The organism is Ramlibacter sp. AN1015 (assembly GCF_037726105.1).
Classification (GTDB): domain Bacteria; phylum Pseudomonadota; class Gammaproteobacteria; order Burkholderiales; family Burkholderiaceae_C; genus Ramlibacter.
Genome location: NZ_JBBJUM010000005.1, coordinates 226,226 through 338,386, shown reverse-complemented (window position 1 = coordinate 338,386; position 112,161 = coordinate 226,226). Strand labels below are relative to the sequence as shown.

The window sequence follows — 112,161 nt, the reverse complement described above, 5'->3', positions numbered from 1 at the left end:
GCCAGCACCTCCACGCGCGGCCGGTGCGGTACGTGCACGCCGATCAGCCGCGATGGTCGCCAAGATTTCCAACACTCCAGTCGCCGACGAGCGTGGCAGCTTCTGCGGTACTTCTGGCGGGCGAATGTGGACGTGGATCTGCTGCGCCCTGGGGTCGATCGCCTGGGCTATCGTGCTCTCACACGGGCGCATCATAATCTAACTCGAGGCAGCGACCCTGAGTAAGGGGTAAGGTTAGCGCCCGGACCGTCTCTGCCGGCCCATGCAGCACTCGGAGGCTGCATGGTCTGGATGAGCATCGACAAGGACCTGAACTTCGCGTCCATGCACTGGCTGGGCGATAAGTCGGAAAGTCCATTGGGAATCTCGCCCAGTTCCCATGCGCGGCGCGCACCACGGCCAACAGCACGCTGGCCGCGCACGAATCCATCTCACTTTACCGTGACGCGCCGCGCCGTCGAGCCGACGTCCGCGAGCACTTCCCTGAACCGCTGCGCCGCCGCCGGTTCGTTGTGTGGGTGCGTCGCAACTGCGAGTGCGGTCTCCAGCCGCTCTTCCCGGTCCGAGATCTTCCGGAACTCGACACCAGCCGGCGCCTGCATGCGGCTGAGCGACGGCACCAACGCGACACCGACGCCGCTGCCGACGAGGCTAAGCACGGTTTGCACCTGCACGGCCTCCTGCACGATCCGGGGCGCGAAGCCGGCGGCCTGGCAGGCGCCGACGACCTGGACACGCAGGTTCATCGCAGCAGTCGCCGAATAAGCCACGAATACCTCGTCCGCGAGATCGCGCAGGTGCAACGAGCGCTTGCGCGCCAGCGGCGATGCGGAAGGGAGGGCCGCTACCAGCACGTCCGCCTCCACGGGTTGCAACAAGGCGGTCGTCCCCTCCACCACCGGGTAGCGCACCAAGGCCAGATCGACGTCCCCACGCTCGACTTGCCGCAGCATCTGAGTCGTCGTGCCTTCGCGCAGTTCCAGTTCCACGTGTGGGTAGCGCTCGCGGAACACGGGCAGGACGCGCGGGAAGAGCGAGTAAGCAGCCGAGCCGACGAAAGCGATGCGCAGCCGCCCCGATGTGCCGCTGCTCGCGCTGGCGGCAGCGCGCTTGACCTGCTCGGCGTGGAACGTGATCTGCCGGGCATGCGCGAGCACCGCCTCGCCCGCCGGCGAGAGCCACAGCCCGCGGCGCTCGCGCAAGACGAGCTGCGCACCGAGCTCTTCCTCGAGGCGGCGGATCGACACGGAGAGCGGTGGCTGAGCCATGTGCAGCCGTTCGGCCGCGCGACGGAAGTTCAGCGTTTCCGCGAGCACGACCAGTTGCTTCATCTGCTGCAGGTTCACTACAGAAAGATATCACGCCCTTCGAAAAGAGTATTGGACGGATATCGCCCCGGTTCCTACACTGCGATGCATCCTTCGAGGGAACCACCGATGACAGAACGCGAAGACACCCTGGACCTCCTCGTCGACGCAGCACGCCGATTCGCGCGTGAAGTGCTCGTGCCCGCCGAGGGCCAGGTACGGGCCGAAGGCGAGATCCCCCCGCACGTCGTGCAAGGGCTGCGGGACCTGGGCTTGTTCGGCATGACCATCCCGGATGAGTACGGCGGCCTGGGCCTGTCCGTGTACGAGGAGGTGCGCGTCGTGCAGGAGATCTGCTATGCCCAACCCGCCTTTCGCTCCTACTTTGGCACCACCAATGGGGTGGGAACGCTGGGTATTATCAACTTCGGCACGGACGCGCAAAAGCGCAAGTACCTCCCGAAGCTCGCCTCCGGCGAGATGCTGGCCTCCTTCGCCCTCACCGAGCCGGACAGCGGTTCAGACGCTGCGTCGCTGCTGACCAAGGCGACGCGCGAAGGTGACCACTGGGTGATTAACGGCGCCAAGCGCTTCATCACCAACGCCGTCCACGCGGGCGTGTTCACCGTCTTCGCGCGCACGGGCACGAAGGACTCCGGATCGAACGGCATCTCGGCATTCCTCGTCGACCGCGGCACGCCCGGGCTCACCATCGCCAAGCCGTACGAGAAGATGGGCTTTGACGGTTCCCACGAGTCCGACGTAACCTTCGACGGCGTGCGTCTGCCGGCAAGCGCGATGCTGGGGCCGGAGGGCACGGGTTTCAAGAACGCGATGAAGTCGCTGGACCACGCACGCATCCATATGGCAGCAGTGGCCGTGGGCGTGTCCCGCCGCCTGCTGGACGAGGGCACGAAGTACGCCGTTGAGCGCAAGCAGTTCGGACAGCCGATCGGCAAGTTCCAGATGATCCAGGCCATGCTCGCTGAGAGCCAGGCCGAGTACCTGGCGGCCAAGGCGCTCGTCGAGCAGTCGGCACGTGACCGGGACGCGGGCAGGAAGACGACGATGGAGGCGGCGTGCTCCAAGTACTTCGCCACGGAAGCCGCGGGCCGCATTGCCGACCGCATGCTGCAGATCCACGGCGGCAACGGGTACATCAAGGAGTACCCGATCGAGCGGCTGTACCGCGACGTGCGGCTGCTGCGCATCTACGAAGGGACCAGCCAGATCCTGCAGATCATCACGGCGCGCGAGATGCTGCGCGAAGCCGGACTCTGAGGCCTCCCATGCCAGGACCGCTCGACGGCGTGCGCGTGCTGGACCTGACCAGCGTGGTAATGGGTCCGTACGCCACGTCGGTGCTAGCCGAACTCGGTGCCGACGTCGTGAAGGTGGAGCCTCCGGGCGGAGAGGTGATGCGCAAGTCGGGCCCGATGCGCCATGACGATATGGGCCACTTCTACCTAGCGATCAATCGCAACAAGCGCTCGGTGGTGCTCGACCTGAAGCGGGAAGCAGCGCGCAAGCTGCTGCTGCGCATGGCCGCGGCCAGCGACGTGCTCGTCTACAACATCCGCCCGCAGGCGATGGAGCGGCTAGGGCTGGGCTACGAGGTGCTGAGCGAAGCGAACCCGCGCCTGCTCTACGTGGGCGCTTATGGCTTCAGCCAGAAGGGGCCGTATGCGGCACGCCCGGCGTACGACGACCTGATCCAAGGCATGGTCGGCATTCCTTGGCTGTCGCAGCAGGCGGGTGCCGACAAGCCGCGCTATTCGCCCGTAGTTCTGGTGGACCGCATGGTAGGTTTGCAGCTGGCAAACGCCATCACCTCGGGCCTGTACTACCGGGAGCGCAGCGGCCGCGGGCAGCGCATCGACGTGCCGATGTTCGAGGGCATGCTGTCGGTCATCCTGGGCGAACATCTCGCGGGCCGGGCCTTTGAGCCTCCGGTGGGGCCGACAGGCTACCAGCGCAGCCTCGCCAAGGACCGCCGGCCGTACCGCACGAAAGACGGATGGCTGTGCGCCATCGTCTACAACGACAAGCAGTGGGGCGCATTCTTCGACGCCATCGGCCGGCCCGAGGTGTTCGCCGGCGACGCTTGCTTCCACAGCCAGAACTCGCGCCTGACGCACATCGACCACGTGTACGGCTTCCTCGCGGACACGCTCGCGACGCGAACCTCGGACGAATGGCTGCACTTGTTCGAACAGGCCGACATCCCGGCCGCGCGCATGGTCAGCATCGAGGACATGCTCATCGACGAACACGTGCAAGCGACCGGCTTCGTAAGGGAGGTCGAGCACCCGACAGAAGGCACCGTTCGCATCACCGCGATCCCCACCGAGTGGTCCGAGTCCGTGCCCCGGCACCGCTCGCACGCCCCGTTGCCCGGCGAGAACACGCGCGAGGTGCTGCGCGAGATCGGCATTGCACCGGAAGAGATTGAGACACTGTTCAACACAGGAGCCGCCCACCAAGCCGGCCCATGACCTCAAGGAGACATCGATGACCACTACCCGCAGGGCGCTGCTGAAGGCAGCGCTCGTCTCTCCGCTGGCATGCCCGGCTACCGCAACGCTCGCGCAAGGCAATTGGCCGCAGCGAGCCGTTCGCCTGATCGTTCCATTCGCGGCCGGCGGTCCCAGCGACGTGCTGGCGCGCGCATTCGGGAAGCAACTGGCCGATGTAATTGGCCAGCCGGTGGTTATCGACAACCGGTCAGGCGCGGGAGGTGCGATCGGCATCGACATGGCGGCCAAGGCAGCGCCCGACGGCTACACGCTTGGCTTCGGGCACACCGGCACGACAGCCATCAACCCGCATGTGCTGCAGCGCATGCCGTACGACCCCCTCACCGACCTGGCGCCAATCACGCCCATCGTCTCGTACGCGAACGTGCTCGTGGTCAACGCGAACGTGCCGGCGAATACCGTGGGCGGATTCGTCCAATGGGCCAAGGCGAACCCGTCGGCGGCAACTTTCGCCTCGGGGGGCAATGGCGCCACCAACCACCTCGCAGGCGAACTGCTGAAGGCGCTCACGGGGGCACCGCTGGTCCACATTCCGTACAGGGGCAGCGGCCCTGCGATGACCGATGTGATCGCAGGCAACGTGCCCTGCATGTTCGACATACCCGTGACGGTCGTGCCCCAGCTTGCATCCGGCCGCATTCGTGCACTGGCGATCCTGAGCTCGCGCAGAAGCTCGGTTCTGCCGGATGTCCCGACCTTGCGCGAGGCGGGTTTTCCCGGCTTCGAGGAGGCCGGAAGCGATCTCTGGTTCGGCCTTGTCGGGCCCGCTCAACTTCCGGCTGCGCTCGTCGAGCGCATCCATGGACAGACGGTGAAGGTCATGCGCTCACGCGAGATGCTCGAGACCGTGAAGACGATGGGCTACGAGCCGTGGACCATGGTCCCGGCCGAGTTCCAGGCGTTCATTCGCGCCGACCACGCGAAGTGGGGAAAGGTGGTGAAGGCTTCGGGCCTGAAACGCGGATGAGGCGCGCCGGCCCGCCCAACGGCGTCGGCGCTCCTGGCGGCGCTCATCCTGCTTCTGATCAATCGGCTTTCACGCCGGTTGCCTTGACGACCTGTGTCCAGGACACGATCTCCTGGCGCAACTTCCGCTCGAAATCGTCCGCGGCCAGGAGTTCGACCTCGGCGCCGAGTGCCGCGACCTTCTCCAGCGTGCGTGGATCCTTCATCACGCGGGCCATGTCTGCAACGAGCCGGTCCGCCAGCGGCGCGGGCAACCCCGCGGGCGCCACGATGCCGTTCCAGTTGGTCATGGTGTAGCCGGTCACGCCCGCTTCGCTGGCGGTCGGGACGTTGGGCAGAAGCGGCGATCGCGCATTGCCGGAGACGGCAAGGGCCCGGAGCTTTCCGGAGTTGACGTGGGGTGCCAGGACTGAAACGGAGGTAGACATCGCCATCACCTGGCCCGACAGGAGGTCCGTCACGCCCGCGCCGTTGGTCTTGTAGGGCACGTGCAGCATCTGCACGCCCGCCATGTAGGCGAGCTTTGCCATCGCGAGGTGCGGCGATCCGCCATTGCCGCTGGAACTGTAGGTGACGAAGTCGGGTTTTGCCTTCGCGAGCGCCATCAGTTCACGCAGCGTCTGCGCCGGGACCGATGGATGGACGCAAAAAGCGAACTGGTTGTAGGTTGTGTGCAGCAGCGGCTGGAAATCCTTGACCGCGTCGAACGGCAGGTTGCCGTACAGCGCGGCATTCATGGCGTGGTTGCTGGCCAGCATGCCTAGCGTGTACCCATCGGGTGCCGCCTTCGCGATAGCTTGCGCTCCCACCACGCCACCAGCGCCGGTGAGGTTCTCGACCACCACGCCCACGCCCCAGGCTTCTGCAAGCCGTTCGGCCAGCAGACGCGCGGAAGCGTCGCTGACGGTGCCCGGACCGTAGGGAACGATCAGCCGGACCGGGCGGACCGGAAATGTCGGCCCTTGTGCCAGCGCGGAGGGGGCCAACAAGCCCAGGACCGGCCAAGCGGCCAGGCGAGCCAGGGCGGTGCGCCTCTTAATCGGTTTCATATCGTCTCCATTGGTTATCGGCTCCAGTCCGTCGCTCACGCCACGACTCCGGTCTGGATGAGGCGGTCGATCTCGTCGGGCTGCACGCTAGTCTCGAGCAGCAGTTCGCGAGTGTGCTGGCCGACGCGCGGTGCGGGCCGGCGCAGTTCGGGTGGCGTCGCGGACATGCGCAGTGGTGAAGTGAACTGCGGCACCTCGCCTTCTTGATCGGCCACGCCGGCAACGTTGCACCTCGCCTCGACCTGCTGGTCCTTCAGCATCTGGGCGACGGTCAGAACCGGTGACACGCAGACGTCGTGTCCGTCAAATAGACGAAGCCAGTCCTCGCGATCGCGCGTCGCCAGCACCTGTGCCACCTGCGACCGTGCCGCTACTTCCTCGCGATCGGGTCCGCGCGTGTAGTGCGCCGCACTGCGCGAGAAGGACGACAGGTCGCGCCTGCCGATGGCTACGCAGAAATTGCGCCAGAGGTGCGGCTCCGAGCAGGCGACGGCGAGCAGTTCGCCGTCCCGCGCCGCATAGGTTCCGTAGTACGGATACCCGCCACAGAACACACCTTCGCCAGCGGCAGGCTGATGGCCATCGGGGAACAGATGGCGCAGGTTCGGCGTCGCGGCCAGTAATGCTATAGTCGAATCGAGATAGGCGATGTCGATGTACTGGCCACGCCCGGTGGCATGGCGTGCCAGCAAGGCAAACGCAATGGCCAGTGTCGCGTGCATCGCGGCACCGCCATAGTCCGCGACCAGGTTCAGGGGAACATCGGGCGATCCGCCAGGCCTGCCCCAGAGGGAAAGCGCGCCCGACAGCGCTAGGAAGTTCAGGTCATGCGCGGGGCGGTCCCGGTAAGGGCCACCCTGGCCGAAACCCGACATGGAGCAATAGACCAGCCGTGGGTTTCCGGGGGCAAGTTCTTCATAGCCAGCCCCCAGCCGCTGCATCACGCCCGGCCGAAAACCTTCCACCAGCACATCCGCCCCGGCCGCCAGCTGCCGAAAGATTGCCAGGCCGTCCTTCGACTTCAGGTTCAAGGCGATGGAGCGCTTGTTCCGGTTGGTGTGCGAATGGCGCTGGAGCCTTGAAGCTGCGGGCGTCGTCGCCTCGGTCGGCGGCATGTCGATTTTCACGACGTCGGCTCCCATATCACCGAGCATCATGCCTGGCAGCTCCAGAGGCGGGACTCGGCCAACCTCCAGCACGCGGACGCCGCCCAGCGCGCTCACTGGGCCGCCTCCCGGCGTGCTTGGCCCATCACATGGTCGGTGTCAGCGCCAAGCCGCGGCGGCACACGCACGGGAGACTTCCACCCGTCGAACGACACGGGATTCCGCGGGAACACGACGCACCCCATCTCGGGATCGTGCAGCTCGACGAAATGGCCGACATCCCGCAGGTGAGGGTCGCTGCGAAGTTCGCCGAGGCGGTTCATCCGGGCTGCCGGGATGTCCAGCCGGCGGCATAGGGCCAGCCACTCATCCGTGGTGCGAGACTTCACGTGCTCCGCGAGGCGTTCGTACAGCAGTTCGATGTGCCGGGTCCGCTGTGCCAGCGACGAGAAACGGTCGTCGTTCAGAGCCTCCGCGTCGCCGAGCTCCCGCAGCAGTGAGTTCCAGTGCGCGTCGCTGTATGGCATAGTGCAGGCGAAGCCGTCGCGGGTCGCGTGCGGTCGCCGCGCAGGCATGAGCGCGCGCCGGTAGCCCGGTGGTGCCAGCGGCGGATCGAACAGGTCGCCCTGGCTGTGTTCCACGAGGCCGAAGGAGACCACCGATTCGAACATCGGCACCTCCACGACGGCACCCTTTCCCGTCGCGCGCTGCTGCAACAAGGCTGCCAGGATCGCGCCCACGGCGGTCAAGGACCCGACCTTGTCGGCCACGGTGGTGGGCAGGTAGCGCGGCGTGCCGGACTGCATTTCCATCATGGAAGCAAGCCCCGACAAGCCCTGGATGACGTCGTCGTACGCAGGCTGGCCCGCGTAGCGCCCCCCGGTCCCGAAGCCCGTGAGAGCTGCGAATACCATGCGCCGATTTACTTGGTGTATGGCTTCGGGCCCAAGTCCCAGCGCGCACAGTTTCTCCGGCCGCATGTTGTGCATGAACACGTCTGCCCCGGCCGCCAGCCGCAACAGGTCGGCGCGTCCTTCCGGGGTCTTGAGGTCCAGCACCACGCTGCGCTTGTTGCGGTTGATGCCCAGGAACAAGGCGGCCATGCCGTCCTCGCGGGCCGGGCCAATCTGGCGAGTGCCGTCGCCTCCCGGCGCTTCCACTTTGATGACTTCGGCGCCGTACTCCGCAAGCGTCTGGCTGGCGTACGGCCCCATCACGACGGTCGTGAGGTCCACCACCCGGATACCACGCAGCGGACCTTGGTAGGAGTTCGACTGCAGGCGCTGTTCGTCATGGTCCATTGGCGCCATCTTAAGCCGGCGCCCGGTCGCCGAGAAATATAAGATGGCGCTTGCATTATTGATCGCGCCAATCATGGAATTGCGCCAGCTCCGTCACTTCGTCTGCCTAGCGCAGGTGCTGAACTTCAGCCGTGCGGCCGAGCAGTTGTACATCGCGCAGCCCGCGCTCTCCATCTCCATCCGCAACCTGGAAGAAGAACTGGGCTTGCAGCTGTTCGACCGCGGCCCACGGCACGTGGTGCTGACGCAGGCAGGTCGTGTGACCCTGTCCTCCGCACGCGCGGCGCTGGCGCACATCGACGACGTGGGGAATGCGTCCAAGGCGCTGGGCCGAGGCGAAGCCGGCCTCCTGAAAATCGGATTCGTCGGCGGGGCGACGTTCCGCATCCTGCCTCGCGTCATTCCTGAGTTCCGCCGCCGCTACCCTGGTGTCGAACTGGAGCTCACGGAAGCCACGACGCTGGAGGTGCTGCGGCGCGTGCGCAGCGGCGAAGTCGATGGGGGAATCCTGCGCCACCCGGTGCTCGGCCGGGCGGAACAACTGTTGACCGCCGTCTTGGAACTGGACCCGCTGGTAGCGGTCGTTCCGCGAGGGCACCACCTGCAGCGGCGAGGCAGCCTGCGGCTTAAGCAGCTGGCGACGGAGTCATTCGTGCAATACTCGCACATCCATGCCCCATCGATGAGCGCGCTGGTCTCGCTCGCCTGCGAAAGCGCCGGATTCTCCCCGCGCGTATCGCAGGAGGCGGTGCAGATCCAGACCATCGTCAGCCTGGTGGAAAGTGGGCTCGGTGTCGCCCTGGTGCCGGAATCGTGCAGCGAGCTCATCGGCCGCGGGGCCACGTTCATCCCGATCCGCGACCACCGCGAGCAGCTGACCGTCGGACTCGCGTTCGTCCGGAGCGGTCATTCATCCAATAAGCTGGTGCAGAATTTTCTGGACGTGATCGCGGGGACGGTCGCAGCAGAGTCACCGCGCCCGGTTTCGTGAACGCGCGATGCATTCGAATGCGAGAGCTCAGCCATTGGCTCCTTAGTCGAGAGATCGACACGATTCGCGATGCTGCTGCACCTTCTGCCGCAACCTGGGCATAGCAACCTCGCGGCTCGAAAAGCTGTTCGCGGTCCTGATGGGATGGCATCTGCAGTTTAAATTGCGCACTGTACGCGCTGCGCTTGGGTCGTAAACCGTCGTACTTTTGTTTAACCGCGCCATCCACAACCGTCCAACGCAGTCCAAACCGAAAAGGGGGTAGAGTATGGGGTAAAAAAGCGCCATGAGGCTGGGGCCGGTATGGCGCTTAGTTTTACTGGCGGAGCAGGAGGCAGCAATATCGGGCGCCAGTTTTACTAGAGGAATGCGTTCTCCGACAGGATGAGCACAGGTCTAGTACCCCAGACGATACCCCATAAGGAAGTGGACCTATTGCGCTAACGACTTGCTGGAGTTTCCCGACAGGTACCCCCATCCGCTTCCGAGCGCGTACCGGCAGATTCAGCAAGCGCGCGCCATCCTGCCGGCTGCTAGTAGCGAACCTACCAACCGCTGCCACATGAACCCTGGCTACGCCACCTCGTATTGCGCGCCGCGCCTTGCTCGCGCAATGGGGCGAGTTCCTGCAGGCCCGCGAGGTGGTCTGGCCGGCTCGTCTTAGCGCCGGGTGCGACTGCCGCCGGTGCTTCAGATGGCCTCGCCCTGCGCGATATCACCTTGAGCCCCCCATCGGCCATCGCCTCTTTGGCCACATCCCCATCCGAGTATTGCAGTTGACTTTGGCAGAGGCTAAGTCCGCCATACTTCCCGCCGGATTGCGTCGGCTCGAAGGTCCGCTTTCGGGCGGAAGCAGCCGTGCAGTAGCAGAAAAGCCCGAGCCCGCCAGAGCCAGCACGGTGAACCCGGCGCGATATTTGCCGGCAGGGTCGTACCCGGCCGGCAAGGCCAATAGAGGCACTCAGCGCCCTAGGGCACCGGCGACGTGCTGCCCGGCGCGGCGACCGAACACCAAACCGCGGAGGACCGAGGTGGCGCCGACATACAGGCCGTAGTAGAAGCCGACCATCTCTCCGGCGGCATACAGTCCTGGGATCGGATGGCCGTCGCGATTGAGAACTTGCCCGTCCTTGTCGATCTTCACGCCGCCGCAAGTGAAGGTGTTGGCGCACATGACCGGGTAAGCATGCAGGTCCGATTCGTCGATCGTGCGGGCCCAATTGGATTTCGGTGGCGTGATGCCGACGGCACATTTGCCGTCGCGTACCTTCGGGTCGAACTCGCCGTCTTGCACGGCGGCGTTGTAGCTGCGCAGGGTCGCCTCCAGCACGTCGGGCCGGACGCCGAGCTGCTGTGCCATCTCACGCGCGGACGAGGCCCGCATGGGAGCGACCTCCGATCTCAGGCGCACCCGCACGTTGGGAACGTCGTAGAGCTTGGTGTCGAATAGAAAGTACGCAATGCCGCCCTTCTGCCGCATGATGGTCCAGCTGACCTCGTCGTAGATGTACTCATACACGTCCGAGCCTTCGTCGAAGAATCGCTGGCCACCATTGTTTACGAGGATTCCGTAATTCAGGGCGCCCACCAGCGCCTCGTGGCGGGTCGATCGCGGGTCAATCGGCTCGGCGTGGAACATCTCGTACTGGCCAGCTGCGGCCGCACCCGCGGCGAGCGCCATTTCGATTCCTTCACCCTTGTTGTAGATGCCGCCCGGCGATACAGGACGCGACAAGTAGGCATTCGCGCCGACATAGCGCGTGAGCATCTCTGTGTTTCCCTGGAAGCCGCCGCTGGCGAGCACCACCGCGCCGGCGTCGATGGAGTGCACGCCTTTCTCCTTCGACCATGCGCGCAGGCCGCACACATCGCCCCGGTCGTCGAGCAGCAGCGACCGGCCGGTGGTCTCGTAGCGCACCTCGACGCCCAGCTGCTCGGCCGACGCGGCGAGCGCCTCCACGATGGCTAGTCCGCCGCAGCTGGGCGCGAGGCGCTGGCCGCCTTTTTGCAGCAGCATCGGACTGCCGTAGGTGAACTGCACGCCCTTGGACTTCAGCCAAGCGATCGTCGGGGGCGCACTTTCGGCGAAGGTCGAGATCAGTACCGGATCGGTGAAGGGATAGGCCTTCAGGTTCGCCGACCACTGCTCGGGGTCGCCGGCCGATTCGCGCAGCATCTGAGGGGGAATCGCACCGTGCGCGCGCCAGCTCAGCTTCTCCTCGAAGTCTTCATAGACAGCGTCCTCGCCGGCCATGCTCGTCGATCACAAGACGGTGCTCGGGTTCCGTTATGTCGACCCCGCACTGCCCCCTTCCCAGAGAAAATCCGCATGCTCCGCTTCATCGCTTCCTGTTCGTGACGATTGATTTCGCCTAGGATAGAACTGCCGACCTGGGACGGCAGTTGCGCGAGCTGCGACAGGAGTTCGCAGGCGCCCACCGGGATGTCTGCTTCTGGCCGAGGCTGTGTGGAAACACTCGTGTTCGATTTGCCTGGCGATGGCGTGGGTGGCCGGATCGCGACCGAGTTCATACAGGTCACTCAGAAGCGCTGGAAGGCCGATATGAGTCTTCTGAAGTCTTCATGCGCACCCCGCGGCACGCAAAGAGGCTCATGCCCCGACCAGTTCCATTGCTTTCATCGCTTGCGCCGCGCGGCCTCACTGCCGGCCAGTACATGTTCCCGAGCCTGGTGGCGCACGATGAGCCGTCCACCTCCGCCGAACTGGCGCGACAATCGCGCATCACCGCCCGATGCATGGGCGACTTCATCAGGCCTGGAGCAGCGCGGCTGGATCGAGCGGCGCGGCGACCCGGCCAACCGGCGCGTCCTGCTGTTAGCCTCCACGGCCGAGGGCCGCAACGTCCTGCTGCGCTGCGAAGCCGCGGTGGACCAGGCCATCGGGCTTGAGCTCTCCGAAATCTCTCTTGCGGAGACCTTTAGCGAACCGGACCTAACCGCCATGCGCCAACTTCTGGTGCGTCACAAGCTGCTCGTGTTCCGCGGGCAGGACATCTCGCCCGCGCAGCACGTCGCGTTCGCTCGACGTTTCGGCAGCCTGGAGGTGCATCCCATTCTCCAACGTCATCCCGAGCAGCCGGAGCTGGTGACATTCGTGCACAACAGCGACAGCGTCGGGACGGAGAACGTCTACCACTCGGACACCTCGTTCAACGAAAAGCCCTCCATGGGTTCTGTGCTGCGCTGCGTCGAATGTCCCGAAGTCGGCGGTGACACCATCTTCGTTAACATGGTGGCCGCGTTCGAAGGCCTTCCTGACGTCGTGAAGGAAAAAATCGCTAAGCTGAGCGCGATCCATGATGCGTCGGTTGCGTTCGGAAACCGAACGCCGACACCAGAGGGTCGGGAGCAGTTACGCAAGGAGCTTCCGCCGGTTGAGCATCCAGTGGTGCGAACGCACCCGGAAAGCGGCGAAAAGATTCTGTACGTCAACGAGGCATTCACGAGCCACTTCGCCAACTATCGGCAAGTGAACGAAGGCGTTTGGAACCGCGACGCTCCGACGCAGGCACGTGAACTATTCGAGTTGCTCGTTCGTCAGGCACGGACGCCCGAGTACCAGGTGCGCATCCAGTGGGAGAAAGACACCGTGGTGTTCTGGGATAACCGCTCGGTGCAGCACTACGCGATCTCCGACTACTACCCGAACGTGCGCAGCATGATGCGTGCCACCATCATCGGCGAACGCCCAAACTGACGCTTTTAGAGTAGCTCGGCACGCGTGTGCTCGCGCCGACCGTGGGGCAACTGATAGAGGCCACGCTATAGCGGCGTCTGGCCTCCCTACCGTGACGAGGGCTCCTTAGTGCGGGAATACTGTTAGTGGGCCTCCCGGATCGGGACTATAGAGGGCTGCTGCCGACCCTCGTCGTGATTGGGGAAATGCGTTCTCCGTGGACTCCGACCATGCACGAGTCGCATGGTCAGCCATATCCCAGGTACCTGCAAAGCAGGTTTGCTTGGTGTTTGTCCCGGCGCGCACCTCTGCTTTCCGCGGCCAGCCATAGGTCATCACGTTGCTATATAAGCGCCTGAACCGCACCGCCATGCTCGCCTCTTCGTGTATACCCGAAGACCGCTTGCCTTCACCTGTCAGAGCACCCTATATTGGACAACACGATTACTTATCTGCTCAACTCTGCGGCCGCGCGGAAGGCGGCTCCGAGCAGACGTGCTCGCAAGGAAGTCTTGAAGAGCTACAAGCGTGCGGAGGTCGCATGCGCCGCGCATTAGCTTGATATCCAACCCCTGTACTGGAGCCCGCAATGAACACAAAGTCTGCTACTGTCCGCGCGCTGCTCACCGTCGCCCTATGCGGCGGCCTCTCCACGCCACACGCGCAGTCGCCAGCCGAATCGCGATTTCCCACGAAGCCAATCACCATGGTGGTGACTCTCCCCGCCGGGTCGGTGACCGACACGGTTGCAAGGGTTATCAGCGCGCAGCTGGCCGAGCGCCTAGAACAGCCGGTCGTCGTGCTGAATAAGCCAGGAGCCTCGAGCGGGGTAGCAATGGCCGCGCTGTCCCAAGCGCCCGCCGATGGCCATACGCTCATGTTCGGGGCCTCGAACATGGTCGGGCAGGCGGCGACCAATGCAAAGTTCGAGGAGGCGGTGCGCAAGGACCTAGTGCCAGTGGCCGAAGTGGTCCGCGGCCCCTTGTCATAGCAGTACACCCCAGCTTGCCAGTTCTCAACTTAGATGAATTAGTCACATATTCCAAAGCAAACCCTGGCAAGGTTAACTTCGGTAGTGTCGGCATCGGGAGCAGTGCGCACTTTGTCACGGAGTATTTCAAATCACGGACTGGAGCTGATCTGACCCATGTCCCCTATGCGGGAGCGCCGGCGATCCTGCAGGCCGCACTGCGCGGTGACGTCCACCTGCTTATGGAAACCCCGGCGCTCGTAAAGAGTCAGGTGGAGGATGGGAAGCTGCGGGCACTGGCGGTTACGGGTGACTCGCGGTACGCACCGCTGGCGCAAGTGCCTTCCACAAAGGAGGCTGGCGTCCCCGATCTTGATTTCGGTTTTTGGATGGGCGTCTTCGCACCGAAGGGTACGCCGCCAGCGACGGTGTCGAAGCTCAACGCCGTCCTCACCGAAATTGTGAAGAGCCCCGGCATGCGTAACCGGCTCACGGAGATGGGATACGTACCGGTAGGCAGTTCATCACAACAGTTCTCTGAGCGAGTGGACGACGCAATCACAAGGTTCACGAGAATCGCGTTGGAAAACAAGCTCCGGATCCAGGAGTAGGTATACGCAACCATCCCACCAACGCAAGATGAATGGCGACCGGAACGAGGTCCCCCTGCCCCGATAGCAAAAAAAGCACAGAGCTGATGATGACTTCACCCGCCATAAACCGCTCACACCCGTACATCGATGGCAAGGTCAAGCTGATGCTTATTGACGGAAAGTGGGTCACTTCCCTCAGCGGCAAGGTCTTTCAGTCTATTGATCTCTCCACCGGTGCTGTTCTGGCGGATGTGGCGTATGGCGGTGCAGAGGACATAGACCTCGCCGTATGCGCGGCGCGCAGAGCTTTCCAGGGTCCCTGGAGCAAGTTCAAACCATTCGAGCGGCAGCAGATCCTGCTGAAGCTGGCTGACCTGGTCGAGAAGCACTATGAGGAACTTGCGCGCTTGGATTCTCTGGACTACGGCGGCCCACTCAGCCGGACGCTTGGTCGGCGCCGCCGACACATCGGGTTGCTGCGTTTCTACGCTGGCTTGACGACCAATATCACTGGCTCCACCATCGAGAACTCTGTGCCCGGCGAAGCGTTCAGCTACACCGTTAAAGAGCCCGTCGGCGTGGTGGGAGGAATTTTCGCGTGGAACGCGCCACTGGACATGCTGATTTGGAAGATTGCGCCGGTGCTAGCGACTGGATGCTCCATTGTCATCAAGCCTCCAACTGAAGCAGCGCTCACCCCGCTACGCTTCGGGGAACTGTTACTCGAGGCCGGTGTCCCGGACGGCGTGGTGAACTTGGTGCCCGGCGCGGTCGAGGCAGGCGCCGCGCTGGCGCAGCATCCAGGCGTGGACAAGATTAGCTTCACCGGCTCCACCGCCGTCGGCCAGTCCATCGTCCGCGCGTCCGCTGGCAACCTCAAGCGCGTAACGGTGGAGCTCGGAGGCAAGTCGCCCGACATCGTCTTCGCGGACGCGGACATCGCCGCCGCAGTGCCCGCGGCGGCCATGGCTGTATTTGCCAACGCAGGGCAGGTTTGCGCGGCAGGAACCCGCCTTTTCGTTCAGCGAAGTATCTACGAGGACTTCCTCGCGCGCGTGACGGACTTCGCTCGCACCCTAAAGGTCGGCGATAGCATGGACCCAGCTACCGACATGGGCCCGCTGATTTCAGCGCGCCAGGTGGACCGCGTCATCGCGTACATGGAAACCGGGGTCTCGGAAGGGGCCCGGCTCCTGCACGGTGGCGCACGTGCGGTGGAAGTGGCAGGTGGAATGGGGTTCTTCGTGCAGCCGACCGTATTCGCCGACGTGACTGACGACATGACAATCGCACGCGAGGAGATCTTCGGGCCGGTGCTTTCCGCGCTCCCGTTCGACAGTGTGGAGGAAGTTATCGCACGTTCTAATGCCACCGCGTATGGATTGGCCGCCGGCATCTGGACGAGCGACATCAGCACGGCGCATCGGGTGGCCAGGGGCGTCAGGGCCGGATCCGTGTGGGTCAATTCTTATTCAGCGATGGACCCGGCCGTACCTTTTGGCGGCTACAAGATGAGCGGGTATGGGCGCGAGTCGGGCGCGCAGCACCTCGAGAGCTTTCTTGAAACCAAATCCGTGACCATTAAGCTAACGCAATGAGACTCACAAGAACCGGTGATCACCGGAACGAGCGAGAGATCGCGGGGCAAGCTGGGCCCGCGTAGGACAACAACGATTAGCTACACCCGACCACTTGCAGAGAACCCGCACTTTGAGCGCTACCGCCGGAGTTCTTGGGCGGCGGCCACGGGCGCTCACTGAACACGTGCGGCACACCGGAATGACGGGGAAGGTGCGCTGAAGAGGGCTTGATGAAGCTCGCGCGCGTATGCGAATCGGATGGGGATGGCTTCCCTGGCGACCTCACGAGCTGAGGGCCGCTGCACAACGACCATCGCTCCGGCCTTGAATGATGCGCCAGCGGATTGCAGAGACCAGGTTTGTCCACAGGGGTGGGTTCCAGCGGTGGCGGATCCGCTCGAGGAACAAGTTTGATCTCAACCTGGTTGCTGGGCGGCCGCTGTGAACAGCTTGGTATGCTCTTCACGGTCACGCGGAGCGGAAGTACGTGACTCGGATTGAAGCTCGCACACCCTGACTAGCATGTCATACCAGCCAACACAACCAGGACCTGTGATGAAGGAAGTCCGTCTCGAACTCGCAAACCGGTTCTTCTTTAGGCTCTATCAATGCGCGAATATGCTGCACAAGACCGGCAGCCGCGCCGTCGCCGACGAGGGTTTGACAACTCAACAGTGGGCCATTCTCGGTGCGCTCTCCAGGGCTGAAGCCGGAGGCGGCATGAGCGTCGGGGATCTTGCGCGATACTTAATGGTGAGTCGGCAGAACCTTGCGGGAGTTCTCAGCCGCATGGAACGAGACGGGCACGTGCAATCCGCCGCCGATCCTTCGGACGGTCGTGCGCGCCTGATCGTCATGACAACTCCGGGCCGCAAGGTTTGGGAACAGGATGCACTTCCCAAAATACGCGTGTACTACGAGAAGGCTCTCAAAGACTTCTCGACTAACGACCTGACTCACGCCCTGCACTACATGCTCAAGTTGCTCGAAAACATGAAGAAGGTCGATGACGAGACCTCTGGCGAGCCAACGGACTGACATCGCAATTATGCGCCGCGTCTCATCGAAAGCAACGGATTGAGCACTTCGCTTCCATCACTCGCCGGAAACCACCGGAAGTTAACCATCGTATCGCTCAAGAAACTCCACTACGGCACTTGATCATCCGTGTGGGCGTGTAGGTCAGGACCACCTCGCCGGTCTGCTTAACCACCTGATTGCGGGTGCGCACCAGCCCGCGATGGGGCCGGCTTTTGGAAAGTCTCGCCTCAAGCACCTCCACCTCCACGTGGATCGTGTCTCCGACAATGGTGGGCGAAACCACGTTCAGTTCCATGCCTAAAAAGGCAAACCCCGTATGTTGCATGGTCGCTTGCACCAGCAGCCCTTCAGCGAAAGTTTGCGCCAGCATTGCGGGCACGAGCCTGCTCTTAATGTCTGACTCCTTCTGCCTGAACTCCGCATTGGTGAACAACACTTCGACCATTCCGGTGCAATTCACGAAGTTAACGAGATCCGTCTCCGTGACAGTTCGACCGATCGTCTTGAACTTAAGCCCGACAGGCATGTCTTCGTAATAGAAGCCCAGGCCAACTGTTTTCATGCTAGCTCCCTTTTGTTAGTGGCGCACCGGCCCTAACAGGGCGTTGGCGACGATGTTTCGCTGAATTTGGTTTGTACCTTCAATGATCTGCAGGACCTTGGCATCACGCATATACCTGTTTATGGGGTATTCCGCCGTGATCCCAGAGGCGCCGAAGAGCTGGACTGCGTCAATGCTCACCTTCATCGCAGTGTCGGTGGCAAACGTCTTGGCAGTCGCGGCCATCGGAGCCAGAGCTTTGCCCGACAGACCATCGTCGATCATCTGGGCAACGCGATAGACAAGGCTGCGAGCTGCTTCGATCTGGATGGACATATCGGCCAGAATCCAGCGCACGCCTTGAAAATTGTCGACCGTTTGACCAAACGCACGCCGGCTTTGGGTGAATTCAATTGCGTGGTCCATCGCACCTTGCGCCAGTCCGACGCCGCGCGCGGCGTGAATCGGACGAGCAGTGTTGAACGCCTCCATCACCCGCTTGAACCCGCCCTTTTCTAGGCCGAGGCAATTCTCAGTGGGGACGAAAACGTCATCGAGAAAGAGTGGACACGAGGGGATGCCGCGGGCACCGATCTTCTCTTCCTTGCGCCCGATCTCGAAGCCCTTCGTCCCGCGTTCCACGAGAAAGAAATTGATTCCGGCCGGCGTGTTGTCGTCGCCGGTGCGGGCGGCCACGAGGATATAGTCGGAGATTGGCGCGCCTGTGCACCAAACCTTGGCACCCGAAATGCTGTAGCCGCCAGGGCGCCGATGCGCGCGTGTCTTAATTCCATTCACGTCCGAGCCGCTCTGGGGTTCCGTGACCGAAATCGATGCGCGGCGCGCCCCACTGGCGAGGTCAGGAAGAAGCTGACGCTTCTGGTCGTCCGTCCCGCCGGAAAGCACCGCGCCGAAGGCGGTCCACTGCACCACCAAGAGGTACGCGGTGTTGTAGCAAACGCGGCCGAGCTCCTCCACCGCGAGACAGGCGCTCAAAGTGCTGTTTGCGCCGCCGTACTCCTCCGGAAAGGGCAGGGCAAAGATCCCCAAGCCCTTCAGTAGATCGAACATATCCTGCGGATACTCCGCGGTGCGATCGATGTCGGCCGCCCGCGGGGCGACCTGTTCTCTTGCGACCCTGCGCAGGAGATCCTGTACTTGGCGATGGTCTTCGTTCAGCATCTGTATACCGCTTTCAAATGATGGATCGCTCGCGCAGCGCGGCAATTTCGATGTCGGACATTCCCAGTTCGCGCGCGAGCACTTCATGGGTGTGCTCGCCGAGAGCGGGCGGTGGCAGGGTGTAGCGCACCGGAGTCCCGGAGAGCTTTACCGGATTACCGGCGGTTTTCACGACTCCTTTAACCGCATCCGGGAAACTGACAACCATCTCCCGGGCAGACAGTTGAGGGTCGCCGGCTAGATCCGAGATCCGGTTGATCGGGCCGGCAGGGATGTTGGCTGCCTCAAGTTCGCTCAGCCAGACACGGCTTTCGCAAGTCCTCAGCCGAGCCGACATGAGCGCAATCAGATCGTCCCGGTGTTCCACGCGCCCGCCGTTCCTGGCGAAACGGGAATCGAACGCCCACTCGGGGTGTCCCAGGAGCGTCGCCACGCGTCCGAACTGCGTGTCGTTCATAGTTGCAATGATGATGTGGCCGTCCGCGGTGGGGAACACGCCGTGCGGGCATGCGCTGGGGTGGTCATTCGATTGCTCGATCGTCACACCGCTGTTGAACCAAGCGGAGAATACGTTGAGCATCATCGAAACTTGGCAGTCGAACAGTGCGACGTCGATGCTCTGGCCCTTGCCGGAAACATGGCGGTGGTTTAATGCCGCCAGCACGCCGATTGCAGCTGTCAACCCTGCCGCGTAGTCGGCGATCGGCAGCCCCGCGCGAGTCGGCCCCGTGCCCGGCTTGCCGGTGACGGACATGACACCGGCCATGCCCTGCATCAGGAAGTCGTACCCCGGCCGCTCTCTGTACGGGCCCGTCTGGCCGAAGCCGCTTACGGAGCAGTAGATCAGCCGAGGATTGTCGCGGGCGAGCGTTGCATAGTCCAGCCCGTACTTGTCCAGCGTTCCGGGGCGGAAATTTTCCAGGAGAACATCGGCCCCGGAAATCATCCGCCGCAGCAAGTCCGCGCCTTCAGGCTGCGCGAAGTCGAGCGTCACGGACCGCTTTCCCCGATTCACCGCCGCTGTATAAGTCGCCTCTTTCAGGACGTTGCCTTCCTTGTCCTTCATCCATGGAGGACCGAGGTGTCGCACGTCGTCCCCGACGACTGGACGCTCCACCTTGATCACCTCCGCACCGAGGTCCGCCAGGACCTGCCCCGCCAATGGGCCGGCGATCACCCGCGTCAGGTCGATGATCCTCACGCCCTCAATGGCTCCGGTTCTCGTAGTCATATTGTTCTGCGGCCTGCGCCTACCAGCCTCCAAAGGAAAGTCCACCGTTAACGCTGATCGTCTGGCCCGTCACCTGCGCCGAGTCGTCTGTCGCGAGGAAAGTTGCCACGTTCGCCACTTCCGTCGCATTGGGCGGGCGGCCCGACGGAAACTTCCCCAGCGCCTTCTCGAAGAGGCGGGTCTGAAAGGTCTGCTCGGAGAACACGCGGGAATAGCTCGCGGTTTCCGAGGTAATCGTCAGGGCCAACCCGTTGACCCGGATATTCCAGCGGGCGAACTCTCGCGCCAGAGCCTTCGTCAGCAGGATGACGCCTGCGCCGAAAGCCCCCACCATTGATTCGCCCGGAGTCGGGTGTCGCGCCGCGTCAGTGCCCATGAGAACCACCGCACCGCCACGCTGCCGCAAATAGGGCAAGGCGGCATGAACGGGGTTAATGCGCGCGAAAAAACGCGAGTTGAAGCTGTCGAAGATTTCGCGGCCGGACATTTCGGCGAATGGCATCGGACGTACCGCGCCTGTCGCTCCACAACTCACGAGAATGTCGATGGCCCCTCCCTGCGCAGCGCGCTGCGCCACTTGTGTTGCGGCGTCATGGTCAGCGCAGTCGCCTGCGACGAACGAAGCCACTTCACTGCCGGTGGCGCGCTGCAACTCGTCAACCGCGTGGGCGCCCTTGGTCGTGTTGCGTCCGTTCAGGACCACGCGAGCGCCTCGTCGCGCCAGGTTTTCCGCGATGCGCAGGCCCAGCCCTTCCGTGGAGCCGGTCACCAGCGCCACCTTCCCCTGAAGGTCGTCCAAAGTCTTCATGCAAGGTCTCCTGATGCACCCATGGTAGAGAGGGAACTCGTCGCTGTAAAATATAAGTTAGGGCATTCGTCATAAGCGATATTAATAATGGAACTGCGACAGCTGCGCCATTTCCTGGCAGTCGCCGAGGCGAGAAATTTCAGCCGAGCGGCGCAGACGCTGCACATCGCGCAGCCCGCACTCTCGATCTCAATCCGGAAGTTGGAAGAAGAGATTGGCGCGAAACTCCTGGAGCGCGGGACGAGGAACACCACCCTGACCGAAGCCGGGCAGATCGCTCTTGAATCCGCCCGCAGTGCGCTGGCGCATATCGACGACATCAGCCGCCTTGCCACGGCGGTTGCGAGGGGCGAAGCGGGCCTGCTGCGGATCGCGTTCGTGGGGGGTGCCAGCTATCGCATCCTGCCGAGATATCTGCCGGAGTTCCGTCGCCGCTATCCGGAGGTCAAGCTGGAGCTGCTCGAGAGCACGTCGCTGGAGATAGTCGAGAGCGTACGCAGTGGCCTAGTTGATTGCGGAATCGTGCGCCATCCCCTGATAGACGCAGCCGGGCTCTCCACCCGGCTGCTGGAGGACGATCCTTTAGTGGCAGCCATTCCGCGCGGCCACCGCCTCGCTTCTAAACCCCGTCTTTGTCTGCACGACCTGGCGAAAGAGCCGTTCATCCAGTTCTCGAGGACACGAGCGCCGTCACTGAACGCGATCATCGCCTTGGCCTGTCGGCGCTCGGGCTTCGAGCCGAACGTCGCCCAGGAGGCGCTCCAAATCCAGACCATCATCAGTCTGGTAGAGAGCGGCCTTGGCGTTGCACTGGTGCCTGAATCGTCCAGGGCGAGCTCCGGACAGGCAGTGGAGTTCCGCCCGCTCGCCGACCACAAGGAACTGCTGAAAGTCGGTCTCGCCCTTGTCTTCAGCGCAGCCCGCGAGAAGCGGCTCGCGCAGAACTTCGTCAGTACCTTAGCCCTGTAGAGGTTGCGGCGCGGCCGGAACTTGTAGTGCAATAGGTTGTCGCACACCCACGGGCGAGCCGATCGATCCTCGCGCTACGGGTATACACCCGTACGGCTTGCCTTTCCAATCTGCGGCGCCTATATTGGGGCAATATGTTGTCAGATAGCCCCGACCTGTTAAGCGCATGAAAACCGACGGTCCAGTCATTCTGAATACCGACGACCACGGCGTAGCGACACTCACGCTCAATCGGCCCGAGCGGCGCAACGCGTTCGACGTCGAGATGATCGACCGTTGGCACGAGCGCCTCTCGAGCGCTCTGGCCGATCCAGAGGTACGCGTCATCGTAGTCACCGGGTCGGGCAAGGCATTCTGCGCGGGCGGTGACCTGGACGAAGTCATCAAATTCCGTACCCAGGACAGCCTAGCCCGGAAAAATTTCCTCTGGGAGCACGTGCACAAGATCGCCTTCGCCCTGGAACGGGCGGACAAGCCGGTGATCGCAGCCGTGAACGGTGCAGCCAGTGGCGCCGGTTGCGACATGGCCCTGATGTGCGACCTGCGGATCATGGCCAGATCTGCCGTATTCAGCGAGAGCTACATCCGCCTCGGATTGATCGCCGGTGACGCCGGCACCTACTTCCTGCCGCGCTTGATCGGCGTCGCGCGCGCACTGGAGTTGTTCTGGACGGGTCGTGAAGTTCGTTCGGACGAAGCGGAGCGCATCGGCATGGTGAATCGCGTGGTCGATGATGCAGACCTTCTTCCTGCCACTTACGAGCTCGCCCGGCAGATCGCGTCCCAATCGCCGCAGGCGGTCCGGTTTTTCAAGAGAGCTGTTTACCAGAGCCAGACGCTGCCCCTGGCAACGCACCTGGACATGGTGTCCTCGCACATGGCAGTGCTCGAGGACACAGCGGAACACCGCGCAGCCCTTGACGCCCTCATCGCACGCGTGCGGGGTGCTTAGCGCCACTTAGGAGAGACAAATGCGCGGCGGCTCCACGGCTTCATTCGCAACAAGGCTTATAGCCGCGCCTACCGTGGCGAACGCGCAAGACAGAAGGAGTGTGGCTGGTCCCCTGAAAAGGGGCTCATGCGCGGCTCGCGCACTCCCGTATTTGAAGAGCCTTCCATCATCTCATCACCCCTCAGGAGACACCATGTTCAAGTTCGCCAAACTAGCGGCCTGCTCCCTCATCGCAGCTTCGCTCACGACGTCGGCTGTGGCCCAAGCGCGGTATCCCAGCAAACCCATCCGCTTCGTAGTCGGCTTCGCCGCCGGCGGAGCCTCTGACGTGGTCGCACGCACCTTGTCGGAATCCATGGGCAACATCCTGGGGCAGCCGATCATCGTGGACAACAAGCCAGGGGCCGACAGCCTCATCGCGACGCAGTTCGTCGCCGGAGCCGAGCCGGACGGCTACACGGTGATGGTCGGTGTCAGCAGCCATGCGATCAACGCGAGCCTATATACGAACTCCAAAGTGGACCCCGTGAAGGACTTCGCACCCATCGGAATGATCGGCGACTCGCCCAATCTGCTGGTGGTTCACCCGTCCGTGCAGGCTCGAACCACGGAGGAGTTGATCGAGTTGGCCAAGTCCAAGCCGACTTATCTGAACTACGGCTCTTCAGCAAGCATCACTATGCTCGCGACCGAGCTTTTCAGCGACATGGCCGGAATCAAGATGACCCGCATCCCCTATAAGGGGTCGGGCCAAGCGGTGCCCGCCGTGATGGCAGGTGACGTGCAGGTGTTGTTGTCAAGCGCAATCACCCTGCTGCCGCACGTGCAAACGGGCAAGGTACGTCCCCTCGCGATCACCAGCGCCCGCCGCTCTCCACTGGCCCCGGACGTGCCGACCGTCACGGAAAAGGCCTTGCCCGGCTATGTCGCCACCACCTGGTACGCCCTCTTCGCTCCCGCCGGCACACCAACTCCGGTCGTCACGCAGCTCAACGCAGCACTGAACACTGCCCTTGCGAATCCGGCTACGGCGCAGAAGCTGCAGGCACAAGGTGTGGACATCACCCCCAGCACGCCTGCCGAGCTGCAGAACTTCGTGCAGAAGGAGGTCGTCAAGTGGGCCAAGGTCGTGAAGGACACGGGGACGGCAAACGCACCCAAGTAGATCGACAGGACCGCCGATGGGGAGCCGTGCCCGCGTCTGGCGCGCACGGCTTCCGGCCGTCTGCCGCACCCAAAGATAGCCTGAGCAACGGGTTGTCTGGTTTGCAATTCATCTGCACCGATGCAGATGAAGATCGGTAGCCCGCGCTGCAGCGCATGCAAAGCTAGCAAAGCTAGCAAAGTCGAGCCCAACCAGGTCCGAATGAACCGCTTGTCAGCAATGTGGCCAGCACCTATACTAGGACAACTAATTGTCATATCTAGCGCGTTTCGGCTGTCGGCCGCAGGCTCGCAAGGCACTACCTGAACCTCTATGGAGAGCAGCATGCAACGATTTGAAGGAAGGACCGTTATCGTGACCGGCGGCGGCGGCGGCATCGGCGGCGCCACCTGCCGCCGCTTGGCGCAGGAAGGCGCGCGCGTTGCCGTGTTCGACATGAACCTGGACGCCGCCGAATCCGTGGCGGCAGCCATTCGCGACGCGGGCAACCAGGCGTACGCTTTTCGCTGCAACATCACCAGCCGTGCCGAGGTTGACACAGCGGTGGCGGCCGCGCAGGCGCAACTCGGGCCTATCGACGTGCTGGTCAACAACGCTGGCTGGGACATCTTCAAACCATTCACGAAGACCCAGCCAGACGAGTGGGACAAGCTGATCGCCGTAAACCTCACCGGGGCGCTGCACATGCACCACGCGGTGCTGCCTGGGATGGTCGAACGCAAGGCAGGCCGCATCGTCAACATCGCCTCGGACGCTGCGCGGGTGGGCTCCTCCGGCGAGGCTGTCTACGCAGCCTGCAAGGGCGGACTGGTCGCGTTCTCCAAGACGCTCGCGCGCGAGCATTCGCGCCACAACATTACTGTGAACGTCGTCTGTCCCGGCCCCACCGACACCGCGCTGTTCGCCGACTACAAGAAAGGCGCCGGCGACCCGGTCAAGCTGGAGGAGGCTTTCCGCCGCTCCATTCCGCTGGGCCGCCTGGGCCAGCCGGATGACCTGCCCGGCGCCATTGCGTTCTTTGCGAGCGATGACGCCGCCTTCGTCACCGGACAGGTACTGAGCGTATCCGGTGGACTGACCATGGCTGGCTGATCTCCTTTTTTTTCCCAAGGACACTGCATGGACTTCGAAGACATCCTCTACGAGATTCGCAACGGCGTTGCCTGGATCACGATCAACCGCCCTGAGAAGATGAACTCGTTTCGCGGGCAGACCTGCGACGAGCTGATCAAGGCGCTGAACAAGGCAGGTTACGACCGCAACGTGGGCTGCATCGTGCTGGCCGGCGCCGGCGACCGTGCCTTCTGCACCGGCGGCGACCAGTCGGCGCACAACGGCAACTACGACGGACGCGGCACTATCGGGCTCCCAATGGAGGAACTGCACACTGCGATCCGTGACGTTCCGAAGCCGGTCATCGCCCGGGTGCAAGGCTATGCCATCGGTGGCGGGAACGTGCTGTGCACAATTTGCGACCTCACCATCTGCTCCGAGAAGGCGATATTCGGGCAGGTGGGCCCCAAGATGGGCTCGGTCGATCCCGGTTACGGCACGGCTTTCCTGGCCCGCGTCGTCGGCGAGAAGAAGGCGCGCGAGATCTGGTATCTGAACAAGCGCTATTCGGGCCAGGAAGCAGTCGCGATGGGGCTCGCGAATGCCTGCGTGCCACACGAGCAGCTCGACGCGGAAGTTCAGCAGTGGGCCGAGACGATCTGCGAGCGCAGCCCCACCGCGATCGCCATCGCAAAGCGCAGCTTCAACATGGACACCGCGCACCAGAGCGGTATCGCCGGCATGGGAATGTACGCGCTCAGGCTCTACTACGACACCGAAGAGTCGCGGGAAGGGGTCAATGCGCTCATGGAAAAGCGTAAACCTGACTTCCGCAAGTACGCCAAGTAGATCGATTCGCGCTGCGCCCGCTGCCACCATGCCCATAACCGAACCTGTCGTACTGATCGAGACCATCGGGCGTGTGGGCGTGCTCACCTTGAATCGCCCGCGCCAGTTGAATGCACTGGATGACGCGCTCATGGATGCCTTGGGGGCAGCATTGCTCGACTTCGACGCGAATGACACCATTGGCGCCATCGTGATCACCGGCGGTGACAAAGCCTTCGCCGCCGGCGCGGACATCTCGGCCATGGCGCACTGGAGCTACATGGACGTCTACCGCAGCGACTTCATCACTCGCAACTGGGAAACGATCCGCAAGGTGCGAAAGCCCGTGATCGCCGCTGTCGCTGGCGTCGCCATGGGCGGCGGCTGCGAACTGGCCTTGGCGTGTGACATCGTGATCGCCGCCGAAAGCGCAAGGTTCGGGCTGCCGGAGATCAAGCTGGCGCTCCTCCCCGGGGCCGGCGGTACGCAGCGCCTGCCACGCGCTATCGGCAAGGCCAAGGCCATGGACATGTGCCTCTCGGCGCGGGTGATCGACGCGACCGAAGCTGATCGCTTCGGCCTGGTGTCACGCGTGGTGCCCGACGAGAAACTGCGCGAGGAAAGCCATGCGTTAGCGGCTCGCGTCGCCGGGTTCTCCCTGCCCGCGTTGATGGCGCTGAAGGAAGCGGTCAACCGCGCTTGGGAGGCATCGCTCTCGGAAGGCATAGGATTCGAACGACGCCAGCTGCATGCGCGCTTTGCCAGTGAGGACGCACACGAGGGGATGAAGGCATTTCTCGAAAAGCGCCTCCCTGACTTCACCCATCGCTGACCTGCCGGGGTGTCCGCCCGTCCGCCGGTCAGACGCTCCGCAGTGGCGGCGTGGCAGTAGAAGGACTGGCGACTTCGACGATGCCGTTGTCGAGGATGCGCGCACTGCGATTGATCGCCTCCGCTCGCATGGCGAACCGCCCTGGACCCGTGGGCCAGAAGCTGACCCTCAGCGTGTCGCCGGGGAAGGCAGGAGAACTGAAGCGCACGGCCAGGCGACGCAGGCGCACGGGATCCCACCCGCAGCACACGCGCAGGACGGCGCACGCCGCCAGCCCGAACGTCCCAAGCCCATGCATCACGGGTCTTTCGAAGCCTGCGCGCCGCGCAACGGCGGGATCGACGTGCAGCGGGTTTCGATCGCTGCTGAGGCGGTAGATCAGTGCGGCCTGCGGCAGCAGGTCCAGGTCCACTGCCGCCGCTGCCGGGCCCATGTCTTCGGGCAACTCCGGCAGCCTTTCGGGCCTGGGATCATTCTGTGTGTCCGTCGCAGCGAAGCCGCCGTCGACGCGCAGCACATCGATACGCCGCGCGCGCGCAAGGATGCAGCCTTCCCTATCGACAATGTCACGCTCTATTCCCATCAATGCGCCCTTGCCGGTGCCGCGGTCATGCAGCGCATGAACCCTGTTTCTCCCTATCAATGTGCCCGCTGTAGGCAATGAGGCGAACAGCTGGAGGTCCTGCTCCGAATGCAGCATGTGCTCCCAGGCGATTCCCGAGACCGGATCCCGGTACCAGGTGCCTGGGCTGCCGATGATCGCCGCCATGGTGGGCACGACCTTCAGGCACTTCTCGTAGACAAAATTCAGCTGGCGCTCGTCGGTGGGGTCGGCGCCCAGGCCCACGCCCAGCGCATAGAGCATCACATCGCGCTCGTCGTACGAATGGACGATGTCGCCGAAAGGCCAGCTCCGGACCGCAGCGGGATTGATCATCGGAATTCAGGAAATGGTGCCAGCCCGGCGCAGCGCTTCGACTGCATCTGCGTCGAGCCACTGTTCGAGTGCGGCGGTGTTGTTCCGGGAGGTGATCTCTTTCGGCCCCACGGGCGCACCCGGGGCCGTGCGACTGAAGCGGGGAGCGACGGCGGGTTGCAGCACTCCTTCGATTTCGCAAAAGGTGCCACGCTGCTGCAGGTGCGGGTGCTTCGCCGCCTCCCCCCAGGAGAGCACCGGCGCGAAGCAGACATCGGTGCCTTCCAGGATTTCGCACCATTCGGCGCGCGGGCGACGCTTGAAGCGCTCGGCGAGGATGGCCTTGCCCTTGGGCCAGTTGTGCGGATCAGTGTGGGGCCCGATCTGTTCGGCGGAGATTTCCAGTCGTTCAAGGAGCTCGTCATAGAAGCGCTGCTCCACCGCAGCAACCGATATGAACTCGCCGTCGGCACACTCGTAGACTTCATAGAAATGCGCGCCGCCGTCCAGGAGGTTGTTGCCGCGCTCGCCTTGCCACATCCCCGCTCCCAGTAAACCGAGGAAGATCGTCTGGAGCGACGCTACGCCATCCACCATCGCTGCATCGACCACCTGGCCTTTCCCGGATCGACCTGTTTCAAACAGGGCCGCCAGCACGCCAAAGGCCAGGTATAGCGAGCCGCCACCGTAATCACCGATGACACTGATCGGAACGGTCGGCTTCTGTCCCGGGCGACCCAGCGCTGCAATAGCGCCCGCCATGGCGACGTAGTTCAAATCGTGTCCGGCGGCCTGCGCCAAGGGACCATCCTGGCCATAGCCCGTCACTCTCCCATAGACCAGTCTTCCATTGCGACCCAGCGCAACGTCCGGCCCCAGGCCGAGTCGCTCCATCACCCCCGGCCTGAACCCTTCCAGGAGAATGTCGGCCTTGTCCACGAGCGTCAGGACCAGCTCGATTGCCGCTGGATCCTTGAGGTCCACGCCAATGACGTCGCGGTTGCGCAGCAGCAGGTCGTACTTCCGGGGGCGCTGAATGCCAAGGTCGGCCGGCGTTCGCCGGTCGACCCGGATCACCGTCGCGCCCAGGTCCGCCAGGAGCATCGCACACATGGGAGCCGGTCCGAGCCCGGCCATCTCTATGACCTTCAGGCCGCTGAGCGGCCCAGTCTTTGCAGTCACATGCGTCTCCATTTGTTTGAAAAACTGGACACTGCCTGCTGGCTTCAGCACGCCTGCGAAGGCAGGTTCTCGCGAACGGCGGCGGCAAGCGCCTTCATGCCGATGTCGATCTGCTCCGCGCTGGCCGTGACGAAGGAAAGCCGCAGCGTCCGGGGGTCAGGTTCACTCGCGTAGAACGCCGCGCCCGGAACAAAAGCCACGTTCTTCTCCACAGCCTTGGACAGCAGAGCCGCGGAATCCATGCCGCGGGGCAGCCGCGCCCAGAGGAACATGCCACCCTCCGGCACGTTCCAGTTCACTCCCATACCCTGCATCTCGCGCTCCATGGCGGCCAGCATGGTGTCACGCTGCGCGTGGTACAAGGCCCGGATGGTCGGCACGTGACGATCGAGGAAGCCGTCACGCAGAACTTTGGCGACCAGCCGCTGGTTGAAGCTGGGACTGTGCAGGTCGGCCGCTTGCTTCGCCTGCAACAGCTTGGACGTGATCGCGGCTGGCGCGATCACGTACCCCAGGCGCAACCCCGGCGCCAAAACCTTAGAGAACGAGCCGAGATAGATCGACCCTTGCGGATTGCGTGCGGTTAACGGCGCCGGCGGGGGCGCGTCGAACCAGAGATCGCCGTAAGGGTTGTCTTCGACGATTGGAAGGCCGAGCTCACGCGCGGTCTGCACCAGCGCCTGGCGGCGCGGCTCGCTCGTCGTGCGGCCGGTGGGATTCTGGAAATTCGGCAACACGTACACGAAGCGCGCACCCTTAGTCTTGGCGGCCAGGTCGGCCACGTCGAGTCCCTCGGCGTCGGCAGCAACGCCAACCACCTCGGGTTCCATGGGCGCGAAGGCCTGCAGTGCGCCAAGATACGTCGGAGTCTCCACCAACACGCGGCTGCCGCTGTCCACCAGCACCTTAGCAACCAGGTCAAGGCCCTGCTGGGAGCCCGTGGTGATCAGCACCTGCGCGGGATCGACATCCCACGGCAGCATGTTTGCCACGGCCTCCCGCAGGGGGCCGTAGCCTTCGCTTGCGGCGTACTGCAACGCCCCACTCCCGTCTTCGTGCAGCACCTCGGCGCACGCCTGCGCAAAGGCATCCACGGGAAAGGTCTTCGGCGACGGCAGTCCACCCGCAAAGCTGATGAGGCCGGGTCGTTCCGTGACCTTCAGGATTTCCCGGATCACGGAGGCGTTCATCCGCTCGGCACGGCGCGCCAGGGTCCAACACGTGGGAGGTTTCAGGTCGTCGGGCTTCATCAATGGCTGTCCGTGGTGGCCCGTATCAGGTCCAGTGCCAATCCTTCGCGCCGGTTCACCAGCTCGTCGCCCAGCACCATGTGCCAGTACGACTCGGATCCAGCGGCGCCGCGCCATGCATAAAGCCGGCGTGTGTGCAACTGCAGGTCGAACTCGGCAGTGAAGCCCAGAGCCCCATGAACCGAATGGGCGATCGAAGCCGCTTCAAGCGCGGCTTCGCTGGTGCGAGCCTTCGCCACGGCGACCCTCAAGCGCTCCGGCGTGCACGTTTCCGATTGGCATCCGATCTGCGCCGCCATGCGCGCGGCAAACGTGTGCTCGGCTAACACGCTCAGCTGGTGTTGGATGGCCTGGAACTTCCCAATGGGGCGTCCGAACTGTTGTCGGTCATTAGCGTACTGCAGGCTTCGCGCAAGAACGCTCGCCAAAGCCCCAGCGATTTGCGCCGCGGTCGCGCAGGCGTGATGCACCTGCAGGTCGTATCGGCCGGGTACCCGCACGGACTGCGCGACTGAGGCCTCGCTCCATTCGAGCGCCGCGTCCAGCGGGAAAACTCCACGAGCGCCGAGCGCCTGATGCACCGGCAGCAGGACAGCTGCGTCCTCGGCGGACGTGAGCACCCAATCCGCCACGCGGCCAAAGGCAACCTCTGTGCAGCGCACGCCCCCGGACCCGCCCGGGACGCCAGCAGCGATGGTGATGCTGCCCAGCGGGCGCTCTACATCTGCCTGCGCTAACAGCGCACGCGCCAACATGGTGTGCGCCAGTGGGACCGGCACGGCAAAAGTACCGCACAGCTCCAGCAGAGGGTACACCTCTCCGAGCGCTAGGCCGGCGCCGCCGGCGGACTCGGGCAGCAAGGCATCGGCGAAGCCGGACACCTCGATCTTCGACCAGAGCGTGCCTGCGGGCTCTCCTGCCTCGATCGCGCGCACCAGGTGCGGAGTGCATTCATCCTGCAGCAGTTTTTGCAGGCCTTCAGTGAGGAAATCGTGCACCCTCGTGTCCCTTCAGCGCAGGCCCAGGCCGCGAGCGATCATGCCCCGCAGGATGTCGCGCGTGCCGCCGCGCAAGGAGTATGCGGGCGCCACCTGGGTGACATAGGTCAGCGTGCGCAGCAATTCGAGTGGGACGTCCCCCTCCGGCCGCCGGAACAGATCGTCGGCAATGAGGGCGGGGATCGCCTGTTCCACGGCAGTGCCCAGGTCCTTGACCAAGGCCGCCTCGACCGCGGAGCTCTCCCCCCGTGTCAGCTTGCCTGTCACGGCGATAGACATCGCACGCAGCGGCGCCAGCTGCGACAGCAGCTTGCCGGCGAGCCGCACGGACTCGGGCGTGCGGCCCGGCGGCGTGCGAACGTAGGCGAGCCACTCGTCGAACAGGACGATGCTGGAGTAGATGCGTTCCGGCCCGCTGCGCTCGAAGGCCAGCTCTGACATCACCTGCTCCCAGCCATCGCCCTCCCCTCCCAGCACAGCGCCGGGGGCCAGCTGAACGTCGTCGAAGAACACCTCACAGAAGTGCGAGTCACCGGACAGGTCGATGATTGGCCGCACGGTCACGCCCGGCAACTTGAGGTCCACGATGACCTGCGTCAGGCCCTTGTGCCGGTCCTCGCTGCTGCCCGACGTGCGAACCAGCGCCATCATGTAGTGGCAGCGGTGGGCGTTCGTGGTCCAAATCTTCTGCCCGTTCAGCGTCCAGCCGGCTTCGTTGCGGGTGGCACGCGTCTTCACGCTGGCGAGATCGGAGCCGGCATTTGGCTCGCTCATGCCGATGCAAAAGTACGATTCGCCCCTGCAGACGGGAGGAATGTAGAAGCGCTTTTGCTCCTGCGTTCCGTACTTCAAGATCAGGGGCGCGCTCTGGCGCTCCGCGATCCAGTGCGACCCGACGGGAGCTCCATGGTTCAGGAACTCCTCCACGACAACGTAGCGCGCGTACGCGCTGCGGCCGCCGCCGCCGTATTCCTTCGGCAAGGTCAGCCCGAGAAATCCGCGGCGGCCGGCTTCTCGGGTGAAATGGTCGTCGTAGCCGCCCCAGGAGCGGGCCCGTACATGCGCGGGCAGCTGTGCCACGGCGTGCTGCACAAATGCGCGGACCGGCCCGCGCAGCGCCTCGTCGGCGGCGGGGAGCGCGGTGAGCGACAGCGAGTCGAGCGCTCTCATGGCGCGATGGTTGTTTGACGCACGCGTAGCATCTGTCTCGAGCCCAGGTCGCTTTCTCCTCGCCTTCTAGCGGGCAGGCGCGAAGCGCGGGAGTTCAGCTCCCATGTCCGAAGGCGGCGCGGCCGGCCGGCCCGGGGTTAGCGACAGCTTCACGGGAACGCCCAGCCCCTGGTAGTCGCCATCGCGCACAACCATTTCCCTGTGAGCCGTATGCGGATGGTTCAGGGCAGCGGACACCGACAGCACGGGTGCCGCCGGAACGCCGACCTTCATCAGCCGCTCGCAAAGCGCCTGCGACGGGGAAGCGCCCACCGCGCGCTCTATCTCGGCGCGCAGCGCCTGCCTGTTCGCCAGCCTCTGCGGATTGCTCTTGAAGCGTTCGTCGGCAGCAAGTTCCGGCACTCGAAGTTCGTTGCAAAACCTGGCGAACTGCGCGTCGTTGAGTATGCCGATGTAGATCTCGCCATTGCTGACCCTGAACAGGTCGTAGGGGTAGATGTTCGGGTGGCCATTTCCCATCTGGCGCGGCTCCACACCGGAGTGCAGCCAATTGGAAGCTTGCGGCACCAGCATGCTCAGGGCGCTGTCGTAGAGCGAAACCTCAACCTTCTGCCCGCGGCCAGAACGCAGTTGCTCGACTCGGGCGAGCAACACTCCGATCATCGCGTTGTGGGCGGTGAGGATATCGACCACCGGAACACCCACCTTAAGGGGACCGGAATCCTGGTTGCCGGTCAGGCTCATCAGGCCGCTCATGGCTTGTAGGATCGCGTCATAGCCCGGCAAGCCGCCCAAGGGTCCATCCTCGCCGAACCCCGTCACGGAGCAGTAGATCAGGCCTGGATGACGATCGCAGATCTGTTCGTAGCCGAGACCCCAGCGCTCCATCGTCCCGGGCAGGAAGTTCTCGATCAGCAAGTCGGCGGACGCCATCAAGCCGACCAATGCTTCGCGCTGGCCTTCATCGTTGAAATCCAGGCGCACGCTGCGCTTGCCACGATTGAGCGCGGCGAAGTAGGCCGACGGACCGGCGGGCGTGAATGGCGGTCCCAACTTGCGCGTCTCATCGCCAGCCAGCGACTCCACCTTGATGACCTCCGCACCATGGTCAGCGAGCATTTGTGCGCAGAGCGGGCCGGCGAGCACCCGACTGAGGTCGAGCACGCGCATTCCGGTCAACGCCGAGGGTGACCGATTCATGGACCCGGATCCTGGGCAAGAGCCACGCTGGAGCGCATGTCAATCTCCTTTATAACAATACGTTGCTCTAGTTTACGCCACGCGGACCGACTACTACAAGGTGAGCAGCCCGGTTGACGATCGGCAGGAAACCGCGTCGGTTGGCGCACCACTCAAGCTGGGCATCTCTTCCCCCCGCCCATCCGAATCCGCCGATCGCTTCCTTCGCAATCGCCGGTCGCGTTCAGCGCGAGCTTCTGCCTCCAATGACGGCAGCTGGCATGTGACGTTGGGCACGCGTGGTCACACCGGAGATTCGCGTACTTGCACTACCTCAACTCTGAGCTTGAGCTCGCGCGCTTTTCGGCAGGACGGGCATCGCGCATCCCACGGCAGTTCCACCGGGCAGACCGTTCAAGCTTTGTTGCGCGATTTGCCCACGACGAATTCAATGAAAGCTGACGCTGCGCGCGTGGGGTGGCGATTAGGCACGTATAGCAAGTACATCTGCGTTCCAAAGATGCTTAGCCGCCATTCGTCCAGGCAGGTGATCACGCGACCTGCGTCGATGTCTTCCTGCACCATGTAGTCCGGTAGGACCCCGAGTCCGAGCCCGGCTAACGTGGCCTGCCGAAGGAACACGAAGTCTTCGGACAGCAGCGTCGGAGACAGCAGGACTTCCTCGCGCACCGAGCCCCTGTATCCCGCCAATCGCAAATCACGCCCGACGACGTCGGAGGTGACGATGGGAAGTCCCCTCAGGGCGGCGAAACTCACGGGCATCGGGTTGGACTGGACGTACGCGACCGAGGCGCATGCTACGTAGCGTACGTCCCGCAGCTTGCGGGCAACAAGCTCTGCCGGAGGCGCGGACGTAATGCGGACGACGAAATCCAGGTCCTCACGAACGAGATCTCCCACCCTGCTCTCGAAGGCCAGGTCGAGCACGATTCCGGGGTAGAGGTGCTTAAACTCGATCAACCAGTCGGCCATTACAACTTTGCCGTATCCGCTCGGGACCGCGATGCGGAGCTTGCCCTGCAGGGTCCCCGAAAGCTTGGCCAGGGATTCCTTGGCAGCGAGCAGCTCGAGCTGGATGGCCTTGCTGTGGTCATACAGGAGCTGCCCTGCCTGTGTCGGTTCCGCACGCCTTGAGGTTCTGCGCAGCAACTGCACGCCCGCATCCTTCTCGAGGTTCTTCAATCGGTAGCTGACGTTGGCCCGCGTCATGCGCAGGCGCCGGGCGGCTTCACTCAGGTTCCCACTGTCGACGATTTCCAGGAAGAGAAGAAGGCTCTCCGAATTCATGCGCAATTGTCAAGGAAGGTTTGACGTTCCGTCCAGTCTCCTTGTCATTGTCAAACGAATTGCGAGGGGGAACAATGGCCGCCGTGGCGCGCAGGAGCCGCCTAAACCCCATTTGCTACAGCGAAAAACATGGCCCCTGACACCGAATCATTCGACTTGCTGCTGACTGCCGTGCAGCGCTTTATTGCTGAACGGCTCGTCCCGGCCGAAAACACAGTCGAGGAAGCCGACGACGTTCCCGCGGTCATCGTCGAAGAGATGAAACGGATGGGGCTCTTCGGACTCTCGATCCCGGAAGAGTATGGAGGCATCGGCCTGTCCATGCGCCAGGAATGCCGAATCGCGTTCGAGCTTGGCCAGACTTCCCTTGCGTTCCGGTCGGTGTTCGGGACGAACGTCGGGATCGGCTCGCAAGGCATCCTGATGGACGGCACGCCGGAGCAGAAGCGCAAGTTCCTCCCGCGTGTTGCCAGCGGCGAGCTGGTGATGTCGTTCGCGCTCACGGAGCCTGATGTCGGCTCCGACGCTTCGGCGCTCCAGACGCGCGCGGAAATCGACGGCGGTTTCTACGTATTGAGCGGCACCAAACGCTTCATCACCAACGCGCCGCGCGCGGGTGCGTTCACATTGATGGCACGCACCGGTGGTCCAGGCGCGGGCGGCATTTCGGCCTTCATCGTACCGGCGAACTCCCCGGGCATCTCGCTAGGCAAGCCGGACAAGAAGATGGGGCAGCGCGGCACCAAGACGTGCGACGTGGTGCTGGAGCAAGTCCGAGTGCCCGCAGCCAACATCATCGGGGGCGTGCCTGGTGTCGGCTTCAAGACTGCGATGAAGGTGCTCGACCGCGGGCGCCTTCACCTATCGGCGCTGGCCTGCGGGGTGGCGCAGCGGGTCCTGAACGAATCCGTGGCGTACGCAAGGGAGCGGCGGCAGTTCGGCGAGCGCATCGGCGACTTCCAGCTGGTGCAAGCGATGCTGGCAGACAGCCAGGCTGAGCTCTATGCCGGCTGGTCGATGGTGCAGGACTGCGCGCAACGCTACGACGCCAAGTCCCCAGGCCTCTTCAATGCGGACGTGAGTATGCGAGCCTCGTGCGCCAAGCTGTTCTGCACAGAAATGGCCGGACGCGTGGCCGACCGAGGAGTGCAGGTGCACGGCGGCGCGGGGTACATCAGCGAATACAAGGTCGAACGCTTGTACAGAGACGTGCGGCTGCTGCGTCTGTACGAAGGCACCACCCAGATCCAGCAACTCATCATCGGTCGCCACCTCATGCGCGAGTGATCGCCGTGCGCGCCCTTCCCTGCAATCGAACGTGAAGATCCCATGCCAGTCCCCAAAGCCCCATTCAATTGGACCGACCCCTTGCTGCTGGAGCAGCAGCTCACAAACGACGAGCGTTCCGTTCGTGATGCGGCGCAAGCGTATTGCCAGGACCGTCTCGCACCCCGTGTGCTGGAGGCCTTCCGGAGCGAGCAGACCGACGTCGCCATCTTCCGCGAGATGGGCGAGCTGGGCCTGCTGGGCCCGACGATTCCCGAACAGTATGGGGGAGCCGGCCTCAACTACGTCTGCTACGGCCTCGTGGCCCGTGAAGTGGAGCGCGTCGACTCGGGCTACCGCTCGATGATGTCCGTGCAATCCTCCCTGGTGATGGTGCCGATCCACGAGTTCGGAAACGCAGCGACAAGGGAGAAGTACCTGCCCAGGCTGGCTACCGGCGAGTCGATCGGCTGCTTTGGCTTAACGGAGCCGAACCACGGATCCGACCCAGGCAGCATGATTACGCGCGCTTGGAAGGTGGACGGCGGTTACTCCCTGTCCGGCAGCAAGATGTGGATCACCAACAGCCCGATCGCCGACGTGTTCGTCGTTTGGGCCAAGGACGATGGCGGCCAGATCCGGGGTTTTGTCCTGGAGAAGGGCTGGAAAGGTTTGACCGCACCGGTCATCCACGGCAAGGTCGGCCTGCGCGCATCCATCACCGGGGAAATCGTTATGGACAACGTGTTCTGTCCCGAGGAGAACGCGTTTCCGGAGGTGCGCGGGCTCAGGGGCCCCTTCACCTGCCTCAATAGCGCGCGGTACGGCATTGCCTGGGGGGCGCTGGGCGCGGCCGAAGACTGCTGGTTCCGCGCCCGCCAGTATGCGCTCGATCGCAAGCAGTTCGGCAAGCCACTAGCGGCCAACCAGCTGATCCAGAAGAAGCTGGCGGACATCCAAACCGAGATCACGTTGGGCCTGCAAGGCTGCCTCCGTCTGGGCCGGATGAAGGATGAAGGCACTTCGGCTGTGGAGATCACTTCGATCATGAAGCGCAACTCGTGCGGCAAGGCGCTGGACATCGCGCGCCTGGCCCGCGACATGATGGGCGGCAACGGCATCAGCGACGAATTCGGCGTGGCGCGCCACTTGGTGAACCTGGAGGTGGTGAACACCTACGAGGGCACACACGACGTCCATGCACTCATCCTGGGCCGCGCGCAGACCGGCATCGCAGCCTTCAACTGATTGCGCTGCCCCTACCCTGAAGAGGACCACAGATGAAGATACTTGTACCGGTCAAGCGGGTGGTGGACTACAACGTGAAGGTCCGCGTGAAGTCGGACAACACGGGTGTGGACATCGCCAACGTGAAGATGAGCATGAACCCCTTCGACGAGATTGCCGTCGAAGAGGCCGTGCGGCTCAAGGAGAAGGGCGGGGTGACCGAGGTGATCGCCGTCTCCTGCGGCGTCGCACAGTGCCAGGAGACGCTGCGCACGGCCATGGCCATCGGCGCCGACCGCGCCATCCTGGTCGAGACCAGCGAAGAGCTCCAGCCGCTGGCGGTCGCCAAGCTGCTCAAGGCAGTCATGGACAAGGAGCAGCCGCAGCTGGTGATCCTGGGCAAGCAGGCCATCGACGACGACTGCAACCAGACGGGCCAGATGCTGGCCGCGCTGGCCGACCTGCCGCAGGCGACCTTCGCCTCCAAGGTCGAGATCGCCGACGGGAAGGCGACGGTGACGCGCGAAGTCGATGGCGGCCTCGAGACGGTGGCTATCACGCTGCCGGCGGTGGTCACCACCGACCTGCGCCTGAACGAGCCGCGCTACGTGACGCTGCCCAACATCATGAAGGCCAAGAAGAAGCCGCTGGAGACGCTCAAACCCGAAGACCTCGGCGTGGACGTGACGCCGCGCCTGAAGACCCTCAAGGTCAGCGAGCCGCCCAAGCGCGGCGCCGGCGTGAAGGTGCCAGACGTGGCCACCCTCGTGGACAAACTCAAGAACGAAGCCAAGGTGATCTGATATGGCAGCCCTCGTCATCGCCGAACACGACAACGCCTCCATCAAGGGAGCCACCCTCAACACCGTCACCGCCGCCGCTGCCTGCGGCGCGGGCGAGGTGCATGTGCTGGTCGCCGGACTGAACGCCGGCGCCGCCGCCGAAGCGGCCGGCCGGATTTCCGGCGTCTCCAAGGTCATCCACGTCGACAGCCCGGCACTCGAGCACGGGCTGGCCGAGAACGTCGCGGCCCAGGTGCTGGCGCTGGCGCTGGCCGGAGACTACAGCCACATCCTGTTCCCCGCCACCTCCAACGGCAAGAACAGCGCGCCGCGCGTGGCCGCCAAGCTGGACGTCGCGCAGATCTCGGAGATCTCGCGCGTGCAGAGCCCGGACACCTTCGAGCGCCCGATCTACGCCGGCAACGCCATCGCCACGGTGCAGAGCCAGGATGCGGTGAAGGTGATCACGGTGCGCACCACCGGCTTCGACGCTGCGCAGGCCGAGGGCGGAAGCGCCTCGGTGCAGAAGGTGGATGCCGTGGCGGACAGCGGCAAGAGCAGCTTCGTCGGCCAGGAGATCGCCAAGAGCGACCGGCCCGAGCTCACCGCCGCGAAGGTCATCGTCTCCGGCGGCCGCGCGCTCGGCAGCGCCGAGAAGTTCAACGAGGTCATGACCCCGCTGGCCGACAAGCTCGGCGCCGCGCTCGGCGCGAGCCGCGCCGCCGTGGACGCCGGCTATGCCCCCAACGACTGGCAGGTCGGCCAGACCGGCAAGGTCGTCGCGCCGCAGCTGTATGTGGCCGCCGGCATCTCGGGCGCCATTCAGCACCTGGCGGGCATGAAGGACTCCAAGGTGATCGTGGCGATCAACAAGGACGCCGAGGCGCCGATCTTCAGCGTGGCCGACTACGGCCTCGAAGCCGATCTATTTACGGCCGTGCCGAAACTGGTCCAATCTCTTTAGTCTCGCATCGATAGTTAGCAATCCTAGACGAAGCTGTCTATGTCGCACCTGCCCCGGCGCGTCAGCGTTCGCCACATCGCGAGCTATGCTAGCCAGCATCACGCGCCCAGGGACTCGGCCATCGACGGGGCCGCTGAAGGAGCCTCCCTCCTGATACTCGCAGGCAGCGATGGCCGGAGGGACGAGACCAAGGGAGCGTTGCCTGAACCAAGATGATCCATTTTTGGCAGGGCGGCCGTTCGAGTGGGCATTGAGGTTTAGTAACGCTCCACCCGAGGTGCCGCAATCAGCGGCACCCGCCTAGTCCAGTCTGATGTTGCCTTCACGTGCAGCCTTCTCCCACTTTGCCATCCTTTCGCACCAGAGCCTGAATCTGCGCAGGTGACATGGGAGAGACCTCGTGACCGAGGTCGGCAAGACGTTTGCGGATCGCTGGATCGGCGACGACCTGTGCCACGCCGGCATTCAGCTTCTCGACAATGGGCGCCGGCGTGCCTGCTGGCGCGAACAGGCCGTACCAGACACTCATTTCGAGCTCCGGCCAGCCCATCTGCGCCACTGTCGGAACGTTCGGCAGTTGCGAGCTACGCTGCGGCGACGTGATGGCCAAAGCCTTCAATCGACCATCCTTCAGAAAATTGAGCCCGGTGGCGATGTCCAGCATCATGAAATCAAGGTGACCACCCAGCAACGCTTGCACCGCCTCCCCCGCTCCCTTGTAGGGAACATACGTGTAGCTCAAGCCGCTTGCGCCCTTGAGCTGCTGGCCGAGCACCTGGCCGTAAAGCACGGCCGATCCGTAATTCAGCTTCTCTGGATTGCGCTTGCTGTACTCCACGAGTTCCTTCAGGTTGTTGGCCGGCACCTTCGGGTGAGCGACGAACAGCGCGGGCACGCGCGCCAGCAAGGCAACTGGCGTCAGATCCTTTTGGGGGTCGAGCGGCAACTTGCTGTAGACGGCGGGCAGGATCGTGGCCGTCATGTCCAGGGTTGCGAGCAAGGTGTAGCCGTCCGGCTTAGCAGTCGCCACCGACTGCGCGCCGATTACCGTGTTGCCGCCCGCCACCGCCAGCAGCACGTCGCACGCGGCGATCGCGTCTTGCGCGGCCTCGACCTGGAAAAGCAGGGCCTGAGGATGGGAGGTCGCCACCACCCCGCTCCCGGCGAAGGTGGTCACCACCGGACAGCCCAGCTTTTTCGGCCAGCGCCAGCATCCTCGCCTGGCAGCGGCGATGCTGCACCGTCTCGCCGATCCTCAGCACCGGCAGCGACGCGCCATTTAGCAGCGCCGCCGCCGCTAGCACCGCACTCTCAGGCGCCGGCTGCGGACCGGCGCGGTAGCGGCTGGGCGGTACCAATGGTGGGAAGTCCCACTCTTGGGTGTGCATCATGGCGTCGTACTCGACGTACACAGGACCCGGCGTGCCGGAGAGCGCCTCGCGGAAGGCCTGCTGCACGGCGTCATCAATCTCAGCCGGATGGCGGACCACGACCGCGAACTTGCAGATCTGCGCGAACAGTGGCTCCATCGGTGCCGACAACCACTGCCCACGCCGGATCGCGTGCGCCGCCCCCTGGTGGCGCCGAGCCCCGAAGAAGATGACGGGAATGTGCTCACGCGATGCAGCAACGGCTGCCGGCAGGAGGTTCGCCACGCCCGGACCCATCGCACCGAACGCGGCCTGCGGGCGTCCAGTGACGGCGTTGTAGCCCATTGCTGCAAAGGCAGCAGCCGCCTCGTGACGCGGTCCGACCACGTGCAGGCCGGCGCGTTCAGCGTGCAGCAGCACGTCACGCGTGGTGATGTCCCCCTGGGCGAAGACAGCCTGCACGCCTTCCTGCCGCAGCAACTCCACGATGCGGCGCCCCATGCTCATACGAGTTCGCGCCATGTCAGCTGCCCTTTACCGTTTGCAGGAAATTCATCAGCACCCGGTTGAAGTCGTCGGGCTTTTCCAGGTTGATCAGGTGCCCTGCGCCCTCAACGATGGCCAGCCGCGCGCCTGGGATGGCACGTGCCAGCTGCCGCATCTGCTCCAGTGGCGCCACCTTGTCCTCGTCGGACGCGACTATTCACTTCGTGCGTCGAGCCGATGATCTTTCCGGTAGCACAAAGGACTAACCCCGATCCTTGCCTCTGGCGTCAACCGCGCCTACGCGTCCCTTCTTGGTGGCAGCTGTCCTGCTCGAGGCCGCTCGTGTCGGGCTATTGCCAAGTTGATCGGAGCCCGGCCGGTTCCAAACTGCTCGCACGCTCGGAAGTGTCCTCGCGAATTGCTGTGAAGTGCGTGCCAGACTGCTCCCAACTCCTGTTCATTCAAGCAACGCCAGAATCATGAGACTCGCAACTTTCCAGCTCAACGGCCGTCGCCAGGTCGGCCAAGTTTCTTCGGACGGAACGAAGGTGACCCCTTTTGCGCTGATGGAGGCGCAGGCCGCCTCTGGCGTCCTCGCCTTGGTGGAGAGCGCCGCGCGCGGTGAACCGTTGCCGCAGTTGTCTGCGCAGGCCGTCTCCATCGAGTCCGTCCAACTCGAGGCTCCCATTCCGCGCCCCCGTCGTAACGTGTGGTGTGTGGGCCGAAACTACCACGCCCACGCCAAAGAGCTGTCTTCATCCGTCTTCAAGGCGAACAGCGGCAAGACGGATGAATGGCCGATCGTGTTCACAAAAGCGCCCGAGTGCGTGGTCGGCCCCCGTGCCGATGTCCAGCTGCCCGGCGGCGTGTCCGAGCAGATCGACTACGAAGCGGAGCTGGGCGTGGTGATCGGCAGCCAGGGAAAGAACATTCGCCCCGAAGATGCGCTCCACCATGTCTACGGCTACACGGTGATCAACGACGTCACGGCGCGCGACGTGCAAATGCGCCACCAGCAGTGGGACATGGGTAAGTCCTTCGACACCTTCTGCCCCATGGGGCCGTGGATTCAGACCGCCGACGAGTTCGACGCACTGAAGTCGCGCGTACGCTGCTGGGTCAACGGCGAGCAGCGGCAGGATAGCCCGGTCGACAACATGATTTTCGACATTCCGACCCTGATCGAGACGATCTCCCGTGGCATCACGCTGTACCCGGGCGACATCATTGCCACGGGAACGCCAGCGGGTGTCGGCATGGGCCTGAAGCCGCCCGTTTTCCTCAAGGCCGGTGACGTCGTGCGCGTCGAGGTCGAAGGTTTGGGCGAAATCGAGAACCGCTTCGTTTGATCCCGTCGCGATCAAGAGTACAACTGCCTATGCCGAAGCAGAAGAAGAGGCGCGCACCTCCCACCGCTCCATCTGGAGTCAACCCTCCCCACAAGCGCCGTGGGACTTCCGCCGAATGAGCCGCAAGCAGCAGCATTAACCAGGACACGCCTCTCTAGGGAACTCGAGAGGCGTGCTCGGGTGAATTTCAGCGGATCGCGCCCTTGGCAGGGTGCCCACCCATGAGGTCGGCGATCGCTCGTGGTCAAAACCCCGGCCATGCGGCGGCGGCGAACCACTGCTCGCAACCCACACGCCTGCGCGTCAGGCGGATGCTTCGAGTTGCTGCATCGCCTCGGATTTCGATAGCTTCCGCACTCGCGCAATGGCGTCAAGTTGCGCTTGCCTCGGCCGGACTTTCCCGGCTTCCCATTTGTAGACCGACAGAGCCGAACATCCGATCAGGCGCGACATCTGCTCTGCGCTAACGCCTAGCCGCTTGCGATGCTGGGCAAAGCCTTCTGGACGCCAGCGCAGTGCCGGTCCGACTTCCGACTGGGGGTTTTCCTTGGTGGAGGCTGATGATCGTTGGCCTCGCTGCAGTTGCTTGAGAGCTCGCTGGAGCTCACCGACCTGGCGCCGCAAGGCGTAAATTTGCTTCCGCTGCTCCGCGTTCGTTTTGGCAAAAGCTCCTGTTTCGGCACGAATCTCCTTGCGTGCAACGCGCGCGATCTCGGTCTTAAGAACTGCTGCAATGTTTGGCATGCCGAGCATTATGGCTGCGTTAGCGAGCAGCGCCTCTGACGGCGGGTGACGCGAGGCGCCCGAGGATACCGCGCGGGGGAAGTCGAACCTGAAGCCATTCCCATGCAGCGGCGGCGGACGTGTGGCGGCACAGAACTGCTGGCCCGACGAAGCTCGTATTCCGATAGGGCTGATACTGCGGAACAGTCAGCCTCAATAACGGGCTGGCGACCCCGTCCAATGACGGCTTCTTTGGCGCGATCAGCGCGAGTACCCGATCTGGTCCCGAAGTGATCGCATCGGACCTAAAGGAAGCGTTTTCGACAGCTTGCGACTGCCGCCGGTGCTGGGGCAGTTGCCGCGGCAAGTCGCTTGGCGGCCCTCCGCTTACAAGTTGGAAGGACCTCTGTTACCACGGGCGCCTTGACTCAAGAACTTGTCTTTGATCCCGGCATTGCCGTCGAGGAAGCGGCGAGACGTGCGCTCTAACTGAACGCCCGGCGGAACGCGTGGTAATCCCGGAGTGAGGCAGATATCCGGAGCCGTGTTGCAGCTGGTAACTGCCGGCCCCTCAAAGCGTGGCTGATCTTTTGCCTTACCTCAAGGGGCTTCGGGATACCAGTTAGCGCGACGGAGCGCTTCCAGTTCGCCGTGTCACGATTGATGCGCGCATCAAACGCGCGCCAATCGGTGGACTCGGCTATTTCTGCGTTCAAGGCGTTTATCTCTGCGATGCTCAGTCTGCGTAGAGAGTCGGATGAATTCGTCATAAGCCCTTTGTCCACGAGAGTTGCGCGGCGTCGGGAGCAACTTTAGCCCCTTGTGCGCGCGACGCAAGCATCAGATTGTTCATAGACGAATTCACTTTTCCCAACTCTGACCGAGCCGCAGGCGTCCACGTGGTGTTCAATGACAACCTCGAAGATTAAGCGGAGGTGGGAGGCAAGCAGTTGATTGCTATGCAGTAGCTTTGGCGGCATCTACCGGGATTAATGATCCGAAGGAGGTGGAAAAACAACTCCGCTTCCACAAACTATCAGCCGATAGCATTGTCGCGCTGAGCACGGTGAAACAGAGCTAAGTAGGTCGGCGCCACCGAAGCCGGCGTGCACCAGGCTGACGATCCCGCAGCGCTGTGGGCCAGTTGCCTGCGCGGCGCTGACTTCGACTTCGACGTTTCGTTGTTAGTCGGCGGATCAGTCAGCAGCAGCATCCCCGCTGACCGCCCCATCGACACGGGTGAACTGTCGGTCTGATACCCCGGCGCGTACCCCGGATGTCTTCTTCTGGCACCCGAACGGACTTTCCCTAGGTGCGACGGCAGCACCTCTCGCTGCCGGTGTTGCACCCGGGACCAAGGACCGCTTTGCAGCGGTTGCTGTCGGTCGACGGAGGCCGCCAAGTGCGGGGTCTCGGCGTCAATGCGGTCATTGAGCCACACCCGGACCCGAAGACGGATGAACGACGCCAGTGGGTCGGAAGCTGACGTCCTGCGTTCAACGCGTTCGAGGTGGGAAGCCGTGCACGCGCCCTTCTCGGGGACCTCGCCGGTGCTGTGCTGCTGATCCTTGAGCCCGGTATGCTCTTGGGTCGTGATATCCATCGATTCCTCCTTCCTTGCCATATGGGGCGCAGGTCTCTCAACGCTGTTGGCAGCCGTAAAGCTTTGGGAGTTGTGGCGAGACCGATTCCAGGTAGACATAAGCTACAAATTCAGTGGCAGCAGAGAGATCGGGAACCAGATCCAGATCAGGAACCTCGGCACGCGGCCTTTCATCCTCGCTCACTGGGAGCTCCTGGCCGGGACCACTCGGTGGCCATTCGTGAGGCGGAACGAAATTTACAGTGCCGATTTCGACTCAGAAGACGTGAAACTGGACTCGCACTCCACATATCGCCTTACGTTTGCCGAGGAAGACCACTTCGACTGGGGCGTCGGGCACTTTTTCTGGATTCGTCTGCACGTCGCCGGGCGCCGGCCGGAGATGATTCGGGTCTACCCTTAGCTGCGAAGTCTTCTTTGGTCGGTTGCCGCCGTCGTTGCGTGAGGGCGCCCGGTCCAACCAAGTGGGCCGCTGCGAGACAGTGATTGGGCGTGAGCTGACGCTCCAGAGAGGCCTATTTCGCCCAGCGGGCAGGCGAGTACGACGCGGGCATCAGCTGCCTGCCCACGTAAGCTGAGAGGCGCACGTCCGCGCTGGGTCGAAAGCTGCCATTTCTGTAACATGGCGCCAAGGAGGGGCCATGGACGACGAAGTAGAGATTCACAAGAACAAGCTGCCTGGCAAGACCTACATCAGCCCGGCAGTGCAGATTCCTGACGGAGCACTACGGATTGCCTCGAAGGTGATTGACTCAGAAGGCCTGCACTTCGTTAAGGTGAAAAATGAAGTCGTCCTTCGCCATACTGCTAGCGGCCGCACGGAAATCGTCGCCAAGTTCCTCGAATCCGACAGGCAACTGCGCGTCGTAACGCTGCAGGCGTTCACTCCTAAGTCCGGTGCCCCGCACCACACGCACTTCTCGTTCGTCGGATCCGAGATTGCGAAGCTTCTGGACTTCTTCCAGAACATCGCATCCGTGGAGTTCGACGGCCCAGGCAAAGTGAACCTGACTGATAAGGACCTGAAGCGGCTGATAGTGTCCAAGGAACAGGCCAAGAGCCTAGTTCACGATAACCAAGAGGCTTTTGCGGAGGCGATGCAGTCTGACCTCACGAAGGAAGACGTTGTTGCACTGGGGTATCGGAAACGCCAGCTGGGCACCTTCTCAAAGCTGTTAAGCAGCCGGGAATACTTTGAGCAAGTGCGCCAGCAAAAGGGCGCGGCCGGCGATGAGGCTCTTTGGCAGATGTTCTTCGAGAGGAATCGCTGGGTCTTTGGATATGGACTGAGCTACTTCTTTGTGACCGGCTTCGAAGGTCGAAAACTGGAACAGGTCGTGCAAGGTCACAACCTTCTAGAGCGGGGGAAGCGATCGGACGGACTTATGAAGACGCGCGGCGTCATCAACTCGCTCTGCTTCGTCGAGATTAAAACGCACAACACTCCCTTGCTCGAGTCTTCTGCCTATAGGCCCGGTTGCTGGGCGCCATCTCGCGAGCTCGCAGGCGCGGTATCGCAGGTCCAGGGAACGGTCTCGGCAGCCATGCAGCATCTTTACGGGCTCATTCGACCCGCGGACGAAGACGGCACCCCCACGGGCGAGGTGGTGTTCAACTACAAACCCAGGGCATTCATCGTAATCGGCTCGACGGGGCAATTCGTGACTGATACCGGCGTGAATGCGGAAAAGGCTCGGTCGTTCGAGCTATATCGGAACTCGGTGAACGGTATCGACATCATCACCTTCGACGAGCTCTACGAACGAAGCAAGTTCATCGTGGAATCAGCTACGAAGGCCGCGTAGTCTCTCCGCGCACATGCGGCGGGCGCCCCCCGCCGTCAGCGATCGCTCGGAGGAGCGGCATGTCTGCTTCCGGCCAATCACGATGGCTCGTCGCGCCTGGCCCCCAATGTCAGGTATCGGCGACTGCCGTCATCGGGCGACTCCAACCTGACCGGCAGCACACAGTCTGAAGCGGTCACTCGTTCGCCGCGCGTAACCCTATGTCTGGTCTAAGAGGACGCCGCCAGCGCGGTTGTAGCTGATGGCGGCAATCGACCCCTTAGCGGACATCCTCGTGGCGTTTGAAAGCCAAGGGCAAGAACTCCTACTGCGCGCGGAGACGTTCCTCTAGAAAATCCGCCCAGAACTCCATCATCTTCCGCCGCTGCGGCAGCTGCCTGCTATGGTCATATGCGCCTCTTACCTTGCCCCGCACGTGCGCCAGCTGGAGTTCGATGTGATCCGAAGCGAACTGCCGCTCGTACAGCGCAGTGGATGCCAGCCCGCGGAAGCCGTGGCCCGTCATCTTCCCTTTGTACCCAAGGCGCTCGAGGGCCTTCAGAATCGTGTTGTTGCTCATCGGTTTCTTTCGGTCACGGTCACCGGGAAACAGCAACTCCGATCCCCTTGAGATCACCTGAAGCGTCCGAAGGACCTGAACAGCCTGCGGCGCCAGCGGCACGATGTGCAGCCGCTTCATCTTCATGCGTTCGGCGGGTATCCGCCATTCCGCTGCGTCAAAGTCGATCTCGTCCCACTTGGCCTCGATCAGTTCAGATGTGCGGACAAACGTCAATGCAAGCAGCTTCATCGCGAGCCGGGTAAGCTGTGAACCTTCGTATGCTTCAATCTTTCTCAGGAGCTGAGGCAGCTCGCTTTCGTCAATCCGGGCGTGATTCCCTGCGGCGCGTTGGGGCAGGACGTCCGAGGGCTTGAACTCGGAGGCGGGGTTGCGGCTGCACAGCCCTCGCGTGATCGCGTACCGAAACACCTGACTGCAGGTATTCCGCACTCGGCGCGCGACATCCGTGGCTCCGCGCCCTTGGACACGCTCCATCATTGCGACGACGTGCTTGGGTTCGATCTGGTCCACTGGCTTGTGCCCAAGCACCGGAAATACGTTCCGCTCCAGCCGGCTCATGACGTCCTCCGCATACCTCGCATGCCGCCCTGTGGACCACCTCGAGTGCCAGGCACGAGCGACGGCTTCGAACGATGACTCCTGCGCGATCAGCAGAGCAAGCTTCGCCTCCCGCTTCTCGTCCGCAGGATCAATGCCGGCTTGCACCTTCTCGCGTGCTTGGTCTCGGGCGGCGCGCGCCTGCTCAAGGCTGACCTCCGGGTACGACCCAAGGAGCAGCACTTTCTCCCGCCCCCGGATGTAGTACCGCCACCGCCAGGAGCGCTGCCCGCTCGGTGTGACAAGGACGAAGAGTGAGTTGCCGTCGAACACCTTGTACGGGCGCTCTCGAGTGATCAGGTCGGCCAGTTGCTGGTCGGTGAGACGGCAGTCTGGCTGCCGGGGTCGACGTTGAGTGGTGGTGGTTGCGGTCGTTTCAGACATCTTTCGGGTCCTTCTGTTGGAAGAAAAGTACCCCGATAGCCGCTGTCTCCATACCCCGATTCGTACCCCGATAAGGTCTTGGATCGTCATGGACGTCCGTGGACGTCAGAAGACATAAAGCCCTGATTTCTCAGGGCTTTATGCTGCTTGGGGGACTCTGGTGGACCTCTGTGGACAGAGGTCTTGGCGGAGCAGGAGGCAGTCGTACTCTCGATTCGAGAACTCGCTAAGTCTCGGACGTGCCAGCATCCATTTTTTTCTGACGTTGCGCAGGAGACCGATACACGAGATCAGGAATGCCGCGGGCCATGACAGCTCCCATGCCTTCAGTACGCAGCGGCTGCGTAGCGACTGTGGCCACAACCGGGCTCGCCTTCTTCTTTTCAAAGTGTCGAGTCCGTGTGTCAATCTTCGCGAATGCTTCTCCCATGAAAGAAGCAGGCTGACCAACCTCCGCCTCGTGCGTGACTGCAGGCTCGTTCGGCTCCAACAGTAGTGTTGCGTGCTCACGAGCGTTCCAGCGAACACCGGCCTGCTGCAGCATCCACGACTCCAAACGGTCGTGGTACATCCGCAAAAGGTCAATGGGGCGACGCTTGTAGTGCTTCTCGGCGATCGCACTAGGCTTGTGCCCCTGGATCTGCGCTACTACACCAACTGGCACCTCGATCCACTCGCTCAACGTCGCGAACGAGCGTCGAAGTCCGTGCAACGACACGTGCGGCAGGTCGGCTTCTGCACAGGCTTGTGCGTGCGGCTTGCTGACGCCCACGAGATGACCCGCCTTGGAGGTTACGCTGCTGAAGACGTACTCATTCACTCGCGGCAACGATTCCAGCAGCGATGCGAGATACGGCGTGAGTGGAATCGTGCGCTGGCCGTCGACCTTGTCGCGGATCGTCAGCTTCCGGCCTCGCAGATCCACGTCCACCCACTTCAGCAGCTGCCACTCAGTGCGACGGGCTCCCGTCAACAGGAGGCCCTGAAGGTATGCACTCACGACCGGGTTGTTGATGGCGCGCACCGCCCGGAACCAAGGTTCCAACTGCTCGCGCTGTAATGCGTCGTGTTCCTTGGTGTTCTTGGGTGGAGAGAAGTCCGTCACTGCGCGTGCGGTGGCGCAATCCGCGTGGACAGCCCTTTGGTAGACCGGGTGCTCCATGCACCAATTGATGAACGCCCTGAACTTGCGCAAGGAATTCCCAGCCGCGGTGGGCCTGCTGGAGCTTTCGGCCTTTAGCCAGGCGGAGACCACCTCGGACGTGATCGCGTTGAGGGGCCGCTCCAGAAGACTGGCAAGCGGTCCGGCCTTCGTGAGCGTCTTTCCTCGCTTGGGCTTCTCGCCGCCAACTTGAGCAGCAATCTCGTGGTCGTGACGGTGGGTCTTCCCCCACTTCGGGTGAGGCGCCGCGAGATAGACGTTCCAGGCCGTGCGTGCCACGACTTGCTTGGCCTGGCGTTCCGCTGCCGAAGCATCCGCCGCCGCCTTAGCTTTGGCGGCCAAGACTCTCGGATCAATCCCCTGGTCCACGGTGACCTTGAACCGGTTGGCCGCCTCCCGTGCATCCTGGATGGTCCACGCGTCAGGAGAACCCAAGGTCACTCGAATGTCCCTGCCGTGAAGCTTGGCCTGGCAGACATACGCCTTCGCGCCCATTCGCGTCACGCGGACGCCGAGGCAGTGGGACTTGATGTCCCAGAGGAATGTCTGGCTCTTTCCCTTCTCGCACTCGAACTCGGCAACGCGCGCCGGCGTCAGATTGACTCTCGCCATGTAAGCCCTGGTGTAAGCGGAATCGGCGGATTCCGATCCATCCAAGTCTACATCCCAAGCGTGCAGGAGTCGCCTATGTTGTTGATTCTGCGAGAGAAATCAATTCATATCCATGTCGATCCATGTCCGGATTCATCGCCTCCGAAGCCAAGGGTCGTGGGTTCGATCCCCGCCAGCCGCGCCAAAGACATGAATGCCACCCTTCGCGGTGGCGTTTTTTTGCCTCTCCACCACGCGAATGAGCCCACGCGGTCAGGCGAGCGTGCGCCAAGGACACCGGAATCGAGAGGCGCACGCGGACACCGGTGACCTCGGCTCTGCGCTTTCGCGCCGGCTCTCAGGGAATAAAGCGCTCAGCCAGGGCTGCGATCCACACACCGGAGGCGAGCAGGACGCTCAGGAACACCGCCGCGCTTCCCATGTCCTTGGCCTGCTTCGACAGCGCGTTCCACTCGAGCCCCGTGCGGTCCACCACGGATTCGATCGCCGTATTGAGTAGTTCGACGATCATTACCAGCAGCACCGAACCGGCCAGCAGCGCCGCTTCGACCCAGCTGCGCGCCAGCACGGTGGCGGCGGGCAGCAGCACCAGCGCCAGCAAAACCTCCAGTCGGAACGCCGGGTGCAGCCATGCCGCGCGCAGCCCGGCGAGGGAGTAGCCCGTCGCATGCCACACGCGCGCCACGCCACGACGCAGCTTCTGCGGATTGACTGGCTCGGGACTCTGCGGTGAGGGCATCGCAGCATTGTTGCAGCACTTGAGCGCCTGCCCCGTGCCAACGGCAGCGTCGCTGGAGGCGATCGGCCCGGCTGCGGTGCGCCCGCGCCCAAAGGTCAGCAAGCCGAGCAGATGCGCCGCGACTTGGGTGGACTGTGGCTGCACCAGCGGAATTCACCGCGGCCGCTCGACCCGCGCCATGGGCGACGCGGCCTCGCGTCCATGGAGGGTTCGCACGAGGGCGAATGCCCGTTGCGTGATGCGCTTTTTGCGCGTGCGGCAGGACGCCACGCCGTCCGCGCGCGCGTTCGCTACGATACGTCGGTGACCTCGCCATCCGCTTCCGCGCCCCTCGAGAGCCTCTCCCCGCTTGCGTCCACGGCCCGCATGCCGGTGCTGTTCGTAGGACACGGCAGCCCGATGAATGCCATCGAGGACAACGTCTATCGGCGCAGCTGGCAGCAGCTCGGCAGCCAGTTCGGTACACGCTACCCGATGCCGCAGCTGATCTTGTGCATTTCGGCGCATTGGCTTACCGACGGCTGGTGGCTCACCGGGCAGGAGCGCCCTCCGACGATCCACGACTTTGGCGGGTTCCCGGCGGAGCTGTTCGCACAGCAGTATCCCGCTCCTGGCGCGCCGGCGGTCGCAGCCGCCATTGGCGCGGCGATGCGGAACCCGCCGATCGGCGTGGATGCGCAGGCATGGGGGCTGGACCACGGGGCCTGGTCCGTTCTAAAGCCCATGTTTCCCGCCGCCGATATCCCGGTGGTGCAACTGAGCATGGACTTCAATCAGCCTGCGACCGCGCACCTCGCGCTTGGACGGCAACTGCGGCCCCTTCGGGATCGAGGCGTGTTGATCGTCGGCAGTGGCAACATCGTGCACAACCTGCGCACCATGCGCCGCGAAGCGGCAAGCGACCAGGCGTACGAGTGGGCCGTCGCCTTCGACGCCCAGGTGCAGGAGTGGCTCGACCGACGGGACCTGGCGGCACTCGCCGAGTTTCAGCAACTGGGCGCGATTGCGCGGCTCGCGCAGCCCAGCTGGGAGCACTACCTGCCGCTGCTGTACGCAGCCGGCGCGAGCGAGGACGGCGACACCATGCAGGTATTCAACGCATCGTTCCAGGCAGCATCGATTTCGATGCGCTCACTGCTGTGGGCTGCCTGAGGGGGCGACCTGCCCTCCAGCCATGGCGTCGTCCGTCTTGGCAAGCCGCGCCACGATGTCAGAACGCACTGACGCAGGTACGCGCACTCGGCTGACGTGAAGCGCTCGGTCGCGGCAACCAGCTTGGGCCCATCGACGTGACGCATGACGACGAAAGGAGGCCAACATGATGTCGCGATTGATGGGGCCGTTCCCGACAGGGCGCGGCCGATCTGCGCAAGATCCGTTCTCGGACCTGCACCGGGAGATGAACCGGTTGTTCGATGATTTCATCGGGCTCGGCGGTTCCGCAGCTCCGCCCGGCGTGTCAGGGCAGTTGATGTCCATGCCGCGGCTAGACGTGCGTGAGGACCAGCAGGAGATTTGCATCTACGCCGAGGTCCCAGGAGTCAAGCCGTCCGAGCTCGACCTGCGCATCGAGGGCAGCGTGATCACCATACGTGGCGAAAAGAAGAACGCAGCCGCGGAGCAGCAGCAGGACTACCACGTGATAGAGCGCAGCTTCGGGCGCTTCCAGAGATCGATCCAGCTGCCCTTCGAGCCCGATGCCCAGCAGGTTCGCGCCGAGTTCGAGCACGGAGTCCTCACGGTCCACGTGCCGAAGCAACCTCAGCCGGAACGCAGCCGCCGGATCGAAATTCAAGCGAGCGATGGGCAGACCGAAGACGCCCGACCGGGAGGCGCGTCACAGCAGGCTCTGGCTGCGCCCGATGCCGGTCGGCAAACACCGCAACCGCCTCAGGAGCACAGCGAGCAGCGGACTCGCCATTGAAGGTGAAGACAGCACAGCGCGTTGATGACGACCGCGGTCGCCGCGCTGTGCGCCAGACAGGTGATCGAACGCCAAGGGGCACATCGCAAGTGCGCGGGTGAACGCGCGGATCCTCTGCGCGAGCCGTACTGCGCTTGCCGTATGCCGTCGCGGCGAGCTGGCGCCGATGGGCCGCGCAAAGGATCGATGTTCGTCCGGCGGTCCGCATCTCGACGCAAGGCGCGGTCTCAAAAAAAACCGCCCACCAGATGGTGGGCGGTTTGAATTGGTTGCGCGGGCAAGATTTGAACTTGCGACCTTTGGGTTATGAGCCCAACGAGCTACCAGGCTGCTCCACCGCGCGTCAGAAGAAAATGATTATAGGTCAGAAACGTGCCGGTTACTCGCCGGCCTGCTGTTCTTCCGCGGAAACTTCGGGGCGATCGACCAGCTCGACAAGCGCCATGGGGGCGTTGTCGCCGACCCGGAAGCCCATCTTCAGGATACGGGTGTAGCCACCTGGACGCGCCTTGAAACGTGGGCCCAGATCATTGAACAGCTTGGAGACGATGTCGCGATTGCGCAGGCGGTCGAATGCCAGGCGCTTGTTGGCGACGGTGGGTTCCTTGGCCAGCGTGATCATCGGCTCGACGACGCGGCGCAGTTCCTTGGCCTTGGGGACCGTGGTCTTGATGGCCTCGTGCTCAAGCAACGAGTTCATCATGTTGCGCAGCATCGCCTGGCGGTGCTCGCTGGTGCGATTGAGTTTACGGAGACCGTGTCCGTGACGCATGGTGGGGTCCTTTCCTTATCGATTAAAAGGCAGCCGGATCAGGTACTGCCAGTTCACCATTGATGTAATTAACGCTTGTCGAGCCCGGCGGGGGGCCAGCTCTCGAGCTTCATACCGAGGGTGAGGCCACGGGAGGCCAGCACTTCCTTGATTTCGTTGAGCGACTTGCGGCCCAGGTTGGGAGTCTTGAGCAGCTCGTTTTCGGTTCGCTGGATAAGGTCGCCGATGTAGTAGATGTTTTCGGCCTTCAGGCAGTTCGCCGAGCGAACGGTGAGTTCGAGCTCATCGACCGGTCGCAGCAGAATCGGGTCGAACTGCTGCGAGGTGCGCTGCACCGGCTGGTCGAATGCGGCGAGTTCGCTGCCCTCGAGCTGTGCAAACACCGCGAGCTGCTCCACCAGGATCTTGGCGGAGGCACGCACCGCGTCTTCCGCAGTGATCGCGCCGTTGGTTTCGATCTCGACCACCAGCTTGTCCAGGTCGGTACGCTGCTCCACGCGGGCGCTCTCGACGGTGTAGCTGACGCGCTTCACCGGGGAAAACGACGCGTCGAGGACGATGCGCCCAATCGACTTGGTCGGCTCGTCGGCATAGCGGCGCATCGTGCCCGGCACATAGCCGCGGCCCTTTTCCACCTTGATCTGCATATCGATCTTGCCGCCCTGCGACAGGTGCGCGATGACATGCTCGGGGTTGATGATCTCGACGTCATGCGGCGTCTGGATGTCAGCCGCCGTCACGGGGCCTTCACCGTCCTTGCGCAGCGACAGCGTGACCTCGTCGCGGTTGTGGAGCTTGAACACCACGCCCTTGAGGTTCAACAGGATCGAGACCACGTCTTCCTGAACGCCATCGATCGAGGAGTACTCGTGAAGCACACCGGCAATCGTGACTTCGGTTGCCGCATACCCGACCATCGAGGACAGCAGCACGCGGCGCAGGGCGTTGCCCAGCGTGTGACCATAGCCGCGCTCGAACGGCTCCAGCGTGACCTTGGCGCGATTGGCGCCAAGCTGCTCCACGTTGATGGACTTGGGTTTCAGCAAATTGGTTTGCATGCAGGACTTCCTCTCAATACCCCCGGCTCGTTACACCGGTAAGGCTGGTGAAGCACCCGACCACGGTGCCCCATGGCCAGGAACGAAAAATTAGCGCGAATACAGTTCAACGATCAGCGACTCATTGATGTCGGCGCCGAACTCGTCGCGATCCGGGACCTTCTTGAAGGTGCCCTCTGCCTTGTCGGCGTTGACCTCGACCCAGGCGGGCAGACCGACTTGCTGCGCAAGCTGCAGCGCCTCGACGACGCGGTTCTGCTTCTTGCTCTTCTCGCGCACGGCGACCACGTCACCGCTCTTGACCTTGTACGAAGGGATGTTCACCGGCTGGCCGTTGACCGTGATGGCCTTGTGCGACACCAGTTGGCGCGCCTCGGCACGGGTCGAGCCGAAGCCCATGCGGAACACCACGTTGTCCAGGCGGGACTCGAGGATGAACAGCAGGTTCGCGCCGGAATTGCCCTTGCGCCGAGCAGCCTCTTCGAAGTAACGGCGGAACTGCTTTTCGAGCACGCCGTACATGCGCTTGACCTTCTGCTTTTCACGCAGTTGCAGGCCGAAGTCCGAGGTGCGCTGGCCCGAGGTGCGACCGTGCTGACCAGGCTTGGAATCGAACTTGGCCTTGTCGCTGATCGAGCGGCGGGCGCTCTTGAGGAACAGGTCCGTGCCTTCGCGGCGGGAGAGTTTGGCCTTGGGGCCGAGATAACGTGCCACTGTGTGTCCTTCTTGCTAGATCTGCCGCGGCCGTCTGCCGCGGGAGCCGGTCATCGGGAGATGCCGGCGGTGGGCTTTGTTGAAACCAGGTGCCCGCCGCTCAGATGCGACGACGCTTCTGGGGACGGCAGCCGTTGTGCGGCACCGGCGTCACATCGGCGATGGACGTGATGCGGATCCCCAGGGCTGCCAGGGCGCGAACGGAGGACTCACGACCCGGGCCCGGGCCCTTGATCTCGACGTCGAGGTTCTTGATGCCCTGCTCGATGGCCGCGCGGCCTGCAACCTCCGAAGCCACCTGGGCGGCGAAGGGCGTCGATTTGCGCGAACCCTTGAACCCCTGGCCGCCCGAGGACGCCCACGACAGGGCATTGCCCTGGCGGTCCGTGATGGTGATGATCGTGTTGTTGAAGGAGGCATGGACGTGCGCGACACCGTCGGACACGTTCTTGCGAACCTTCTTGCGCACACGCTGCGCGGCGTTGCTGGCGGGAGCCTTGGCCATATTCAGTCTCTTTCCCGTTTATTTCTTCAGTGCCTGGGCGGCCTTGCGCGGACCTTTGCGGGTGCGTGCGTTGGTGCGGGTGCGCTGACCGCGCATCGGCAGGCCGCGGCGGTGGCGAAAGCCACGGTAGCAGCCGATGTCCATCAGGCGCTTGATGTTCATCGTGGTCTCACGGCGCAGGTCACCTTCGATGGTGAACTGCCCGATCTGGTCACGGATCTTCTCGAGATCGGCGTCCGACAGGTCCTTGACCTTCTTCGAATAGGCAATGCCGCAGGCCTCGCAAATCTTGCGAGCGCGGGTACGTCCGATCCCGAAGATGGCCGTGAGACCGATCTCGGCGTGTTGGTGCGGCGGAATGTTGATGCCAGCAATACGTGCCATGTGCGTCTTTCCTGAAACTCTCTGGTCAGCCCTGGCGCTGCTTGTGACGCGGATCGGTGCAGATCACGCGTACAACGCCCTTGCGGCGGATGATCTTGCAGTTGCGGCAGATCTTCTTGACGGAAGCCGAAACTCTCATGTGCTTTTCTCCTAAAACCCTTCGCGCCCAATCGACGCGTGAAACTCGTCTGTTGCTACCTGTCAGCCGCCCACGGACGTCTTGAAGTTGGCCTTCTTGAGCAGCGATTCATACTGCTGCGACATCAGGTAGTTCTGCACCTGTGCCATGAAGTCCATCGTGACCACCACGATGATCAGTAGGGACGTGCCACCGAAATAGAACGGCACGTTGTAGCGCAGGATCAGAAACTCCGGCAGCAGACACACCAGCGTGATGTACATCGCACCGGCCAACGTCAGGCGAACCAGGATCTTGTCGATGTAGCGGGCGGTCTGATCACCCGGACGAATGCCGGGGATGAACGCACCGCTTTTCTTCAAGTTGTCGGCCGTCTCCTTGCTGTTGAACACCAGTGCGGTGTAGAAGAAGCAGAAGAAGATGATGGCCGCGGCGTACAGCATCACGTAGATCGGCTGCCCCGGCGACAGCGTGCTTGCGACGTCGCGCAGCCACCGCATCGAATCTCCCGTCGCAAACCACCCGGCCACCGTTGCGGGCAGGAGGATGATCGACGAAGCGAAGATCGGCGGGATCACACCCGACATGTTCAGCTTCAGGGGAAGATGCGAGGACTGGCCTCCGTACACCTTGTTGCCCACCTGCCGCCGCGCATAGTTGACCAGGATCTTGCGCTGCCCACGTTCGACGAACACCACGAACCAGGTCACCAGGCCGACCAGCGCGACGATGAACAGCGAAACGAGGATGTTCATCGCGCCGGTGCGCACCAGCTCCAGCAGTCCGGCGATCGCCGCCGGCAGGCCGGCCGCAATGCTCGCAAAGATCAGGATCGAAATCCCGTTGCCCAGACCGCGCTCGGTGATCTGCTCGCCCAACCACATGAGGAACATCGTGCCCGCCGTGAGGCTGACCACCGTCGTCATGCGGAACCCGAAGCCAGGATCGATCACCAGACCGGCCGAGGACTCCAATGCGATCGAGATCGACAGCGACTGGAACAGCGCCAGACCCAGCGTGCCGTAGCGGGTGTACTGTGTGATCTTGCGCCGACCGGCCTCGCCCTCCTTCTTCAGCTGCTCGAGCGTCGGAACGACGTAGGTGAGCAGCTGCATGATGATGGAGGCTGAGATGTACGGCATGATCCCCAGCGCGAAAACCGCGAACCGCGACAGCGCGCCACCCGAGAACATGTTGAACAGGCTCAGGATGCCGCCCTGCTGCCCCTTGAAGAGGGCCTGCAGTTGGGCCGGGTCGATTCCCGGCACAGGAATGTGCGCGCCAATGCGGTAGACCACCAAGGCGAGCAGCAGGAACGTCAGCCGGCGAGGGAGGTCGCCGAACTTGTTCGTCCGTGCAATCTGGGCTGCGCTAGTTGCCACCGGGTACTACCTCGTATCCGATCACTCGGCCAGGCTGCCGCCGGCAGCTTCGATCGCGGCCTTGGCCCCTGCGGTGGCGCCCACGCCGGTGAGCTTGACCGCGCGCGTCACCTCGCCAGACTTGATGACCTTCACGACCTTGGTCATCGCGGGCACGAGCCCGGCCGACTTGAGTGACAGCAGATCGACTTCATCCGCTCCCAGCGTGTCCAGCATGGACAGGGTGATCTCGGCGTTGTACTTCAGCAGATGCGACTTGAAGCCGCGCTTGGGAAGGCGCCGCTGCAGCGGCATCTGCCCGCCTTCGAAGCCAACCTTATGGTAGCCGCCCGCGCGGGACTTCTGCCCCTTGTGGCCGCGGCCGGCGGTCTTGCCCAGGCCCGAGCCGATGCCACGACCGACACGGCGCTTGGCATGCTTGGCGCCCGCTGCGGGCTTGATGTCATTCAGTTGCATGGTGTGCCTCTCAGAGGACTTTGACCAGGTAGCTGATCTTGTTGATCATGCCGCGGACCTCCGGGGTGTCCTGCAGCTCGCTCACGCTATTGAGCTTGCGCAGGCCCAGGCCACGCACGGTGGCGCGGTGCGACTCTTTGGTGCCGATCGGGCTGCGTACCAGCTGGATCTTGACGGTCTGTTGGTTTGCCATGTGTGTCTAGCTCCGGTCAGGCGGTGAAGATGTCTTCGACCGACTTGCCGCGCTTGGCCGCCACTTCCGCAGGGGTGGTGGCGTTCCTGAGCGCGTCGAAGGTGGCGCGAACCATGTTGTACGGGTTGGTCGAACCGTGGCTCTTGGCCACGATGTCGGTAATGCCCATGACTTCGAATACGGCGCGCATCGGACCGCCGGCGATGATGCCGGTACCCTTCGGTGCTGGAGCCATCATCACGCGGGCCGCACCATGGTGGCCGAACACGTTGTGGTGGATGGTCCCGTTCTTGAGCGACACCTTGGTCATGTTCCGGCGCGCTTCTTCCATCGCCTTCTGCACGGCCGCGGGCACTTCCTTCGACTTGCCCTTGCCCATGCCGACGCGACCGTCACCATCGCCGACCACGGTGAGCGCGGCAAAGCCGAGGATCCGGCCGCCCTTGACCACCTTGGTGACGCGGTTCACCGCGATCATCTTTTCCCGCAGGCCGTCTTCCGGACCGTCACCCTGGGGCTTAGCTTGCATCTTTGCCATCTTGAATATCCGTGTCCGTTAGAACTGCAGGCCGGCTTCGCGAGCCGCATCGGCCAGCGCCTTGACGCGGCCGTGATAGGCAAAACCGGAGCGATCGAAGGCCACCTTCTCGACTCCGGCAGCCTTGGCCTTCTCGGCGATAAGCTTGCCGACCGCCTGAGCGGCCGCCGCGTTGCCACCCTTGCCGTGCCCCCCAAGGGACTGGCGCAGGTCGGGCTGCGCGGTCGAGGCGGACGCCAGGACCTTGCTGCCGTCGTCGGAGATGACGGTCGCGTAGATGTGCAGGTTGGTGCGATTGACGGTCAGACGGGCAACGCCTTGCTGGGCAATGCGGATGCGGGTCTGGCGTGCGCGGCGCAGGCGCTGCTCTTTCTTGGTCAACATCGTGCTGCCCCTTACTTCTTCTTGGTCTCTTTGATCGTGATCTTCTCGTCCGCGTAGCGGATGCCCTTGCCTTTGTAGGGCTCGGGCGGACGAATCGCACGAATCTCTGCAGCCACCTGGCCGACGCGCTGGCGGTCGGCGCCCTTTATCACGATTTCCGTGGGCGCGGGGGTTGCGACGGTGATGCCCGCGGGCATGTCCTTGTTGACGGGATGCGAGAAGCCGACCGCGAGGTTCAGCTTGGCACCCTGTGCAGTGGCCTTGTAGCCGACGCCGACCAGGGTCAGCTTCTTCTCGAAGCCCTTGGTCACGCCGACAACCATGTTGTTCACCAGCTGGCGCATGGTGCCGCTCATGGCGTTGGCTTCACGGGACTCATCCACGGGCGTGAAGGTCAGCTTGCCATCTTCGTTGGCGACCTTGACCAGTTCGTTGGCAGACAGCACCAGCTGGCCGCCGGCACCCTTGACGCTGATCTGGTCTTCCTTGATCTGCACGTCCACGCCCTGCGGGACGGTGACCGGGCTTTTTCCTACTCGGGACATTGTTGGCTCCTACCCTTCAGGCGACGTAGCACAGCACTTCGCCGCCGACGCCGGTGGCGCGGGCCTTGCGGTCCGTCATCACGCCCTTGGGCGTCGTGACGATGGCGACACCGAGGCCGTTCATGACCTGAGGAATCGCGTCGCGGCCCTTGTAGATGCGCAGGCCGGGGCGGCTCACGCGCTCGATTCGCTCGATGACCGGGCGGCCGGCGTAGTACTTGAGCGCGATTTCGAGCTCGCTCTTTCCGCCGTCCTGCTTCACCTGGAAGCCGTCGATGTAGCCCTCGTCCTTCAGCACCTGGGCAATCGCCACTTTCAGGTTGGAAGACGGCACGCTCACCGTAGCCTTGGCCACCATCTGCGCGTTGCGGATGCGGGTCAGCAGGTCGGCAATGGGATCACTCATGCTCATGTTCTGTATCTCCTGCCTGGGGTTACCAGCTGGCCTTGATCACGCCAGGGATGTCGCCGGTGAAGGCCATCTCGCGGATCTTGTTGCGCGCCAGTCCGAACTGGCGGAAGGTGCCGCGCGGGCGACCCGTGATCTCACAGCGGTTGCGCAGACGCGTGGGGTTCGCGTTGCGGGGCAGCTGCTGCAGTGCCAGGCGCGCTGCAGCGCGCTCTTCGTCGCTCTTTTGCGCATCGTCGGCAATCGACTTCAGTTCCGCGTGCTTCTTCGCGAACTTGGCGACCAGTTTTTCTCGCTTGAGCTCGCGCTCGATCAAAGCTTTTTTAGCCACGATGCACCTTCAGGACTTGAACGGGAAACGGAAGCCAGCGAGCAGCGCCTTGCACTCGTCGTCGGTCTTGGCCGTAGTCGTGATACTGATATTGAGGCCGCGCAGGGCATCGACCTTGTCGTATTCGATCTCGGGGAAGATGATCTGTTCCTTCACCCCGATGTTGTAGTTGCCGCGCCCGTCGAAGGCGCGCGCCGAGATACCGCGGAAGTCGCGCACTCGCGGCAGGGCCACGGTGATCAGGCGATCGAGGAACTCGTACATGCGCTCGCCGCGCAGGGTGACCATGGCGCCGATGGGCTGGTTCTCGCGGATCTTGAATCCGGCGATCGCCTTCTTCGACTTGGTCACCACCGGCTTCTGGCCGGCGATCTTGGTCAGGTCGCCCACGGCGTTGTCCATGACCTTCTTGTCGGCCACCGCCTCCGAAACACCCATGTTCAGAGTGATCTTCGTGATGCGCGGCACCTGCATCGGCGACTTGTAGCCGAACTTGGAGGTGAGCTCGGGAGCCACCTTCTCGAGGTAATGCTGCTTGAATCGTGCCATGTGATACCCCTCAGCCCGCCTTGATTTCTTCGCCGGACGACTTGAAGACGCGCACGCGCCTGTCGCCTTCGACCTTGATGCCCACGCGGTCGGCCTTGCCGGAAGCGGGGTTGAAGATCGCCACGTTGGACTGGTGGATCGGCATGGCCTTCTCCACGATGCCGCCGGTGGTGCCCTTCATGGGGTTGGGCTTGGTGTGCTTTTTCACCAGGTTGATACCTTCGACGACGACGCGGTCGTCATCCTTGCGCAGGACCACCCGGCCACGCTTGCCCTTGTCGCGGCCCGCGAGCACGATCACTTCGTCGCCTTTGCGAATCTTGTTCATGAACGCGTCCTCTTAAAGAACTTCAGGAGCGAGCGACACGATCTTCATGAACTTCTCGGTGCGCAGCTCGCGCGTGACCGGGCCGAAGATGCGGGTGCCGATGGGCTCCAGCTTGTTGTTGAGCAGTACAGCGGCGTTGCCGTCGAACTTGACCAGAGAGCCATCGGCGCGGCGCTTGCCCTTGCGGGTGCGGACCACGACAGCACTGTAGATCTCGCCCTTCTTGACGCGACCGCGCGGAGCGGCCTCTTTAACGCTCACCTTGATGATGTCGCCGACGCTGGCGTAGCGACGCTTGGAGCCACCGAGCACCTTGATGCACAGGACGGACTTCGCACCTGTGTTGTCGGCGACTTCGAGCCGGGATTCAGTTTGGATCATTTCAAGTAGTTCCCAACTTGTACCCAATGCCCGCCACACGCTGCGGCAGATGCATCGAGTCAGTCTTGGGCCTGTCGTGTGCCGCCGAGGCCCCAGGGCCCCCGCGACTTCCGAGTAGGCAGATGTCTCGCGGATGTCCCGCCCAAAAATAGGCGAGCCCGCGATTTTGGCACAAGTGCAAATCTTGTCAAGCGCCTGCAACAGCGGCAGTGGGCACGTACGTGGCCGCCAACGCGTCGAAGGCCTCGCGCGCGGGATCGATGCCGGTTTCCTCCTGCAGCACGGCGGCCACCGCAGGAGCCAGCCTCGCGGCCAAGTGGGCATCGATGAACAGGAGGCGCGAGCGTCGAGCGAGAACGTCTTCCACGGTGCGTGCGTACTCGCGGCGCGCGGCAAAGCGCACCATGGCCTCGGTCAGCCCACCACCCAGCTCCCGGTCGGCGCCCGGCAGCGCCTGCACGTCGGCCGCTTCACTGCCGTAGAGGTGCACGCCCGGCGGCTGGCTCAGGTCCACCGGATCGGCGCTGCGCGGCTCGGCGCCGACGAGCGGCAAGTTAGCAGTTACTCCGGCTCCAAGCCCTTTCAACAGGCCAGCGTGGACGCAACGGGCGAGCACGTCCTCGGCCATCGAACGGTAGGTGGTCCATTTGCCCCCGGTGACCGTCACGAGGCCGCTGCGCCGCACTTCTACGGTGTGCTCCCGACTGATCGCGCCCGTGGCTCCGCCATCCTCACCCGCCGGTTTGACGAGCGGCCGGAGGCCGACCCAGACGCTGCGGACATCGGCCACTCTCGGCGCCCGCGCGAGATAGCGGCCCGCCTCACGCAGGATGAAGTCGAGCTCTTCGGGCAGGTGCACCGGCTCGCGCGGCAGATCCTGACGCGGCGTGTCGGTGGTGCCCAGGATCAGCTTGCCGAGCCACGGAACGGCGAACAGCACCCGCCCGTCTGCAGTGCGGGGCACGATCAGCGCATGGTTGCCCGGCAGAAACGCGCGATCCACGACGGCGTGGACGCCCTGGCTCGGTGCCACGATGGGGCGGGCGAGCTGGCCCGCACCGGCGCCATCCATGGCCCGCAAGGCATCGACCCAGACGCCCGTGGCGTTCACCACGCACCGAGCCCGCACAGTGAACGCGCCTCCGCCTTCGCGATCCCGGCAGTGCAGCCCGGCGACCTTGCCGTCCTCGTGCAGCAGCCCGGTCACCTCGCAGTAGTTCAGCACCGTCGCCCCATGCTGCACCGCGGTTCGCGCGAGCGCGAGGGCGAGCCGCGCGTCATCGAACTGACCGTCCCAGTACAGCACGCCCCCCTTGAGCCCGTCGGCGCGCAACCCGGGCAGCCGCTCCAGCGTCTGACGCCGCCCCAGCAACTCCGTCGTGCCCAAGCCTGCCCGCCCCGCCAGAAGGTCGTACAGCTTGAGGCCTGCGCCGTAGAACGGGGTTTCCCACAGCCCGTATGACGGCATCACGAAGGGCAGCCGGGCCGCAAGATGGGGTGCGTTGCGCAAGATGGTGGCGCGTTCGTGCAGGGCCTCGCGCACGAGTCCGATACGGCCTTGGGCCAGGTAGCGGACCCCGCCGTGCACCAATTTGGTCGCGCGCGAGGAAGTGCCGCCCGCGAAATCGTGCGAATCCACCAGCGCCACCGAGAGCCCGCGCGCAGCCGCGTCCAGAGCAACGCCGAGGCCCGTGGCGCCGCCTCCGACGACGGCAATGTCATAGGGCTCCGGTCGGCCCAGCCGGGCCAGGATGTCTTGTCTGCGCATGAGCTGATTCTCGCAGGCACGGATACCGCTTTCGGCGCGGCTAGACTCGCCCGATGACGTCCGCAAGCCCGCCTCCCCAGCACGCACCGCTCGCCTTCATCGGCGGCGGCAACATGGCGAGCGCCATCCTCGGCGGTCTGCTGCGCCGCGGCCTCGACCCCTCACTGGTCGAGGTAGTGGAGCCCTTCGCGCCGACGCGTGAGCGGCTTCTGCAGGTGCACGGCGTGCGCGCGCTGCCCGCCGCGCAAGACGCCCTGCGGCGCGCCTCCCTGGTGGTCTGGGCGGTCAAGCCGCAGAGCTTCGCCGAGGCGGCGGAGCAGGCTCGTGCGCACCTCGCACCCGACGCGTTGCACCTGAGCGTGGCCGCGGGCATCCGGTCCGGCAGCATCGCCACCTGGCTCGGCACCGAACACGTCGTGCGGGCCATGCCGAACACGCCGGCGCTGGTCGGCAAGGGCATCACCGGCCTGTTCGCGCGCGACGCCGTGACGCGGTCGCAGCGTCAGCGCGTGGAGCAGGTCGTGGCAACGACGGGCGAGTGGCTGTGGGTATCCGCCGAGGAACAGCTCGACGCGGTGACGGCGCTCTCGGGCTCCGGGCCGGCCTACGTCTTCCTGTTTCTTGAATCGATGATCGAGGCGGGTGTCCAAATGGGATTGCCACGGGCGCAGGCTGCGCAGCTTGCCATCGCCACGTTCTCCGGATCGGCCGCACTGGCGCGCGACGCGGACGATCCGCCGCAGGTGCTGCGCGAGCGGGTCACCTCCAAAGGCGGGACCACGCACGCAGCCATCAGCGCGATGGAGGCGGACGGTGTGCCGCAGGCTTTCCAGCGCGCCCTGCACGCCGCCTGCGCTCGGGCGACGGAGTTGGGCGACGCGTTCGGCGCCACCTGAGCGGAGGGGCTGCTGCCGTCAGCGCAAGGCGTAGCCGGCAACCACGCCGGCGAACACGGTGCAGCCGAGCCAGTGATTGGTGCGGAATGCGCGAAAGCACCCATCGCGCGTGCGCTCGCGGATCAGCCGGTAGTGCCACGCCGCCTGGCCTGCGGCGGCGAGCAGCGCCAGTGCGAGCGGCACCGCAGCTACCCGGGGCAGCAGCAAGGCGCCCCACACGCCCAGGTACGCGGCATAGCAGGCCATCACCACCGGCACATCGGCCTTGCCCAACGTGATGGCCGAGGTCTTCATGCCGATGCGCAGGTCGTCGTCGCGATCGACCATGGCGTACTCGGTGTCGTAGGCCAGCACCCAGAACAGGTTGCCCACCAGCAGCGCCCAGGCCAGAGGCGGCACCTGCGACTGCACAGCCGCAAACGCCATCGGAATGCCGAAGCTGAAGGCGATCCCCAGCACGGCCTGCGGCATCGAGACGATGCGCTTGGCATAGGGATACAGCAGCGTGATCGCCAGCGCCGCGAAGGACCACAGCACCGTGGCACGGTTGGTGGTGAGCACCAGCGCGAAAGCCGTTGCGGCCAGCACCGCGCCCACGGCAAGCGCTTCGCGCGGCGACACGCGTCCGGAGGTCACCGGCCGTTGTGCGGTGCGCTTGACGTGGCGATCGAACTCGCGGTCGGCCACGTCGTTGACGCAGCAACCGGCGCTGCGCATCAGGATGGTGCCGAACACGAACACCGCCAGCAGGTGCCAGCCCGGAAAGCCGCCGGCCGCCACCCACAGGGCGGCCAGCGTCGGCCACAGCAGCAGCAGCCATCCGGCGGGTCGATCCCACCGGATCAGGTCCAGCCAGGTCCGCAGGCGCTGCGCCCCCGGCGCAGCGCCCACGGTATCAGCCTTCAAGGATGGAACGCAGCATCCAGGCGGTCTGCTCGTGCACCGTCAGTCGCTGCGTGAGCAGGTCGGCCGTGGGCTCGTCGTTGGCCTTGTCGGCCAACGGGAAGAGCTCGCGCGCGGTACGGGCCACGCCCTCGTGCCCCTTCACGAGAATGCGCACCATCTCCATCGCGGAAGGCGGCGTATCAGGCACGTCCGGCAATGTGGTGAGCTTGCCGAACTGCGCATACGAGCCGGGCGCCGCAGCACCGAGCGAGCGGATCCGCTCGGCCACCGGATCGACGGCATTCCACAGTTCCGTGTACTGCTCCATGAACATCGCGTGCAGCGAGTTGAAGTGCGGTCCCTTGACGTTCCAGTGGAAGTTGTGGGTTGTGAGGTAGAGCGTGAACGTGTCGGCCAGCAGCCGCGACAGCCCTTGGGCGATGGCGGTGCGATCCTGCTCGCTGATGCCGATATTGATGGCGGGAACATCGGTGTTGCTCATCGGAACTCCTTGTCTATCGATGCGTGTCGAACATGAAACTGTAGCCGCGCGCGCCACAGCGTGTGGCCCAGCGTTTCAAGATAGACGCTGCACGCCGGGCAGCTCGCAGGCGTAGATCGCGTTGCGCAATGCGGCGATGGCCTCGTAGCGGGTGAAGCTGCGGCGCCAGGCCAGCACCACGCGGCGCTTGGGAACGTCGTCCTCGAAGGGAAGATAGCGCACGAAGGACGCGTCCTCGCGGCGGCGCTTGGGCCGCACCTCCAGCGCCTCCTTGGGCACCGACAGCCGCGGCACCAGGGTCACGCCCATGCCGGCCGCCACCATGTGCTTGATGGTCTCCAGCGACGAGCCCTCGAAGCTCTTGCGGATGCCTTCGGCGTTGCTCGCGAACCGCGCGAATTCGGGGCACACCTCGAGAACGTGGTCGCGAAAGCAGTGGCCGGTGCCGAGCAGCAGCATGGTCTCGCTCTTGAGCTCCTGCGCCGTGACGCTCTTGCGGCTGGCCAGCGGATGCGAGCTGGGAATTGCCGCCATGAACGGCTCGTCGTACAGCGCAGCCACTGCGAGCCCGGTGTCGGCGAACGGCTCGGCCATGATGGCGCAGTCGATCTCGCCGGTGCGCAGCATCTCCAGCAGGCGCGCGGTGAAGTTCTCCTGCAGCATCAGCGGCATCTGCGGCGTGCGCACGATCGCCTGGCGCACCAGGTCGGGCAGCAGGTAGGGGCCGATGGTGTAGATCACCCCCAGGCGCAAGGGGCCGGCGAGGGGATCCTTGCCGCGCTTGGCGATCTCCTTGATGGCAGCCGCCTGCTCCAGCACGCTTTGTGCCTGGCGCACGATCTCCTCCCCCAGCAGCGTGACCGAGACCTCGTTGGCGCTGCGCTCGAACAGCTTGACCTCCAGCTCCTCCTCGAGCTTCTTGATCGCGACCGACAGCGTCGGCTGCGACACGAAGCACGCTTCGGCGGCCCTGCCGAAATGCTTCTCGCGCGCGACTGCGACGATGTATTTGAGTTCGGTGAGGGTCATGGAGGGATGGGCTCAGGCCTTGAGGTATTCCGATTTTCCACCGAGCCAGCGGGCCAGGTGCCGCTGCGCGAGCTCGGGGTGGCGGTCCAGCAGCCGAGGCGCCGCCGCGCGCACCGCCTCGAGCAGGGCCCGATCCTCCTGCAGGTCGGCAAAGCGCAGCAGCGGAGCGCCCGATTGCCGCGCCCCCAGGAACTCGCCCGGGCCGCGGATGTCGAGGTCGCGCCGGGCGATCTCGAAGCCGTCGTTGGTCTCGGCCATGGCCTTCAGGCGGGCCCGCGCGGTCTCGCCCACCCGGCCCTGCTCGCCCGGCGCGTACAGCAGCACGCACGCCGACGCCGCGGCGCCGCGCCCGACGCGCCCGCGCAGCTGGTGCAGCTGCGACAAGCCGAAGCGCTCGGCATGCTCGATCACCATCAGCGAAGCGTTGGGCACATCGACGCCGACCTCGATCACGGTGGTGGACACCAGCACGCCGGTCTCGCCCGATTCGAACTGCGCCATCACGGACTTCTTCTGCGCCGTGGGCATGCGCGAATGCAGCAGCCCCACCGCCACCCCGGGCAGCGCGGCGCTCAGGGCCTCGTGGGTGGCGGTGGCATTGCTCAGGTCGAGCGCCTCGCTTTCCTCGATCAGCGGACAGACCCAGTACACCTGCCGGCCCTGCGCCACCTGCGCACGGATGCGCTCCACCACTTCGGCGCGGCGGCTCTCGGCGATCACCTTCGTGAGGACCGGCGTGCGCCCCGGCGGCAACTCGTCGATCGTGGAGACATCCAGGTCGGCGTAGTAGCTCATGGCCAGCGTGCGCGGGATCGGGGTGGCCGACATCATCAACAGGTGCGGCTCCTGCTCCTGCGCCTGCATCTTGGCGCGCAGCGCGAGCCGCTGCGCGACGCCGAAGCGGTGCTGCTCGTCGATGATCGCCAGCGCCAGCCTGGGGAACTGCACCTGCTCCTGGATCACCGCGTGCGTGCCGACCACGAGCGCCGCCGCGCCGCACGCGATCTGCTCGAGCATCTCGGCGCGCTCCTTCTTCTTCTGGCTGCCGGTGAGCCATGCCACCCGCAGGGCCCGCGGCGCCAGCAGCGGCTCCAGCCACCCGATCAGCTTGCGAAAGTGCTGCTCGGCCAGGATTTCGGTCGGCGCCATCAGCGCGCACTGCCAGCCGGCATCGATGGCGATGGCCGCCGCCAGCGCAGCCACCACGGTCTTGCCCGAGCCCACGTCGCCCTGCAGCAGGCGGTGCATGGGCACCGCGCGCGCCAGGTCGCTGGCGATCTCCTCACCGACGCGGCACTGCGCCTGCGTACGCTGGAACGGCAGGGCGGCCAGTAGCTGCTCGTGCAGCCCGCCCGGCTGCGCCAGCAGCGCCGGAGCGCGCAGCGCATCGCGCTCGCGCTTGGTCACGAGCTGCGACAGCTGCTGCGCAAGGAGTTCCTCCGCCTTCAAACGCTGCCACGCCGGGTGGCTGCGATCCTCCAGCAGCGCCATCGGCACCTCGGGGCTGGGATGATGAAGGAAGGCCAGCGACTCACGCAGGCTCCAGCCGGGAGCCAGTCCCAGGCTTTGCGCAAGCCCCGGCGCGAACGTGTCGGACAGGTCCGCACGTGCGAGCCCCGCCGCCACCGCCTTGCGCAGGTAGGCCTGGGGCAGGGCGGCCACCGTGGGATAGACCGGCGTAAGGGCCTTGGGCAACGGGTCGTGGGCGGGGCGGCAGGTCGGGTGCACCAGCTGCCAGCCGAACAAGCCGCCGCGCAGCTCGCCGCGGGCCCGCAGCCGCGTGCCGATGGCCATGGCTTTTTGCTGCGAGGGATAGAAGCTGAAAAAACGCAGCTGGCAGGTGTCGGTGCCGTCGTCCAGGGTGACGACCAGCTGCCGGCGCGGGCGGAACGCCACCTCGCTGCCGGTCACCGTGCCCTCGATCTGCGCGAGCTCGCCTTCACGCGCATCGCGCAGCGCGGTGATGCGCGTTTCGTCCTCCCAGCGCATCGGCAGGTGCAGCGCCAGATCGATGTCGCGCGACAGGCCCAGCTTGCGCAAGGCCTTTTGCGGAGCGGAAAGAGGCGCACTGCCGGGCATGCAACAATTCTGCCCGCTTCGCCTGCCCGGCTTCCTCACCCACCTTGGCACGGGTCCGTCCGACCCTCAAGCATGCGCACCTCCTTCACCGTCGGCGACTTCGACTTCGCCCTGCCCCCTGACCTCATCGCGCAGCACCCCGCCGCCGAACGCAGCGCCTCGCGGCTGCTCGATGGCACCGGCGCCGCGCCTGTCGATCGCGTGTTCCGCGACCTGCCCGGGCTGCTGCGTGCGGGCGACCTGCTCGTCTTCAACGACACCCGCGTGGTGAAGGCTCGCCTGTACGGTGCCAAACCGAGTGGGGGCCGGCTCGAGCTGCTGGTCGAGCGCGTGCTGCAGGAACAGGAGGTGGTCGCGCACATGAAGGTGAGCAAGAAGCCGCCGACAGGCACCGTCCTGGCGATGGACGGCGGCTTCCAGGCCACGCTGCTCGGGCGCTGGCCCCATGAACACGGCCCCCTCTTTCGCCTGCGCCTGAGCGACGAGCCGCACGCCCTCATGGAGCGTCACGGCCATGTGCCGCTGCCGCCCTATATCGAGCACGCCGACACAGCGGACGACGAGCGTCGCTACCAGACCGTGTTTGCGAAGCACCCGGGCGCGGTCGCCGCACCCACCGCCGCGCTGCACTTCGATGAGGCCATTCTGTCGGCGCTGGAGGCAGCGGGGATCGAGCGCGCCAGCGTCACCCTGCACGTGGGCGCCGGCACCTTCCAGCCGGTCAAGAGCGAGCAGATCGCAGAGCACCGCATGCACAGCGAGTGGTACGACGTGCCCGTGGCCACGCAGCGGGCCGTCGCGTCGGCGCGGGTGCGCGGCGCCCGCGTGGTGGCGGTGGGCACGACGACCGTGCGCACCCTGGAATCGTGGGCGCGCTCCGGGCAGGCCACCGGCGACACCGACATCTTCATTACGCCCGGCTTTTCATTTCGCGTGGTCGATCTGCTGATCACCAACTTCCACTTGCCGCGCTCGACGCTGATGATGCTGGTCAGCGCCTTGGCCGGCTACGACCGTGTGCGGGCGCTGTACGACCATGCCATCGCGCAGCGTTACCGCTTCTTCAGCTATGGCGACGCCATGCTGCTGGCCCGTCACGACCTCTCCGAAGACAACGCCCGCTGATCCCCCGATCCGCGCACCTGCCATGCTCGAATTCGAACTGCTCGCCACCGAAGGCCGCGCCCGCCGCGGCCGCCTTACCCTCAACCACGGGGTGGTGCAGACCCCCATCTTCATGCCCGTGGGCACCTACGGCACCGTCAAGGGCGTCATGCCCCGCTCGCTGCACGAGATGGGCGCGCAGATCATCCTGGGCAACACTTTCCACCTGTGGATGCGCCCGGGGCTCGACGTGCTGCAGCAGTTCGGCGGCCTGCATCGCTTTGAAAACTGGAACAAGCCGATCCTCACCGACTCCGGTGGATTCCAGGTCTGGAGCCTGGGCGAGATGCGCAAAATCAGCGAGGAGGGCGTGAAGTTCGCGTCGCCCGTGAACGGCGACCGGCTGTTCCTCACGCCGGAGATCTCGATGCAGATCCAGACCATCCTCAACAGCGACATCGTCATGCAGTTCGACGAGTGCACCCCCTACGAAACCAAGGGCCACCGCACCACCGAGGCCGAGGCGCGCCTGTCGATGGAGCTGAGCCGGCGATGGGCCGAGCGCTGCCGCACCGAATTCGCGCGGCTGGAGAACCCCAACGCACTGTTCGGCATCGTGCAGGGCGGCATGTTCGAGCACCTGCGCCAGGAATCGCTCGACGCACTGGTGGCGATGGACTTCCCCGGCTACGCGGTGGGCGGCGTCAGCGTGGGCGAGCCCAAGGAAGAAATGCTGCGCATCATGGCGCACACGCCGCACCGGCTGCCCGAGCACAAGCCGCGCTATCTGATGGGCGTCGGCACGCCCGAGGACCTGGTGGAGGGTGTGGCGCAGGGTGTGGACATGTTCGACTGCGTGATGCCCACGCGCAATGCGCGCAACGGCCACCTCTTCACCCGCTTCGGAGACCTGAAGCTGCGCAACGCCCGCCACCGCAGCGACGAGCGGCCGCTGGACGAGACCTGCACCTGCTACGCCTGCAAGGGCACTACGGCCGCCGACGGCAGCGTCTCGGGCGGCTTCTCGCGCGCCTACCTGCACCACCTCGAGCGCTGCGGCGAGATGCTCGCGCCCATGCTGGCCAGCATCCACAACCTGCACTACTACCTGAACCTCATGCGGGAAGTACGCGAGGCACTCGACGCCGGCCGGTTCGCCGCGTACGCGCAGGCGTTCCGAACCGACCGCGCCCGCGGCGTCTGAAGGAGCCCCGCCGCAGCAGCCGGGCACCACCGGAAGGCGGCAGGGGGGGCACTCAGGGCAGCAGCAATGCGACCAAGTAGATGCCGACCATGACGAAAGCGAGTGCCACCTTGGCGACCATGCCGACCATGAGGCCGATCCAGGTCGCGATCCCGACCCGCATCGCCCGGTGCTCGTCGCGCCATGCGAGCCACTCGCCGACGGCGGCACCGACCAGCGGCATGAACAGCACGCCGACGAAGCCCATGAAGATCCCGGCGACCGTGCCGAGTGCGGCGCCGATCACCGCCTTGCGGCTCGCCCCGGCCCGACGCGCGCCGAGCACGCCGGCTGCGTAGTCGGCCACCCAGCTCAGGATCGCGAACAGGACGATCGAGGTCAGGGCAAGCGCGCCCACGCGGGTGAAGTCGTCGATCCAGGCGCCGAGCACGATGCCCGCCAGAACCAGCGCCGTGCCAGGCAGTGCGGGCAGCACGGTGCCCGCCACGCCGGCGACGATGAGCACCGTGCTCAGGATCCAGAGAAGCAGGCTGCCGAGATCCACCTCCGCTCAACCCCGATCGGTGAACACCGTCAGCACGCCGGTGTAGCCATACAGGTGGTGGCGCGCAATCTCGCCGCCCGCGAAAAAGCCGACCAGCGGCACCTCGCCCAGGGCATGGCGCACGATCTGCAGCTCTGCGCTGGGGCCGCCGAAATGCGGGCCGCCGCGGCCCGCGCAGCTCACGTAGACGGCGCCTGCGATGCGGCGCACCGGGCTGGGCGCAGCCAGCGCCTCGTGTGCCGCCAGCGCCGCCGCCACCGGAAGGCTCATTTCCTCGGGCTCGAGCTCTTCGCGAATCTCCGCGCAGATGCGCATCAGGTCGGCGCGTGCCGCGCGGGCATTGCGCTGGCAGAAGGCCATGGACATGCCGACTTCGACCTGGTCGGCTACCGCCACCCCGCGACGCCCGGGGTCGAGGCCGATGATGTGCCGCACCAGCACGTCGTTGCCGAAGCTGCCGGTGCGCCCGACGGCGCGCGAGCCGCCCGAGGTCAGGCCGACCATCGTGGCCCGCAGGGTCGCCATGGCCTGCTGCGGCTCGTCCAGCGATATCCGCAGCTCACGCAGCAGCACATCGAGCGCCGGCTCGGTGTCCAGCGCAAGGATCACGTTGCCTTCGGCCGCAGTGATGCGCTTGTGCCCGGCCACGGGCTGGCAGCCCTGGGTAACCCGCGAGACCAGCGCCACGTCTTCTCCGAACGCCACGCCGGAGAGGCCGCCGCTGAACACGCCGCTCGCCGCGCCCTGGCCGCGGATGTTGCCGTTACCTCCCACCGCGAACTGCACGGTGCGGCTGCGGCTGGCGGCCAGCCCGCCGAACAGGTAGCCCGTCGTGGTGCGCCCCGCCACCTCGGCCAGCAGTTCGGGCAGCTCGGGCGTCCCGGCATCTGCATGCACCAGCGCCGAGTACGCCTCGAAGCCCATGCCCTCGCCCGTGCCCAGCGGGGCCACCCCCGAGAACACCCGGTACTGGTGCGGCGGCAGCGCGCAGAGCATCACCGCCAGCGCCGGCTCGTCGAAATACTCGACGTTGCTCGAGCAGATGCCCACTCCCACCGTGCCGGCCCAGTCGATGACTTCGGGCAGCTCCGCGGACAGCAGATCGAGGATGGCATTCGCGTGCTCGGCGTAATGGTCCGTGATGTAGATCAGGCCCAGCGTCGGGGCGCCGGCGTACTCGGGACGGGCCATCTGCGCGCGCAACTGCGCCAGCACCAGTCCGGCCGCCATCGGCCACTGCGGGTGCGTGGCGTGGCCAAAGGGAAACAGCTTCATGGGGTGTCCCGCCGTCCGTCAACGCGCGCCGCCGGCGCCGCGCTTGGCCGCGGCGCTGCTGCGCGGGCTCGCCTTGCGGGGGGCACCGGCGGGGCTGCGCGCGGCGGACTTGCGTGCGGGCGCTTTCGCGCTGCGGGGTGCCGGTGCGGCACCGGCGGCGGGCGCCATGGCCTCGGTCATGCGGCCGGCGTTCTTCAGGGCTTCCTGGGCCATGCCGGTGGCCATGTCGCGCGCGGCTTCCATCGGGCTGTTCTGGTTCGCTTCCTTGAGCGCGGTGGCGGCGATCTGCTGGAACTGCTGCGTCAGCGCCCCCCACCACTGCAGCGGATCCACCAGCTGCGCGGCGCTGCCATCGGACCCGCCCGCGGGGCTCGTCGTGCGGGCTGCGCCAGGAGCTGCGGACGCAGGCGCTGCGGCCGCGCTCGATGGGGACGGCGCCGCCGGTGCCGACTTCGGCGCCGGGGGTGCCGCCTGCGGCGTCACCTTGAGCGATTCGGCGAGGTCGGACATGGTCACGTCCATGCCCTTGAGCGTCGCCAGTGTCATCCGCTGCACCTCCAGTGCCTGGATGGTGGCGCCGAGCGCCTTGCCGTTCTGCTCGAGCCAGAACATCACGGCGCGCAGCTCGGAGATGCGCCGGTCCAGCTCCTCGACACTCAGGGTCGGTGCCACCCAGCTGGACAGCCCGGGCATCTGGGGCATGGCGTCGGACGCGCCCTTGGCCAGGTTCTGCAGGAAGTCGAACCCGGGTACGAATTTGCCGAAGCCGAAATTCTGTGCGTCGCTCATCGAAAGCCCCTCGCTGGTGTTCGGAAAACCAGCTTATCAGGCCAGCCCTCGATCGCGGTGCCGCGTAACAAAATCGGCACCGCGATCGGGCGCGACGGATGCGCCGCAGCGGTGGTCAATGCTTGTGGTGGTGCCCGCCGGCCGCCGGCGCACCGGCAGGCGCGCGTGCGCTCACCGGCAGCTCCAGCGGCAGCCGCTGCTCGCCGCCGCTCGCATCCCGCAGCAGCAGCGTGACCGGAACGCGGGTGCCCGCCTGCAGCGGCGCTTTCAGGTCCATCAGCATCAGGTGCAGCCCGCCGGGGCGCAGCTCCACCGCCTGGCCAGCGGGGAGTGCCAGCGCCGGCAGGGGCCGCATGCGCATCACGTCGCCATCCATCTTCATCTCGTGCACCTCGACGTGACCCGCCACGGGCGAGCTGGCGCCCACCAGTTGCAGGGCTTGCGCCGCCGTGAGGCGCATGAAGGCGCCGGAGCTCGTCTGGCCCGGAACGCTGACGCGGGCCCAGGCGTGCTCGACCTGAAGCGGCGCCTGCGCCGTAGCAGCAGCCGCCGTGAGAAGGGACAAGGCGAGCGCACAGCGGCGCGCGGCGTGAGAAAACATGGGATCGGTCCTCGAGTTGCGTGGGCCGCCACTGTCGCAGGAGCGGGCCGCGCCGATTATCCGGCCGGCCCACCTTGTTAAGCTGGTGCGATGCGCAGCCTCTTTCACCTCGCCTTCCACGTCAGCGACCTCGATGCCGCGCGCCGCTTCTACGGCGGCGTGCTCGGATGCGCCGAGGGCCGCAGCACGGACACCTGGGTCGATTTCGACTTCTTCGGGCACCAGCTGTCGCTGCACCTGGGCACGCCCTTCACGACCAGCCGCACCGGACTGGTGGGTGACCAGAAGGTCCCCATGCCGCACTTCGGACTGGTGCTGGAGCTGCCCGACTGGGAAGCGCTGGCCGAGCGGCTGCGCAGCGCCGGCACCCCGTTCGTGCTGGAGCCGCAGGTGCGCTATGCCGGCGAGCCCGGCGAACAATGGACGATGTTCTTCCTGGACCCGAGCGGCAATCCGATCGAGGTCAAGGGCTTCCGTTCGCTGGAAGGGCTGTATGCGCGCTGAAGCTGCTTGTGAGCGAATTCCTACGTGCGCAAGGGTCCGCCCCGGCTGCCTGCCCTGACGCTGCTGGAGTACTGTTGCCACCGATGACTTTCTCGGATTTCCTCGGGCCGGACTGCGCCCTCTTCCTCGATTTCGACGGCACTCTGGTGGACATTGCTGCGCGGCCGGAGGCCGTGGTCGTGCCGTCGGGGCTGGTCGATATGCTCACCGGCATTCGTGCGCTGCTGGACGGTGCCGTGGCCGTGGTCAGCGGCCGTCCCATCGAGCAGCTCGACCACTTCCTGCAGCCCGCACGCCTGGCCGCCGCCGGCGTGCACGGCGCCGAGCGCCGGCGCGGCGACGGCAGCATCGCGCTGGTGGAGGTGCCGGACCTGGGCGCGGTGATCGATGCTGCGCAGGCGCTGACGCGCGAGCATCCGCAACTGCAGCTCGAACACAAGCGCGGATCGCTGGCGCTGCACTACCGCCAGGCACCGCAGCTCGAGCCGCTGTGCCTGGCGGCCATGCAGGCGGCGGTGGACCGGACGCCGGGCCTCGCCTTGCTGCGCGGCAAGATGGTGCTCGAGGCCAAGCCGGCGGCTGCCAGCAAGGGCCACGCCATCGAGGAGTTCCTGCGCGAAGCGCCGTTCACGGGGCGGCGCCCGGTGTTCGTGGGCGACGACATCACCGACGAGGTCGGGTTCTCTGCGGTCCAGCGGCTCGGCGGCGTCGGTGTGAAGGTCGGCGAGGGTGCCAGCGTCGCGACGCACCGCCTGAACGACCCGGGCCAGGTGCGCGACGGCCTGGCGCAGGCGCTGGCTGCGGCGAGGGTGCGCCGATGACGCAGGCGACGCGGCCGTCGCTGGACCTCGGCGTCATCGGCAACTGCGCCTTCAGCGCGCTGGTCGATGCCCGCGGTGCGATCGTCTGGTGCTGCCTGCCGCGCTTCGATGGCGACCCGGTCTTCAACGCCCTGCTCGATCCGAGCGAGAACGGCAGCACCTGGGCCATCGAGCTGGAGGATTTCGAGCGCAGCGAACAGCAGTACGAGCCGAATACGGCCATCCTTCGCACCCGGCTCTACGACCGCCAGGGCCAGGGTATCGAGATCAGCGATTTCGCGCCGCGGTTCATCAACCGCGGGCGCACTTTCCGGCCGCTCACGCTGGTGCGGCGTGTGAGCGTGCTCGGCGGCTCCCCGCGCATCCGCGTGCTGCTGCGCCCGCGCTTCGACTGGGGGCGCCAGCGGCCCACCATTACGCAAGGCAGCAGCCACATCCGCTACGTGGGGCCGCACACTGCGCTGCGCATGAACAGCGATGTGCCGCTGTCGTACATCCTGTCCGAGTCGTTCTTCGTCGCCGACCGATCGATGAACTTCATCCTCGGGCCCGACGAAACCCTGCTCACCGGCATCGAGGACACGGCACGCGGTTTCGAGCAGGAGACCAGCGCCTACTGGAAGCACTGGTCGCGCGCGCTGTCGGTGCCGCTGCAGTGGCAGGACGCGGTGATCCGCGCCGCCATCACGCTGAAGATGTCGCTGTTCGAGGACACCGGTGCCATCGTGGCCGCCATGACCACCAGCATCCCGGAGGCCGCGGACAGCGGCCGCAACTGGGACTACCGCTTCTGCTGGCTGCGCGACGCCTTCTTCGTGGTGCGCGCCCTCAACAGCGTGTCCGAGGTCGGCACGATGGAGGACTACCTGCGCTGGCTGAACAACGTGGTGGTGCGTTCGCGCGGCGGGCACATCCAGCCGCTGTACGGCATCGGGCAGGAAGCCCACCTGTCCGAATCGGTGCTCGAGCACCTGCCCGGCTATCGCGGCATGGGCCCGGTTCGCGTGGGCAACCAGGCCGCCGAGCACTTCCAGCACGACGTCTACGGCAATATCGTGCTCGGTGCCGCCCAGGCCTTTCACGACCACCGCCTGTTTCGCCGCTCGGGGCGCATGGAATTCGGTTATCTCGAAGCGGTGGGCGAGCAGGCGTTCCGGGTGCACGACCAGCCCGACGCGGGCATGTGGGAGTTGCGCACCCGGGCACGCGTGCACACCTCGTCCTCCCTGATGTGCTGGGCGGCGTGCGACCGGCTGTCGAAGATCGCGCAGACGCTGGAGCTGCCGCAGCGGGTGCTGTACTGGCGCGAGCGCGCCGATCTCATTCGCGAACGCATCCTGCGCGAGGCCTGGTGCGAAGAACGCGGCGCATTCGCGGAGAGTTTCGGAGGGCGCGACCTGGACGCCAGCGTGCTGCTGATGGCCGAGGTCAACTTCATCGAGCCGCACGATCCGCGCTTCATCTCCACGCTGGCGGCGCTCGAGCGCCACCTCTGCGACGGACCGTACATGCGGCGCTACGAGGCGCCCGACGATTTCGGCCGTCCCGAGACCGCCTTCAACATCTGCACCTTCTGGCGCATCGACGCGCTCGCCCGGGTGGGCCGCCACGCCGAAGCGTGCGAGATATTCGAGCAGATGCTGGCCAACCGCAACCCGCTGGGCCTGCTGTCCGAGGACACGCACGAGGCCACCCGCGAGCTGTGGGGCAATTTTCCGCAGACCTATTCCATGGTCGGACTGATCAACGCGGCCACCCGCCTGTCCACCAGCTGGGACAGTGTCATCTGACCCGGCCCCCTGGAGAAATCTCGAATGCCCCGCCTCGTCGTCGTATCCAACCGCGTTGCCGATCCGCGCAAGACCGCTGCCGGCGGGCTCGCGGTGGCGCTGGCGGAGTTCCTGAACAACACCGGCGGCATCTGGTTCGGATGGAGCGGAAAGGTCGTCGAGACTGCCGCGGGTGGCGACACCGCGCTGCACACCCAGCAGGCCGGCCCGGTGAAGCTCGTGACCATGGACCTCAATCGCGAGGACCACGACGCCTACTACCTCGGCTACTCCAACGGGGTGCTCTGGCCGGTGTGCCACTACCGGCTCGATCTGGCCGACTTCGAGACCAGCCACATCGAGGGATACCGGCGAGTCAACCAGCTGTTCGCGCGCAAGCTCGCGCCGCTGCTGCAGCCCGACGACATCGTGTGGGTGCACGACTACCACCTGATCCCGCTGGGAAGCGAGTTGCGCGCGCTAGGGTGCCAGCAGCGCATCGGCTTCTTCCTGCATGTGCCGCTGCCACCGCCGCCGATCTTCGCTGCCATTCCGGGGCACGACTGGCTGATGAAGGGACTGTGTTCGTACGATCTGGTCGGCCTGCAGAGCGAAGAGGACCACGAGCACTTCTGCAGCTACATCACGCGCGAGGCCCACGCGCAGCCGCTGGGCGAGGGCCTCTGGCGGGTATTCAACCGCACGCTGCGGGCCGGCTCGTTCCCGATCGGCATCGACGTGGAGGAGTTCGCCGCCCTGACCGCGGCGCCCGAAGCGCGCGAGATGCACGAGCGCATGAAGCGCGAATACTCGCTGCGCAAGCTGCTGGTGGGCGTCGATCGCCTCGACTACTCCAAGGGACTGCCGCACCGGATGCGCGCGTTCCGCGAACTGCTCAAGCGCTATCCCGACACCCACCGCAGCGCCACTCTGATCCAGATTGCCTCACCCAGCCGCGAAGACGTCAGCGCCTACACGGACATCCTGCACGAGCTGGAGAGCCTGTGCGGCTCGATCAACGGCAACTACGGCGAGCTCGACTGGATGCCGGTGCGCTACATGCACCGCACGGTCGCGCGGGCCAAGCTGCCCGGCCTCTACCGCGCCAGCCAGGTGGCGCTGGTGACGCCGCTGCGCGACGGCATGAACCTGGTAGCCAAGGAGTTCATCGTCGCCCAGGACCCGGACGACCCGGGCGTGCTGGTGCTCTCGCGCTTCGCCGGCGCGGCCGAGCAGCTGCGCGAGGCGCTGATGGTGAATCCCTACGACGCCGAAGGCACCGCCGAAGCGATCCACATCGCGCTGCAGATGCCCCGCGAGGAACGCAAGGAGCGCCACGCTGCCCTGCTGGCCACCTGCAAGCGCTGCGACGTGCACTGGTGGTGCGACACCTTCCTGCAGTCGCTGGCGAAAGCGCAGGCGCAGGAAACGGGCACGCCCTGGCTGCGCTTGTGAGTTCCACCGCGGTCAGGCGGCGGCCACGATCTCCTGCTCGATCGCGCCGAAGATGCTCTGGCCGTCGCGGCCTTTCATCTCGATGCGGATCGTGTCGCCGAACTTCATGAACGCGGTGCTGGGCCGTCCGTCGAGAAGAGTCTCCATCGCGCGCTTCTCGGCAATGCAGCTGTACCCCTTGGGCCAGTCCATGCTGCCGCCGCTGCCCTGCACCGCCTTGTTGCTGACCGTGCCCGAGCCGACGATGCTGCCCGCGCGCACGTTGCGTGTCTTGCACAAATGCGCGATCAGCTCGCCGAAATGAAAGTCCATGTCGGCACCGGCCTCGCAGATGCCCACCTTGCGGCCGTTCCAGCTGCTGTGCAGGGGCAGGTGCAGGCGTCCGCCCTGCCAGGCGTCACCGAGCTCGTCCAGCGTCACGGCCACCGGGCTGAAGGCCGTCGCGGGCTTGCTCTGCACGAAGCCGAAGCCCTTGTCGAGTTCGGGCGGTACCAGGTTACGCAGGGTGACCTCGTTGGCCAGCATGACCAAGCGCACCCCGTCCAGCGCCTGCTCGGGCGACGCGCCCATGCGCACGTCGCCCGTCACCACCGCGATCTCCGCCCCGAAATCGATGCCCCATTCCTCGCGCGCAACCACCACCGGATCACAGGGGCCAAGCAGCTCGTCGCTGGCGCCCTGGTACATCAGCGGGTCCGTGGCGCAGCTCGCGGGCACCTCGCTGTTGCGCGCGGAGCGCACCAGCTCCACGTGGTTCAGGTAGGCCGTTCCGTCGGCCCACTGGAAGGCCCGCGGCAGCGGCGCCATGCAGCGGGCGGGGTCGAACGGAAACGCGTGGCGTGCGCGGCCGTGATTCAGCGCGTCGAAGAGGTCCTGCAGCTGCGGCGAGAGGAAGTTCCAGTCGTCCAGCACCTGCTGCAGGCGCGCTGCAATGCCGGTCGCATAATGAGCCGTGCTGAGATCGCGCGATACGACCACCAGCTGGCCATCGCGCGAACCGTCCTTGTAGGTGGCGAGCTTCATGCGGCTTGTCCCCGGAGATGGCGGTGCGCTAGAGTCCCGCCGTTACGCTATGCGAAATGCATTTAACTAAACGAAATTGTACGGGACGGCAGTGAAGGAACGCGCAGGCATTCAATCGGTAGAGGTCGGGTTCGCGCTGCTGCAGGTGCTGGGCCAGGCACGCGGGCCCCTGATGCTGCGCGACCTGGCCGCCGCAGCCGGCATGAGCGCAGCCAAGGCGCATCGCTACCTCGTGAGCTTCCAGCGGCTCGCTCTGGTCGTGCAGGACGCCGCGAGCACGCGCTACGACCTCGGGCCCGCCGCGCTGCGCCTGGGACTCGCGTCGTTGTCCCGGCTGGATGCCGTCAAGCTCGCGCGCGAGCGCATGCCGCAGCTCACTGCGCAAATCGACCACACCCTGGCGCTGGCGGTCTGGGGCAACCATGGGCCGACCATCGTGCACTGGGAAGAGTCGGCCAACGCCGTGACGGTCAACCTGCGCCTGGGCGACGTCATGCCCCTGCTGGCTTCGGCCACCGGCCGCTGCTTCGCCGCCTGGGCTCCCCGCGATGCCATCGCGCCGCTGCTCGAAGCCGAACTCGCCCGCGCGCGCCGGCAAGGGCTGCGCGACATGCCGGCCACCATGTCCGAAGTGGAAGCATCCCTGGCCGAAGTGCGCGCGCGCGGCATCGCCCGCGTGGTCGAGGTGCTGCTGCCCGGCGTGACGGGGTTCTGCGCGCCTGTGTTCGACGCCGACGGCCATCTCGCGCTAGGCATGGTGGCGATGGGCCCGGCCGGCACCTTCGACGCAGATTGGGACGGCGCGGTGGCCACCCCGCTGCGCGCGGCGGCGGTGCGGCTGTCGAGCGACCTGGGGTGGAGCGGATGACTGGCGGGGTGCGGTCCTGGGGTGCCGTGGCGTTGCTGGCGCTGCCGGTGGCGCTCGCACACGTGGCGTTGCTCGGAACGATTGCGTCACCGTCAGGGGCGCCGTCACCGCAACCGGCGAGCGGGCCAGCGCCCGCAGGCGCCCCCCTGACCGTGCGGCAGCTGCACGCGCCGGCGCCGCAGGTCGCCGCCACCGTGCCGCCGGGAATCGTCCGCGTTGGCCACCGTCCCGAGCCCCACGCCGCATCGGTACCGGCAGCTGCTGCCCTTTTGCCGGCAGTCGAGACCGATAGCGGACACCATTTCGCCCCCGGACACGCGCAGGCTGCGCCACCGCAACTCCCGCAGATGGCGGCCGCGCCCGGTGCTTCGTCACCGCCGGCCACCGCCTCTGGCGAGGTCTCGCCGCCCGCCGCGGCACCTTCGCCAGCCAAGGTGGCGCCCCCCATGCGCCTGCGTTACGAGGTCCGCGCCTCCACGCACGGCATCGAGCTGTCCGGCCAGGCCGTGCTCGACTGGCGGCATGACGGCCAGCAGTACGACGCCCGGCTGGAGCTGCGCGTCGCGCCCCTTCCCACCCGCACCCAGCACAGCACCGGCCGCATCACGCCACAAGGTCTGGCGCCGACCCGTTTTTCCGAGCGGCGTCGCTCCGAGGAAGCCGTGCATTTCGAGCACGAAAGCCGCAAGCTCGTGTTCAGCAACAACCGTCCGCAGGCCGACCTGGAACCCGGGGCGCAGGACAGGCTCAGCGTCCTGCTGCAGCTTGGCGCCCTGTTCGCCGGACGCAGCGCTTTGCCCGCTGTCGGCGACCAGTTCGCATTCCAGGTCGCCGGCGTGCGCGACGCCGACCCCTGGACCTTCAGCGTGGAGCAGATCGACGAGACGCTGCAGTTGCCGGGTGGAACGCAGCGCGCCGTGCGGCTGCTGCGCGGACCCGTCGGCGAGCACGACCTGCGTGTCGAGCTGTGGCTCGCACCCGCGCTGGATTACGCACCCGTGCGCTTGCGTCTGACGCAGGCCACGGGGGAATGGGTCGAGCAGCGATGGTCCGGGACCGACAGGCCCTGATGCGGCCCGGCAATACGCTGAAAAGCATCTGTCAGGCCTCGTGGACCCCCGGGACCTCCTTGAAATCCAGACGGGGTGGAGCCACCTGTGGCGGCAAGAAGGGAATCCAGCACCATGCAAATGCTTTATGACTCCGATTCGTTCGTCGTCGTGCACATGCAGGCGAACGCCCCGGCGGACGGCGAACCTGAACCGAGCATTGCGCGCCACGGTTTCGAGATCGTCGATAAGCGCTCCAACAAGGAGGTCTACCTCGATGGCAGCTGGGCCGAGGCCTTCCAGCGCCAGATCAACGCCTGGCAGGTGAACACGCCGACCCAGGAAGAAGTCGAGGAGACGCTGGACGGCTATGCCGAACTGGCCCAGAACCCCCTCGTGATGCACTGACCATCCATGCCGCCGCGCCGCTCCGCCACGCGGCGGATCCCCGCATCGCACGCCCTCTTTCCACCTTCACCTTCATCATTTCCCCGATTCTTCGGCTCCCCTGCATCCCTGCAATCACGTACCCGGTGAAGCGGCTGGCTGGGGCGCTGGCCTGCGCTGCCGCCCTCGCAGGGTGTGCGGCGGTGCCCGATGCCGCGCCCGCTCCGGGCGACGTGGACCTGCTGCTGCTGGGCGAACAGCACGATGCGGCATCGCACCAGCGCCTGCACCGCGACACCGTCAGCGATCTCGCCCGCAGCGGCCGGCTCGCGGCGCTTGCCCTGGAAATGGCCGAGCGCGGTGCGACCACCGCCGGGCTGCCGCGCGACGCCTCCGAAGACGCGGTACGCGAGGCCTTGCGCTGGAACGAACAGGGCTGGCCCTGGGAGCGATACGCGCCGGCCGTAATGGCGGCCGTGCGCGCGGGTGTGCCGGTGGTGGGCGCCAACCTGCCCCGCGACGCCATGCGTGCGGCCATGGCGGATGCCACGCTGGACACCCTGCTGCCACCGCAGGTGCTGGAGCAGCAGCGCAGCGCCATGCGCAGCGGCCACTGCGGCCTGCTGCCCGAGACGCAGGTGGCTCCCATGGCACGCATCCAGATCGCCCGGGATCGCGCGATGGCCGACACGCTGGTCGATCTCGCGCGCCGCGGTGCCGTTGCGGTGCTGGTCGCCGGCAGCGCACACGTGGACGAGATCGCCGGCATTCCGCGCCATCTCCCTGCCACCCTGCGCGTCGGCACGCTGGCGTGGCCGCCCGAGCCGCCGCAGAAGGACTACTGCGCCGAGTTGCGCCAGCGCATGCGGCCTGCAGCGCGCTGAGCACACGGCTGCAAGTGGGGCGGGCGGGTCTCGCCCCGGCGATCCGCCAGCGGCAGGGCACAGGCACAGACGCTGCCCCGCAGCTGGAGGGGCGTTCGGCTTCACGCGACCGGCTCAGGCAATCGGCAAGGCATGCCCCACAGGCCGCGGCGTGGGTGCGCCGACTCGGGTTTCGTCCTGCCTCCGGCAGCCCACGTCAAGCTTGCTTCAGCCCGCCGGCCACGCAGCCCGTCTCGCGCCGGTCGCGCGGGCTCTCGCGCACCTAAATCCGCTGCAGCGTCCGGCGGCGGCCCGCCAGACGCGGGCATCGCGGTATCAGGCGTGGCGGCGAATCGCGTCGGCCAGGGTGTTGACCAGCTGATCGATGTGCGATTTCTCCACGATGTACGGCGGCGCGATCACGAGCACGTCGCCAGCCGGGCGCACCAGAGCGCCGTGCTGGAAGCAGTCGAGGAAGACGTCGTAGGCGCGCTTGCCCGGGGTGCCGGCGATCGGCGCGAGCTCCACCGCCGCGGCGCAGCCCAGGCTGCGGATGCCGATCACGTTCGGCAGCCCCTTGAACGTGGCGTGGAACGCGTCGCCCAGCTGCTTGCCCATCTCGGCGGCGCGTGCGAACAGTCCTTCCGCTTCGTACAGGCGCAGGGTCGCCACGGCCGCCGCGCAGGCCACCGGGTGCCCCGAGTAGGTGTAGCCGTGGAAGAACTCGACCATGTATTCGGGCGCGTCGGTCTTCATCATCTGGTCGTACAGCTTGTCGCGGCAGATCACGCCACCCAGCGGAATCACGCCGTTGGTCACGCACTTGGCGAAGGTGAGCATGTCCGGCACGACGCCGTAGAAGTCGGCGGCGAAATTGGTGCCCATGCGGCCGAAGCCGGTGATGACCTCGTCGAAGATGAGCAGGATGCCGTGCTTGTCGCAGATCTCCCGCAGCCGCTGCAGGTATCCCTTGGGCGGCAGGTACCAGCCCGCACTGCCCGCGACCGGCTCCACGATCACGGCGGCCACGTTGCTCGGGTCGTGCAGCGGCAGGATGCGCTGCTCCAACTCGAGCAGCGGGTCCTCTTTCCAGACCGGGTCTTCGCCGTGGATGGTGGCGTGGTTGACCGGGTCGTGGATGAAGCGCATGTGGTCCACGCGCGGCAGCAGCGCCGTGCCGTAGGCCTTGCGGTTGGCGGGGATGCCCCCCACGCTCATGCCGCCGAAGCCGACCCCGTGATAGCCGCGCTCGCGGCCGATGAACACGTTGCGGTGGCCCTCGCCGCGCGCGCGGTGGTAGGCCAGCGCCACCTTCAGGGCGGTGTCCACCGCCTCCGAGCCCGAGTTGCAGAACAGCACCTTGTTCAGGTCACCGGGGGCCATGGCAGCGATCATGCCGGCCGCTTCGAAGGCGCGGTCGTTGGAGGCCTGGAACGCGGTTGCGTAGTCGAGCGTATCGAGCTGCCGCTTGATGGCCTCGTTGATCGGCGAGCGGTTGTGGCCCGCGCCGACGCACCAGAGGCTGGAGATGCCGTCGATCACCTGGCGCCCGTCGTGCGTGGTGAAGTGCATGCCGTCCGCGCCGACGAAGACGCGTGGCTCCTTGCGGAAATGCCGGTTGGGCGTGAAAGGCAGCCAGTGGTTGCCGGTGTCGAAGTCGTTGTAGGCCATGCCAGTCTCCTTCTTGCGTTCGCTTGGCGAGCGGCCATTGTGCCGCCGAACGCGGAGCCTGCGGCAGCCGACAGGGCCGGGGCCGGCCGCTGCGACAATCGGCCGGTTATGAGCCATGCCTACATCCTCACCCTCTCGTGCCCGGACCGGCCGGGCATCGTGCACGCCGTCTCGGGTTTCCTGCTCGAGCGCGGCGGCAACATCGAAGAGGCCGCGCAGTACAACGACCACGCCACCGGCCTGTTTTTCATGCGCGTGCAGTTCGCCTGCGAGCGCTGCTCGCACGAGGAGCTGAAGACGCAGTGGCGCGAATTCGCGCAGGCCTTCGGCATGCACTGGCAGTTGCACGCCGCCGAGCAGCCGATGCGCACCGTGCTCATGGTCAGCCGCGAGGGGCACTGCCTGAACGACCTGCTGTTCCGCTGGAAGAGCGGCCTGCTGCCGCTGGACATCCGCGCCATCGTGTCGAACCACCGCGACTTCTACCAACTCGCGGCCAGCTACAACGTACCCTTCCACCACATTCCGGTCAGCGGCGCCAGCAAGTCGCAGGCCGAGGCCCGTCAGTACGAGATCATCGAAGCCGAAGGCGCCGAGCTGGTCGTGCTGGCGCGCTACATGCAGATCCTCTCGGACGAGCTGTGCCGCAAGCTGGCCGGGCGGGCCATCAACATCCACCACAGCTTCCTGCCGAGCTTCAAGGGCGCCAAGCCCTACCACCAGGCCCACGAACGCGGCGTGAAGCTGATCGGCGCCACGGCGCATTACGTGACGGCCGAGCTGGACGAAGGCCCGATCATCGAGCAGGACGTGGCCCGCGTGGACCACAGCAAGACCGTGGAAGACCTCACCGCCATCGGCCGCGACACCGAAAGCCTGGTGCTGGCGCGGGCCGTCAAGTGGCACAGCGAGCACCGCGTGCTGCTGAACGGCCACAAGACGGTCATCTTCCGCTGAGCGCACCGGCATTGCTCGGGCTGCCGCAGATGCACACCATCGCAGAGACGAAAACATCCGGGTGACCCGATGAGCCGCATCCCGCCGATCCAGTGCCTGCTCACCTTCGAGGCACTGGCGCGGCTGCGCTCGGCGACCCAGGCGGCCGACGAGCTGTGCGTGACGCCCAGCGCCGTGAGCCACCGCATCAAACAGCTCGAGCAGATCCTGGGCACCAAGCTGTTCGGCCGCGCCGACTTTTCGCTCACGACCGAAGGCAGCGAATACCTGGCGCACGTGCGCGAAGGGCTTGCGGCCCTGGGCCGCTTTCCCGGGCGCGAGGGCGAGGCCGGCAAGCGCAAGCTGCGCGTGGCGGTGACGCCCACCTTCGCGCGCAGCGTGCTCATGCCGCGCCTGCGCAGTTTCATCGACGCCTATCCCGAGGTCGATCTCACGCTGCAGGTGTCCATTCCGCTGCTGGACGTCGTGGCCGAGGATGCCGACCTGATGATCCGGTTTGGAACCGGCCGCTACGCCGATGTCGAGCACCTGTGCCTCATGACGGACGAAGTCACGCCGCTGGCCGCGCCGGGTTACCTGCGCGAGAACGGCCCCTTCGAGACGCCCGAGGACCTGCTGGCAGCCAAGCTGATCCGCAGCCCGCTCGAGCCGTGGCGCACCTGGTTCCTCGCCCACGGCACCGACGCCCCCGAACCGGCGGACGGTTCCTCCTTCAACGACATCGGCCTCATGTGCGACGCCGCCGCGCAGGGGCTGGGGGTGGCGCTGGTGCGGCTCAAGCTCGGCCAGCCCTGGCTCGAGGACGGCGCGCTGGTGCGGATCTCCGAGCGCAGCGTGCCCAGCCCGCACGCGCACTACCTCTGCTGGCGCGCCGGCACCCTCGAGCGCTGGGAATGCGCAGCCTTCGCCGACTGGCTGAAGAAGTCGCTGGCGTGAATTTCAGCGCGCCGCTGAAATAGCTTCACGCGGCGCGGCATGCGGCCGCTTCTACACTGGCGGCATGAACGCACCGCAAGACCATGCCTCGCTGCGGGCCGCGCGCCAGCGCGAAGTGGTGCAGGCGCTCGCCCCGCTGTTGCCGGCAGGCTGCCTGCTCTGGACGCCCGAGGACACCACCCCCTACGAATGCGACGGCCTCACGGCCTACCGCCAGCGGCCGCTGGCGGTGGCCCTGCCCGAGACCGAAGCGCAGGTGCAGGCGGTGCTGCGGGCCTGCCACGCGCTGGAGCTGCCGGTGGTGGCACGGGGCGCGGGCACCGGCCTGTCGGGAGGCGCCATGCCGCACGGCGAGGGCCTGACGCTGTCGCTCGCGCGCTTCAACCGCATCCTGTCCATCGACCCGGCGAGCCGGACGGCGCGCGTGCAGTGCGGCGTGCGCAACCTCGCCATCAGCGAAGCCGCGGCGCCCCACGGCCTGTACTACGCGCCCGACCCCTCCAGCCAGATCGCCTGCACCATCGGCGGCAACGTCGCCGAGAACTCCGGAGGCGTGCACTGCCTGAAGTACGGCCTCACCCTGCACAACGTGCTGGCGGTGCGCGGGTTCACCGTCGAGGGTGAGCCGGTGGAGTTCGGCAGCGCCGCGCTGGACGTGCCGGGCTTCGACCTGCTGAGCGTGGTGGTCGGCAGCGAAGGCATGCTGGCCGTCACCACCGAAGTGCTGGTGAAGCTGGTGCCCAGGCCGCAGCTCGCGCGCTGCATCATGGCCAGCTTCGACGATGTGCGCCGCGCCGGCGATGCGGTGGCCGCCGTGATCGCCGCCGGGATCATCCCGGCCGGGCTGGAGATGATGGACAAGCCCATGACCGCCGCAGTCGAGGACTTCGTCCACGCCGGCTACGACCTTGCCGCCGAGGCCATCCTGCTGTGCGAGAGCGACGGCACCCCCGAGGAGGTCGAGGAGGAGATCGGCCGCATGGCCGAGGTGTTGCGCGCGGCCGGCGCCACCGCCATCGCGGTCAGCCGCGACGAGGCCGAGCGCCTGCGCTTCTGGAGCGGCCGCAAGAACGCCTTTCCCGCCTCGGGGCGCATCAGCCCCGACTACATGTGCATGGACTCGACCATCCCGCGCAAGCGGCTCGCCGACATCCTGCTCGCCATCCAGGAGATGGAGCGCAAGTACGGCCTGCGCTGCGCCAACGTGTTCCACGCGGGCGACGGCAACCTCCATCCACTGATCCTGTTCGATGCCAACGACGCAGACCAGCTGCGTCGCTGCGAACTGTTCGGCGCCGACATCCTGGAGACCAGCGTCGCGATGGGCGGGACGGTGACGGGCGAACACGGGGTGGGCGTGGAGAAGCTCAACTCGATGTGCGTGCAGTTCGCGCCCGAGGAGCGCGAGCAGATGTTCGCAATCAAGCGCGCCTTCGACCCCAAGGGGCTGCTGAACCCGGGCAAGGTGATCCCCACCCTGAACCGCTGCGCCGAATATGGAAAGATGCTGGTGCGCGGCGGCCGGCTGGCGCACCCGGAGCTGCCGCGGTTCTGAGCGGCCGCGGCCGCGCGCGGCGACTGCGCGCTCAGTGCTCGCCGCCCGGCACCACGGAATACGCCAGGCACAGGTCGGACCACGACCGCGCCTTGTCCGGCAGGTTGCGCAGCAGGTAGGACGGGTGGTAGGTGGTCACCACCGGGATTCCGGCGTAGCGGTGCACCTGCCCGCGCAGGCGGCCCAGGGGCTCGGCCGAGCCCGCCAGGACCTGCGGCGCGAACCGCCCCATCGCGAGGATCACCTTCGGCTGCAGCAGTTCGACCTGCCGGCGCAGGAAGGGCTCGCAGGCCGCCACTTCGGCGGGCTCGGGCATGCGGTTGCCGGGAGGGCGGCACTTGAGCACGTTGGTGAGGTAGGCGCCGCGCTCGCGCGAGACGCCGAGCGCGGCCAGCATGTTGTCCAGCAGAACCCCATCGTTGCCGGCGAATGGCTCGCCCAGGAGGTCCTCGCGCTCGTCCGGCGCGTCCCCCACGACCAGCCAGTCGGCAGTGCGGTCGCCGGCGCCGAACACGACCTTGCGCCGCCCCTCGCACAGGCCACACGCCCGGCACCCGGCGACCGCCTGCTCCAGGCCGGACCAGTCGAGTTGCGCCAGGGATGCCGTGCCGACGGTCGCGGCTTCGGCCTCGGCCGGCGCAGGTGCGCCGCCGGCGGTGTCGGCCGAGCAGGCCGGCGCGACCGCAGGTGCCTGCGGCTCGGCGCCGTCAGCGGCACCGGCCGTCACCGTCGCCCCGGCTTCGTCGGCGGCGAGTGGCCGCGAAGCACCGACTGCACCGCCCTGCGGCATTCGCAGGGGGCGCGCAGCGTCGGGCGCCGTCATTGCCTCAGCCGCGGAGCCGTCCGCGTGCGCATCGGGACGGCGGCGCGCTTGCGATAGCCCCGCGGCCGCAGCGCCCTGCACCTCTGGACCGGCGCCCGAGGGCGCGTCGAACAGACGCACGCCCATTTCGGCCAGCATCGCCCGCTGGCGTGCATCCAGTTCAAGTGCCATGGTGCTGCGGCTTCATAGTTTGCGGCTCATGACGATCGCGTCCTCGCGCGCACCACCAGCCGCCGGGTAGTAGGCCTTGCGCCGCCCGACGCTGCAGAACCCTTCCTGCTCGTAGACGCGCTGCGCCCGTGCGTTGCTCACGCGCACTTCTAGCCAGAGCCACTGCGCACCCTGGCCGCGCGACCAGGTCGCCAGCGCCTCGAGCATGCAGCGGGCCCAACCCTGTCCCTGGTGCTCGGGCGCCACGGTGATGTTCAGCAGGTGCACCTCGTCCACGCCCAGCATGGCGACGAAATACCCCAGCAGCGTGTCGCCCGCCACGAGCAGCTGCGCCTGGTAGCCGGCGTGCAGCGAGTCCTGAAAGTTGCCGCGGCTCCAGGGATGCTCGTAGGCTTGCGTCTCGACGGCCAGGACGGCGTCGAGCCACTGCTCGGTCATGGGCTCGAAGCCGGCTTCCGCGGGTCGGACGATGGCATTCATGGGGTCGGGGCGGCAGGGGCGGACGTGCGCGAAGCGAGGCGCTCCTGCGTGGTGTGGGCGACTTTATCGCGGATGTAGAGCGGCAGGGCCTGCTCGGGCGGCACCGCCGCGCCGGCAGCGATGAGGGCGGGCGCGAGCCGCAACAGCGCCGCCGCCGTCGGCAGCGCCGCGACCCGGGTGCCGCCCGCCGGCAGGCGCTCGCCATAGGCGTCGAACACGTTCCCCGCCAGCACGAAGCCGGGCGGGATCTCGAGCGCTTCGGGCCGTGCCACCGCGATTGGTCCGAGGCGATGCCAGAGCAGCCCGTCGAACCGGTAGGCCGCGCGGTACACCTCGTCCATGCGCGCATCGAGCAGCGCCAGCACCTGCACCGCGCCCGTGCGCTGCCGCGCCACCTCCGCGAGCGCCAGCGTCGTCTCCACCGGTACGAGCGGCAGCCCCGCACCCCACGCGAGGCCCTGGGCCACGGCGCAGGCCGTACGCAAGCCGGTGAACGAGCCGGGGCCCTGGCCGAACACGATGGCGTCCAGCCGCGTCAGCGGCAGGCCGGCTTGCCGCAGCAGGTCCATGGCGGCGGGGATCAGGGCGGCCGACGAAGCCCGACCGCCCTCGCCGGTGTGCTCCAGCAGGCGCGCGCCGCCGCCGTCGCGCCATGCAAGCGCCACCGATAGCGTCTCGGTGCTGGTGTCGAAGGCAAGCAGGTTGTGGGGCACGGGCGGGCTGCGGGGCAGGTCGGGCAGAGCCGGCGATTATCCCTGCCGCCCATAATCGCGCATGCCTGCCGCACCCTCGGCCTCCCCGGTCTCCCGCTCCTTTTCCCACCTGCTTCTGGCGACCGTTCTCGCCGCATGGTTCGCCATCGGGTCCGACCCGGCGCGGGCCACACCAGCGCTGCCGCCGGAACTCGAAGCCGCCCTGGTGCGCAGCCGGCTGCCGGCCGACGCCGTGACGCTGCTGGTCGCCGACGCCGACGGGCAGCAGGCACCGCGCCTGAGCCATCGCGCGGAGGTGCCGGTCAACCCGGCGTCGCTGGCCAAGCTGGCCACGACCTTCGCGGCGCTGGAGCTGCTCGGGCCCGCCTACAGCTGGAACACGCCGATCTACCTGGACGGCGCGGTGCAGGACGGAACGCTCAAGGGCAACCTCGTCGTCAAGGGGAGCGGCGATCCCCGCCTGGTGGTGGAGCGGCTGTGGCTGGTGCTGCGGCGCGTGCAGGGCCTCGGCATCCGCCGCATCCAGGGCGACATCGTGATCGACCGCTCCGCTTTCGACATCCCCGCGCAGGATCCCTCCGCGTTCGACGGCGAACCGCTGCGGCCGTACAACGCAGCCCCGGATGCGCTGCTGGTCAACTTCCGCTCCGTGCAGTTGCACTTCACGCCACTCGGGGGCAGTGCGCGCGTGCAGGTGGAGCCGACGCTCAACGGCGTGCAGGTGCCCACCGCCGTGCCGCTGGTGGGTGGGCCCTGCGGCGACTGGCGCGCACGCCTGAAGGCCGACTTCAGCGACCCGGCCCGGGTGCGCTTCGCCGGCGCCTACCCGCTCGCCTGCGGCAGCCGCAGCTGGCCAGTTGCGCCGCCGGACGGCGCATCGCACGCCGCCCGCGCGCTGGTGGGGCTCTGGCACGAACTCGGCGGCCGCATCGACGGCGTGGTGCGTGAGGGACGCGTGCCGCCCGGGCTGGAGCCCGTGGTCGAGGCCATGTCGCCGCCGCTGGCCGAGGTGGTGCGCGACATCAACAAATACAGCAACAACGTGATGGCCCAGCAGCTGTTTCTCACGCTGAGCCTGCAACGTCTGGGCACCGGCACCTGGGGCGGCTCGCGCGCGGTGCTGCAGCAGTGGTGGCGCGAGCGCCTCGGCGGCGAGCCGCCCGTCCTCGGCAACGGCTCCGGGCTCTCGCGCGAGGACCGGGTGAGTGCCGCGCAGCTGGCCCTGCTGCTGCAGCGCGCCTGGGCCTCGCCGCTGATGCCGGAATTTCTCGCCTCGCTGCCCGTGGCCGGTCTCGACGGCACGGCCCGTCGCACCGGGCTCGCGTCCACCGGGCTCGCGCACCTCAAGACCGGCAGCCTGCGCGACGTGACCGGCGTCGCCGGCTATGTGCACACCGCCGACGGCCGCCGCCGCGTGGTCGTCGCGATCGCCAACCACCCCGACGCGGGCGCCTTGCGGCCGGTCATCGACGTGCTGCTCGAGTGGGCTGCGCGCACGCCTTGAGGACGCATCGACGCGCCGTGGGCGCACGCCAGGACGCATCGAGGAGGACCGCCCCAAGGCTTCGGTGAAGCCCCCGGGAGGCATCGATACGCCAAACGACGCGCCGCGGGTGCTCGCACCAGGGAACGGCCTGAGCACGTTCCGGGCACCCGCCGAGCCTTGCGTGGAGACACGCGCCCTGGCACGGCCCGACGGTGCTTTACCAGCGCTGGCGGATGCGGTCGTAGGCGTAGTCGCCGAACAGGCGGTGGCCCACCGGGGTGAAGTACACCGGATCGGCGAACAGCCACTGGTCGGAGTTGATGCCGGCCTGAAGGTCTCGGGGGGCAACGCAGCGCGACGAGTTGACCTGACCGGCTCCGATGCCGATGCCCGGCCCCGGATCCACCGACGTGCAGGCCACGCCGGTGCTGTTGGCGATGCCGTAGCCGCCCGGCGATGCCGTCACCAGGTTGTAGTACAGCGCCGCATCGACATACAGCACGTTGCTGCCCAGATCGACCACGGACACCAGCATCGATTCGTTGAAAGCCGTCGTGAGCTGCTCGAGCAAAGCGCTCTGGCCGGTGGTGCGGCCCCAGGGCGAGCGCCCCAGGTTGTACGGCCCCACCACTACCACGTGCTCCGCGCCGGCGTTCACCAGACGGCGCACCTGCGCCCCCAGCGCGGCGCCCGCCTGCGCGAGGTCGGCGCGCGCCTGCGTGGCGTTCTGCGCACCGGCCGTGATCTGGCCCACTTCGGCGATGACGTCGCCGATGCCGGCATTGACCACCACCAGGTCGTCGGGGCCGATGCTGCCGCCGGCCAGGAAGGCATCGATCTGCTCGCTGACCGTGGGGGTGCCGAAGCTGCCGCTGGCGTCCGGCTCGGCCTGCACGCGGGCATGTCCGGTGGCGTAGCTGGTGCCGCCGCTGTCCACGGTAGCGAGCGACAGGCCGTATCGCTGGGCCAGCCGCTCCGACCAGATGTTCGCACCGCCGTCGTTGATGGTGAAGCGCGCGCCGGTCTGCCCGAGGTCGGCGGAAGCGTCGCCGAAGGCGACGATGCGTCGGGGCTGCAGCTGCGACTCGACCTCGCCACCGCCGCAGGCTGCCAGCAGCGCAGCAGACAGGCACGCGGCGGCGCCGAGGGCGCGGCGCAGGCGTTGGAATGCCATCGATGTTTCTCCAGGAATTCGGTTCAGGGGCTGCCGGGAAGTGTAGCGAGCGCTATGCCGCAGCCCGGCGCAGGCGGTCCAGCACGCCGGCCCATTCGGACGTGTCGGGCGGCTGCTCGATCCAGATCAGGCGCACGCCCGCATCGTCGAACGCGCGCAGCACCGCGAACAGCTCGCGCGCCGCGTCGTCGGCGTGCTGCGGCATGGCCTGGCGCAGCACCCCGGGCGCGGCGCTGCGCAGCGGCGCGCGCGACCACACGGCGATGCCCGACGCCTGCGCGCCCAGCACGTCGAGCGCATCCTGCAGCGCCGCCGCGTCCATCAGCCGCACCCGCGCCTGCGGCGCGTAATGCGACTCCAGCGTGCCCGAGGCCCGCGGTGCCGGCTCGGTGACTTCCTCGGGGCGCCACAGCCGCTCGCCGCAGGCCGCCTCGATGCGCGCGTGCGTGAGCACGCCCGGGCGCAACAGCACCGGCACGCCACGCGTGCAATCGACGATCGCCGACTCGATGCCGACCTCGCAGGCACCGCCGTCGAGGATGCACAGCGTCTCGCCGAACTCGTGCTGCACGTGCAGCGCCGTGGTCGGGCTGACCCGGCCGAACCGGTTGGCGCTGGGCGCGGCTAGCCCGGTGAGCGGCGGCTGCAAGTTCCCACAGGCGCGCAGCAGTGCCTGTGCCACGGGATGCGAGGGACAGCGCAGTCCGATCGAGCCCTGCCCGCCCGCGGCGGCTTCGGCCCGGCCAGCGCGGCGCGGCAGGATCACCGTGAGCGGGCCGGGCCAGAAGGCCTGCATCAGGCGCTGCGCGACGGGAGGAATGTCGTGCGCGTAGTGCCCGGCGGCGTCGGGCCCCGTGACGTGCACGATCAGCGGGTGGTCGCTCGGGCGCCCCTTGGCGGTGAAGATGCCCGCCACCGCGCGGCCGCTGTCGGCGTCGGCGCCGAGCCCGTAGACGGTCTCGGTGGGGAAGGCGACCAGTTCGCCGGCCGCCAGGCGGCGGGCGGCTTCGTCGATGGCTGCGGGTGCGTGGCCGTCGAGGATCACGCGGGCCTTCAGAACGGCGCGATGCCGAGCGCGGCACAGGCCTGCAGCGCGGCAGCGCGCACGGCAGCGGGCGTGGCTCCGGTGACCGTCAGGTGGCCCATCTTGCGGCCGCGGCGCGCCTCGGCCTTGCCGTACAGGTGCAGGTGCATGCCGGGCAGCGCCAGCACGGCGGCCCAGTCGGGCTCGCGCGCGGCGTCCGCGGCCTCACCTGCGTCGCCGGGGAACCAGAGGTCTCCGAGCAAGTTCAGCATGACGGCAGGGCTGTGCTGGCGCGGCTGCACCAGTGGCAGCCCGGCGAGCGTGCGCACCTGCAGCTCGAACTGCGAGACCTCGCAGGCGTCCAGGCTCCAGTGGCCGCTGTTGTGCGGCCGCGGCGCCATCTCGTTGACCACCAGCGCACCGTCCTGCAGCACGAAAAACTCGACGCACAGCACGCCGACATAGGCGAGCTGTTCGGCGATGGCGCGGGTGGCGTCGATCGCCTGCTGCGCACTATCGGGCGGCAGCACGCCCTCGAACACTTCGGTGACGGCCAGGATGCCGGCGCGGTGCAGGTTGCGCTGCGGCGGCAGGTGCACCATGCGGCCGTCCGCGCCGCGTGCCACCACCACCGAGCACTCGGCGGCGAGCGGCAGCATGCGCTCGAGCACGCAGGGCACCCCGCCGAGTTCGGCCCAGGCCTGCGCCAGCGCTTCACGCGAGGCGACGCGCACCTGGCCTTTTCCGTCGTAGCCCAGCCTGGCGGTCTTGAGGATGCCGGGCAGCAGGGCGTCCGGAACGGCCGCGAGCTGGGCCTCGTCGGCAATGGCCGCATACGGCGCGACCGGTACGCCGCAGCGCGTGAAGTGCGCCTTTTCGAGCAGCCGGTCCTGGGCGATGGCCACCGCCTCGCCGGTGGGCGCCACCGGCCGGTGGTCGGCCAGCTGCTGCAGCGCGCCGGCAGGCACGTTCTCGAACTCCGTGGTGATGGCGTCGGCCACGCGTGCGAGTTCTGCGAGGTTGCGCGTGTCGAGATAGTCGGCGTGCAGGTGCGTGTGGCTCACGCGCCCTGCGGGGCTGAGGCCGTCGGGGTCGAGCACGGCGGTGAAGTAGCCCATGCGCTGCGCAGCGTGCACGAACATCCGGCCGAGTTGGCCGCCTCCCATCACGCCGAGGGTGGCGCCGGGGAGCAGGGGTTGTCGCGAATCAGTCATGTGGCTGCGGGCGGCAAGGAGGTGGCACGGGCCGCCTCGGTCTGGCGCTGGCGGAAGGCGTCCAGGCGCTGGCGCAGGGCGGGGTCGGCCACGGCGAGCATGGCTACGGCGAAGAGGGCGGCATTCGCGGCGCCCGCCGCGCCGATGGCGAAGGTCGCCACCGGAATGCCCTTGGGCATCTGGACGATGCTGTGCAGCGAATCGACGCCCTGCAGGTGACGGCTGGCGACCGGCACGCCCAGCACCGGCACGGTGGTCTTGGCGGCCAGCATGCCCGGCAGGTGGGCGGCACCGCCCGCGCCCGCGATGATGGCGACGAGCCCCCGCTCGGCGGCGGCCTCGGCATAGGCGAACATGTCGTCCGGCATGCGGTGGGCCGAGACCACGCGGGCTTCGTGGGGCACGCCGAATTCCTGGAGAATCGCCACTGCGTGCTGCAGGGTGTCCCAGTCGCTGCCGGACCCCATCACGACGCCAACCTGTACCGTGCTCATGCCTGCATCCAAAAGGTATGAATCTTAATTTGCCAGCCCGAGCGAAACCGAATGATCGACGTCACCCTGGAAAACTTTGAAGCCGAGGTCATCGCTGCCTCCATGGAAATTCCCGTGCTGGTGGACTTCTGGGCGCCATGGTGCGGGCCCTGCAAGGTCATCGGCCCGCTGCTGGAAAAGCTGGAGGCGGACTACGCCGGCCGCTTCAAGCTGGTGAAGATCGATTCCGACCAGGAGCAGCAGCTCGCGGCAGCCTTCGGCATCCGCAGCATTCCGACCTGCATCCTGCTGATGAACGGCCAGCCCGTCGATGGGTTCATGGGCGCGCTGCCCGAAGGCAAGCTGCGCGAGTTCCTGGACAAGCATGTGCCGCCCGGCCCCGCCGTCGAGGAGGAGCCGGAACTTGCTGCCGAGCCCGAGCCGGAAGCCGGCAGCGACGCGCAGCTGGAGAAGCTGCAGCACGCTGTGGCGACCGATCCGGCCAACGACGACGCCCGCTTCGACTATGTCAAGGCCCTGCTCCTGGCCGGCCGGGCCGACGATGCGCAGCGCGCCTTCGCACCGCTCGCCGACAAGGCGGCCGGCGTGCGCCGCTTCGAGTCGCTGCAGCGGGTGATCGAGGCCATGACCTTCGCCGCCGGTCAACCGTCGCAGGCACTGGCCGATTTCGATGCCCGCATCGCCGCCAACCGGCGCGACTTCGACGCCCGCTTCGGACGTGCCCAGCTGCTGGCCGCGCGCCGGCAATGGACCGCCGCGATGGACGAGCTGCTGGAGATCCTGATGCGCGACAAATCGTGGAACGATGAGCTGGCACGCAAGACCACCATCGCCATCCTCGACGTGATCGAGCCGCCCAAGCCGAAGGTCGCCGACGGCCAGATTCCCCCCGACGATCCGACCGTGGCCACCTACCGGCGGCGCCTGTCGAGCGTGGTGCTGAGCTGAGTCGCGCGTGACCCGGGGTGCGGGAGCCGCAGCGCAGCGCCCCGCCTCGGGATGGCGCCTCCCTGACGCCGGCCCTGCATCGGCACTCAGCCGGTCAACCGCTCCAGTGCTTCGCGGTACTTGGCCGCCGTCTTCTCGATCACCTCCTGCGGCAGGCGCGGTGCGGGCGGCGTCTTGTCCCAGGGTTTGCCGTTGATGCGCACCTGCTCGAGCCAGTCGCGCACGAACTGCTTGTCGTAGCTCGGCGGGTTGTCGCCGCGCGCGGCCGCCTCGTCGTAGCCTTCGACCGGCCAGTAGCGCGACGAATCGGGCGTGAGCACCTCGTCCATCAGAACCAGCCGGTCGGCTTCGTCCAGGCCGAACTCGAACTTGGTATCCGCGATGATCAGCCCCTTGCGCAGCGCGATCGCGGCCGCTTCGCGATACAGCGCGATGCTGGTATCCCGGATGCGTGCGGCGAGGTCCGCACCGACCATCTCCACGGTCCGCTCGTAGCGGATGTTCTCGTCGTGCTCGCCGGCGGCGGCCTTCGCGGCGGGCGTGTAGATCGGCTGCGCGAGCTGCGCCGCGTTGGTCAGCCCCGGCGGCAAGGCCACGCCGCACACGGTGCCGGACTGCTGGTACTCCTTCCAGCCGCTGCCCACCAGGTAGCCGCGCACCACCGCCTCGACCGGAATGGGCCGCAGCCGCTTGACCAGCATCGAACGCCCGAGCACCTGGCCCAGCTCGGACGACGACACCACGCTGTCGGGCAGCTCGCCGGTGAGATGGTTGGGGCACAGGTGCGCCAGCTTGCCGAACCAGAACAGCGACATCTGCGTGAGCAGCTCGCCCTTGCCGGGAATCGGCTCGCCCATGATCACGTCGAAGGCCGACAGGCGGTCGGTCGCCACCATGAGGATGCGGTCGCTGCCGACTGCATAGTTGTCCCGCACCTTGCCGCGCGCCAGCAGGGGCAGCGAGGTGAGCGTCGAAGTATGGAGGGCGGAGGTCATGTCTGCGTGCTGGTTGGGTGAAGCGCTATTGTGGCCGGCGACCCGCCCGGCACGTGGAAAAGCCGCCTGCAGGCGGCTTGCTGGGCGAGGAGCTGCCGGAGTTTCCCTGCGATTCGTGAGCCGCCCGCTCGGGTGGCCCCTTCACGTGTTCCGGCGCAGTCGATCTGCGGTGCTTTTCAGCGAACCACCTGCGCCAGCTCACCCTGCGCGTACTTCTGGGCGATGAACTGCAGGCTGTGGCCCTTGATCTTGCCAGCCTGCCCTTCGCAGCCGAATTCGAGGTAGCGCTGCTTGCAGACCTGCTTGGCGGCTTCGCGTGCGGGCTTGAGCCACTCGCGGGCGTCGAACTTCTCGGGGTTTTCGTGCAGGAACTTGCGCACCGCGCCGGTCATGGCCAGGCGGATGTCGGTGTCGATGTTGATCTTGCGCACGCCGTGCTTGATCGCTTCCTGGATCTCCTCGACCGGCACGCCGTAGGTCTCCTTCATCTGGCCGCCGTACTGGCGGATGATCGCCAGCAGCTCCTGCGGCACGCTGGAGGAGCCGTGCATCACCAGATGCGTGGTGGGGATGCGGCGGTGGATTTCCTTGATGCGGTCGATGGCCAGGATGTCGCCGGTGGGCTTGCGGGTGAACTTGTAGGCGCCGTGGCTGGTGCCGATGGCGATGGCCAGGGCATCGAGCTGCGTCCGCTTGACGAAATCGGCGGCCTGCTCGGGGTCGGTGAGCAGCTGCTCGCGCGTCATGGTGGAATCGGTGCCGTGGCCGTCTTCCTTGTCGCCCTTCATGGTCTCCAGCGAGCCCAGGCAACCGAGCTCGCCTTCGACGGTGACGCCGAGCTTGTGCGCCATATCGACCACCTTGCGCGTCACCTCGACGTTGTAGTCGTAGCTCGCGATGGTCTTGCCGTCGGCTTCGAGGCTGCCGTCCATCATGACCGAGGTGAAGCCCAGGTCGATGGCGCCGTGGCAGACGTCGGGGTTCTGGCCGTGGTCCTGGTGCATCACCAGCGGGATGCCCGGATAGGCCTCGACCGCGGCCTGGATGAGGTGCTTGATGAAGGCCTCGCCGGCGTACTTGCGGGCGCCGGCGCTGGCCTGCAGGATCACCGGCGCGCCGGTTTCCTTGGCCGCCTCCATGACGGCCTGCACCTGCTCGAGGTTGTTGACGTTGAAGGCCGGGATGCCATAGCCGTTCTCGGCGGCATGGTCCAGCAGTTCGCGCATGGATACGAGGGGCATGGTGCGGTCCGTGTGGAGTTTCGAAGCAGGGGCTGAACGCCTGCACGAGGCGCCCGGCGGTGGCGGAATTTTACCGGCGCCACCTGCTCGGCCGCAGGTGCATGGCCCGGAAGGGCTAGTGCCCGCGCCTGGGGCCCCGGCGCGACGCCGCGCCGAATGGCTGGCCAGGCAGCACGCGCCGCTCAGGCGGACCGGCAGATCTTCAGCATGTTGGTGCCGCCGGGCTCGCCCATGGGCTCGCCGCAGGTGATGGCATAGATGTCGCCGCTGCCGACGATGCCGCGCTTTCGCAGGTGCGACTCCGCCTCTGTGAGGGCCGTGTCGCGGTCGGCGCTCTGGTCCATCAGCAGCGGGCGCACATTGCGGTAGAGCGCCATCTTGCGCTGCGTGGACAGGCGTGGCGTGAGGGCGTAGATCGGGATGTGGATGCGGTGGCGGCTCATCCACAAGGCGGTCGATCCGGAATCGGTGAGCGCCACGATCGCCTTGCAGCCCAGGTGGTGTGCGGTGAACAGCGCGCCCATCGCGATGGACTGGTCGATGCTCTGGAAGTCCATGCTGGTGAAGTCGGCGTCGAGCGTGACTTCTTCGGCCATTTCGGCTTCGGCGCAGATGTTGGCCATCTCGATGACGGTCTCGAGCGGGTAGCGGCCAGCGGCCGTCTCGGCGCTGAGCATCACCGCGTCGGTGCCGTCGAGCACCGCGTTGGCCACGTCGCTCACCTCGGCGCGGGTGGGCACCGGGTTGGTGATCATGGACTCCATCATCTGCGTGGCGGTGATGACGACCTTGTCGCAGTTGCGCGCCATGCGGATCATCTTTTTCTGCAGCGCCGGGACGGCGGCATTGCCGACCTCCACCGCGAGGTCGCCGCGGGCCACCATGATGCCGTCGCTCGCCTTGAGGATGGATTCGAGGTTGGGGATGGCCTCGGCCCGCTCGATCTTGGCGATCAGTCCCGGCTTGTGGCGGTACTCGGCGGCGGCCACGTTGCACAGCTGGCGCGCCATCTCCATGTCGGTCGCCGTCTTGGGGAAGCTCACCGCCACGTAGTCGGCCTGGAAGCTCATGGCGGTGCGGATGTCCTCCATGTCCTTGGCCGTGAGGGCGGGCGCGGAGAGGCCGCCGCCCTGCTTGTTGATGCCCTTGTTGTTGGACAGCTCGCCGCCGATCTTGACGGTGGTGTGCACCTGCTCGCCCTTCACCGCGTTGACGGTGAGCACGATGAGTCCGTCGTTGAGCAGCAGCACGTCGCCGGGCTTCACGTCGCGCGGCAGCTCCTTGTAGTCGAGCCCGACGCCGTCCAGGTCGCCGGGCGCCTCGCGCGAGGCATCCAGCACGAACTTGCTCCCGGACTCCAGCAGCACCTTGCCTTCGGCGAACCTGCCCACCCGGATCTTGGGTCCCTGCAGGTCCGCCATGATTGCTACCTCTCGCCCCGCGCGCTGCGCCACTTCGCGCACCAGCCGGGCGCGGTCGATGTGGTCCTGCGCCTTGCCGTGGCTGAAGTTCAGGCGCACGACGTTGACGCCGGCCCGCACCATCTCTTCGAGCAACTGCGGGTCACTGGACGCCGGGCCCAGGGTGGCAACGATCTTGGTGGCACGACGGGCCATGAATGTCTTCCTCGGCTGCGATAACGACGAAGCGGGCATTCTCACACGCATGCCTTGATCCAGGTCATCTGTGCGCCCGCGCGGCGCCCTAGCATGCAGGCCCTGGTTCCACTCAGGCCGGCTGCCCACGGGCGCCGGCGCCCGCCGCCTCGCATGACCTCCGAACTCCTCGCGCCGCTCCACCCCGATGCGCCCCTGCCCCACCGCAAGACGATCCGGCAGTGGCTCGCGCCGCTGTCGTCCCGCACCACGACGCGGGCGCTGGCCTTGCTGCTGCTCGACGCGCTGCTGCTCGCGGCCTGCCTGGCCGGCGTGGTGCTGCTGCAGCCGGTGTGGGCCAAGCTGCTGTGCGGGGTGGGCGCCGGCTTCGTCACCGGGCGGCTGTTCATCATCGGCCACGACGCCTGCCACCAGAGCCTCACGCCGCACCGGCGCCTGAACCGCTGGCTGGGCCGCATCGCGTTCCTGCCCTCGCTCACGCCCTACAGCCTGTGGGACGCCGGGCACAACGTGGTGCACCACGGCTTCACCAACCTCAAGGGCGTGGACTTCGTCTGGGCCCCGCCGACAGCGGCCGAATACGCGGCGATGACACCGGCGCGCCGGCGCCTCGAACGCATCTATCGCAGCGGCTGGGCGCCGGGCCTCTATTACCTGGTGGAGATCTGGTGGAAGCGCATGTTCTTTCCGAACCGCGCGCACATGCCGAGCCGCCGACCCGCATTCGTGTGGGACAACCTGCTGGTCAGCGCCTTCGCGCTGGCCTGGATCTGCGCCATGGCCGGCCTGGCCGTGGCGACGCAGCAATCGGTGGCGCTGCTGCTGGTGGCGGGCGTGCTGGTGCCGTATCTGTTCTGGTGCGCGATGATCGGCTTCGTGGTGTACGTGCACCACACCCATACCGCCGTCTCATGGCACGCCGACCGCGCCGCGTGGCAGCGCTCGCAGCCCTTCGTGTCCACCACCGTGCACCTCACCTTTCCGTTGTGGATCGGCGCGCTGCTGCACCACATCATGGAGCACACGGCACACCACGTGGACATGGGCATCCCGCTCTACCGGCTGCAGCAGGCCCAGGCAAGGCTCGAGGAGATGCTGCCCGGACGCATCGTGGTGCAGCGCTTTTCATGGCGCTGGTATTTCGACACCGCGCGCCGCTGCAAGCTGTACGACTTCGACCAGGACTGCTGGACCGACTACGCAGGTCGGCCGACGAGTGCGGCAGCCTAGGTGCCCTGTGCGGCTGCGCGGGCCGCGCCGATGCGCCGAGATCCGACGGGGTCCGGCCGACGCACGGACGTAGCCGGCGCGCGTACCGGAGCCGCTCAGCCCTGCGCGCGCTTTTCCAGGACTTCGAACGCCGGCAGCTGCTTGCCTTCGAGTACTTCGAGAAAGGCGCCACCGCCGGTGGAGATGTAGCCCACGTCCTTTTCGATGCCGTACTTGGCGATCGCCGCCAGCGTATCGCCGCCGCCTGCGATGCTGAACGCGCTGGAAGCGGCGATGGCGCGGGCGATGGTTTCGGTGCCGCGCGAGAACGCGTCGAACTCGAACACCCCCACCGGGCCGTTCCACACGATGGTGCCGGCGGCCTTGAGCTGCTCGGCCAGGCGGGCAGCGGTCTGCGGCCCGATGTCCAGGATGAGGTCGTCGTCCTCGACCTCGCTCGCGCCTTTCACCGTGGCGGGCGCATCGGCGGCGAAGCGCTTGGCGACCACCACGTCGGTCGGAATGGGCACCTCGGCTCCGCGTGCCTTCATGGCTTCGATCACCGCACGCGCTTGGCCCAGCAGGTCGGGCTCGGCGAGCGACTTGCCGATCTTCAGGCCCGCGGCCAGCATGAAGGTGTTGGCGATGCCGCCGCCGACGATCAGCTGATCGACGTTCCTGGCGAGCGCCTGCAGGATGGTGAGCTTGGTCGATACCTTCGAGCCCGCAACGATGGCCGCCAGGGGCCGCTTCGGGTTCGCGAGCGCCTTGGTGATGGCGTCGATCTCCGCCGCGAGCAGCGGTCCGGCGCAGGCGACCGGCGCGAACTGCGCGATGCCGTAGGTGGACGCCTCGGCGCGGTGGGCAGTGCCGAAGGCATCGTGCACGAAGATGTCGCACAGGGCCGCCAGCTTGCGGGCGAGCTCGGGGTTGTTCTTCTTCTCACCCGGATTCAGGCGGCAGTTCTCCAGCAGCACGAGCTGCCCCGGCTCGACCTGCACGCCGCGCTCGACCCAGTCGGACACCAGCGGAACGTCGCGCCCGAGCAGCTGCGCGAGGCGCTGGGCAACGGGCGCGAGGGAATCCTCGGGCTTGAACGCGCCTTCGGTCGGGCGGCCGAGGTGCGAGGTGACCATCACCGCGGCGCCAGCGTCCAGCGCCATGCGGATGCAGGGAATCGAGGCGCGGATGCGGGTGTCCTCGGTGATGTTGCCGGCATCGTCCTGGGGCACGTTGAGGTCGGCGCGGATGAAGACGCGCTTGCCCTGGGCCTGGCCCTGGGCGCACAGATCGGAGAAGCGGAGGATGTTCATGGCGGTGATGGATTAGCCGCGAAAGCTTACCAGCCGAGCCCCAGGCGCAGGGGCAGGTAGACGGCCATGCCGACGATGATGGTCAGCAGTACGCTGCGACGCCAGGCATAGGTGCCCACCCCCGCCAGCGCACCGAACACGCGGGCGTCCTGCCAGGTGTCGATGAGCTGTCCCTGGACCAGCACGATCTCGGGAATGACCACGGCCGACAGGGCCGCGATGGGCGCGTACTGCAGCCCGCGCTCGGCCCAGGCGGGCAAGGGCCACCGGCGACTGGAAATGAAGAAGAAACTGCGGGTGACCACCGTCACGCACGCGAGGCCCACGATGGCCGAGAGGGTCCAGACGTCCGTCACGACGACACCTTCTCGGCGCGCCGCGGCGGGTTTTCCAGCGCCAGGCAGGCCAGCACGGCGACACCGATCGCCAGCACGATGTTCAGCTTGAGGGGAAGGCCGTAGGCGGCCACCGCGACCGCTCCGGCCACCGCCGCCGCCACCATGCGCAGGCGGGTGGTGGCCAGCGTAGACATGATCCCCAGCAGGCACAGGATGCCGGCAAAGCCCAGGCCCCAGCGCGCGGGCACCACGTTGGCGAGCGCGATGCCGGCCACGCTGGGCACCATCCAGGCGAGCCAGTTCGCCAGGCAGCTGCCGGCCAGGTGCGCGAGCTGCCCCTGGCGGCCCGCTTCGTCGGGCGCCGCGGTGGGAAACCGGCGCGTGAGGATGGCGTAGCTCATGTCGGTGGTGAGATAGCCGGTGACCAGCCGCCGCACCAGCGGCAGATGGACCAGGTAGGAGCGCAGGTGCAGGCTGAACACCACGAAACGCAGGTTGACGCAAAAGCCGGTGGCGAGAATCACCCACATCGGAGCCCCCGCCACCAGCAGCGGCAGGGAGGCGAGCTGGGAGCTGCCGGCAAACACCAGCAGGGCCATCGCCAGCGACTCGACCAGCGAAAGGCCCGATTTCGCCATGGCCACCCCGGTCATGAGCCCCCAGGCGGCCGTGCCCGGCGTCTGCGGCAGCATGTCGCGCAGGCCGCCGAGAAATTGCGGATGCCGATAGAGGGCCGGATCCCAGAACATTTCAGGCCCCGTCCCGCGCCTGCTGCGGCTGGTGCTGCCGCTGGAAGACCATGCCGGGTGCCAGCGCGAAGCCCCGCAGGAACTGCCCGGCGCCCAGCCGCCTGCCGCCGGCGCGCTGCAGCTCGTACACCCGCAGCACGCCGCGGCCGCAGGCGACGAGCACGCCGGCCTCGCTGGCCGCGATCACGGTCCCCGGCGCCGCGGCGCCACCACGGATCTCCGGTTCGGCCTCGGCACGCCAGAGCTTCACGGGCTCGCCATGGATCGTGCTGCTCGCACCGGGAAAGGGATCGAAGGCGCGCACGCGCCGCGCAAGCGCCTCGGCCGGCAGACCCCAGTCGATCTGCGCCTCGGCCTTGTCGATCTTGTGCGCGTAGGTGATGCCCGCTTCGGGCTGCAACACCGGGCGCAGTTCGCCTCGGCCCGCCTCAAACAGCGTCTCGACGATCAGCCGCGCTCCCAGCGATGCGAGCTTGTCGTGCAGGCTGCCGGTGGTGTCGTTTGCAGCGATGGCGAGCGGCTCCATCTTCAGCATCGCGCCGGTGTCGAGCCCGGCGTCCATCTGCATGATGGTGACGCCGCTCTCGCGGTCACCGGCTTCGATGGCGCGGTGGATCGGCGCGGCCCCGCGCCATCGGGGAAGCAGCGAAGCGTGAATATTGAGGCAGCCCAGGCGCGGCAGATCGAGTACCCACTGCGGCAGGATCAGCCCGTAGGCGGCGACCACCATGGCGTCCGGCCGCGCGGCCTCGAGCGCTTCGCGCGCGGCCCGCGCATCGTCGGGAAATCTTCCGTCCAGCCGCAGGCTGCGCGGCTGGCACACGGCGAGGCCCGCTTCCAAGGCGCACTGCTTCACGGCCGACGGCTGCAGCTTCATGCCGCGCCCGGCCGGCCGGTCCGGCTGGGTGAGCACCAGCGGCAGCTCGAAGCCGGCAGAGCGCAGCGCCTCCAGCGCGACGCGCGCGAACTCCGGCGTCCCGGCGAAGACGATGCGCATGGGGCTCAGGCACGCTCCGTGTCGCGCCGGGCTGCCTTAAGCATCTTGCTCTTGATGCGGTTGCGCTTGAGGGGCGACAGGTACTCGACGAACACCTTGCCCAGGAGGTGGTCCATCTCGTGCTGGATGCACACCGACAGCAGACCTTCGGCTTCGATCTCGCGCGACTGCCCGTCCAGGTCGAGCGCCCGCACCCGGACAGCGCGGGCGCGCTCGACGCCGTCGTAGATGCCGGGCACGGAGAGGCAGCCTTCGTCGCCGAGCAAGGTGTCGTCGCTGGCCCACACGATCTCGGGGTTGATCAGCACCATGGGCTGGTCGCGCTCCTGGGACACGTCGATAACGATCACGCGTTCGTGCACGTCCACCTGGGTGGCGGCCAGGCCGATGCCTTCGGCGTCATACATGGTCTCCAGCATGTCGGAAACGAGCTGGCGCACGCGGGGCTCCACGGCCGCGACGGGCCGGGCGACCGTGTGCAGGCGGGGGTCGGGATAGACGAGGATGGGGAGAACGGCCATGGCGGAGAGAGGCAAAGGTGTCGCTATTTTCCGCCACTTTGCCCGCGGCCCGCCGCTGCCCTCCCGCATTTACGTTGCCCCATCAAGGCCTTGGGCGCAGAATCGCGCGCAGAACATGAGCTTGGAAAGCAATCCATGATGGCACGACGGACGGCCGTATCCCTTTTCTCCCTCTGCGGTGCGGCCGCCGGCAGCGTGGCAATGGCCCTGCTGGCTCCCGCGGCTCTCGCCCAGAACTTCCCCATCACCTCCACCCAGCGGGCCACCGCCCAGCAGGTCGCCGAAGCGGGCGTCCCGCTGTCGGAGCTGGCCCCCGACGCCCCCGACAGCTACACCGTCAAGCGCGGCGACACCCTCTGGGCCATTTCGGGTCTGTTCCTGCGCAGCCCCTGGCGCTGGCCCGAACTCTGGGGCATGAACATCCAGCAGGTGCGCAACCCACACCTGATCTACCCCGGCCAGCATCTGGTGCTCGAGAAGGTCGATGGGCGCGCGCGCCTGCGCCTGGCCCAACCGAGCTCCGCCACGCCGCTTGAGACCGTGCGGCTGTCGCCGCGGGCCCGCGTCGAACCACTGGCCAACCTGGCGTTGCCCACGCTGCAGCCGCACCTGCTCGAACCCTTCCTGGCCGAGCCGCTGGTGGTCGATGAGGGCACCCTGGAGCGGGCGCCGCGCATCGTCGCCGCCCCGGACACACGGGTGCTGATCACCAAGGGTGACCGCGCCTACGCGCGCGGACTGCCGCAGACGCCGCTGGTCGAGGGTGCCAGCCGCGCCGCCGACGCCTACCGCGTCTTCCGCAGCGCCACGCCGCTGCGCGACCCGGTGACGCGCGCCATCCTCGGATACGAGGCGCAGTACCTCGGACGCGCCGAGCTGGTGCGCGGCGAAACCCAGGAGACGGTGCGCACCGCCTCCGGCGAGGTACAGACGCTGCCTGTGCCCGCCTCGCTGGAGATCGTGTCCGCCCGCGAGGAAATGCGGATCGGCGACCGCCTGGTGCCCGAGCCGCCCCGCGAACTGGTGAACTACGTCCCGCGGGCTCCGGAGAAGCCTGTCGAAGGCGCCGCCGTGCTGTCGATGTACGGCAACGCCGTGGGCCTGGCGGGCCAGAACCAGATCGTGTCGATCAACAAAGGCCGCGCCGACGGCCTCGAAGCCGGCCACGTGCTCGCCATCCTCAAGGAAGGCCGGCGCATCGTCGATCGGCCCGCCGAGGGCGAGCGCCAGACCATCAAGCTGCCCGACGAGCGCAACGGCCTGCTCATGGTCTTTCGCACCTTCGACAAGGTCTCCTATGCCCTCGTACTGCAGTCCACGGAGGGCGTGAAGGTCGGCGACCGCCTGGTCCAGCCACGCTGATGAGGCTGCGCGGCGCATGACGCCCGGGCCTTTCGACGATGCGCAGCTGGCGCACTGGCTGCGGCTGGTGCTCACGCCGCAGGTCGGCAACACCACCGCGCGCCGCCTCCTGGCGGCCTTCGGGCTGCCGGGGCAGGTGTTCGCCGCATCGGCTTCGGCGCTCGCCCAGCTCGCCACGCCCACCCAGGTGCAGGCCCTCCAGTCGCAGCCGCCCGGACTCGACGCCCTGCTGCGGGCGACGCAGGACTGGCTGCAGGAATCGCCCGAGCGGCGCATCCTCACCCTCGCCGATCGCGACTACCCGGCACCCCTGCTCGAGACCGAAGACCCGCCTCTGATGCTGTGGGCGGTCGGTGCCGGCCTGCGCAGTGGCGCTTCCCTGGTCCCTGTTCAGGCCCTGGCCATCGTCGGCAGCCGCAACCCGACGCCGCAGGGTGCCGGCAATGCACGCCAGTTCGCCCGCAGCTTCGCGCAGTCCGGATGGACGGTGGTCTCGGGCCTGGCTTTGGGGGTGGACGCCGCGGCACACGAAGGCGCCCTGGAAGGAGCCCCGGCGGGCCAGCTCGCCACCATCGCAGTGGTGGGGACCGGCCTCGATCGCGTCTACCCGCGCCAGCACCGCGAGCTCGCCCATCGCATCGCCGCGCACGGCCTGCTCCTGAGTGAGTACCCGCTCGGAACCCCGCCGCTCGCGGAGAACTTTCCGCGGCGCAACCGCCTGATCGCGGCGCTGAGCCGGGGCACGCTGGTGGTCGAGGCAGCGCTGCAGTCCGGCTCGCTCATCACCGCGCGACTTGCGGCCGAACAGGGACGCGAGGTGTTCGCGATCCCCGGCTCGATCCACTCGGCCCAGTCCCGAGGCTGCCATGCGCTGATCCGGCAAGGCGCGAAGCTGGTGGAGACGGCGCAGGACGTGCTCGACGAGTTGCAGCCCACGGTCTCCCAGAGCCCCCGCAGCACGCAGGCGCTCTCGCCCGAGAGCGCCATCGATCCGGCCGACCCGGTGCTGGCAGCCGCCGGCTACGACCCCGTGAGCTTCGACGCCCTGCAGGCCCGCACCGGCCTGCCCACGCCGGCGCTGCAGGCGCGCCTGCTCGACCTCGAACTCGGCGGTCTGCTCGCCCGACTCCCGGGCGGGCTGTTCCAGCGCACCGGTTCGGCCTGACGCGAACGCTGGACCTCGCCAGATCGAGCCGGGTGTTGACGGTGCGCATCGATCGTGCGTTCGAAAACATGGGCGCGAACGGGTTCTGAAACAAAGTCGCGGCGTCGAGCCGCCGGGAAACGAACACCGCAGCGCAGCGGAATCGGACGTTTTCAGCCGAGTTGCATAACCGGGTCGGACTCGGCTTGCGCAGATGCAGATGCAGATGAGGAGGCGGAGGCGACATCGGCCCAATCTGAAGCTGCATGGGCATGTGCATGTGCTTCTTCGGTCGCGGCTGCGGTTGCCGGTACGGTGCCGTTGCGGCCTCCAGGCAACAGCCGCATTGCGCCCTCGAAGGCGCTGAGCTTCTGGGCTATATTGGCTCCATGTTTGACGTGCTGGTGTTTGTCTACGAGAACTACTGGCGCGGTGACGCGTGCCCCGAGTTGCAGCAGCTGGGACGCAAGCTCAGTGCCCACGGTTTCGAGCCGGAGGAAGTCCAGCAGGCACTGGTCTGGCTGGACGGGCTGCACACCGCCGCACGTGCCACCGAGCTCGACGACGCAGCCCGCTCGGCCGGCTCCCCTGATCGCCAGTCCCCGACCAGCCTGCGCGTGTATTGCGTGCCCGAACAGGACCATCTCGGCGCCGAGTGCCTGGGCTTTCTCTTCTTCCTCGAATCGGCCGGCGTGCTACCCGCGTCCCTACGCGAGATCGTCATCGACCGGGCGATGGCAGCGCCGGGCGGACCGGTCTCGCTCGAGGAGCTGAAGATCATCGTCCTCATGACCTACTGGAGTTGCGGCCGCGAGCCGGACGCCCTGGTGCTGGACGAGCTCTGCGACGACGCGCAGGGCCGCGTTGCCCACTGAATCACCAAAGATAGCTCAGCGCTGGTCGTAGCGAGCAGCTGTCGGCCTGCCAGCTGGTAGTCGTCCGCACGTGCCGCTTGCGGCTCGCTGCTCGCCGGGTAAAGCGGGCGCAACACGGCTCGCGCAGGCGGCGAGACGCAGGCCACCAGCCCGCGCCATGGCGCCGTGGGGTCCGGCTCAGCGACGGTGCCGTACCGTCGAGGTTCAGGCGAGCAGGCGCTCCGGATTGGCATCGATCTTCGCGAGCGCGTCGCGCGTTGCACGCACCGTGAGTGCCTCTTCTTCGGCGGGAAGCACCAGCCCGGCCTGGAGGTAGGCGGCCAATCGCCCCGCCTGCACGAGGAAGCTGCGGCCGCTGATCGATGCGAACAGGTGCAACTGCCCGCGCTCGCTGCGCCAGGCGTACTGCACCTGGTGCACATGGCCGTTGTGGTCGAGGCTGAACCAGGTCCCCGGTTGCAGCTCGCGGGCCCAGGCCACCATGGCCGCGTTCGGCTGGGTGCCGCCGTCGGTGATCACCTCGATGCCCGAGGCATCCATGCCGAGTACGAGCTCGATGCTCTCGGCCACCAGCGGCAGATCGACCTCGGCGTCGTCGCCCACGAAGTCCTCCAGGTTGGCCAGCCGCTGCGCGATGGCCTCGATCCGCGCGGCCGGGATGGCGGCCGTCTTGGACTGGAAGGCATCGGCGAGCGTGTCTCCGATGATCTTGATCTGCTGCTCCTGTGCCGCCGCTTCCATGTTCAGCAGGGACATGCCCTGCCGCAACCGCTGCAGCAGCCCCGGCAGGCCCTGGATGACCTGGGCCCGCTCGGCGCGATTGGGTTTGGCGCTGGCGGCCCAGACCAGTTCGGAGGCGGATCGCTTCAGCGCGAGGGTCTCCGCATGCTGCGCACCGTTCTTCATCGCGGCCATGGCCATCACCTCGGCCCAGATCTTGAAGAGGAAGGCACGGATCTCCTCGCGCACGGGCATGTCTTCGAGCATCTTGCGCAGCTCGATGGTGTAGCGCACCGCCATGGTCTCCTTCTGCTCGACCTGCTGCGCCACGGTGACCACCCGCTGCGTCTGCTCGCGCTCCGTCAAATAGCGCGCAAGGAATTTCTGGAACTCTTCGAAGGCGAGCAGGAACACCTTGCGGCCCGTGTCGGGGTATTGCTCGATCAGCTGCACGACACGCCGGATCTCGCCCTCCAGGGCGCTGCCATCGATGCTGCCGGCATCGAAGCCGAGCACGCAGGAGCCCATGCGGTCGATCAGCTGCCGGGCCGGATGCTGGAGGCTGCCGAAGAATTCGGGCTCGGACAGGGCCACGCGCAGCACCGGCATCTGCAGCCGCGCGAACCACACGCGCACCGCAGGGGGAATGCGTTCTTCGGCGAGGATGCTCTGGAACATCAGGGCTACGACCTCGATGACCGCCTTTTCTCCCGAGCTGGCGGCCTGCTGCTTGAGCGCTCCGGTGCGCTCGCGCAGCTCGCGCGCGACCTGCTGCACGACGACGTTGTCGTAGGCCGCAGTGACCGAGTCGTTTCCTCCACCACCATGCTGCTGCACGCAGGTGCGGATGTGGCTCCCCTGCACCGTGAGCGCCTGCGAGAGGGCCGGCGTGGGCGCCATCGTCTGCTCGGCATCGAAGCCCGCGATGCGCTCGGTGAGCATGCGCTTGAGCTGGCCGATCACGCCTTGGGCATGCTGTCGGGCCCGCGCCAGCGGGGAGGCCGCCGACTGCGTGCGTGCGTCGTCTCGCGCGGCCGCCCAGGCGCCGAGGCTGCCGGCAGCCGCCGTGGCGCCCGCGCGCCCCGCTTGTACACCGGCCGCACCGCCGCCCGCCGATGCATCGAGGAGGGTGGGGAACTCGGTCGGTGCATGCGGGTCCGCCGATGCGCCCGCGTGCAGTGGCTGCGCACCCGCGACCAGAGGCAGTTGCAGGCCGGGCGCGAGGAAGGCTGCGGGCGCACCGCCCTCGTGCCCTGGCATCGGCGATGCGGAGGTCGGGAACTGCGCCGCAGGATTCGGAGTCACCGGGACGCGTGGCACTCCCATGCCGCCGGGAACGTGAGGAACACCCGCAACGCTCTCGCCACGTGCGCCCGCACTGCCGCCTTGAACCGCGCCCGCGGGAAGTTGGCCGCCAGAGCCGGGCGCGTACGGGGCCGGCCCATCGGCATAGGTAGGGGCAACCGTTTCGAAGCCCCCGACCAGGCCGCCCGCAGCGGGCACATGCGCTGCCGCACCAACGGTTCCGTAGCCGAAACCGCCGGCCGGAAGGGCGCCTCGACCAGACGATGCGAACGGCGCAGCATGCGCGGCGCCACTGGGATCCAAAGGGGCCGCGCCGCGCGCATCGTGCGCGAGGCCGCCGGTGCCCGAACGCGGTCCGCCCGTCCCCAGCCCGCCCATTCCCGATCCGCTCGGAGTGCCGCCCGCGGTGGACGGCGCGTTGGGGTCGGTCAAGGAAAAATCGACGCCCTCACCGCGGCGAGCCGTTGCAGGTGCGCCGCGCTTGACGCGCCGGGCCACCTCGATATCGGGCACCACGCCCGCATGGATCAGGTCGAAGTTGGCCCGGCGATAGCCCTCCAGGGCCGCCGGCACCACGTACTGCTGGATCACGTCGCTGACCAGCATCCAGCTGTGGCGCGGCAGATCGCTGTCCATCCACTGATCGATCAGCAGCAGCGACAGCGTCTCCGGCCGAAGCACGTCGTCGGGCACGAAATCGTCGCCGCCCTCGAGCTCCTGGATGCGGATCTTGAGGTCGTTGAGCTCCCAGGTGGCCTTGTCGTGGATGGCCATGGCCAGGCGCGAGGCGATGATCTTCTTCTCGACGACGTCGTCACCGATCAGCTCCAGATTCAGGCTGCCCGGGCGCTTCGGTGCCGCCTCGGCGGCGGGCTGCGCCGCCCGCTCCAGGGCACGGCGGGTCTTGTCCAGCCAGCGGGGGCGCTGGCGCTCGAACTGCAGCATGGCGTCGCGGCGGATGTGCGCTTCGCGCGTGCTGGGGCTGCGATCGACCAGCTCCAGCATGCGCGAGGCGATCGATGCCGCCAGCCGCTCGAGCTGCTGCTCGAGTCCGGCGACGAACTGCTCGCGCGCGACGCGGGCGAGCGAAGCGGGCGAGGAGGACGGGCCGGTGGACATCACGGCTGCCTCAGACCGTGGCGCCCGCGTTCGGGTCGTTGGGATCGCCGTCCTTGCGCACCGGCGCCTTCACCAGGTCCTCGCGCTTGACGCCCAGCCACATGGCGATGGCCGCCGCCACGAAGACCGAGGAATAGATGCCGAACAGGATGCCGATGGTCAGTGCGAGGGCGAAGTAATAGAGGGTGGCGCCACCGAACAGCAGCATGGAAAGCACCATGAGCTGGGTGGATCCGTGCGTGATGATGGTTCGGCTGATCGTCGAGGTGAT

Annotated in this window: 110 protein-coding genes, 1 tRNA gene and 1 pseudogene (1 of these 112 running past the window's edge); 42 read left to right on the top strand and 70 right to left on the bottom strand. The window is 66.4% G+C overall.

What is annotated here, in order from left to right:
• Positions 1–431 precede the first annotated feature (431 nt).
• On the bottom strand, positions 432–1,346 hold the full coding sequence (locus tag WG922_RS10885) for a LysR family transcriptional regulator (protein ID WP_340282608.1): 915 nt from the start codon (positions 1,344–1,346) through the stop codon (positions 432–434).
• Between the two features lie 90 nt (positions 1,347–1,436).
• Here WG922_RS10885 and WG922_RS10880 point away from each other — a divergent pair, with 90 nt between their 5' ends.
• Genes WG922_RS10880 through WG922_RS10870 form a run of 3 tightly spaced genes read left to right on the top strand, consistent with a single transcriptional unit; the run spans position 1,437 to position 4,811 of the window.
• Positions 1,437–2,588, top strand: a complete 1,152-nt coding sequence (locus WG922_RS10880; protein ID WP_340282642.1) for an acyl-CoA dehydrogenase family protein — start codon at positions 1,437–1,439, stop codon at positions 2,586–2,588.
• A gap of 8 nt (positions 2,589–2,596) precedes the next feature.
• On the top strand, positions 2,597–3,802 hold the full coding sequence (locus WG922_RS10875) for a CaiB/BaiF CoA transferase family protein (RefSeq protein WP_340282607.1): 1,206 nt from the start codon (positions 2,597–2,599) through the stop codon (positions 3,800–3,802).
• Between the two features lie 16 nt (positions 3,803–3,818).
• A complete protein-coding gene (locus tag WG922_RS10870; protein WP_340282606.1) occupies positions 3,819–4,811 on the top strand; it encodes a Bug family tripartite tricarboxylate transporter substrate binding protein in 993 nt (330 codons plus the stop codon).
• A 58-nt stretch (positions 4,812–4,869) separates the two neighbouring features.
• Here WG922_RS10870 and WG922_RS10865 read toward each other — a convergent pair whose 3' ends face one another.
• The 3 genes from WG922_RS10865 to WG922_RS10855 are packed head-to-tail and all read right to left on the bottom strand — an operon-like array spanning position 4,870 to position 8,341.
• Positions 4,870–5,898: a Bug family tripartite tricarboxylate transporter substrate binding protein gene (locus tag WG922_RS10865; protein ID WP_340282605.1), complete on the bottom strand. Its 1,029-nt coding sequence runs from the start codon at positions 5,896–5,898 to the stop codon at positions 4,870–4,872.
• A complete protein-coding gene (locus tag WG922_RS10860; RefSeq protein WP_340282604.1) occupies positions 5,895–7,082 on the bottom strand; it encodes a CaiB/BaiF CoA transferase family protein in 1,188 nt (395 codons plus the stop codon). The genes WG922_RS10865 and WG922_RS10860 overlap by 4 nt, the downstream gene beginning before the upstream one ends.
• Positions 7,079–8,341 (bottom strand): CaiB/BaiF CoA transferase family protein, encoded by a 1,263-nt coding sequence (locus WG922_RS10855; protein ID WP_340282603.1) that lies wholly within the window; start codon positions 8,339–8,341, stop codon positions 7,079–7,081. Before WG922_RS10855 ends, WG922_RS10860 begins: the two co-directional genes overlap by 4 nt.
• Between WG922_RS10855 and WG922_RS10850 the strand changes: the two genes are divergently transcribed.
• Positions 8,340–9,257, top strand: a complete 918-nt coding sequence (locus tag WG922_RS10850; RefSeq protein ID WP_340282602.1) for a LysR family transcriptional regulator — start codon at positions 8,340–8,342, stop codon at positions 9,255–9,257. The genes WG922_RS10855 and WG922_RS10850 overlap by 2 nt on opposite strands.
• Before the next feature lie 961 nt (positions 9,258–10,218).
• On the opposite strand, the gene WG922_RS10845 is transcribed toward WG922_RS10850, so the two are convergent.
• A complete protein-coding gene (locus tag WG922_RS10845; protein WP_340282600.1) occupies positions 10,219–11,511 on the bottom strand; it encodes an FAD-binding protein in 1,293 nt (430 codons plus the stop codon).
• 213 nt (positions 11,512–11,724) lie between these two features.
• Between WG922_RS10845 and WG922_RS10840 the strand changes: the two genes are divergently transcribed.
• The 4 genes and pseudogenes from WG922_RS10840 to WG922_RS10820 all read left to right on the top strand — a co-directional run bounded on the left by WG922_RS10840 (position 11,725) and on the right by WG922_RS10820 (position 17,135).
• The gene (locus WG922_RS10840; RefSeq protein WP_340282599.1) at positions 11,725–12,975 is read left to right on the top strand and encodes a TauD/TfdA family dioxygenase; all 1,251 of its coding nucleotides are present in this window, start codon (positions 11,725–11,727) and stop codon (positions 12,973–12,975) included.
• A 568-nt stretch (positions 12,976–13,543) separates the two neighbouring features.
• Positions 13,544–14,535: pseudogene (locus WG922_RS21990) on the top strand (Bug family tripartite tricarboxylate transporter substrate binding protein).
• An 86-nt stretch (positions 14,536–14,621) separates the two neighbouring features.
• Positions 14,622–16,115, top strand: a complete 1,494-nt coding sequence (locus tag WG922_RS10825; RefSeq protein WP_340282596.1) for an aldehyde dehydrogenase family protein — start codon at positions 14,622–14,624, stop codon at positions 16,113–16,115.
• A gap of 537 nt (positions 16,116–16,652) precedes the next feature.
• Positions 16,653–17,135 carry a MarR family winged helix-turn-helix transcriptional regulator gene (locus WG922_RS10820; RefSeq protein WP_340282595.1) on the top strand — a complete coding sequence of 161 codons (483 nt, stop codon included), beginning with the start codon at positions 16,653–16,655 and terminating at the stop codon, positions 17,133–17,135.
• Between the two features lie 97 nt (positions 17,136–17,232).
• Here the strand turns inward: WG922_RS10820 and WG922_RS10815 are convergent, their stop codons facing one another.
• The 4 genes from WG922_RS10815 to WG922_RS10800 are packed head-to-tail and all read right to left on the bottom strand — an operon-like array spanning position 17,233 to position 20,900.
• Entirely contained in the window at positions 17,233–17,700 is a 468-nt protein-coding gene (locus WG922_RS10815) for a MaoC family dehydratase (RefSeq protein ID WP_340282593.1), read from the bottom strand.
• A 15-nt stretch (positions 17,701–17,715) separates the two neighbouring features.
• A complete protein-coding gene (locus WG922_RS10810; RefSeq protein ID WP_340282592.1) occupies positions 17,716–18,861 on the bottom strand; it encodes an acyl-CoA dehydrogenase family protein in 1,146 nt (381 codons plus the stop codon).
• A 13-nt stretch (positions 18,862–18,874) separates the two neighbouring features.
• On the bottom strand, positions 18,875–20,062 hold the full coding sequence (locus tag WG922_RS10805) for a CaiB/BaiF CoA transferase family protein (RefSeq protein WP_340282590.1): 1,188 nt from the start codon (positions 20,060–20,062) through the stop codon (positions 18,875–18,877).
• A gap of 49 nt (positions 20,063–20,111) precedes the next feature.
• Positions 20,112–20,900 carry an SDR family NAD(P)-dependent oxidoreductase gene (locus WG922_RS10800; protein WP_340282588.1) on the bottom strand — a complete coding sequence of 263 codons (789 nt, stop codon included), beginning with the start codon at positions 20,898–20,900 and terminating at the stop codon, positions 20,112–20,114.
• An 87-nt stretch (positions 20,901–20,987) separates the two neighbouring features.
• On the opposite strand from WG922_RS10800, the gene WG922_RS10795 reads away from it, so the two are divergent.
• The 6 genes from WG922_RS10795 (at position 20,988) to WG922_RS10770 (ending at position 26,699) form a co-directional block, all read left to right on the top strand.
• Positions 20,988–21,869 (top strand): LysR family transcriptional regulator, encoded by an 882-nt coding sequence (locus WG922_RS10795; protein WP_340282586.1) that lies wholly within the window; start codon positions 20,988–20,990, stop codon positions 21,867–21,869.
• Positions 21,870–22,035: 166 nt separating this feature from the next.
• The gene (locus WG922_RS10790; RefSeq protein WP_340282585.1) at positions 22,036–22,821 is read left to right on the top strand and encodes an enoyl-CoA hydratase/isomerase family protein; all 786 of its coding nucleotides are present in this window, start codon (positions 22,036–22,038) and stop codon (positions 22,819–22,821) included.
• A gap of 193 nt (positions 22,822–23,014) precedes the next feature.
• Positions 23,015–23,986 carry a tripartite tricarboxylate transporter substrate binding protein gene (locus WG922_RS10785; protein WP_340282584.1) on the top strand — a complete coding sequence of 324 codons (972 nt, stop codon included), beginning with the start codon at positions 23,015–23,017 and terminating at the stop codon, positions 23,984–23,986.
• Between the two features lie 324 nt (positions 23,987–24,310).
• Entirely contained in the window at positions 24,311–25,078 is a 768-nt protein-coding gene (gene badH, locus WG922_RS10780; RefSeq protein WP_340282583.1) for a 2-hydroxycyclohexanecarboxyl-CoA dehydrogenase, read from the top strand.
• 27 nt (positions 25,079–25,105) lie between these two features.
• Positions 25,106–25,888, top strand: coding sequence for a 2-ketocyclohexanecarboxyl-CoA hydrolase (gene badI / locus WG922_RS10775; RefSeq protein WP_340282582.1), 783 nt, complete (start codon positions 25,106–25,108; stop codon positions 25,886–25,888).
• 28 nt (positions 25,889–25,916) lie between these two features.
• The gene (locus tag WG922_RS10770) at positions 25,917–26,699 is read left to right on the top strand and encodes an enoyl-CoA hydratase (protein WP_340282581.1); all 783 of its coding nucleotides are present in this window, start codon (positions 25,917–25,919) and stop codon (positions 26,697–26,699) included.
• Between the two features lie 28 nt (positions 26,700–26,727).
• Here the strand turns inward: WG922_RS10770 and WG922_RS10765 are convergent, their stop codons facing one another.
• The 7 genes from WG922_RS10765 to WG922_RS10735 all read right to left on the bottom strand — a co-directional run bounded on the left by WG922_RS10765 (position 26,728) and on the right by WG922_RS10735 (position 34,702).
• Positions 26,728–27,636, bottom strand: a complete 909-nt coding sequence (locus tag WG922_RS10765) for a MaoC/PaaZ C-terminal domain-containing protein (RefSeq protein WP_445322818.1) — start codon at positions 27,634–27,636, stop codon at positions 26,728–26,730.
• Between the two features lie 6 nt (positions 27,637–27,642).
• Positions 27,643–28,797 carry a CaiB/BaiF CoA transferase family protein gene (locus WG922_RS10760; protein ID WP_445322817.1) on the bottom strand — a complete coding sequence of 385 codons (1,155 nt, stop codon included), beginning with the start codon at positions 28,795–28,797 and terminating at the stop codon, positions 27,643–27,645.
• A 44-nt stretch (positions 28,798–28,841) separates the two neighbouring features.
• Complete coding sequence (locus tag WG922_RS10755; protein WP_340282579.1) at positions 28,842–30,047, bottom strand: aminotransferase-like domain-containing protein; 1,206 nt, start codon at positions 30,045–30,047, stop codon at positions 28,842–28,844.
• Positions 30,047–31,045, bottom strand: coding sequence for an acyl-CoA dehydrogenase family protein (locus tag WG922_RS10750; RefSeq protein ID WP_340282578.1), 999 nt, complete (start codon positions 31,043–31,045; stop codon positions 30,047–30,049). The genes WG922_RS10755 and WG922_RS10750 overlap by 1 nt, the downstream gene beginning before the upstream one ends.
• Before the next feature lie 12 nt (positions 31,046–31,057).
• Positions 31,058–32,215 carry an acyl-CoA dehydrogenase family protein gene (locus tag WG922_RS10745; RefSeq protein ID WP_340282577.1) on the bottom strand — a complete coding sequence of 386 codons (1,158 nt, stop codon included), beginning with the start codon at positions 32,213–32,215 and terminating at the stop codon, positions 31,058–31,060.
• A gap of 66 nt (positions 32,216–32,281) precedes the next feature.
• Positions 32,282–33,415, bottom strand: a complete 1,134-nt coding sequence (locus tag WG922_RS10740) for a CaiB/BaiF CoA transferase family protein (RefSeq protein WP_340282576.1) — start codon at positions 33,413–33,415, stop codon at positions 32,282–32,284.
• Positions 33,416–33,808: 393 nt separating this feature from the next.
• Positions 33,809–34,702 (bottom strand): LysR family transcriptional regulator, encoded by an 894-nt coding sequence (locus WG922_RS10735; protein WP_340282575.1) that lies wholly within the window; start codon positions 34,700–34,702, stop codon positions 33,809–33,811.
• A 129-nt stretch (positions 34,703–34,831) separates the two neighbouring features.
• Here WG922_RS10735 and WG922_RS10730 point away from each other — a divergent pair, with 129 nt between their 5' ends.
• The 4 genes from WG922_RS10730 to WG922_RS10715 are packed head-to-tail and all read left to right on the top strand — an operon-like array spanning position 34,832 to position 38,941.
• The gene (locus WG922_RS10730; protein ID WP_340282574.1) at positions 34,832–35,989 is read left to right on the top strand and encodes an acyl-CoA dehydrogenase family protein; all 1,158 of its coding nucleotides are present in this window, start codon (positions 34,832–34,834) and stop codon (positions 35,987–35,989) included.
• 42 nt (positions 35,990–36,031) lie between these two features.
• Positions 36,032–37,216 carry an acyl-CoA dehydrogenase gene (locus tag WG922_RS10725; protein ID WP_340282573.1) on the top strand — a complete coding sequence of 395 codons (1,185 nt, stop codon included), beginning with the start codon at positions 36,032–36,034 and terminating at the stop codon, positions 37,214–37,216.
• Positions 37,217–37,248: 32 nt separating this feature from the next.
• On the top strand, positions 37,249–37,998 hold the full coding sequence (locus WG922_RS10720) for an electron transfer flavoprotein subunit beta/FixA family protein (RefSeq protein WP_340282572.1): 750 nt from the start codon (positions 37,249–37,251) through the stop codon (positions 37,996–37,998).
• A gap of 1 nt (position 37,999) precedes the next feature.
• Positions 38,000–38,941: an electron transfer flavoprotein subunit alpha/FixB family protein gene (locus WG922_RS10715; RefSeq protein WP_340282571.1), complete on the top strand. Its 942-nt coding sequence runs from the start codon at positions 38,000–38,002 to the stop codon at positions 38,939–38,941.
• A gap of 322 nt (positions 38,942–39,263) precedes the next feature.
• Here WG922_RS10715 and WG922_RS10710 read toward each other — a convergent pair whose 3' ends face one another.
• From WG922_RS10710 to WG922_RS10700, 3 genes are read right to left on the bottom strand one after another with little or no spacing between them, the layout of a single operon-like run.
• Positions 39,264–40,019 carry a Bug family tripartite tricarboxylate transporter substrate binding protein gene (locus tag WG922_RS10710; RefSeq protein ID WP_340282570.1) on the bottom strand — a complete coding sequence of 252 codons (756 nt, stop codon included), beginning with the start codon at positions 40,017–40,019 and terminating at the stop codon, positions 39,264–39,266.
• A complete protein-coding gene (locus WG922_RS10705; RefSeq protein ID WP_340282569.1) occupies positions 39,958–40,818 on the bottom strand; it encodes a thiamine pyrophosphate-binding protein in 861 nt (286 codons plus the stop codon). Before WG922_RS10705 ends, WG922_RS10710 begins: the two co-directional genes overlap by 62 nt.
• A 16-nt stretch (positions 40,819–40,834) precedes the next feature.
• Entirely contained in the window at positions 40,835–40,990 is a 156-nt protein-coding gene (locus tag WG922_RS10700) for an alpha/beta fold hydrolase (RefSeq protein ID WP_340282568.1), read from the bottom strand.
• Between the two features lie 286 nt (positions 40,991–41,276).
• Here WG922_RS10700 and WG922_RS10695 point away from each other — a divergent pair, with 286 nt between their 5' ends.
• Positions 41,277–42,146, top strand: coding sequence for a fumarylacetoacetate hydrolase family protein (locus WG922_RS10695; RefSeq protein ID WP_340282566.1), 870 nt, complete (start codon positions 41,277–41,279; stop codon positions 42,144–42,146).
• A 303-nt stretch (positions 42,147–42,449) separates the two neighbouring features.
• On the opposite strand, the gene WG922_RS10690 is transcribed toward WG922_RS10695, so the two are convergent.
• The gene (locus WG922_RS10690; RefSeq protein ID WP_340282565.1) at positions 42,450–42,890 is read right to left on the bottom strand and encodes a helix-turn-helix domain-containing protein; all 441 of its coding nucleotides are present in this window, start codon (positions 42,888–42,890) and stop codon (positions 42,450–42,452) included.
• A gap of 1,015 nt (positions 42,891–43,905) precedes the next feature.
• Complete coding sequence (locus tag WG922_RS10685; RefSeq protein WP_340282564.1) at positions 43,906–44,472, bottom strand: hypothetical protein; 567 nt, start codon at positions 44,470–44,472, stop codon at positions 43,906–43,908.
• A 641-nt stretch (positions 44,473–45,113) separates the two neighbouring features.
• On the opposite strand from WG922_RS10685, the gene WG922_RS10680 reads away from it, so the two are divergent.
• On the top strand, positions 45,114–46,277 hold the full coding sequence (locus WG922_RS10680; RefSeq protein ID WP_340282563.1) for a Shedu immune nuclease family protein: 1,164 nt from the start codon (positions 45,114–45,116) through the stop codon (positions 46,275–46,277).
• A 304-nt stretch (positions 46,278–46,581) separates the two neighbouring features.
• Here WG922_RS10680 and WG922_RS10675 read toward each other — a convergent pair whose 3' ends face one another.
• From WG922_RS10675 to WG922_RS10665, 3 genes are all read right to left on the bottom strand, one after another.
• Positions 46,582–47,820, bottom strand: a complete 1,239-nt coding sequence (locus WG922_RS10675) for a tyrosine-type recombinase/integrase (RefSeq protein ID WP_340282562.1) — start codon at positions 47,818–47,820, stop codon at positions 46,582–46,584.
• A 226-nt stretch (positions 47,821–48,046) separates the two neighbouring features.
• Positions 48,047–49,639, bottom strand: coding sequence for a tyrosine-type recombinase/integrase (locus WG922_RS10670; protein ID WP_340282561.1), 1,593 nt, complete (start codon positions 49,637–49,639; stop codon positions 48,047–48,049).
• 292 nt (positions 49,640–49,931) lie between these two features.
• Complete coding sequence (locus WG922_RS10665) at positions 49,932–50,333, bottom strand: diacylglycerol kinase (protein ID WP_340282640.1); 402 nt, start codon at positions 50,331–50,333, stop codon at positions 49,932–49,934.
• A 366-nt stretch (positions 50,334–50,699) separates the two neighbouring features.
• Between WG922_RS10665 and ygiD the strand changes: the two genes are divergently transcribed.
• Complete coding sequence (gene ygiD, locus WG922_RS10660) at positions 50,700–51,485, top strand: 4,5-DOPA-extradiol-dioxygenase (RefSeq protein ID WP_340282639.1); 786 nt, start codon at positions 50,700–50,702, stop codon at positions 51,483–51,485.
• Between the two features lie 166 nt (positions 51,486–51,651).
• Positions 51,652–52,257 carry an Hsp20/alpha crystallin family protein gene (locus WG922_RS10655; protein ID WP_340282560.1) on the top strand — a complete coding sequence of 202 codons (606 nt, stop codon included), beginning with the start codon at positions 51,652–51,654 and terminating at the stop codon, positions 52,255–52,257.
• A 266-nt stretch (positions 52,258–52,523) separates the two neighbouring features.
• Here WG922_RS10655 and WG922_RS10650 read toward each other — a convergent pair.
• The 19 genes from WG922_RS10650 to WG922_RS10560 all read right to left on the bottom strand — a co-directional run bounded on the left by WG922_RS10650 (position 52,524) and on the right by WG922_RS10560 (position 63,093).
• Positions 52,524–52,600: transfer RNA gene (locus WG922_RS10650), tRNA-Met, on the bottom strand.
• A gap of 36 nt (positions 52,601–52,636) precedes the next feature.
• Positions 52,637–53,029, bottom strand: a complete 393-nt coding sequence (gene rplQ, locus WG922_RS10645; RefSeq protein ID WP_340282559.1) for a 50S ribosomal protein L17 — start codon at positions 53,027–53,029, stop codon at positions 52,637–52,639.
• Positions 53,030–53,097: 68 nt separating this feature from the next.
• On the bottom strand, positions 53,098–54,087 hold the full coding sequence (locus WG922_RS10640; protein ID WP_340282558.1) for a DNA-directed RNA polymerase subunit alpha: 990 nt from the start codon (positions 54,085–54,087) through the stop codon (positions 53,098–53,100).
• A 90-nt stretch (positions 54,088–54,177) separates the two neighbouring features.
• Positions 54,178–54,801: a 30S ribosomal protein S4 gene (gene rpsD / locus WG922_RS10635; RefSeq protein ID WP_340282557.1), complete on the bottom strand. Its 624-nt coding sequence runs from the start codon at positions 54,799–54,801 to the stop codon at positions 54,178–54,180.
• Positions 54,802–54,901: 100 nt separating this feature from the next.
• A complete protein-coding gene (gene rpsK, locus WG922_RS10630) occupies positions 54,902–55,306 on the bottom strand; it encodes a 30S ribosomal protein S11 (RefSeq protein ID WP_340282556.1) in 405 nt (134 codons plus the stop codon).
• Positions 55,307–55,324: 18 nt separating this feature from the next.
• Positions 55,325–55,690 (bottom strand): 30S ribosomal protein S13, encoded by a 366-nt coding sequence (gene rpsM / locus WG922_RS10625; RefSeq protein ID WP_340282555.1) that lies wholly within the window; start codon positions 55,688–55,690, stop codon positions 55,325–55,327.
• 25 nt (positions 55,691–55,715) lie between these two features.
• On the bottom strand, positions 55,716–55,829 hold the full coding sequence (gene rpmJ, locus WG922_RS10620) for a 50S ribosomal protein L36 (RefSeq protein ID WP_011481465.1): 114 nt from the start codon (positions 55,827–55,829) through the stop codon (positions 55,716–55,718).
• A gap of 62 nt (positions 55,830–55,891) precedes the next feature.
• Positions 55,892–57,211 (bottom strand): preprotein translocase subunit SecY, encoded by a 1,320-nt coding sequence (secY, locus tag WG922_RS10615; RefSeq protein ID WP_340282554.1) that lies wholly within the window; start codon positions 57,209–57,211, stop codon positions 55,892–55,894.
• 21 nt (positions 57,212–57,232) lie between these two features.
• Positions 57,233–57,667 (bottom strand): 50S ribosomal protein L15, encoded by a 435-nt coding sequence (rplO, locus tag WG922_RS10610; protein ID WP_340282553.1) that lies wholly within the window; start codon positions 57,665–57,667, stop codon positions 57,233–57,235.
• A gap of 10 nt (positions 57,668–57,677) precedes the next feature.
• Positions 57,678–57,860 (bottom strand): 50S ribosomal protein L30, encoded by a 183-nt coding sequence (gene rpmD / locus WG922_RS10605; RefSeq protein ID WP_340282552.1) that lies wholly within the window; start codon positions 57,858–57,860, stop codon positions 57,678–57,680.
• 16 nt (positions 57,861–57,876) lie between these two features.
• Positions 57,877–58,398, bottom strand: a complete 522-nt coding sequence (gene rpsE / locus WG922_RS10600; protein ID WP_340282551.1) for a 30S ribosomal protein S5 — start codon at positions 58,396–58,398, stop codon at positions 57,877–57,879.
• A gap of 18 nt (positions 58,399–58,416) precedes the next feature.
• Complete coding sequence (rplR, locus tag WG922_RS10595) at positions 58,417–58,782, bottom strand: 50S ribosomal protein L18 (protein WP_340282550.1); 366 nt, start codon at positions 58,780–58,782, stop codon at positions 58,417–58,419.
• Between the two features lie 11 nt (positions 58,783–58,793).
• A complete protein-coding gene (rplF, locus tag WG922_RS10590) occupies positions 58,794–59,327 on the bottom strand; it encodes a 50S ribosomal protein L6 (RefSeq protein WP_340282549.1) in 534 nt (177 codons plus the stop codon).
• A gap of 16 nt (positions 59,328–59,343) precedes the next feature.
• On the bottom strand, positions 59,344–59,739 hold the full coding sequence (gene rpsH / locus WG922_RS10585; RefSeq protein WP_340282548.1) for a 30S ribosomal protein S8: 396 nt from the start codon (positions 59,737–59,739) through the stop codon (positions 59,344–59,346).
• 22 nt (positions 59,740–59,761) lie between these two features.
• Complete coding sequence (gene rpsN, locus WG922_RS10580; protein ID WP_340282547.1) at positions 59,762–60,067, bottom strand: 30S ribosomal protein S14; 306 nt, start codon at positions 60,065–60,067, stop codon at positions 59,762–59,764.
• Between the two features lie 9 nt (positions 60,068–60,076).
• Positions 60,077–60,616: a 50S ribosomal protein L5 gene (gene rplE / locus WG922_RS10575; RefSeq protein WP_340282546.1), complete on the bottom strand. Its 540-nt coding sequence runs from the start codon at positions 60,614–60,616 to the stop codon at positions 60,077–60,079.
• A gap of 10 nt (positions 60,617–60,626) precedes the next feature.
• Positions 60,627–60,944: a 50S ribosomal protein L24 gene (gene rplX / locus WG922_RS10570; RefSeq protein WP_340282545.1), complete on the bottom strand. Its 318-nt coding sequence runs from the start codon at positions 60,942–60,944 to the stop codon at positions 60,627–60,629.
• 12 nt (positions 60,945–60,956) lie between these two features.
• On the bottom strand, positions 60,957–61,325 hold the full coding sequence (gene rplN / locus WG922_RS10565; protein ID WP_340282544.1) for a 50S ribosomal protein L14: 369 nt from the start codon (positions 61,323–61,325) through the stop codon (positions 60,957–60,959).
• Positions 61,326–61,512: 187 nt separating this feature from the next.
• A complete protein-coding gene (locus WG922_RS10560; protein ID WP_340282543.1) occupies positions 61,513–63,093 on the bottom strand; it encodes a glycerol-3-phosphate dehydrogenase/oxidase in 1,581 nt (526 codons plus the stop codon).
• Positions 63,094–63,146: 53 nt separating this feature from the next.
• Here WG922_RS10560 and proC point away from each other — a divergent pair, with 53 nt between their 5' ends.
• Positions 63,147–63,989 carry a pyrroline-5-carboxylate reductase gene (gene proC, locus WG922_RS10555; protein ID WP_340282542.1) on the top strand — a complete coding sequence of 281 codons (843 nt, stop codon included), beginning with the start codon at positions 63,147–63,149 and terminating at the stop codon, positions 63,987–63,989.
• A gap of 18 nt (positions 63,990–64,007) precedes the next feature.
• Here the strand turns inward: proC and ubiA are convergent, their stop codons facing one another.
• From ubiA to recG, 4 genes are all read right to left on the bottom strand, one after another.
• Positions 64,008–64,895: a 4-hydroxybenzoate octaprenyltransferase gene (ubiA, locus tag WG922_RS10550; protein WP_340282541.1), complete on the bottom strand. Its 888-nt coding sequence runs from the start codon at positions 64,893–64,895 to the stop codon at positions 64,008–64,010.
• Positions 64,885–65,376: a Dps family protein gene (locus tag WG922_RS10545; RefSeq protein WP_340282540.1), complete on the bottom strand. Its 492-nt coding sequence runs from the start codon at positions 65,374–65,376 to the stop codon at positions 64,885–64,887. Before WG922_RS10545 ends, ubiA begins: the two co-directional genes overlap by 11 nt.
• A gap of 75 nt (positions 65,377–65,451) precedes the next feature.
• A complete protein-coding gene (locus WG922_RS10540; RefSeq protein ID WP_340282539.1) occupies positions 65,452–66,405 on the bottom strand; it encodes a LysR substrate-binding domain-containing protein in 954 nt (317 codons plus the stop codon).
• Positions 66,406–66,417: 12 nt separating this feature from the next.
• Positions 66,418–68,484, bottom strand: a complete 2,067-nt coding sequence (recG, locus tag WG922_RS10535) for an ATP-dependent DNA helicase RecG (RefSeq protein WP_340282538.1) — start codon at positions 68,482–68,484, stop codon at positions 66,418–66,420.
• A 72-nt stretch (positions 68,485–68,556) separates the two neighbouring features.
• On the opposite strand from recG, the gene queA reads away from it, so the two are divergent.
• Positions 68,557–69,609 carry a tRNA preQ1(34) S-adenosylmethionine ribosyltransferase-isomerase QueA gene (queA, locus tag WG922_RS10530; RefSeq protein WP_340282537.1) on the top strand — a complete coding sequence of 351 codons (1,053 nt, stop codon included), beginning with the start codon at positions 68,557–68,559 and terminating at the stop codon, positions 69,607–69,609.
• Positions 69,610–69,631: 22 nt separating this feature from the next.
• Positions 69,632–70,792, top strand: a complete 1,161-nt coding sequence (gene tgt / locus WG922_RS10525; RefSeq protein ID WP_340282536.1) for a tRNA guanosine(34) transglycosylase Tgt — start codon at positions 69,632–69,634, stop codon at positions 70,790–70,792.
• Positions 70,793–70,844: 52 nt separating this feature from the next.
• Here the strand turns inward: tgt and WG922_RS10520 are convergent, their stop codons facing one another.
• The 4 genes from WG922_RS10520 to WG922_RS10505 all read right to left on the bottom strand — a co-directional run bounded on the left by WG922_RS10520 (position 70,845) and on the right by WG922_RS10505 (position 74,001).
• The gene (locus WG922_RS10520) at positions 70,845–71,336 is read right to left on the bottom strand and encodes a DUF456 domain-containing protein (RefSeq protein WP_340282535.1); all 492 of its coding nucleotides are present in this window, start codon (positions 71,334–71,336) and stop codon (positions 70,845–70,847) included.
• Positions 71,337–71,342: 6 nt separating this feature from the next.
• A complete protein-coding gene (locus WG922_RS10515) occupies positions 71,343–72,611 on the bottom strand; it encodes an FIST signal transduction protein (RefSeq protein WP_340282534.1) in 1,269 nt (422 codons plus the stop codon).
• A gap of 18 nt (positions 72,612–72,629) precedes the next feature.
• Positions 72,630–73,400: a PhaM family polyhydroxyalkanoate granule multifunctional regulatory protein gene (locus WG922_RS10510; protein WP_340282533.1), complete on the bottom strand. Its 771-nt coding sequence runs from the start codon at positions 73,398–73,400 to the stop codon at positions 72,630–72,632.
• A 115-nt stretch (positions 73,401–73,515) separates the two neighbouring features.
• On the bottom strand, positions 73,516–74,001 hold the full coding sequence (locus WG922_RS10505; protein ID WP_340282532.1) for a copper chaperone PCu(A)C: 486 nt from the start codon (positions 73,999–74,001) through the stop codon (positions 73,516–73,518).
• 90 nt (positions 74,002–74,091) lie between these two features.
• Between WG922_RS10505 and WG922_RS10500 the strand changes: the two genes are divergently transcribed.
• The 4 genes from WG922_RS10500 (at position 74,092) to otsA (ending at position 78,550) form a co-directional block, all read left to right on the top strand.
• On the top strand, positions 74,092–74,505 hold the full coding sequence (locus WG922_RS10500) for a VOC family protein (protein WP_340282530.1): 414 nt from the start codon (positions 74,092–74,094) through the stop codon (positions 74,503–74,505).
• Positions 74,506–74,588: 83 nt separating this feature from the next.
• Entirely contained in the window at positions 74,589–75,326 is a 738-nt protein-coding gene (gene otsB, locus WG922_RS10495) for a trehalose-phosphatase (protein WP_340282529.1), read from the top strand.
• The gene (locus WG922_RS10490) at positions 75,323–77,116 is read left to right on the top strand and encodes a glycoside hydrolase family 15 protein (protein ID WP_340282528.1); all 1,794 of its coding nucleotides are present in this window, start codon (positions 75,323–75,325) and stop codon (positions 77,114–77,116) included. Before otsB ends, WG922_RS10490 begins: the two co-directional genes overlap by 4 nt.
• A 24-nt stretch (positions 77,117–77,140) precedes the next feature.
• Positions 77,141–78,550: an alpha,alpha-trehalose-phosphate synthase (UDP-forming) gene (gene otsA, locus WG922_RS10485; protein WP_340282526.1), complete on the top strand. Its 1,410-nt coding sequence runs from the start codon at positions 77,141–77,143 to the stop codon at positions 78,548–78,550.
• Positions 78,551–78,562: 12 nt separating this feature from the next.
• Here otsA and WG922_RS10480 read toward each other — a convergent pair whose 3' ends face one another.
• The gene (locus WG922_RS10480) at positions 78,563–79,573 is read right to left on the bottom strand and encodes a fumarylacetoacetate hydrolase family protein (protein ID WP_340282525.1); all 1,011 of its coding nucleotides are present in this window, start codon (positions 79,571–79,573) and stop codon (positions 78,563–78,565) included.
• Between the two features lie 91 nt (positions 79,574–79,664).
• Between WG922_RS10480 and WG922_RS10475 the strand changes: the two genes are divergently transcribed.
• The 4 genes from WG922_RS10475 (at position 79,665) to WG922_RS10460 (ending at position 82,761) form a co-directional block, all read left to right on the top strand.
• Positions 79,665–80,441 (top strand): IclR family transcriptional regulator, encoded by a 777-nt coding sequence (locus WG922_RS10475; protein WP_340282524.1) that lies wholly within the window; start codon positions 79,665–79,667, stop codon positions 80,439–80,441.
• Between the two features lie 446 nt (positions 80,442–80,887).
• Positions 80,888–81,511, top strand: coding sequence for a DUF3108 domain-containing protein (locus tag WG922_RS21985; protein ID WP_445322816.1), 624 nt, complete (start codon positions 80,888–80,890; stop codon positions 81,509–81,511).
• Positions 81,512–81,625: 114 nt separating this feature from the next.
• Positions 81,626–81,898 (top strand): BTH_I0359 family protein, encoded by a 273-nt coding sequence (locus WG922_RS10465; RefSeq protein WP_340282521.1) that lies wholly within the window; start codon positions 81,626–81,628, stop codon positions 81,896–81,898.
• Positions 81,899–82,023: 125 nt separating this feature from the next.
• Positions 82,024–82,761: a ChaN family lipoprotein gene (locus tag WG922_RS10460; RefSeq protein WP_340282520.1), complete on the top strand. Its 738-nt coding sequence runs from the start codon at positions 82,024–82,026 to the stop codon at positions 82,759–82,761.
• Positions 82,762–83,076: 315 nt separating this feature from the next.
• On the opposite strand, the gene WG922_RS10455 is transcribed toward WG922_RS10460, so the two are convergent.
• On the bottom strand, positions 83,077–84,411 hold the full coding sequence (locus WG922_RS10455; RefSeq protein ID WP_340282519.1) for an aminotransferase class III-fold pyridoxal phosphate-dependent enzyme: 1,335 nt from the start codon (positions 84,409–84,411) through the stop codon (positions 83,077–83,079).
• 108 nt (positions 84,412–84,519) lie between these two features.
• Between WG922_RS10455 and purU the strand changes: the two genes are divergently transcribed.
• The 3 genes from purU (at position 84,520) to WG922_RS10440 (ending at position 87,859) form a co-directional block, all read left to right on the top strand.
• The gene (gene purU, locus WG922_RS10450; RefSeq protein WP_340282518.1) at positions 84,520–85,368 is read left to right on the top strand and encodes a formyltetrahydrofolate deformylase; all 849 of its coding nucleotides are present in this window, start codon (positions 84,520–84,522) and stop codon (positions 85,366–85,368) included.
• A gap of 69 nt (positions 85,369–85,437) precedes the next feature.
• The gene (locus WG922_RS10445; protein ID WP_340282517.1) at positions 85,438–86,304 is read left to right on the top strand and encodes a LysR substrate-binding domain-containing protein; all 867 of its coding nucleotides are present in this window, start codon (positions 85,438–85,440) and stop codon (positions 86,302–86,304) included.
• 64 nt (positions 86,305–86,368) lie between these two features.
• On the top strand, positions 86,369–87,859 hold the full coding sequence (locus WG922_RS10440; RefSeq protein WP_340282515.1) for an FAD-linked oxidase C-terminal domain-containing protein: 1,491 nt from the start codon (positions 86,369–86,371) through the stop codon (positions 87,857–87,859).
• A gap of 31 nt (positions 87,860–87,890) precedes the next feature.
• On the opposite strand, the gene WG922_RS10435 is transcribed toward WG922_RS10440, so the two are convergent.
• The 3 genes from WG922_RS10435 to tsaB are packed head-to-tail and all read right to left on the bottom strand — an operon-like array spanning position 87,891 to position 90,046.
• A complete protein-coding gene (locus WG922_RS10435) occupies positions 87,891–88,853 on the bottom strand; it encodes a uracil-DNA glycosylase (protein WP_340282514.1) in 963 nt (320 codons plus the stop codon).
• A 12-nt stretch (positions 88,854–88,865) separates the two neighbouring features.
• Positions 88,866–89,333 (bottom strand): ribosomal protein S18-alanine N-acetyltransferase, encoded by a 468-nt coding sequence (rimI, locus tag WG922_RS10430; RefSeq protein ID WP_340282512.1) that lies wholly within the window; start codon positions 89,331–89,333, stop codon positions 88,866–88,868.
• Entirely contained in the window at positions 89,330–90,046 is a 717-nt protein-coding gene (gene tsaB / locus WG922_RS10425; protein WP_340282511.1) for a tRNA (adenosine(37)-N6)-threonylcarbamoyltransferase complex dimerization subunit type 1 TsaB, read from the bottom strand. The genes rimI and tsaB overlap by 4 nt, the downstream gene beginning before the upstream one ends.
• Before the next feature lie 61 nt (positions 90,047–90,107).
• Between tsaB and dacB the strand changes: the two genes are divergently transcribed.
• A complete protein-coding gene (dacB, locus tag WG922_RS10420; RefSeq protein WP_340282510.1) occupies positions 90,108–91,550 on the top strand; it encodes a D-alanyl-D-alanine carboxypeptidase/D-alanyl-D-alanine endopeptidase in 1,443 nt (480 codons plus the stop codon).
• A 199-nt stretch (positions 91,551–91,749) separates the two neighbouring features.
• Here dacB and WG922_RS10415 read toward each other — a convergent pair whose 3' ends face one another.
• The 4 genes from WG922_RS10415 to purE are packed head-to-tail and all read right to left on the bottom strand — an operon-like array spanning position 91,750 to position 95,438.
• Positions 91,750–92,706: an SGNH/GDSL hydrolase family protein gene (locus tag WG922_RS10415; protein ID WP_340282509.1), complete on the bottom strand. Its 957-nt coding sequence runs from the start codon at positions 92,704–92,706 to the stop codon at positions 91,750–91,752.
• 52 nt (positions 92,707–92,758) lie between these two features.
• Entirely contained in the window at positions 92,759–93,751 is a 993-nt protein-coding gene (locus WG922_RS10410) for an L-threonylcarbamoyladenylate synthase (protein WP_340282508.1), read from the bottom strand.
• Between the two features lie 8 nt (positions 93,752–93,759).
• Complete coding sequence (locus tag WG922_RS10405; protein WP_340282507.1) at positions 93,760–94,944, bottom strand: 5-(carboxyamino)imidazole ribonucleotide synthase; 1,185 nt, start codon at positions 94,942–94,944, stop codon at positions 93,760–93,762.
• On the bottom strand, positions 94,941–95,438 hold the full coding sequence (purE, locus tag WG922_RS10400; RefSeq protein ID WP_340282506.1) for a 5-(carboxyamino)imidazole ribonucleotide mutase: 498 nt from the start codon (positions 95,436–95,438) through the stop codon (positions 94,941–94,943). Before purE ends, WG922_RS10405 begins: the two co-directional genes overlap by 4 nt.
• A 51-nt stretch (positions 95,439–95,489) precedes the next feature.
• Here purE and trxA point away from each other — a divergent pair, with 51 nt between their 5' ends.
• Positions 95,490–96,386 (top strand): thioredoxin, encoded by an 897-nt coding sequence (trxA, locus tag WG922_RS10395; RefSeq protein ID WP_340282505.1) that lies wholly within the window; start codon positions 95,490–95,492, stop codon positions 96,384–96,386.
• An 86-nt stretch (positions 96,387–96,472) separates the two neighbouring features.
• On the opposite strand, the gene WG922_RS10390 is transcribed toward trxA, so the two are convergent.
• The 3 genes from WG922_RS10390 to pyk all read right to left on the bottom strand — a co-directional run bounded on the left by WG922_RS10390 (position 96,473) and on the right by pyk (position 100,238).
• Positions 96,473–97,381 (bottom strand): phosphoribosylaminoimidazolesuccinocarboxamide synthase, encoded by a 909-nt coding sequence (locus WG922_RS10390; protein WP_340282504.1) that lies wholly within the window; start codon positions 97,379–97,381, stop codon positions 96,473–96,475.
• A gap of 176 nt (positions 97,382–97,557) precedes the next feature.
• Positions 97,558–98,622 (bottom strand): class II fructose-bisphosphate aldolase, encoded by a 1,065-nt coding sequence (gene fba / locus WG922_RS10385; RefSeq protein ID WP_340282503.1) that lies wholly within the window; start codon positions 98,620–98,622, stop codon positions 97,558–97,560.
• Between the two features lie 182 nt (positions 98,623–98,804).
• Entirely contained in the window at positions 98,805–100,238 is a 1,434-nt protein-coding gene (gene pyk / locus WG922_RS10380; RefSeq protein WP_340282502.1) for a pyruvate kinase, read from the bottom strand.
• 93 nt (positions 100,239–100,331) lie between these two features.
• Here pyk and WG922_RS10375 point away from each other — a divergent pair, with 93 nt between their 5' ends.
• Entirely contained in the window at positions 100,332–101,468 is a 1,137-nt protein-coding gene (locus WG922_RS10375) for a fatty acid desaturase (RefSeq protein ID WP_445322815.1), read from the top strand.
• A gap of 95 nt (positions 101,469–101,563) precedes the next feature.
• Here the strand turns inward: WG922_RS10375 and WG922_RS10370 are convergent, their stop codons facing one another.
• The 5 genes from WG922_RS10370 to def are packed head-to-tail and all read right to left on the bottom strand — an operon-like array spanning position 101,564 to position 105,365.
• Positions 101,564–102,760: a phosphoglycerate kinase gene (locus WG922_RS10370; protein ID WP_340282500.1), complete on the bottom strand. Its 1,197-nt coding sequence runs from the start codon at positions 102,758–102,760 to the stop codon at positions 101,564–101,566.
• A gap of 26 nt (positions 102,761–102,786) precedes the next feature.
• Positions 102,787–103,116, bottom strand: a complete 330-nt coding sequence (locus tag WG922_RS10365) for an AzlD domain-containing protein (RefSeq protein ID WP_340282498.1) — start codon at positions 103,114–103,116, stop codon at positions 102,787–102,789.
• Positions 103,113–103,847, bottom strand: coding sequence for an AzlC family ABC transporter permease (locus WG922_RS10360; protein WP_340282496.1), 735 nt, complete (start codon positions 103,845–103,847; stop codon positions 103,113–103,115). Before WG922_RS10360 ends, WG922_RS10365 begins: the two co-directional genes overlap by 4 nt.
• Position 103,848: 1 nt before the next feature.
• Entirely contained in the window at positions 103,849–104,844 is a 996-nt protein-coding gene (fmt, locus tag WG922_RS10355; RefSeq protein ID WP_340282494.1) for a methionyl-tRNA formyltransferase, read from the bottom strand.
• 5 nt (positions 104,845–104,849) lie between these two features.
• On the bottom strand, positions 104,850–105,365 hold the full coding sequence (gene def / locus WG922_RS10350; RefSeq protein ID WP_340282492.1) for a peptide deformylase: 516 nt from the start codon (positions 105,363–105,365) through the stop codon (positions 104,850–104,852).
• Positions 105,366–105,503: 138 nt separating this feature from the next.
• Here def and WG922_RS10345 point away from each other — a divergent pair, with 138 nt between their 5' ends.
• The 3 genes from WG922_RS10345 (at position 105,504) to WG922_RS10335 (ending at position 108,746) form a co-directional block, all read left to right on the top strand.
• Positions 105,504–106,727 carry a LysM peptidoglycan-binding domain-containing protein gene (locus WG922_RS10345; protein WP_445322814.1) on the top strand — a complete coding sequence of 408 codons (1,224 nt, stop codon included), beginning with the start codon at positions 105,504–105,506 and terminating at the stop codon, positions 106,725–106,727.
• Between the two features lie 16 nt (positions 106,728–106,743).
• The gene (gene dprA, locus WG922_RS10340; protein WP_340282490.1) at positions 106,744–107,892 is read left to right on the top strand and encodes a DNA-processing protein DprA; all 1,149 of its coding nucleotides are present in this window, start codon (positions 106,744–106,746) and stop codon (positions 107,890–107,892) included.
• Positions 107,893–108,260: 368 nt separating this feature from the next.
• Positions 108,261–108,746 (top strand): DUF494 domain-containing protein, encoded by a 486-nt coding sequence (locus WG922_RS10335; RefSeq protein ID WP_340282489.1) that lies wholly within the window; start codon positions 108,261–108,263, stop codon positions 108,744–108,746.
• Positions 108,747–108,950: 204 nt separating this feature from the next.
• Here WG922_RS10335 and WG922_RS10330 read toward each other — a convergent pair whose 3' ends face one another.
• Together WG922_RS10330 and secF are read right to left on the bottom strand one after the other, a co-directional pair.
• Positions 108,951–111,890 carry a DUF1631 family protein gene (locus WG922_RS10330; protein ID WP_340282488.1) on the bottom strand — a complete coding sequence of 980 codons (2,940 nt, stop codon included), beginning with the start codon at positions 111,888–111,890 and terminating at the stop codon, positions 108,951–108,953.
• A 10-nt stretch (positions 111,891–111,900) separates the two neighbouring features.
• Positions 111,901–112,161 carry the end of a protein translocase subunit SecF gene (gene secF / locus WG922_RS10325; protein ID WP_340282487.1) on the bottom strand. The gene runs 693 nt beyond the window's last position, so the window shows 261 of its 954 coding nt (coding positions 694–954); the start codon falls outside the window, past its right edge; it ends in the stop codon at positions 111,901–111,903.

Bases quoted from the DNA above. Each gene is read 5' to 3' on its own strand.
- rpsK (WP_340282556.1), bottom strand. From the start codon at position 55,306: ATGGCCAAGGCTCCCGCCAGCAACGCCGCGCAGCGTGTGCGCAAGAAG.
- trxA (WP_340282505.1), top strand. From the start codon at position 95,490: ATGATCGACGTCACCCTGGAAAACTTTGAAGCCGAGGTCATCGCTGCC.
- WG922_RS10725 (WP_340282573.1), top strand. From the start codon at position 36,032: ATGCCAGTCCCCAAAGCCCCATTCAATTGGACCGACCCCTTGCTGCTG.
- WG922_RS10735 (WP_340282575.1), bottom strand. From the start codon at position 34,702: ATGAATTCGGAGAGCCTTCTTCTCTTCCTGGAAATCGTCGACAGTGGG.
- WG922_RS10745 (WP_340282577.1), bottom strand. From the start codon at position 32,215: ATGAGAGCGCTCGACTCGCTGTCGCTCACCGCGCTCCCCGCCGCCGAC.
- WG922_RS10765 (WP_445322818.1), bottom strand. From the start codon at position 27,636: ATGATCAATCCCGCTGCGGTCCGGAGCTGGCCTTTCGGCGACATCGTC.
- rpmJ (WP_011481465.1), bottom strand. From the start codon at position 55,829: ATGAGAGTTTCGGCTTCCGTCAAGAAGATCTGCCGCAACTGCAAGATC.
- WG922_RS10545 (WP_340282540.1), bottom strand. From the start codon at position 65,376: ATGAGCAACACCGATGTTCCCGCCATCAATATCGGCATCAGCGAGCAG.
- rplQ (WP_340282559.1), bottom strand. From the start codon at position 53,029: ATGCGTCACGGACACGGTCTCCGTAAACTCAATCGCACCAGCGAGCAC.
- rpmD (WP_340282552.1), bottom strand. From the start codon at position 57,860: ATGGCAAACCAACAGACCGTCAAGATCCAGCTGGTACGCAGCCCGATC.
- WG922_RS10510 (WP_340282533.1), bottom strand. From the start codon at position 73,400: ATGAGCGACGCACAGAATTTCGGCTTCGGCAAATTCGTACCCGGGTTC.
- WG922_RS10390 (WP_340282504.1), bottom strand. From the start codon at position 97,381: ATGACCTCCGCCCTCCATACTTCGACGCTCACCTCGCTGCCCCTGCTG.
- WG922_RS10820 (WP_340282595.1), top strand. From the start codon at position 16,653: ATGAAGGAAGTCCGTCTCGAACTCGCAAACCGGTTCTTCTTTAGGCTC.
- WG922_RS10810 (WP_340282592.1), bottom strand. From the start codon at position 18,861: ATGCTGAACGAAGACCATCGCCAAGTACAGGATCTCCTGCGCAGGGTC.
- WG922_RS10720 (WP_340282572.1), top strand. From the start codon at position 37,249: ATGAAGATACTTGTACCGGTCAAGCGGGTGGTGGACTACAACGTGAAG.
- WG922_RS10870 (WP_340282606.1), top strand. From the start codon at position 3,819: ATGACCACTACCCGCAGGGCGCTGCTGAAGGCAGCGCTCGTCTCTCCG.
- rplR (WP_340282550.1), bottom strand. From the start codon at position 58,782: ATGTTGACCAAGAAAGAGCAGCGCCTGCGCCGCGCACGCCAGACCCGC.
- WG922_RS10730 (WP_340282574.1), top strand. From the start codon at position 34,832: ATGGCCCCTGACACCGAATCATTCGACTTGCTGCTGACTGCCGTGCAG.
- WG922_RS10705 (WP_340282569.1), bottom strand. From the start codon at position 40,818: ATGAGCATGGGGCGCCGCATCGTGGAGTTGCTGCGGCAGGAAGGCGTG.
- WG922_RS10480 (WP_340282525.1), bottom strand. From the start codon at position 79,573: ATGAAGCTCGCCACCTACAAGGACGGTTCGCGCGATGGCCAGCTGGTG.
- WG922_RS10560 (WP_340282543.1), bottom strand. From the start codon at position 63,093: ATGCGCAGACAAGACATCCTGGCCCGGCTGGGCCGACCGGAGCCCTAT.
- WG922_RS10505 (WP_340282532.1), bottom strand. From the start codon at position 74,001: ATGTTTTCTCACGCCGCGCGCCGCTGTGCGCTCGCCTTGTCCCTTCTC.
- dprA (WP_340282490.1), top strand. From the start codon at position 106,744: ATGACGCCCGGGCCTTTCGACGATGCGCAGCTGGCGCACTGGCTGCGG.
- WG922_RS10755 (WP_340282579.1), bottom strand. From the start codon at position 30,047: ATGAAGCCCGACGACCTGAAACCTCCCACGTGTTGGACCCTGGCGCGC.
- WG922_RS10800 (WP_340282588.1), bottom strand. From the start codon at position 20,900: ATGAAGACTTTGGACGACCTTCAGGGGAAGGTGGCGCTGGTGACCGGC.
- proC (WP_340282542.1), top strand. From the start codon at position 63,147: ATGACGTCCGCAAGCCCGCCTCCCCAGCACGCACCGCTCGCCTTCATC.
- WG922_RS10665 (WP_340282640.1), bottom strand. From the start codon at position 50,333: ATGCCCTCACCGCAGAGTCCCGAGCCAGTCAATCCGCAGAAGCTGCGT.
- WG922_RS10405 (WP_340282507.1), bottom strand. From the start codon at position 94,944: ATGACTGATTCGCGACAACCCCTGCTCCCCGGCGCCACCCTCGGCGTG.
- fmt (WP_340282494.1), bottom strand. From the start codon at position 104,844: ATGCGCATCGTCTTCGCCGGGACGCCGGAGTTCGCGCGCGTCGCGCTG.
- WG922_RS10335 (WP_340282489.1), top strand. From the start codon at position 108,261: ATGTTTGACGTGCTGGTGTTTGTCTACGAGAACTACTGGCGCGGTGAC.
- WG922_RS10640 (WP_340282558.1), bottom strand. From the start codon at position 54,087: ATGCAAACCAATTTGCTGAAACCCAAGTCCATCAACGTGGAGCAGCTT.
- WG922_RS10690 (WP_340282565.1), bottom strand. From the start codon at position 42,890: ATGCCAAACATTGCAGCAGTTCTTAAGACCGAGATCGCGCGCGTTGCA.
- WG922_RS10540 (WP_340282539.1), bottom strand. From the start codon at position 66,405: ATGACCCTCACCGAACTCAAATACATCGTCGCAGTCGCGCGCGAGAAG.
- WG922_RS10345 (WP_445322814.1), top strand. From the start codon at position 105,504: ATGGCACGACGGACGGCCGTATCCCTTTTCTCCCTCTGCGGTGCGGCC.
- WG922_RS10715 (WP_340282571.1), top strand. From the start codon at position 38,000: ATGGCAGCCCTCGTCATCGCCGAACACGACAACGCCTCCATCAAGGGA.
- otsA (WP_340282526.1), top strand. From the start codon at position 77,141: ATGCCCCGCCTCGTCGTCGTATCCAACCGCGTTGCCGATCCGCGCAAG.
- rplO (WP_340282553.1), bottom strand. From the start codon at position 57,667: ATGCAACTGAATGACATCAAGCCCGCAGCGGGCGCCAAGCATGCCAAG.
- WG922_RS10490 (WP_340282528.1), top strand. From the start codon at position 75,323: ATGACGCAGGCGACGCGGCCGTCGCTGGACCTCGGCGTCATCGGCAAC.
- WG922_RS10445 (WP_340282517.1), top strand. From the start codon at position 85,438: ATGAGCCGCATCCCGCCGATCCAGTGCCTGCTCACCTTCGAGGCACTG.
- rplF (WP_340282549.1), bottom strand. From the start codon at position 59,327: ATGTCCCGAGTAGGAAAAAGCCCGGTCACCGTCCCGCAGGGCGTGGAC.
- WG922_RS10455 (WP_340282519.1), bottom strand. From the start codon at position 84,411: ATGGCCTACAACGACTTCGACACCGGCAACCACTGGCTGCCTTTCACG.
- WG922_RS10360 (WP_340282496.1), bottom strand. From the start codon at position 103,847: ATGTTCTGGGATCCGGCCCTCTATCGGCATCCGCAATTTCTCGGCGGC.
- fba (WP_340282503.1), bottom strand. From the start codon at position 98,622: ATGCCCCTCGTATCCATGCGCGAACTGCTGGACCATGCCGCCGAGAAC.
- ygiD (WP_340282639.1), top strand. From the start codon at position 50,700: ATGCCGGTGCTGTTCGTAGGACACGGCAGCCCGATGAATGCCATCGAG.
- WG922_RS10880 (WP_340282642.1), top strand. From the start codon at position 1,437: ATGACAGAACGCGAAGACACCCTGGACCTCCTCGTCGACGCAGCACGC.
- WG922_RS10815 (WP_340282593.1), bottom strand. From the start codon at position 17,700: ATGAAAACAGTTGGCCTGGGCTTCTATTACGAAGACATGCCTGTCGGG.
- rpsH (WP_340282548.1), bottom strand. From the start codon at position 59,739: ATGAGCATGAGTGATCCCATTGCCGACCTGCTGACCCGCATCCGCAAC.
- WG922_RS10435 (WP_340282514.1), bottom strand. From the start codon at position 88,853: ATGGCACTTGAACTGGATGCACGCCAGCGGGCGATGCTGGCCGAAATG.
- rplX (WP_340282545.1), bottom strand. From the start codon at position 60,944: ATGAACAAGATTCGCAAAGGCGACGAAGTGATCGTGCTCGCGGGCCGC.
- purU (WP_340282518.1), top strand. From the start codon at position 84,520: ATGAGCCATGCCTACATCCTCACCCTCTCGTGCCCGGACCGGCCGGGC.
- badI (WP_340282582.1), top strand. From the start codon at position 25,106: ATGGACTTCGAAGACATCCTCTACGAGATTCGCAACGGCGTTGCCTGG.
- badH (WP_340282583.1), top strand. From the start codon at position 24,311: ATGCAACGATTTGAAGGAAGGACCGTTATCGTGACCGGCGGCGGCGGC.
- WG922_RS10845 (WP_340282600.1), bottom strand. From the start codon at position 11,511: ATGGCCGGCGAGGACGCTGTCTATGAAGACTTCGAGGAGAAGCTGAGC.
- WG922_RS10685 (WP_340282564.1), bottom strand. From the start codon at position 44,472: ATGGATATCACGACCCAAGAGCATACCGGGCTCAAGGATCAGCAGCAC.
- def (WP_340282492.1), bottom strand. From the start codon at position 105,365: ATGGCCGTTCTCCCCATCCTCGTCTATCCCGACCCCCGCCTGCACACG.
- WG922_RS10330 (WP_340282488.1), bottom strand. From the start codon at position 111,890: ATGTCCACCGGCCCGTCCTCCTCGCCCGCTTCGCTCGCCCGCGTCGCG.
- WG922_RS10850 (WP_340282602.1), top strand. From the start codon at position 8,340: ATGGAATTGCGCCAGCTCCGTCACTTCGTCTGCCTAGCGCAGGTGCTG.
- WG922_RS10370 (WP_340282500.1), bottom strand. From the start codon at position 102,760: ATGAACATCCTCCGCTTCTCCGATCTGTGCGCCCAGGGCCAGGCCCAG.
- purE (WP_340282506.1), bottom strand. From the start codon at position 95,438: ATGAGCACGGTACAGGTTGGCGTCGTGATGGGGTCCGGCAGCGACTGG.
- WG922_RS10695 (WP_340282566.1), top strand. From the start codon at position 41,277: ATGAGACTCGCAACTTTCCAGCTCAACGGCCGTCGCCAGGTCGGCCAA.
- dacB (WP_340282510.1), top strand. From the start codon at position 90,108: ATGCCTGCCGCACCCTCGGCCTCCCCGGTCTCCCGCTCCTTTTCCCAC.
- WG922_RS10770 (WP_340282581.1), top strand. From the start codon at position 25,917: ATGCCCATAACCGAACCTGTCGTACTGATCGAGACCATCGGGCGTGTG.
- WG922_RS10465 (WP_340282521.1), top strand. From the start codon at position 81,626: ATGCAAATGCTTTATGACTCCGATTCGTTCGTCGTCGTGCACATGCAG.
- WG922_RS10415 (WP_340282509.1), bottom strand. From the start codon at position 92,706: ATGGCATTCCAACGCCTGCGCCGCGCCCTCGGCGCCGCCGCGTGCCTG.
- rplN (WP_340282544.1), bottom strand. From the start codon at position 61,325: ATGATCCAAACTGAATCCCGGCTCGAAGTCGCCGACAACACAGGTGCG.
- rpsE (WP_340282551.1), bottom strand. From the start codon at position 58,398: ATGGCAAAGATGCAAGCTAAGCCCCAGGGTGACGGTCCGGAAGACGGC.
- rpsM (WP_340282555.1), bottom strand. From the start codon at position 55,690: ATGGCACGTATTGCTGGCATCAACATTCCGCCGCACCAACACGCCGAG.
- otsB (WP_340282529.1), top strand. From the start codon at position 74,589: ATGACTTTCTCGGATTTCCTCGGGCCGGACTGCGCCCTCTTCCTCGAT.
- rimI (WP_340282512.1), bottom strand. From the start codon at position 89,333: ATGAATGCCATCGTCCGACCCGCGGAAGCCGGCTTCGAGCCCATGACC.
- WG922_RS10655 (WP_340282560.1), top strand. From the start codon at position 51,652: ATGATGTCGCGATTGATGGGGCCGTTCCCGACAGGGCGCGGCCGATCT.
- WG922_RS10795 (WP_340282586.1), top strand. From the start codon at position 20,988: ATGGAACTGCGACAGCTGCGCCATTTCCTGGCAGTCGCCGAGGCGAGA.
- WG922_RS21985 (WP_445322816.1), top strand. From the start codon at position 80,888: ATGCGCCTGCGTTACGAGGTCCGCGCCTCCACGCACGGCATCGAGCTG.
- WG922_RS10675 (WP_340282562.1), bottom strand. From the start codon at position 47,820: ATGTCTGAAACGACCGCAACCACCACCACTCAACGTCGACCCCGGCAG.
- WG922_RS10855 (WP_340282603.1), bottom strand. From the start codon at position 8,341: ATGATTGGCGCGATCAATAATGCAAGCGCCATCTTATATTTCTCGGCG.
- WG922_RS10785 (WP_340282584.1), top strand. From the start codon at position 23,015: ATGTTCAAGTTCGCCAAACTAGCGGCCTGCTCCCTCATCGCAGCTTCG.
- WG922_RS10515 (WP_340282534.1), bottom strand. From the start codon at position 72,611: ATGAAGCTGTTTCCCTTTGGCCACGCCACGCACCCGCAGTGGCCGATG.
- pyk (WP_340282502.1), bottom strand. From the start codon at position 100,238: ATGGCCCGTCGTGCCACCAAGATCGTTGCCACCCTGGGCCCGGCGTCC.
- WG922_RS10790 (WP_340282585.1), top strand. From the start codon at position 22,036: ATGAAAACCGACGGTCCAGTCATTCTGAATACCGACGACCACGGCGTA.
- rplE (WP_340282546.1), bottom strand. From the start codon at position 60,616: ATGGCACGATTCAAGCAGCATTACCTCGAGAAGGTGGCTCCCGAGCTC.
- WG922_RS10500 (WP_340282530.1), top strand. From the start codon at position 74,092: ATGCGCAGCCTCTTTCACCTCGCCTTCCACGTCAGCGACCTCGATGCC.
- tgt (WP_340282536.1), top strand. From the start codon at position 69,632: ATGCTCGAATTCGAACTGCTCGCCACCGAAGGCCGCGCCCGCCGCGGC.
- queA (WP_340282537.1), top strand. From the start codon at position 68,557: ATGCGCACCTCCTTCACCGTCGGCGACTTCGACTTCGCCCTGCCCCCT.
- recG (WP_340282538.1), bottom strand. From the start codon at position 68,484: ATGCCCGGCAGTGCGCCTCTTTCCGCTCCGCAAAAGGCCTTGCGCAAG.
- WG922_RS10680 (WP_340282563.1), top strand. From the start codon at position 45,114: ATGGACGACGAAGTAGAGATTCACAAGAACAAGCTGCCTGGCAAGACC.
- WG922_RS10875 (WP_340282607.1), top strand. From the start codon at position 2,597: ATGCCAGGACCGCTCGACGGCGTGCGCGTGCTGGACCTGACCAGCGTG.
- WG922_RS10825 (WP_340282596.1), top strand. From the start codon at position 14,622: ATGATGACTTCACCCGCCATAAACCGCTCACACCCGTACATCGATGGC.
- WG922_RS10440 (WP_340282515.1), top strand. From the start codon at position 86,369: ATGAACGCACCGCAAGACCATGCCTCGCTGCGGGCCGCGCGCCAGCGC.
- WG922_RS10740 (WP_340282576.1), bottom strand. From the start codon at position 33,415: ATGAATCGGTCACCCTCGGCGTTGACCGGAATGCGCGTGCTCGACCTC.
- WG922_RS10375 (WP_445322815.1), top strand. From the start codon at position 100,332: ATGCAGGCCCTGGTTCCACTCAGGCCGGCTGCCCACGGGCGCCGGCGC.